This is a genomic window from Aromatoleum anaerobium (genome assembly GCF_012910705.2).
Lineage (GTDB): Bacteria > Pseudomonadota > Gammaproteobacteria > Burkholderiales > Rhodocyclaceae > Aromatoleum > Aromatoleum anaerobium.
Map to the genome: position 1 here is coordinate 1,089,178 of NZ_WTVG02000040.1, position 112,578 is coordinate 1,201,755.

Here is a 112,578-nt window from a genome sequence, read left to right on the forward strand (position 1 = left end):
TGAAGTTCGGTGGCGCCAGGCGCATCCTGTTCCTTGTCGATACACGCAACCTCGGCAAGCAGGCGCATCAGGAGTTCATGGCCTACACGCCGCCCGACGACGCGCGAAAATTCACCGAGCTGTACAACGTGCAGCGGCTGGCCGGCAGCACGATCGACCCGCATTCGCAGGTCTGCATCAGCACGATTCAGCGCATGTATTCGGTGCTCTCGGGCGAGCCGATCGACGAATCGGCGGAAGACGTATCGCTGAACGAAGTGCGCCAGACCGGCAACCAGGCCAAGCTCGTGCGCTACAACCCGGCGATTCCGGTCGAAAGTTTCGATTTCATCATCATCGATGAATGCCATCGTTCGATCTACAACCTGTGGAAACAGGTGCTCGACTACTTCGACGCCTTCCTGATCGGACTCACCGCGACGCCCGACAAGCGCACCTTCGGCTTTTTCCACGAGAACATCGTCGCCGAGTACACCTACGAGCAATCCGTCGCCGACGGGGTGAACGTCGGCTACGACGTCTACGAGATCGAAACCGAGGTCACGCACAAAGGCGCCGAACTCAAGGCCCGCGAGTGGGTCGACCACCGCGATCGCCAGACGCGCCGGAAGCGCTGGGCCGAAACCGAGGAAGACATGCCCTACACCGGCAAGGACCTCGACAAGTCGGTCGTCAATCCGAGCCAGATCCGCCAGGTCATCCAGGCGATGAAGACGGCGGTGGAAACGCAGATCTTCCCCACCCGCGAGGAAACGCCGAAGACGCTGATCTTCGCCAAGACCGACAGCCACGCCGACGACATCATCAACACCGTGCGCGAGGTCTACGGCCAGGGCAACGCCTTCTGCAAGAAGGTCACCTACAAGGCCGCCGAGGACCCGGACAGCGTTCTTTCGAGCTTTCGCAACGACTACAACCCGCGCATCGCCGTCACCGTGGACATGATCGCCACCGGCACCGACGTCAAGCCGCTCGAAGTGCTGCTCTTCATGCGCGACGTGCGTTCGCGCGGTTACTACGAGCAGATGAAGGGCCGCGGCGTGCGCTCGCTCGGATTCGACGATCTCAAGCGCGTCAGCAACAGCGCCGACAGCGCCAAGGCGCGCTTCGTGCTGATCGACGCCGTCGGCGTCGAAAAATCGCTCAAGACCGACAGCCGGCCGCTGGAAAAGAAGCCCGGCGTGCCGCTCAAGGATCTGCTGCAGGGAGTCGCGATGGGACACCGCGACGACGACACGGTGCTGAGCCTCGCGAACCGGCTGGTGCGCCTCGCCAAGCAGCTCGACGACAAAGCCAAAACGCGCGTGGAGAAGGTGTCCGGTGGCGTTCCGGTGGCCGAACTCGGCCGTGCGCTGATCGCGGCGCTGAACCCGGACCGGATCGTCGAGGCCGCGCTCGCCACGGCGAAAGCCCGCGGCATCACCCGCGCCGAAGACACCCTCACGGCCGACGAGATCGCCGCCGCGCGCGCCGAACGCGTCGCGGCCGCCTGCGCGCCGTTCGACAAGCCGGAACTGCGCGAGGAAATCGAATCCGCCCGGCGCGAGCGCGAACAGCTGATCGACCACGTGAATATCGACGAGGTCAGCTTTTCCGGCTTCAGCGCGCAGGCCGAAACGCAGGCGCAGAAAACCATCCAGGCGTTCGCCGACTACATCGCACTGCACAAGGACGAGATCGGCGCATTGAGTTTCTTCTACCAGCAACCGTATCGGCGCCGCGAGCTCACCTTCGACATGATCGAAGATCTGCACGAGCGCCTGAGCCGCCCGCCGCTGATGCTGACCACCGAACGACTATGGAGCGCCTACGCCCGCGTGCAGGCCTCGCAGGTCAAGGCCACCACCGCCCGCCGCCAGCTCACCGACCTGATCGCGCTGGTGCGTTTCGCGCTCGGTCTCGACGCCGAACTCAAGCCTTTCAGCGAGCAGGTCGACCGCCGCTTCCAGGAATGGATCTTCCGCCACAACGCGCAGCGCGCGACCGCCTTCACGCCCGAGCAGACCGAATGGCTGCGGCTCATCAAGGACCACATCGCGAGCAGCTGCAGCATCGCCCGCGACGACTTCGACTACGCCGGCTTCGCCGACCGCGGTGGCCTGCAGCGCGCCTGGGGCATGTTCGGCACGGAACTGGATGGGCTGATGAAGGAGATGAATGAGGAGTTGGTGGCGTGAGCCGCAGCGAACTGCTACCCGCTGGATGGGCTATTTCGACCCTCGATGACGTCGCGAAATCAGCGGGAGGAAGCACACCGTCTAAAGCGGACCACTCATATTGGTTGAACGGCAGCATCCCGTGGGTATCGCCAAAGGACATGAAGGTGTTCGCTCTGCAGACCGCGGAGGATACCATCACCGAGAAGGCTCTCGAACGGCTGACGGTGATCCCGCCGGAAAGTGTCCTCGTCGTCGTCCGGTCCGGAATCCTTTCCCGGACGCTTCCCGTCGCGCTAAACAGTATGGCTGTGACCATCAATCAAGACATGCGCGCATTTATTCCTGAAGTGGATATCTCCGCGCGTTACCTGGCATGGCATCTGATCGCTAACGAACGGGACATCTTGGCGGCCTGCTCGAAGCATGGCACCACAGTGGCGAGTATCGAAGGCCCGGCGTTGGCTCGCTTTCCCTTACGCATCGCACCTGCTGCCGAACAAACCCGCATCGTCGAAAAACTCGAGGAACTCCTCTCCGACCTCGACGCCGCGGTCGCCGAACTGAAGGCCGCGCAGAAAAAACTCGCGCAGTACCGCCAGTCATTGTTGAAAGCCGCGGTCGAAGGCAAGCTCACCGCCGCGTGGCGGGTGGAACGCGCGCAGCGCGGGGACGCGACCGAAACCGGCGCGCAACTGCTCGCCCGCATCCTCACGGAGCGCCGCACGCGCTGGGAAGCCAGACAGCGGGCGAAATTCGACGAGCAAGGCAAGGCTCCGCCCAAGGGCTGGCAGGACAAATACCCCGAGCCGGTGGCGCCGGATATCCAAGACTTGCCGGACCTGCCGGAAGGGTGGGTGTGGGCGACGGTGGATCAACTATCACCTGACGATCTCGCAAATGGCCGTTCCGTCCCCAGCGCGACGGTTGGCGCGAAAGTGCTTCGGTTAACCGCTGTCAAGGACGGCTGTATCGACTTGAATGAATACAAGACCGGCGACTGGTCTGATGAGGAAGCAAAGCCATTTGCCGTGGTCGATGGCGATCTGCTGATTGTTCGCGGCAACGGCTCTCTTTCTTTGGTCGGCCGTGCCGGCTTGGTGACTAACGCGGCTGAGCAGGTGGCTTATCCCGACACGATGATTCGGCTCCGCGTGCTGAACTCGATCATTCGACCTGAGTGGGTAGCACTGCTGTGGGATGCATCCTTCACGCGGTCGCACATTGAGCGGCGAGCACGAACGTCTGCCGGCATCTACAAGATCTCGCAGCCAGATATCTTGTCGGTCGTGATACCTGTACCCCCACTGGAAGAGCAGTCTCAAATCCTGTTCATATTCGAACGAGCAGGCAAAGAGATGCATTCGGTCGCAGCGATGTTGGATCAGGCCCTCAAACAATCCGCCGCCCAACGCCAGAACATCCTGCGCGCCGCCTTCTCCGGCCAGCTGGTGCCGCAAGACTCCGACGACGAACCGGCCAGCGTGCTGCTGGAACGCATCCGCGCCGAGCGGGCGGAACAGGCGGCGGTGAAGAAACCCCGCAGCCGGCGCGCTAGGGAGACGGCATGAGCGAGCGATTGAGCAGCCTCGATCTGGCCGGGCTTTCGGAGTCGGTCGACCTCGAATGCAAGGCCGCCCAAGGGCGCGATGGGCGAGGCGAGTTGCCGGAGGATTTCTGGAAGAGCTACAGCGCCATGGCCAACACCGATGGCGGGGTGATCCTGCTCGGTGTGCAGGAAAAGCCGCGCGGCCGCTTTCGGGCGCTCGGCCTTGCCGAGGTGGAGCGGGTGCGCAAGGCGCTGTGGGATAACCTGCATAACCGCAAGCAGATCAGCGCCAACCTGTTGAGCGAGCAGGACGTCGAACCCATTGCGGTGGATGACAAGACCGTGCTGCGCATTCGGGTGCCGCGCGCCCCGCGTCAGGTCCGGCCGGTTCATCTGGGCAGCAACCCCTTTGGCGGCACCTACCTGCGCCGCTACGAAGGCGATTACGCAGCCGACGACGAAGCCGTGCGCCGCCTGATGGCAGAACGCGTCGAGGATTCGCGCGACGAGCGGGTGCTCAAGGGCTTCGACTTCGGCGATCTCGACATGGAGTCGGTAGCGGCCTACCGCAACCGCTTCGCGGCGGTAAAGCCGGGGCACGTATGGACCGACCTTCCGCTGCCTGAGTTTCTGGAACGTATCGGTGCCTGGGGCAAGAACCGCGAGGAAGGCCTCAGCGCACTGCGCCTGGCCGGCCTGCTGATGTTCGGCCGTGCCGAGGTGATCCGCGATGCTCTGCCGCACTACATGGTCGACTATCAGGAGCGGCCGGAGGCCCGTGCCGAGAAACGCTGGATTGACCGCCTGGTGCCCGACGGCAGCTGGTCGGGCAACGTGTACGACTTCTTCCGCAAGGTTTACCAGAAGCTGACGGCCGACCTGAAAGTGCCTTTCCAGTTGCATGCCGGGCAGCGTATCGAAGACACGCCGGTGCATGAGGCGCTGCGCGAAGCCTTGGTCAATACGCTGATCCACGCCGATTTTTCGGGGCGCGTTTCGGTGCTGGTGGTCAAGCGCCCGGACATGTTCGGCTTCCGCAACCCGGGACGCATGCGCATTCCGCCCGAGCTGGCGATCCACGGCGGCAACAGCGATTGCCGTAACCGGCGGCTCCAGACCATGTTCCAGCTGGTGGGGTATGGTGACCATGCCGGCTCGGGGCTGCCGAAGATCTACAGGAACTGGGCGGGGCAACATTGGCGCCGGCCAGTCCTCTATGAAATGCCCGAGCCGGAACAGACGCTGATGGAATTGCGCATGAGCAGTCTGGTGCCGGAGCGGGCAGTCGCCGAATTGACGGCACAACTTGGTTCGCGGGTCGCTGCCTTGCCCGAAACCGCGCGACTCGCGCTGATTACCGCGCAGGTGGAAGGTTCGGTCAGCCATGACCGGCTCAAGCAGATCACGACCGATCACCCGGCCGATTTGACCAAGCTGCTGGGGCAATTGGTGCGTGACGGCCTGCTGATCCCGGACGGTGCAGGGCGCGGCATGGTCTACTTCCTGCCCTGGCAGCGCCAGACCGTGGGGGCGGCCTTTGATGCGGCGGACTTCGGAAATCGGGGGCTTGGGGCCAAACCACCGGAGCTCGACGCCAAACCACCGGAGCTCGACGCCAAACCACCGGAGCTCGACGCCAAACCACCGGAGCTTGTGACCTATCACGACTGGAGCGCCATTCCGGCCCAGTTGCAGGAAGAGTTGCTGGCACTGGCCGCGCCAGTTGCGCGGCGGCGGAAGGCGAGTCCCGATGTCCTGCGCGCCACAATCCAGGCGCTGTGCACCAGGCGCTTCCTTGGACTACGGGTCTTGGCCCACGTCCTGCAGCGCGACCTCGACGACCTGCGCAAGCGGACGCTGACGCCCATGGTTCAGGAAGGTGCATTGCTTCCCGCTTTCGCCTCGACTCGCGATCCGCGGCAGGCGTACATCGCTCCCATGACAGAAAACGAATCGAAATGAACACCTCCGCTCTCGTCCAGAAAGTCTGGAACTTCTGCCACACGCTGCGTGACGACGGCGTCGGCTACGGCGACTATCTCGAGCAGCTCACCTATCTGCTGTTCCTGAAGATGGCGCATGAATACGCGCAGGAACCGTACAGGCGCGACACGCACATCCCGGCGGGCTACGACTGGGCGGCGCTGCGCAGCCGGGTCGGCGAGCCGCTGGAAGCGCAATACCTGGCAACGCTGCACCGCCTCGGTGGCGAGCCCGGCATGCTGGGCGCGATCTTCTTCAAGGCGCAGAACAAGATCCAGGACCCGGCGAAGCTCTCCCGCCTGGTGCAGATGATCGATGCGGAAAGCTGGGTCGGCATGGACACCGACACGAAAGGAGACCTGTACGAAGGGCTGCTGCAGAAGAACGCCGAAGACACGAAAAGCGGCGCCGGCCAGTATTTCACGCCGCGCGCGCTGATTCAGGCGATGGTCGAGTGCGTCCGCCCCGAACCGATGAAATCGATTGCCGATCCGGCTTGCGGCACCGGCGGATTCTTTCTCGGCGCCTACAACTGGCTGACGCGGCCGGGCCGGACGCTGGACAGGCGGCAGAAGGAGTTCCTGCGCCACAGCACCTTCCACGGCAACGAGATCGTGCCGAACGCCCGTCGCATGTGCCTGATGAACCTGTTCCTGCACAACATCGGCGAACTGGACGGCGAGCCGGCGGTGGAGCGATCCGATGCGTTGATCGCCGATGCCGGCAAGCGCTTCGACTACGTGCTCGCCAATCCGCCCTTCGGCAAGAAAAGCAGCATGACGATCACCAACGAGGAAGGCGAGGAGGACCGTGACGCGCTGACCTACGAGCGGCAGGATTTCTGGGAAACCACGTCGAACAAGCAGCTCAACTTCCTGCAGCACATCGTCACGATCCTGAAGGACAGCGGCCTGGCGGCGGTCGTGCTGCCGGACAACGTGCTGTTCGAAGGGGGCGCGGGCGAGAAGATCCGCAGGAAGCTGCTGGAGAACTGCGACGTGCATACGCTGCTGCGCCTGCCGACCGGGATCTTCTACGCGCAGGGCGTGAAGGCGAACGTACTGTTCTTCGATGCCCGGCCAAAAGACGGCGCGGTGCACACGAAAGGCGTGTGGATCTACGACCTGCGCACCAACAAGCATTTCACGCTGAAGACCAGGACGCTGAAGCTCGATGATCTGCGCGACTTCATCACCTGCTATCACCCCGAAAACCGCCACGAGCGCAAGGAAACAGAGCGCTTCAGGTACTTCGGTTACGAGGAGCTGGTCGCGCGCGACAAGGCCAGTCTCGACATCTTCTGGCTGAAGGACGACAGCCTCGACAATCTCGACGATCTGCCGGCGCCGGAAGTCTTGCAGCAGGAGATCATCGAACACCTGGAAGCGGCGCTGAGCGCCTTCCGCGATGTGGCCGCAGGACTGCGCAGCCATTGAACGCTCGGCGCCGGCGAGAGCCGATGCCGCACTGCAAGAACCCGACATGCAACGATTTGGCCGAATTCCGGCGTTGAACGAAAGTATCTTTCCCGCCGCCCCCCGGCCACGGGCAAGATCGAAATATTTTTTCCCCCTTGCCTGATTAGCATTTCCGCTCCTCATCCGCCGGCCACGACGGCGATGAATACAACAATGCGAGGTGGAGACGCTTCATCGTGGGCAGGCGAACGTCGCGGCCACCGCCGCGTCGAACGTGCTGCATGATCTCCCCTTGACCGTGTGCCCACGAGGCCAACCGGAGGAGACATTCATGCGATTTTCTGTCCGATTTCCCGCCCCTGCAGCCTGCGTTGCCGTCCGTGGAGGATGTTGACATGGCTGCGATCGAAACCACGCACGGAGCACTCGCGATGGACGCGACGAAGGTGCACGACCACTGGTCCTCGCGGCTCGGCTTCATCATCGCCGCGGTCGGCTCCGCCGTCGGACTCGGCAACATATGGAAATTCCCGTACATGGTGGGCCAGAGCGGCGGCGCGGCGTTCGTCCTCGTCTATCTCGGCTGCATCGCGCTGATCGGCCTGCCGATCATCATCGCCGAGTGGCTGATCGGACGGCGCGGCCAGAAGAACCCGGTCAACACCATGGCCGAACTGGCGAAAAAGAATGGCCGCGGACGCGGCTGGATGCTGGTCGGCGCGGGCGGCACGCTCGCCGCGTTCCTGATCCTGTCGTTCTACAGCGTGATTGGCGGCTGGGCGCTGTCGTACCTCGCCGAAGCGGGCGCCGGCAGCTTCTCCGGCATCGGGAAGGACGCGGCCGCGGCGCTGTTCTCGGGCCTGCTCGCGAGTCCCGCCCGGCTCCTCGCGTGGCATTCGGTGTTCATGTTGCTGACGGTCGGCGTCGTCGCGATGGGCGTGTCGGGCGGGCTCGAGCGCGCAACGAAGCTGCTGATGCCCGCGCTCGGCGTGATCCTGCTCGGCATGGTCGGTTATGGCATGACGACCGGCAGTTTTGGCGCCGCGGTCGATTACCTGTTCACGCCGGACTGGAGCAAGCTCGACAGCACCGTCGTGCTCGCGGCACTCGGCCACGCGTTCTTCACGCTGTCGCTCGGCATGGGCGTGATGATCGCGTACGGGTCTTATCTCGGCCAGGACATCAACCTGGTCCGCGCCGCAGGCACCGTCGCAGTGGCGGACACGACGATCGCGCTGTGCGCGGGTCTCGCGATCTTCCCGATCGTGTTCGCGAACGGACTCGACCCGGCATCCGGCCCCGGCCTCGTATTCGTCACGCTGCCGCTCGCGTTCGGCAAGATCGCCGGCGGGCTCGTGCTAGGGGTGCTGTTCTTCGCATTGCTGATCTTCGCCGCGCTGACCTCGTCGATCTCGCTGCTCGAGCCGGTCGTCGAACTGCTCGAGGAGCGCACACCGATGGGCCGCGTCGCCTCGACCGTCGTCGCTGGCGTCGCGACCTGGGCGCTCGGCGTCGCCGCGCTGCTGTCGTTCAACGCGTGGAGCGAGGTGCTGATTTTCGGCCAGAACATCTTCGACCTGCTCGACAAACTGACCAGCAAGTTCCTGCTGCCGGCCTGCGGCCTCGGCGCGATCGTGTTCGTCGCGTGGTTCCTCGACCGCGAAGGCGTGCGCCAGGATCTGGGGCTCGGCCGCGCCGGGTTCAGCGTGTGGAATGTGCTGGCGCGTTATGTCGCGCCGGCCGGCGTCATCGCGGTGTTCTGGCACAGCCTCTGACGCGTGTCGCGCAAAATGGCCCTGTCTCAAAGCGGCAGGGCCGTTTCGTTCTTGATCTCGCGTAGCGCGACGCTCGAATGGGTGATGTCGACTTCCGGGATCTTCAGCAGGAAGTTGTGCATGAACGACGAGAACGCCTCGAGGTTCGGCAGGTAGAGCTTGAGCAGGCAGTCCGTCTCGCCCAGAAGCTCGTAGCACTCGACGACTTCGTTGCAGCTCTTCACCACCGCCTCGAAACGGTCGAGCACCTCGCTGCTGTGCTTCGTCAGCTTGACCCGCACCCATACGCAGGTACCCAGCCCGAGTTTCTCGCGGTCGAGCAGCGCGACGTAGCCGCGGATCAGGCCCGCCTCCTCGAGTTCGCGCACCCGCCGCCAGCACGGCGACGGCGACAGGCCGACCTTCTCGGCGAGGTTCTGCGTGCTGATCGAGGAATCCTTCTGCAGCAGCGCGAGGATGCGCCGCTGGGCCTGGTCGAGCTTCATCGCGCCTCCCTGGCTTTGCTGCCCGGCCGCCCGGCCAGCAACCGGCGCTCGACTCGTCGCCACATGAGCCGTGCTCAGCGGACCTTCAGCAGCTCCACTTCGAACACCAGCGTCGCGTTTGGCGGGATCACGCCACCGGCGCCGCGCGCGCCGTAGCCGAGTTCGGGCGGAATCGTCAGCTTGCGCCGGCCGCCTTCCTGCATGCCCTGCACGCCCTCGTCCCAGCCGCGGATGACGTGGCCGGCGCCGAGCGGAAACTCGAACGGATCGTTGCGATCCTTGCTCGAATCGAACTTGCGGCCGTCGGTGAGCCAGCCGGTGTAATGCACCGATACGCTCTTGCCTTTCTCGGCCGTCGCGCCGCTGCCGACCTCCATGTCTTCGATGATGAGGCCGCTGGCGGTCGTGGTCTGGGACATCGGTACTCTCCTGGTTGAGGCGAAAACCCGGATTCTACCCGCCCTGCTTGCGCCGGCTGGCGAAGTTCTCGCGGAATTTCGCGATCTTCGGCGCAACGACGTACTGGCAATACGACTGGTCCGAGTTACGCGCGTAATAATCGCGGTGCACATCCTCCGCCGGCCAGAACGTGCCGGCACGCTCGACCTTGGTCACGATCGCCGACGGGTACACGCGCATCTCGCCCATTTCCTCGATCAGCGCGAGCGCCTCGTGCAACTGCTCATCCGTCGTCGCGAAGATCGCGGAACGGTATTGCGTGCCGACGTCGTTACCCTGCCGGTTGAGGCTCGTCGGGTCATGGATGACGAAGAATATCTCCAGCAGATCGCGATAGCCGATCACTTCGGGATCGAACACGATGCGCACGGCTTCCGCGTGGCCCGTTCCACCCTCGCAGACCTGGCGATAGGACGGAGAATCGACGCGTCCGCCGGTATAGCCGGACGTCACCGCCTCCACGCCTTCCACATCCTTGAACACGGCCTCGAGGCACCAGAAACAGCCACCGGCCAGAATGGCGGTTTCACGTGCCGCGGGCATTTCCTGTTCCGTCATACGGATTACCTCCTTGGGAATCGCTGCTGGTATGACAGCGCCGCGGCACGTCCATTCCCGGTTATTTGAAGGAGATTGTGTAATAGACGTCGGCCGAGTTGTCGTTGCCGCCGCGCGCCACGACGGAGACCTGCCGGGTCAGCTGGTAGGTCAGCTTGACGAGGCTTTCGGCGCCGCCGAGGCTCTGCTCGAACGACAGGAAAAGGTCCGACGACAGGCGCTTGCCGAGCGACAGCACCTGTCCGCTGACGGTGCCTTCGCCGGTCACGACCGAACCTTCGCCGACGACGCGGCTCGTCGCGCCGCGCGTGACGCTGGTGAGTTCTCCCTGCCCGATCGAGAACTGGTCGAAGCCGAGGCTGCGCGACAGCTGTTCGGTCATGCCGCCGCCGGGCCCGCCGAGCAGGGCCTGAGCGGCCGGCAGCAGCAGACCGAGGTCCGCTCCGCCGCCGGCCGTCGGCGGGCGGCCGAGGACGAGCCACGACAGCTTCTCCGGATCGGGCACGTTCGGCTCGGACACCAGCCGCACCTGCGGCCGCCTCGCGCTGCCGACGATCGCGACCCCGGCTTCGACTGCGAGCCCCTTGCGCAACGCAACGATATTCAGGCCCGGGTTGTTCAGTGGCCCCTGGAAATTGATCCGGCCGCGCTCGATCACGAGGCTCTGGCCATAGCCTTGATAGGTGCCGCCGACCGTCGCGATCGTACCGACCGCGCTCAGCGGCTCGCCATCGCGCACACGCAGCCGCAGCTCGCCCGCGAGCCGCGTGTCGACGCCGAGCGCCGACAGGTACAGGTTGTCGCCGAGCGTGACCTGCACGTCGGCAGCGAGCTTGAAGCCGCCTTTGCCGGACGGCGTTTCGCGCCCGAGGATCACGACATCCTCGGAGAGGCTCGGCGGCGGCGAATCGGCCAGCTCGATGTATCCCGCGTCGGCACGAAACTCTGCCTCCAGGTCGAGGCTGGTCCACGTGCTGCGCGCGGTGCCGCCGCCGGACAGGATCAGCCAGCGGTCGGGGCGCTGCAGGATCGGCAGGCGGTCGGCCTGGTAGCGAAAACTGCCCGTTCCGCTGTCGAGCGCGATTTCACCCGACGCGGTGAGGCGACCCGGCTCGCGCGTGAAGCGCGCCACCGGCACGCGCCCGTCGGCGGGCCGGACGCGATTCGGCGACACGAACTCGAGCCGGACGAGGCGCAGCCGGTCGCGATCGAACTCCGCGCGGAGTTCGCCGCCCGTCAGCTGCAGCCCTTGGTCGACGAGGGCGACCGACAGCCCGCGGCCATCGATGCTGCCGCTCGCGCGCGGGTCGGACGGCGTGCCGGCGAGCGCAAAATCGGCCGCGAGGCTGCCGCCGGTGACGATGTTTTCCTGCATCAGGCGCCCGAGCCACGCAATCGACGGCATCGCCAGCCGCGCCGAGCCGAGCAGCGCCGCGTCCGGCGCGAGCCGCCAGCCCGCGCTCGGGTCGCGCTCGGCCAGCGCAGTCGCGGAACCCACCAGTTCGCCGAGTTCGGACCCTCGCGCGTCCCACGACAGCGCCAGGCGGTTGTCGCGCGCAGTCAACCGGGCTTCGAGATGTTCGAGGCCGAGCCGCGCCGGGAGCTCGCCGCTGACGGTCAGGTCGCCCGACTCGCGGAATACCCGCGCCGTCCCGTTCGCGCTCTGGCCGAGCTGCAGGTCCCATTCGGCGCCGAGCACCAGCGCCCCCCGCTCGCGCCCGATGCGTCCCTCGCGGCGTCCGTCCGGCCGGCTCGCGAGGCGCAGCGCGAGACCGGTCAGCGAACCGCGTGCGGCGATGAGCTGCGGCGTCCATTGCGTCTCGTCGAGCCGGATGCGGCCGCGCTCGCCGGCATCGAACGCGGCGGTCCCGAGCGCGATGCGTTCGGAGCCGATGTAGAGCTGCGCCGGCGAAGTCAGCCGCGCGACGAACCGCCCGCCGGTCTCGAGCGCCGCGGCGCGCCCCTGCCACGCGAAGCGGGCGCGCGGCTCGCCGGGCGGCGCGGAGTCCGGCCCGGCCGCGCCCCCCGCTTCGCCTGCGGCGTCCGCCGAACCGCCAGCATTGGGCTTCCTCACGAGGCCGCCTGCGAGGCGCATGCGCAGCGTGTCGTCCTCGAGGCCGCTCGCCGTGAAGTCGAGGACGTGGTCCGTACCCTTCCCGCTGACGCCGAGCTTCGCGCGGTCGATGAGGTTCTCGTCCTCGCCGCGGCCCAATCCGGTGACGTCGAGCGCGAGTTCGAGCGGCCCGTCGATGCCGTCGGCGAACCGCCCCTGCGCGTCGAGTCCCGCAACCCGCAGCCCGCCCGGCAGGCGCAGCGCCGCCGCCGAAAGGTCGAACGTCGCGCCGGGGCGTTCGAGCGTGCCGCTGACAGCCCCCTCGATCCGTGCGCGGCCGCCGAATTCATTGCCGAGCGCGGCGAGCGCCGGGGCATCGACGTCGATCTCCAGCTCGTCGCCGCGCCCGCCCCAGGCGCCTTTCACCTGCACCCGGTTGCCGGCGAGCGTCAGGTCGAGGTCGCTGTCGGCGAGCCGCTCGCCGTCGATGACGACGTGGCCGCCTCCGCTCAGCGGCCGGCCTTCGAGCCGGCTCGGCTGCAGTTGCCAGCGGGCATCGAAACGCCGCCGCTCGCCCAGCTCGCCACGCAATTCGAAGCTCATATTCAGGCTCGCGGCAGGCGCACGGGCGAGCAGCGCGTGCGGATCGAACGCCGCAAGCTGGCCGGTTGCGACGAGAGTTCGCGCGCCGTCGTCCGCCGTCGCCGTCACCGTCAGTCCGCCATCGGCACGAATCCGCGCAGCGCCGACGCGCAGGTCGAGCCGCGCCGTCTGACGCGACGCGTCGCCTGCCGCTTCGACGGTGCCGGCGACCTTGCTTTTCGGCAGTCGCGCGTCGAGCCGGGCAGGATCGATGCCGGCGAGCTGCAGCATCGCGCTCACGCGCCCGAACGCCGTGCCGGTGTCGGGCGACCAGTGGACGTTTCCCGCGACGGTGCCGGCGCCGGGCAGCTCGACGAGCAGCGCATCGGCACTCGTTTCGGCCGGTGTCCAGCGCAGTTGCGCCGCGATGCGCTCGACCGGCAGCGCGTTGCGGTCGATCGTGCCGGGCGCCCGGTTTTCGATCGTGACCGGCCCGGAGAGCACCCACGCTTCGCCGGGGGCCGACGTGAGGTCGGCTTCGACGCGCAGCGCGGCCTTGGGCACGGCCGGCTGGAACGCGGACGGATCGATGTCGCCGAGCGCGGCCCGCAGGCGGCGCAGCGGCACCGGCTCGAACGGCGCGGCGACGACATCGGCGCTGCCGGCAAGCCCCGCGCCTTCGGCCTCGACGAGCAGGTGCGGAGTGACCAGGTCGCCGTCGGCACGGAGGTTCAGCGTGTAGGCACGGCCGGCCCGCTCGCCCTGCAGCACGCCGCTGGCGGACAACGCGAACGGCGCGGCGCGGCCGTCCATTTCGCCCGACAGGCTGGCGTGGCCGAACGGCAGCGTCGCGGAGAGGGCTTCGATGCGATGGTGCCGGCCGTCACTCGCGAGCGTGGCCGCGAGCGACGAGAGTTCGAACTTCACTGCCTCGGCCGGCGCCGCATCGCCGCCTTCGGCCGGCCAGTCGAGCACCGCGATGCGCCCGACCTGCAGCGCCCGCAGCGATAGCGAGAACGGCAGTTCGAGCGTCGCGGGAGGGCCTTGCGCGGGAGCGGGCGCGTCAGCCGGGCGGCGTGCAAGCGTGATTTCGTCGATCGCGACAGACGCGATGTCGAGATGGCGGTCGAACAGCGCCGCCGCGTTCCACTGCAGCGCCAGGTTGCCGATCCGCAGCCGCAGGTCCGGGGTAACGACGCGCAGCGCATCGAGCTGCAGCGGCCCGGCGAGACGGCCGGACGCGTTCACAACGACGACCTGCCCGCCGCTCAGGCGTCCGACGGCCTCGGCGGCAAAGCGCAGGCCGGACTCGGTGCGCACCAGCCACGTCGCAAACAGCGCCGCCGCCACGACGAGCAGCAGCACGACCAGCAGCAGTCCGCCCGCGATGCGGAAAAACCGGCGCCGCACCGAAGTCTCGACTGCGGGCGCCATCGTCGGTCCGGCTCAGCCGAACAGCGAGCGCAATCCCTCACCCGGGTCCGGCACGCGCATGAACGCTTCGCCGACGAGGAAGGCATTGACCGCGTTCGCCCGCATCAGCGCGACGTCCGCGGGCGCGAGGATGCCCGACTCGGTGACGACGATGCGCTCCGCCGGCACGCGCGCGAGCAGATCGAGCGTCGTCTGCAGGCTGACGTCGAACGTGCGCAGGTTGCGGTTGTTGATGCCGACGAGCGGCGTGGAGAGCTGCAGCGCAACATCGAGTTCGGCCGCGTCGTGCGCCTCCACCAGCACCGCCATGCCGAGGCTCCCGGCGACCGCCTCCATGTCGCGCATCGCCGCGAGGTCGAGCGCTGCGACGATCAGCAGCACCGCATCCGCGCCCATCGCACGCGCCTCATACACCTGCCACGGGTCGACGAGGAAATCCTTGCGCAGCACCGGCAGGCTGCAGGCCGCCCGCGCCGCCTGCAGATACGCCGGCGCCCCCTGGAAGAACTGCTGGTCGGTCAGCACCGACAGGCAGGCCGCGCCGCCGCGCTCGTACTGCAACGCGATCTCGGCGGGGCGGAAATCCTCGCGGATCACCCCTTTCGACGGGCTCGCCTTCTTGATCTCGGCGATCACCGCGGCGTCTCCCGCGGCGATCTTCGCGCGGATCGCGCCGACGAAATCGCGCGGCGCAGCGAGCGCTTCGGCCTCGGCGCGGACTTGCGCGAGGGGGCGCGCCGCGCTGCCGGCGGCGACTTCGTCGCGCTTGACCGCGAGGATCTTGTTCAGGATGTCGCTCATCGTTGCGCTCACGCGAACTTGCGGTTGAAGGTGATGAACTCGTCGAGCTTCGCGCGCGCCGCGCCGCTCGCGATCAGCTCGCGCGCACGCCGGATGCCGATGTCGATCGAATCGGCGAGGTTCGCGGTGTAGAGCGCCACGCCGGCGTTGAGGATGACGATCTCGCGCGCCGGACCGGGCTGGTTGTCGAGCACGCCGAGCAGCACCGCCTTCGATTCCTCGGCAGTTTCGACCCGCAGGTTGCGGCTGCCGACCATCTGCAGATCGAAGTCCTCCGGGTGGATCTGGTATTCGCGGATCTCGCCGTCCTTCAGCTCGCCGACCATCGTCGCCGCGCCGAGGCTCACTTCGTCCATGCCGTCGAGCCCATGGACGACCAGCACGTGATCCGCGCCGAGACGCTGCATCACGCGCGCCTGGATGCCGACGAGGTCGGGATGGAACACCCCCATCAGCGTGTTCGGCGCGCCGGCCGGGTTGGTGAGCGGCCCGAGGATGTTGAAGATCGTGCGCACGCCCATTTCGCGGCGCACCGGCGCGACGTTCTTCATCGCGCTGTGGTGGGCCGGTGCGTACATGAAGCCGATGCCGGTCGCCTCGATCGATTCCGCGACCTGCTCCGGCGTTAGCCCGAGCTTCACGCCGAGCGCCTCGAGCACGTCGGCGGCGCCGCTCTTCGACGACACGCTGCGCCCGCCGTGCTTCGCGACGCGCGCGCCGCCGGCCGCGGCGACGAAGATCGTCGTCGTCGAGATATTGAACGTGTTGGCGCCGTCGCCGCCGGTGCCGACGACATCGAGGAAGTTCTGGTCCGCCCCCGGGACGCGCACCGGCGTCGACATCTCGCGCATCACCGTCGCCGCCGCGGTGATCTCGCCGATCGTCTCCTTCTTGACGCGCAGGCCGGTGAGGATCGCCGCGGTCATCACCGGCGAGATCTCGCCGGCCATGATCTGGCGCATCAGCGACAGCATTTCGTCATAGAAGATCTCGCGGTGGTCGATCGTGCGCTGCAGCGCTTCCTGGGCGGTGATGGTCATGGTGGGCCTGTAGGAGCAATTCGTAAAAGTGCGCGGGAGCGTTTCACGGCGTCCCGCCGCCGGTTTCAGTTCTGTTCGAGGAAGTTCCGCAACAGCTGGTGGCCGTGGTCGGAAAGGATCGACTCGGGGTGGAACTGCACCCCCTCGACCGCGAGCGTCCGGTGCCGCACGCCCATGATCTCGCCGTCTTCGGTCCACGCCGTAATCTCGAGACAGTCGGGCAGGCTCTCGCGTTCGATCGCGAGCGAATGATAGCGGGTGCAGGTGACCGGGTTCGGCAGCCCGCGGAACACGCCCTGCCCTTCGTGAAACACCGGCGACGTCTTGCCGTGCATCAGGCGCTTCGCATGGACGACCCGGCCGCCAAACGCCGCGCCGATGCTCTGGTGCCCGAGGCAGACGCCGAGGATCGGGAGCTTGCCGGCGAACTCGCGAATCGCCGCCACCGAGATGCCCGCTTCGGCCGGCGTGCACGGGCCGGGCGAAATCACCAGCTGCGCGGGTTTCATCAGCGCAAGCTGTTCGAGCGTGATCTCGTCGTTGCGATACACCTTGACGTCCGCCCCGAGCTCACCGAAGTACTGGACGAGGTTGTAGGTGAAGCTGTCGTAGTTGTCGATCATCAGCAGCATATTCTATATATCCTATTGATTTGATTGTGTTGTTAATCACAACCCTCATTTCGATACCCGCTTTTTTTGCTTACTGGGTATTTTTCTACACAGCAGGCATTACTTTGACATTGGTCTTACCGCCCCCAATGCCCCTCGAAATCGAACGACAATTGCCGCTGATGGCGGATCGCGAGCAGGTAAATGGCGTCGTCGATCAATGCGTAGAGCAGCAGATAATCCTTGAGGACGTATTCACGCAGCGCGTCCATGTCCTGTGTCAGCGCCGACAATTTTGCACGGAGCGTTGCCAGTGCGTTAGTGGTCTCGACGAAAGGGGGTGCAGTCATCCCGGCGGATTCTGTTGTCACCGACTACAACTTCAATGGATGCCGCGTGAGGCGGAGATTTTCAGGAGCGTGGCTGCTTTCAGAAGGCCGGCATCGAGGGTCAGGATTTTATCAGCCCCCTGATTCTTGGCGATTGCGAGATGAAGGGCATCGCCGCCACGCAGGCCGGAGTCGAAATGTGCCACGAAGCTCCGGGCCAGGTCGTAGTCGGCCACGCTCGGCAACCAGACCTGACACGATTCCCGAATCAAAGCCTCGAACTCCGCGATGACCACTTCCGCCGTGTGGGTGTTGAAGTGCTTCATCCGCACCTCCCGGGCCACCAAGCTGCAAAACTCGACGCGCGTCCATTGGCTGACCGCCAGACTGCCGGCCGCTTGTTTCGCCAGGAAGGCCTCGACCTGGAGACTCGCGTCCTCGTTCAACACCAAAGGGGCGACGAAACTGGTGTCCAGGTAGAGCATCTCAGCGCTCATCGTCGCGCAGGCTGCGAATCAAGGTCGCGGAGGGCTTCTCGAGACATGGCAACTGGGCGCGAAACTGCGCGCGAGAGGCAAGCTGAACTTTCGTCTTTTCAACCCCGCACAGGCGAACGATGGGTTGTCCGTGTCGGGTAATGACCACTTCTTCGCCTCCGGCGACCTGGGTGACGAGTTCGCTAAAGTGAGCTTTGGCTTCCGCCAGACTGACTGTACGCATGACATGCTCCAAATTGGTCATAAAACTGGTCAAATCATACGCCGGTGGATGCCACGTTCAAAGTAGCGGCGTGGCGCCGGAAGCCGCGCTCAGTCGTTGCCCTTCAACCATTCCGGCAGCTCGCGGCTGCCCGCGTTCTCCTGGACGTACTGGCGGATCAGGCGGCGCACGACCTGCGACGGGGTCAGGTCCTTGCTCGCGCAGATTTCCTCGAAAAGCTTCTTCTTCTGCGGATCGATCAGCAGCGTCAGGCGGGCGGTACGGCTTTCTTTCATATCGATTAACATGAAATTAACATTGAAAGTGCTATTGCTTGCAATGTAGTGTGCACCTGTTGCGAACGCAATGGGCAAACGCAAGGAGGGCGCGGGTGAGCGACAGAGAAACCCTTCCGGGCTGGTGCGGTTTGCTGTCGCTGCGCGGCGACGGTCATCCGTTCGTCGTCGACGCCGACGGCCAGCGCACGCTGCAGTTCGACGGCCTGACGATCCAGAGCCAGATGGCGCTGGACGATCCGGACGCGCTCGCGCTCGACTACACCCGCACGATGATGGGCTTCCTGCTGTTCCACCCCGCGCCGCGTCATGTGGCGATGATCGGCCTCGGCGGCGGTTCGCTGCTCAAGTACTGTTTCAAGACGATGCCCGAAACCCGCGTCACCGCCGTCGAGATCAACCCCGAGGTGATCGCGCTGCGCGATGCGTTCGGGATTCCGCCGGACGGCCCGCGATTGCGGGTGGTGTGTCGCGACGGAGCCGAATACATGCGCGACCCGGGCGAGGCACCGGACGTGCTGATCGTCGACGGCTTCGATGCCGGGGGGATGCCGGAGCAGCTGGGCTCGGCCGGCTTCTACGATCACTGCTGCGGGATGCTTGCGGAGGGCGGCATGATGGTGGTGAACCTGTGGGCGGGCGACCGGCGCTACGGGCTTTATGCGTCACGCATCCGCGACAGCTTCGAGGGCAGGATCGTCGCCGTGCGCGCCGACGAAGATTCGAACCGCATCGTGTTCGCGAGCAAGGACCGGCGTTTTCCGCCGGGCCGGGCGCAATTGCTCGATCGCGCCCGGGCGCTCGCCCTCGACCATCCGTTCGGCCTCGTTCCGCTGGCGCAGCGGATCCGGCACCGGCTCGACCACCGCCGCGAGGATCGCGACGACCCGTGGCCGTCCGGCAAGCGCCGGCGCTGAAAGCCCCGCCGCCGGGCACCGCGCCCGATTTCATACCCGCTTCAACTGAACCTTGCGCACGCCGCAGGCGCGGCACGAACGCCTGTCGCCGCGGTGACAAAACCCGCCCGCGGCGCCCCTCGCAACAGCTGAGGACCGGCAACAGGCAGCGGGAACGACACGGCTCGGCCGCTGCCCGGCGAGACTGTAAGCGGATGAATACCTGCATGAGTTTTCGCCGCCGGAATGCTTCAATAGGCGTACGCAGCTCATCCACTTAATCCGTCCGTCAAGTCGACGCGCTGCGGCGAGGAAGGAGACAGGCACATGGAAGGATTCGCTTTGCGCGTTTGCGCACTGGATCGTGCAGCGGTGACCTGCCGCGGCCCTTCACCCACCGCAGCATGCTGCTCGGCTATTCTGCACGGATCGAGAGCATGATCCGCGACGACTCCGGCCCCACTACTGTCGATCCGTTCTGGACCGGCCTCGCCCCGACCGCCCACCCGGCCCCGCCCAAGCGGCGGCGCATCGCCGTCTTCGGCCTGAGCTTCCTGCTGTTCGCCGCCGCGAGCCTGATCTACGACTACTCGCGTCCGGCCGAATACCGCACCACCGCGCGGCTGCGGATCGACATGCCGGGCAACGGCGACACCGCCGACGAGCGCAGGGCCGCAGTCCAGGCGGCGTTCCTGACCGAAGTCGAAGTGCTCACGAGCCGCCCACTCGTCGAAAAAGCGGCCGCCCGGCTCGCCGGCATCGGCACGCCGCTGCCGGCGGGAGCCGGCGACAGCGGCGATGGCGTCGAGGACTATCGGCGGATGCTCGAGGCGACACCGGTCGAGGGAACCGACGTCGTCGAGCTTACAGCGAGTGGCAGGCCAGCCGACGCGCTTGCTCCGCTCGTCAACGCGTTGATCGACACTTACCGCGGCCAGCTCGCCGAACGGTATCGCGAGGATTCGGGCAGCCGTGCGATCAAGGCGCAGGACGAGGCCGACAAGCTCGAAGAGCGTGTCGCCGAAAAGCGGCGTGCGCTCGACGACTATCGCCTCAGCCACGACATCGTCTCGCTCGAGCGCGACGAAAACCGCGTCCTGAGCCAGGTCAAGGGCGTCGGACAATCGCTGAACGCGGCGAACGACCGGCTCGTCACAGCCGAAGCGAAACTACGTTCGCTGCGCGAGTCGATCGCGGCCGGCAAGTCGATCGTCCGGGCGCGCGACAACCCGACGCTGTCCAATCTCGAGCAGCGTGCGTCGCAGTTGCGCGAGGAGCAGCACGAGTTGGAGCGGGCCTACACGCCGGACTTCCTCGCGTTCGATCCGCGCGCCAAGGCCTTGCGCATGCGGATCGCGAGCCTGGACGAACAGATGAAGCAGGTCCGCGAAGGCGGGCAGCAGGCAGCGCTGAGCGACGCCGAGGAGGAAGTCGCGGCGGCGCGCGCGGCCGTCGACCGGCTGGCTCAACAGGCGGGCGGCGAGCGGCGGACGGTCCAGGCGTTCACTGCGCGCCTGGGCGAGTTCAAGGCCATGCAGGAGGAGCTGACCGGACTCGAGGAGATGCACCGGGCGGCGGTCGTCAGGGCGACCGGGCTGCAGGCCGCGGAGCGAATCCGCGTCCCGGAAGTGACGACGCTCGAAGCGGCTTTCCCGCCGGGCGAGCCGTGGCGGCCCCAATACGGCCGGGACGCGGCGATCGGCGTGACGGCGTCGCTGCTGCTGGCGCTGCTGACGACCTGGATCGTCGAGCTTTTCAACCGCACTGCCCCGGCTCCGTCGCTCGTCATTGCGCCCGCGTGGCTGCGCAGCGTGCAGCTGCCGGTAGCGCGCTCACCCGAGGCGCTCGGCCAGTTCGCGCCGTCGGCGCTGCTCGCGGGCGCCGCGCAACTGCCGCGCGAACTCGACGAAGCCGAGATCGCGCAGCTGCTCGACGAACTGCCCGACGACGCCCGCATCGGCGCGCTCGCGCTGCTTTCCGGCCTGTCGTTCGATGAACTCGCGCGGCTGAAATGGCCGACGGTCGATCTGGCCGGCCACCGCATTCTCCTGCCGGACCGCGCCGTGCCGCTGTCTGCAGCGTTCGAGGCGCAACTCGGCCGGTACCGGGAACACCCTCCGCAAACGGACGACGGCCCTGTCGTCCCCGCCGCGAGTGGCGAGACGTCCGACGCGCTCGATGCGACGCTTCTTTACGCCGCGCATGATGCCGGCATCCCCGGCGCGGACGAGATCACGTCCGCGGCGCTGCGTCACAGCTACATCGCCTATCTGGTGCGCCAGGGCGTGCGTTTCGCGGACCTGTTCGGCATCGTCGGGCGGCTCCCCGCCGACATGCTGGGCGCCTACACAGCGCTGTCGCCCGCGGGCAAGAAGCGCCCGCTCGAAGAGATCGACCGGACTCATCCGGTGCTGCGCCACGTACGCTCCGCTTGACCCCAGCCGCGGCCGGCAGGAAGAAAACCGCTCAGACCTTTTTCAGGTAGCAGGCCTTCAGCATGAAGCTGCCGGCGTCCATCCTGCAGTCGACCTCGTGGTCTCCGCCGACAAGGCGGATGCTCTTGACCTTCGTGCCGACCTTCAGCGTGATCGAGGACCCCTTGACCTTCAGGTCCTTGATCAGCACGACCGAGTCGCCATCCGCCAGCACGTTGCCGTTGGCATCCTTCACGAGCGCATCGGCCTCATCATCCGCGTCGGCGGCTGCCGCGATCGGCCACTCGTGGGCGCAATCGGCGCAGATGTAATTGCCGCCGTCCGGGTAGGTGTTCTCCATCGCGCATCGGGGGCAAGCGGGGATCGTGGACATGGTTCCTCAGGCTATCGGGTTCGAAGGCCGGCAGTATCCGCGCCCCGCCCGGCCTCGGCAACCCTTGCGTCGCGCGGCAGCGTCGTTGCAGGCGGGCGGACGCCCTCACAGTCCCTGTGCCTTCGCCCACTGCAGGATCTGCCCGGTGTTTATCGCCCCGGACTGGCGCGCGACTTCGCGCCCGGCGCGGAACAGCACCATCGTCGGGATGCTGCGGATCGCGTAGCGCGCCGCGAGATCCTGCGCCTCCTCGGTATTGACTTTCGCGAGCCGAACATGCGGCTCGAGCTTCGCCGCGGCCTCCTCGAACGCAGGCGCCATCGTCCGGCACGGGCCGCACCACGACGCCCAGAAATCGACGAGCAGCGGCAGATCGCCGTGACCGGCGTGCACGTCGAAGCTCGTGGCGTCGAGTTCGACCGGATGGCCGGTGAAGAGCGGCTGATGGCATTTGCCGCAGTTCGGGTCGTCGCTGAGACGGCCGCCCGGCAAGCGGTTCAGGACGTGGCAGTGCGGACAGGCAATGGTCAGGGTTTCGGTGGTCATCGGGGCCTCCCAGGTTGTGCAGAGTGACGGGGAAAGAACATCCGGTGAAAGCGATCGCGGCATCGCTCATTCAGAGGCTCTCCGGACGATCCGGTTCAATACGCCTTCCGGACTCCGCCCGCTGCGCTCCGCACTGCCTGCCCCAGCCGGCACGGCGACAGAAAGGCGGACCGCGCGGAAACTCGCGCGGTCCGCCCGAAAGCAGCCCGGCCACCGGCCGGACTGCCCGCCCGACTCGTCTCAGGCCGCGTGGCTCCACCATCCGCCGATATCCCTGTCGGTGGCCAGCGCCCACAGCGCAAGCGCGGCAACCGCAAGACCGACGATCACGGCGTTCCACATCGCCCCGGCGCTCGTCGCGAAGCCCAGCACCCACGGCGAGATCACCATCCAGAGGCCGAGGGCCATGTTGCCCCATTCCTCCCAGGCCTTGACCTGGAAGAGCTCGAACAGCGCGAGCGCAGCAACCAGTGCGCCGGCGATCACGGCACTCCACACCGCGTTCGTTTCCGCCTGATAGGCCAGCGCCCAGGGCGAAACCACCATCCACAACCCCAGCACGAGGTTGGCGGGATCCTGCCAGTGCTTCACTTTCATCGTCATACCATTTCCCTCCATCAGCCGCACAGGTCGGCGCCCGAGAGAAGTGCTGCGCCGCTGCGGCCGGCAAAGCACTCCACCTGACGATGCCGTGCCGCGCGGTGGGCAGATTCTCGGCTTCACCTCATCCGGACACCTCCCGTACATTTGACTGCGCCATGCGCCTGCTGTTCCGGTCCCGCGATGCCGGAACGGCCCGAATCGCAGCGGCCCTGCGAACTCCGCGCACCGCTGCGCTGTCGCATGTTTGCGGCGGGTTTGCGACTCGCCACCACGTTTCGTCCAAGCCACGTCCGGCCCCGGTTCGGGAGGAGGCATCGATGGCGCCCGCAAGCCTGCTCGACCTCATCGGCAACACGCCGCTGCTGCCGGTCACCCGCATCGATACCGGGCCGTGCGAGCTCTTCATCAAGCTCGAAAGCCAGAATCCCGGCGGCTCGATCAAGGATCGCATCGCCGTATCGATGATCGACGCCGCCGAGCGCGACGGCCGCATCCGCGCCGGCGGCACGCTGATCGAGGCGACCGCCGGCAACACGGGTCTCGCGCTGGCGCTGGTCGGCCTCGCGAAAGGCTACCGCACGAAGCTCGTGATCCCGGACAAGATGAGCCAGGAGAAGATCTTCCACCTGCGCGCGCTCGGCGCCGAGATCGTCATGACGCGCTCGGATGTCGGCAAGGGCCATCCCGAGTATTACCAGGACATGGCCGAGGCGATCGCCGCGCGCACGCCGAACTCGGTCTATATCAACCAGTTCGGCAACCCGGCGAACCCGGACGCGCACGAGAAGACGACCGGCCCGGAGATCTGGGCGCAGACCGGCGGGCGGCTCGACGCGGTGGTCTGCGGCGTCGGCAGCGGCGGCACGCTGACCGGACTCACGCGCTATTTCCGCAGCCGTGCGCCGCACGTAAAAATGGTGCTCGCCGACCCGGCCGGTTCGGTGCTCGCGCATTTCGTCAGGACCGGCGAGATGACCGACGCCGGCGCGTGGCTCGTCGAAGGCATCGGCGAGGATTTCATCCCGCCGATCGCCGACCTCTCCGGCGTCGCCGAGGCCTACACGATCGACGACGCCGAGAGTTTCGCGACCGCGCGCGAGCTGCTCGCGACCGAAGGCATCCTCGCCGGCTCGTCGTCCGGCACGCTGCTCGCGGGCGCCTTGCGCTACTGCCGCAGCCGCGAGCGGCCCGAGCGCGTCGTGACCTTCGCCTGCGACAGCGGCAACAAGTACCTGTCGAAAATGTTCAACGACTTCTGGATGTACGACCAGGGCTTCCTGACGCATCCGGCGGCGGGCGGGCTGACCGACCTCGTGCAGCGCCGCTACGCCGAAGGCTCGGTCGTCACGGTGCGCCCGGACGACACGCTGCTGACCGCGTTCGGCCGCTTCAAGCTGTACCAGGTGTCGCAGCTGCCGGTGCTCGACGACGGCCACGTCGTCGGCATCATCGACGAATCGGACGTGCTGCATGCAGTCGTCAGCGAGACGACGCACTTCGGCGACACGGTGTCGTCGGTGATGAGCACGCGCCTCGAAACCCTGCAGCCGGACGCGCCGCTCGCTCGCGTGATGCAGATCCTCGACCAGGGCATGGTCGCGATCGTCATGGACGGCGACAGCTTCGTCGGCCTGATCACGCGCATCGACCTGCTGAACCACCTGCGCCGCCGGATCAAGCGACCATGACCGGCAAGGCGGGATTCTCGACCCTCGCGGTGCACGCCGGCCAGGCACCGGACCCGGCGACCGGCGCGGTGATCACGCCGATCTACGCGACCTCGACGTATGCGCAGACGAGCCCCGGCGTGCATCAGGGCCTCGACTACGCGCGCAGCCACAACCCGACGCGCTGGGCGTACGAGCGCTGCGTCGCGGCGCTCGAGGACGGCAGCGCGGGCTTCGCGTTCGGCTCCGGCATGGCGGCGATCGCGACGGTGCTTGAACTCCTCGACGCCGGCACCCACGTCGTCGCGCTCGACGATCTCTACGGCGGCACGCGGCGGCTGTTCGAGCGCGTGCGGCGGCGCTCGGCGGGCCTGCGCTTCAGCTATTCGACGCTCGCCTCCGAAGCCGAACTCGAAGCGGCGATCACGCCCGAGACGCGGATGATATGGGTCGAGTCGCCGAGCAATCCGCTGCTGAAGCTCGTCGACCTCGAAGTCGTTGCGCGCGTCGCGAAGCGCCACGGGCTGCTCGCCGTCGCCGACAACACGTTCGCGTCGCCGTGGGTGCAGCGCCCGCTCGCGCTCGGCTTCGACGTCGTCGTGCATTCGGCGACGAAGTACCTCAACGGCCACTCGGACGTCGTCGGCGGCGTCGCCGTCGTGCGCGACGCGGCGCTCGCCGAGCGGCTCGGCTTCCTGCAAAACGCGGTCGGCGCGATTCCCGGCGCGTTCGACTGCTTCCTCGTCAACCGCGGCCTGAAGACGCTCGCGCTGCGCATGGAACGCCACTGCGCCAACGGCCTCGCGGTCGCGCAGTGGCTCGAACGCCATCCGAAGGTCGAGCGCGTGATCTATCCCGGCCTCCCGAGCCACCCGCAGCATGAACTCGCGTGCCGTCAGATGCGCGGCTTCGGCGGCATGGTGACGGCGGTGCTCAAGGGCGGAGAGGCCGAGGCGCGGCGCTTTCTCGAACATTGCGAGCTGTTCACGCTCGCCGAGAGCCTCGGCGGCGTCGAGAGCCTCATCGAACACCCGGCGATCATGACGCACGCGTCGGTGCCGGCAGAGGTGCGCGCCGCGCTCGGCATCGGCGACGCGCTGGTGCGGCTGTCGGTCGGCATCGAGGACATCGACGACCTGGTCGCGGACCTCGAGCGCGCCCTCGCAGCGGTCTAGGGAGCGGGCCGCGCAGCCGGCCGCGCGTTCAGTCGACCCGCGTGTCGAGCCCCGATTCCGCCATTTCGGCGGCACGCAGCATCGCGCGCGCCTTGTTCTGCGTCTCGGTCCATTCGGCGTCCGGGTTCGAGTCCGCGACGATGCCGGCCCCGGCCTGGACGTGGATGTGGCCGTCCTTGATGACGGCGGTGCGGATCGCGATCGCCAGATCCATGTCGCCATGAAAACCGATGTAGCCGGCGGCACCGGCGTAGATGCCGCGTTTGACCGGCTCGAGCTCGTCGATGATCTCCATCGCACGCAGCTTCGGCGCGCCGGACACGGTGCCTGCGGGGAAGGTCGCGCGCAGCACGGCGAGCGCGTTGAGCCCGTCCTTGAGGCGCCCTTCGACGTTCGAGACGATGTGCATCACGTGCGAGTAACGCTCGACCGTGAATTGCTCGGTGACCTTCACGCTGCCGATCTCGGCGACGCGGCCGGCGTCGTTGCGCCCGAGGTCGAGCAGCTGCAGGTGCTCGGCGCGTTCCTTCTCGTCGGACAGCAGGTCCGCCTCGAGCGCCAGGTCGTCGGCAGCGGTCGCGCCGCGCGGGCGCGTGCCGGCAATCGGGCGCACCGTGACGCGCTTCGCGTTGCCGTCCTGGTCGAGCCGGACGAGGATTTCGGGCGATGCGCCGACGACGTGGAAATCCTCGAAGTTGAAATAGAACATGTAAGGCGACGGGTTCAGCGTGCGGATCGCGCGGTACAGCGCCATCGGGCTCGCCGCGTAGGGCTTGCTCATGCGCTGCGACAGCACGACCTGCATGATGTCGCCGTCGATGATGTACTGCTTCGCGCGGTTCACCGCCGCCTTGAACGCGTCCTCGCCGAAGCTGGACACTGCGGGCTGCGATTCGGCATGCACGTCTTCGGGGATCGTCGCCGGCGCGCGCAGCCGTGCGAGCAGGTCGCGCAGGCGTTTTTTCGCGCGCTTGAACGCGCCCGGCACTTCGGGTTCCGCATAGACCACCAGCGTCAGCTTGCCGGAGAGGTTGTCGACGATCGCGATTTCCTCGGACAGCAGCAGCAGGATGTCGGGCGTGCCCAAGGTGTCGGTCTTTTCGGTCTTCGCGAGGCGCGGCTCGATGTAGCGCACCGTGTCGTAGCCGAAGCAGCCCACCAGCCCGCCGGCAAAGCGCGGCAGACCGTCGCGCGGGGGCACCTTGATACGTGCCATGAACTCGGCGACGTAGTTCAGCGGGTCGCCGTAGTCGCGCCGCTCGACGAGGCGGTTGCCGGTCAGCAGCAGCGCCGAGCGGCCATACACTTCGATGCGCGTCGAGGCCGCGAGACCGATCATCGAATAGCGGCCGAAGCGTTCGCCGCCCTGCACCGATTCGAGCAGGTAGGAATACGGTTCGTTGGCGAGTTTCAGGTAGATCGACAGCGGCGTGTCGAGGTCGGCGAAGGTTTCGAGCGTGACCGGGATGCGGTTGTAGCCCTGCGCGGCCAGCGCGTTGAATTCGTGCTCAAGCATGGAGATTCCACAAAAAACGGTTCAATCGGAACAAGGAGTGCGGGCGCGTGACCGGCCCGCGAAAGCGGTCGTGTTTTAGTGGCCCGCAGGCCACGAGCACCAGCGCCGCCAACAGCGCAGCACTGCGGCAGACTCGTTGCGTTCCTTGTCCGAAGCCCGGTCGTTGTGGGTCATGTCGACTCGTTCATGATGGATGCAAGCGGGGCGGCAGAGCGGTCAGACGACTTCGATGCGCTCGAGCGCCCCGGTGGCGATCGATAGTAGCCCATCGCATTCGATGGTGTCCACGGGCATGCCTTCGCTATATCCATAGGTCACGAGCAGCACCGGCATGCCGGCGGCGCGCGCCGCGAGCGCGTCGTTGGCCGAGTCGCCGATCATCAGCGCCTGCGCGCTGGCAACCCCGAGCAGGCCGCACGCATGGTGCAGCACCGCGGGGTCGGGCTTCTTCACCGGCAGCGTGTCGCCGCTGACGACGGCGTCGAAGTAGCGGTCGAGCCGCATGCGTTCGAGCAGCGGCAGCGTGAAGGCTTCGGCCTTGTTCGTCACGCATGCGAGCCGCAGAGCCATCGCCCGCATCGCCTCGAGAGTCTCGGTAACGCCGGGGTAGATCGTCGTGTGCCGGCCGTTCACTTCAGAGTAGTGACGACGGAAGACCACCACCGCGCTTTCGATCTCGGCCTCGCTCGCCCGGGCGTTCTCGGTCATGCAGCGCCGCACGAGGTGCGGGATGCCTTTGCCGACGAAGGAATGGATCTCGGCGAGTGGCCGCGTCGGCCGGCCGAGTTCGGCGAGCATGCGGTTCGCGCCTTCGGCGAGATCCGCGATCGTGTCGAGCAGCGTGCCGTCAAGATCGAACAGCACCGCCCGCACCGGGAAGCGACGCGCGTTCACTGCTGCACCTTCGCAGTTCTTCGGGCAGCCTGGCGAAGCACTCACGCCCCCACCTTCGCGAGCTCGGCGCGCAGCGCGGCGATCACGCTGTCGTAGCGGTGCGGGTCGGCATCGCGGCCGGCGCCGAACACGGCCGAGCCGGCGACGAAGGTGTCCGCGCCGGCGGCGGCGATCTGCGCGATGTTGTCGACCTTCACGCCGCCGTCGATCTGCAGCAGGATCCGCCGCCCGCTCGCGGCCTCGTACGCATCGAGCTTCTCGCGCGCCGCACGCAGTTTCGGCAGCGTGCCGGGAATGAACTTCTGCCCGCCGAAGCCGGGATTGACGCTCATCAGCAGCACGATGTCGATGCCATCGAGCGCATGGTCGAGATAATGCAGCGGCGTTGCGGGGTTGAACACCAGGCCCGCCTGGCAGCCGCAGTCGCGGATCAGCTGCAGCGTGCGGTCGACGTGCTCGGACGCCTCGGGATGGAAGGTGATGATGTTCGCGCCGGCCTTGGCAAAGTCCGGGACGATGCGGTCGACCGGCTTGATCATCAGGTGGACGTCGATCGGCGCGCTCGTGTGCGGCCGGATCGCTTCGCAGACGAGCGGACCGATCGTGAGGTTCGGCACGTAATGGTTGTCCATGACGTCGAAGTGGATCCAGTCGGCGCCGGCCGCGACCACATTCCGGACCTCTTCGCCCAGGCGGGCGAAATCCGCCGACAGCAGGCTGGGGGCAATGCGGTGCATGAAATTCTCCTGTTCGTTCGAGCGGCGGATTCTAACCGTTCAGCGCACGCACACGCGCCGCACCTGCGCCATGTCGGTGATGCCGCCGAGCACTTTCTCGATGCCGTCCTGGCGCAGCGTGCGCAAGCCCTCGGCGAGCGCGACACCCAGCAGCTGCGCGACGCGCGCGCGCTCCTGGATCATCCGCTTGATCTCCGCCGAGGCGAGCATCAGCTCATGCAGTCCGACCCGCCCCTTGTAGCCGGAGTTGCACTCGGCGCAGCCAATCGGCCGGTAAAGGGTGAAGCGGCCTTCAGCATCCGCGTGCGTCGCGCGCAGCCGCTCGAACACCGCATCCCGGGCGGCGAGCGGATCGGCGCGGAATTCAGGCGTCGCGTGCATGTCTTCGCAGTACTCGTCGAGCAGTTGCACGACTTCCGCCTCGTCGGCGCGGTAGGCTTGCCGGCAATGGGTGCACAGCCGCTTCGCCAGCCGCTGCGCAAGCACGCCGAGCAGCGCGTCGCCGAAGTTGAACGGGTCCATGCCCATGTCGAGCAGGCGCACGATCGATTCCGGCGCGCTGTTGGTGTGCAGCGTCGACAGCACGAGGTGGCCGGTCAACGACGCTTCGATGCCCACCGACACCGTCTCGAGGTCGCGCATCTCGCCGACCATGATGACGTCCGGGTCGGCGCGGAGGAACGCGCGCATCATCGTCGCGAAGTCGAGGCCGGCCTTGCGGTTGACCTGCACCTGGCGCAGCCCCTTCTGCGTGATCTCGACCGGGTCTTCGGCAGTCCAGATCTTCGTTTCCGGCGTGTTGAGGTGGCCGAGGATCGAGTGCAGCGTCGTCGTCTTGCCCGAGCCGGTCGGCCCGCAGACGAAGAACAGGCCGTAGGGCTTGGCGATCGTGCGCCTGAGGCGCTCGAGGTTGTGCGCGGTCAGACCGAGCTGTTCGATCCTGATCGGCTCGCTGTGGCCGAGCAGGCGCATCACGACGTCTTCCATGCCGCCGGCCGTCGGCACCGTCGCGACGCGCAGCTCGATGTCGAGCGGCGCGAACTTGCGGAAGCGGATCTTGCCGTCCTGCGGCCGGCGCCGCTCGGAGATGTCGAGGTCGCACATGATCTTGATGCGCGTCACGAGCGGGTTGCGGTAGCTCGCCGGCACCTGGATGTACGGCACGAGCGTGCCGTCCTTGCGGAAACGGATGTGCGTCTTGTCCTTGCCCGGGCGCGGCTCGATATGGATGTCCGACGCGCCCTGCCGGTACGCGTCGATGATGACCTTGTTGACGAGCTTGACGAGTTCGTTGTCCGCGGCGGCCATGACGTCGTCGGCGACCGAGATCTCCTGCTCCTCCTCGAGCAGGTCGTGCAGCAGGTCGGACACCGAGCCGAGCTCCATCGACGGCTCGAAATACTGATCGACGGTGCGGTCGAACTCGTCGCGCGTCGTCACGCGGAAGGCGAGCCGGTGTTTGGGGAACACATTGTGCGCGATGCGCGACGCGCGGACCTGCTCGGGGTCCCAGGCGAGCACGACGACGCCTTCGGCCGTCTCCTCGAGCGGCAGCCATCCGGTCTGTTGCACGTATTCGCGCTTGATGTTGCGCAGCAGGTCGAGCTGCTTGACGCGATCCTGGCGGTAAGGCTCGTACGGCACATGGAAGAAGCGCGAGGCAGCGTCGCCGAGCTCGGACAGCGCGATACCGCGGGTGGCGACGAGCACCTCATCGACCGTCGCCGCCCCTTCGCGGGCGCGGCGCACCGCCTCTTCGAGTTCGGCCGCGCCGAGGCGCCCATCGGCGACCAGCGCGTCGTAGCGCGAGCGCAGCGCTGCCGGCGCCCTGCCGCGCTGGGCGTACGCGACGCCCAGCGCCTGCGCGAGCCCGAGCAGGCCGTCCTTCGCGACACTTGAAAAGTTCTCGCCCTGCGTCACGTTGATCAGCAGGATCACGCCCTGCAGCGCGCCGCTCGCGGGATCGATGACCGGCGCGGCAAGCATCTGCCGCGTGCGGTAGCCGCCGCGCTCGTCGCCGCTGCGGGAAAAGCGCAGCTCCGGGGAAAGCGCGCGGAGTTCGGCGGGGTCGTGCACGTCGCGGATATTGACGGGTTGCCGGCTCAGCGCGACGTAGCCCGCGATGTTGCGCGCCTCGACCGGGAGTCGTGCGTCGATGGGGGCCGCGCCCGTCCTGACGCGTGAAACGAGCGTCGTGCCGGCCTCGTCGAGGGCGAAGAAGCATAGGCTGTCGGCGTCGAACAGCGCGCACAGGTCGGCGGAAAGGTCGAGGACGACGCGATCGACGTCGTCGGTCGCGTCGATTCGTGTCGTGATCGCCTGCAGGCCTTTGAAAAACGCGAGACGGCCGGCGACGTCGCTACCTTTCCCGGCTCGTCCGGGCGCTGCAGTCATGGGCATTCCTGTTCCTGTCGGTCAGGGCCCTCGATGAAAGCTTGCTCGGGGCCGGCCCTCATTCTAGCCAGCGTCGCCAGGAAATTCAGAACTCGAGGATCGTGCCCTGCTCGAGCCTCACCGGACGCAGCCGCCCGGCTCCGGCCGCGATCTCGCGCATGATGCGTCCGCTCTGGCCGGGCTTGAGGTGGGTGATGTGGACTTCGGGCGAGCCGGCGAGCTCTTCGAGCATCGCATGCAGCAGGCTCGGACACAGGTGGCGCGCCGTGAGCGCGAGACCGTGCTGGCTTTCGGGGAAAGCGGTCTCGACGATCAGGTGGCGCACGTTGTCGAGCGCGTTGATGGCGGCGATCAGTTCGGCCGAATACTCGGTGTCGCCGGTATAGACGAGCTTGCCCTCGCCACTGTCGAGGCAGTAGGCGACCGTCGGCACGCTGTGGCGGGCCGGCAGCGGCGTGACCGTCCGTGCTCCGAGCCGGATGGGGCGGCCGGCCTCGACGGGATGAAACCTGAGGTACGGCCGGTGGCAGTCCGGGATGGTGGTGAAATCCGGCCAGATCTGCCAGTTGAAGACGTGCAGGCGCAGGATGCGGATGGTTTCTGCCGTGGCGTATACCGTCAGCGGCGTATTGCGGAGTTCGCCGACCGAATCGACGAGCAGCGGAATCGACACGATATGGTCGAGATGCGCGTGCGTGACGAAAACGTGGTCAATGCGCAGCAAGTCGTCAAGTTCCAGCTCGCCGACGCCGGTGCCGGCATCGACGAGAATGTCGTCGTCGGCGAGGAACGCCGTCGTGCCCGAAGCCCGTCCGCCGATTCCGCCGCTGCAGCCAAGTATCCTGAGCTTCATCATGGGTTTGGGTCGCAGCGCCGGGAGTCCGCCGTGGCGGGCTGCAAACGTCGCTCCGGTGAGGTGAGATGAGGTGACGCAGCACGCTACCACTCCCTTCCAGTCGCGCTGCGTGCATTACTTCACGACATTACCTCACGACGCAATGCGGGCGGCCGGCGATGGCCCGGGCGAGTCAGGGGCGCAGGAAAAACTCCATTTTGACGCCGGCCATCTCGACGATGTCGTGTTCGTCGAGGCGGCGCGCCTGGGCGTCCAGCGGGCGGCCATTGACGCGCGGAAACACTTCGCCCTCGACGTGGGTGAGGAAATATCCGTTCACCCGCCGCGTGATCGCCGCCACCTGCTTGCCCGGCTTGCCGAGCGTCGTCAGCGACTTGGTCAGCTCCAGTTCCCGCCCCGCATTCGGGCCGTTGAGCAGTTGCATGACACCCACCGCGCCACTGCCCGCCGGCGACGAAGCCGGAGGCGGCGGCATCTCCGGCGCCGCTGCGCCAGGCGCCCGGCCGGCGGCGGGCGCGACCTCGGGGGGCACGAACACCGGCCCGTCCGCACCCGTTCCGGCATAGCCGAACGCGTGCACCGCCGGCGCGGCCGGCTCGACAATGTATTTGAGGCGGTACTTGCCGAGTTCGACGATGTCGTTGTTGCGCAGCACGTGCTTCTTGATCGGCTGGCCATTCACGTAGGTGCCGTTGGTGCTGTTCTGATCCTCGAGAAAGGCGTCGTCGAGGATCGTCGTGATCACGGCGTGCTGGCCGCTGATCGCCAGGTTGTCGATCTGGACGTCATTGCTGGGCTTGCGCCCGATGGTCGTGCGCGGCTTGTCGAGGACGATTTCCTTGAGGACCAGCCCGTCCATGCTGAGGATCAACTTCGGCATTGCATTTGTTCCATTTCTCGAGTGCGCCAGCGCCGTGCCCGCGCCGGCGGCAGGGCTTTCAATAGGGCAACGCGGTGCCGAGGCCGCGTTCGCGGGCGCGGGCGACGACTTGCGCCGCCACCGCGATGTCCTGGATTGCCATGCCCTGCGATTCGAACAGCGTGATCTGGGCGTCGCTCGTGCGTCCCGCGCGGATGCCGGCGACCACTTCACCGAGCTCGACCCATCGCCCCGGCTGCGTGCGCCCTTTTTCGAGCAGCGGCAGCAGGTCGCCCGCCTCGCGCAGCGCGATCTCGCGCGAATCGACACAGATCACGTCGGCGCGCCTCACCGCCGCTTCCGAAAGCTCCTGGCGCGCGAGGCTGTTCGAGCCGGCGGCCGTGACGTGCGTGCCCGGAGCGAGCCACGCGGCGTCGAACAGCGGCTTTGGCGACGTCGTGATCGTGACAACGACATCGGCGCCGCGCACCGTGTCCTCGGCGCTCGCCGCTGGCACCACCTCGCGGCCGGTGTCAAGGCTCATCTGCGTGCAGAAAGCCTGCAGCCGCTCCGCGTTGCGCGCGAACACTTTTATGCGTTCGACCGGCCGCACCGCGCACAGCGCGAGGATCTGTCCCTGCGCCTGCCAGCCGGCGCCGAACACGCCCGCGACGCGGGCATCGGCTCGCGCGAGCCATTTGGCCGCGATCCCGCCCGCAGCGCCGGTGCGCATCATGCCGAGGCGGTCGGCCTCGAGCACGGCGACCGGATCACCACTCGTCGCGTCGAAAAGATGCACCCAGAAGCGGTTGCGGCCGCCGCCGGTCGTATAGACCTTCAGCCCCGAGAGGTTGACGGCGGGCACACCGCCCTGCAGCAGGTGCGTCATCGTCGCCGGCAGGCGTACGCGCTGCCGCGGGAAGTCGATCGTCTCGCCGCGCCCGTGGGCGGCCATGACCTGCTCGACCGCATTGAGCACCGTCGGCATGTCGAGGAGGCTGCCGACCTCGGCTTCGTTCAGATATATCGCCATGTATCTCCTGCCCGGCCATCCGGCAATTCACGCAAGGGCCCCGCCAATGCTCGCGGGGCCCCGTATTCTAGCGTGCGTCGCCAGGCCGCTCAGTGAAAAAAGCCCGCCTCGAAAGGCGGGCCTTTGCTGTGCGACGACACGGCCTCGCTACATCATGCCGAGCGCGCGCGGCAGGGCCAGCGAGATGGCCGGGACGTAGGTCACGAGAACGAGGAACACCAGCATCGACAGCAGCCACGGCCATACTGCGACCGTCAGCTCGGTGATGCCCATCTTCGTGATGCCGGAAGCGACGTAGAGGTTCAGGCCGACCGGCGGATGGCACATGCCGACTTCCATGTTCACCACCATGATGATGCCGAAATGCACCGGGTCGATGCCGAGCTTGATCGCGATCGGGAACAGGATCGGCGCGAGGATCAGCACGATCGACGACGGCTCCATGAAGTTGCCGGCGATCAGCATCAGGATGTTGGCCATGATCAGGAAGCCGATCACGCCGACGCCGGTGCCGATCATGAAGTCCGCCATCTGCTGCGGGATGTTCTCGTGCGTCAGCAGGAACGAGAACAGCACCGCGTTGGTGATGATGTACAGCAGCATCGCGCTCATGTTCGCGGAGTTCAGCAGCACCTTCGGCACGTCCTTCATGCCGAGGTCCTTGTAGATGAACACCGCGACGAAGAACGCGTACACCGCGCTCATCGCCGCCGCCTCGGTCGGCGTGAAGATGCCGGTATAGATCCCGCCCATGACGACGATGATCAGGAACAGACCCCACGCGGATTCCTTGAACGCGCGCAGCCGCTGCCCCCAGCTCGCCTTCGGCTGGCGCGGGTAATCGTACTTGCGCGCGCGGTACCACGTCGTGACGCCGAGAAACACCGCGAGCAAGAGGCCCGGCACGACGCCGGCCATGAACAGCGAGCCGACCGAGGTGTTCGTCGACACCGAGTACATGACCATGACGATCGACGGCGGGATCAGGATGCCGAGCGCGCCCGAAGTCGTGATCACGCCGGCGCCGAACTTGTTCGGGAAGCCCTGCCTGACCATCGCCGGCAGCAGGATCGCGCCGATCGCGACGACTGTCGCCGGGCTCGAGCCCGACACCGCGGCGAACAGCGCGCAGGCCATCACGCCGCCGAGGCCGAGGCCGCCGTACCAGTGCCCGACCATCGACGTCGCGAAGTTGATCATGCGCCGTGCAACCCCGCCGTGCGTCAGGAAGTTGCCGGCGAGGATGAAGAACGGGATCGCCATGATCTCGAACTTCTCGATGCCGGTGAAGAGCTTCAGCGCGACCGACTCGATCGGCACTTCGGTCATCGTGAACAGGAAGGTCAGGACCGTGAGGCCAAGCGAGATCGAGATCGGCATCCCGGTGAGCATCAGCACCAGGAGCAATACGAAGATGATGGCGGCGCTCATTGTTTGTCTCCCCGGGCACGATTGCCGCCCTTCTTGCCGTTTTCGCCCAGCTGTTTATGCTTCAGATCGTGCGGGTGCAGGTTGTCGTCCATGTCGTAGTAGTTCACGTCGACCGGCAGGTGCTCCTCGTCGATGCCCTCGACGTGGCCGTGATCGTGCGTCGGCAGCTCGCCGGTGCGCAGGAACGCCGCCATCACCTGCAGGAAGCGGAAGCACATCAGGTACGACCCCAGCGGGATCGCCGAATACACGATCCACGTCGGCCATTCGAGGTCCGGCGTCGTCGGTCCCTCATACAGGTCGCCGGTGTCCATGCCGAACCACGTCAGGAACTGATAATGGGCGCCGTTCTCGAGCACGAACGTCAGGCCGAGCGTCCCGACGATGCCGGTGAAGAGCGCGCCGGCACCGAGCCCGATGACGACGAACCTGGCGCGGTTGGGGGCGGACAGCCGGTTGATCAGCACGTCGACGCCGACATGGATGCCGGTGCGCACGCCGTAGGCGGCGCCGAACTTGGCCATCCAGACGAACATGATGATGCACAGCTCCTGCGCCCAGCCGAAATGCAGCGACAGCAGCCAGTCCTGCAGGCCGGGAATCGCCAGCCCGGAGCCGTAGCGGTGCACGACCGACGCGAAGATGATGAGCGTGGCCACACCCATGAGGAAGGTGATGAGCCACTCCTCGATGTGGTCAAGGATTTTTAGCATGGGATACTCCCGTCACGAAAACGCCCGCCGGTACACGGTGTTGCGCAGGGGCCGGCGGGCGTCGAGCGGATGATGGATTACAGCTTGGACGGGTCGAACCCGGTGTCCTTGTAGATGGACTGGATGGTCTCGGCGCCGATGCGCGATTCCATCTTCTTGTGCACCGGCACCAGCGCCTTCTTGAACGCCATCTTCTCGGCGTCGGTCGGCTGGTAGACCTCCGTCTTGCCCGACGCGCGCACCGCTTCGAGCGCCTTGTCGTTTTCTTCCTTCGCGATCTTGTTCGCGAACTCGGTCGACTCCTTCACCGCCTGTTCGAGCTGGGTGCGCGTCTCGGCCGGCAGGCCGTCCCAGAACTTCTTGTTCGTGATCACCGCGTAGCCGAGATAGCCGTGGTCGGTCAGCGTCATGTGCTTCTGCACCTCGTGCATCTTCTGCGTGTACAGGTTCGAATGCGGGTTCTCGGTGCCGTCGACGACGCCCGTCTGCAGCGCCTGGTAGACCTCGGAGAACGCCATCACCTGCGGAATCGCGCCGAGCGCGCGCATCTGCTCCTCGAGCACCTTCGACGACTGCACGCGCATCTTCTTGCCCTTCAGGTCCTCGGGTTTCCGGATCGGGGAATTCGCCGAGAAGGACTTGAAGCCGTTGTCCCAGAACGCGAGGCCCTTGATGCCGCGTTTCTCCAGCTTGCCGAGCAGTTCCTTGCCGACCTCACCGGTCGTGACCTTGTGCAGCGCATCGTAGCCATCGAAGATGTAAGGCAGGTCGAAGACCTCGAACTCGCGCACGCCGAGCGGACCGAACTTGGCGAGCGACGGCGCGAGCATCTGCACCGCGCCGAGCTGCAGCGCCTCCATTTCTTCCTTGTCCTTGTAAAGCGTGCTGTTGGCGTAGACTTCGACCTTCACCGCCCCTTTGGTGTATTTGTCGGCGAGTTCCTTGAATTTTTCGGCCGCCTTGCCTTTCGGCGTGTCGTTTGCCACGACGTGGCTGAACTTGATCACGACGGGCTCGGCGGCAACCGCCGCGGCGGACAGGCCGACGGCAAACAGGCCAACCAAAAGTGCGTGAATTTTCATTACTCTCTCCTCCGGTGATTTTGTCGATCCTCGAGTAGCCGAGCCTTGGCAAAACAAGGCCTGGGGCCCGGGATACAGGTAAAGTCTAGTACCGCCCTCGATCCGGCAATATTGTGGTCATCCGCAACTCCGCCCCCTTCGTACCGACACGATGAGCCGACGGCCCGACCCCGTGCCGACCCCGGCGCCGGCAAAATGGCTCGCCGCGCTGCCGTACCTGACGCTGCCCCTGTTTCTCGCGGTGATCGCCGCGCTGGTATGGCTGACGCGCAGCGCCGACCGGGACGAGCAGCGGATGACGCTGATCAATGACGTGCTGTGGATGGAACAGAACCTCCAGTTCCAGCTCGACCGCAACGCCTCGCTGCTCGCCCAGATCGGCCCCGAGATCTTCGCGCACGACACCCAGCCGGCATCGACCGAGGCGAAGCTGCGCCAGCTGCTGCGCCCCGAGAGCGGGCTGGTGCGCGTGATATGGCTCGACGCCGAAGGCCGCCGGAAAGGCGAGATGCCGCCGATGTCCGGCAGCCACCTGATCGGCGAAAGCGCCGGCGCGGTCCCGGCGGACTCGGTTTTCCGCCTGGCGCGCGCGATCGGCCGGCGCGCCTACGGGCCGGCCTACGAGGTCGCCGACGGCAGCCATCAGTTCGAGGTGCACGTGCCGATCCATTCCGAGGACGCGTTCATCGGCGCCGTGGTCGGGATCTACTCGCTGCACGAACTGATCGCGCGCGAGCTGCCGTGGTGGTTCTCGGAGCGCTACCGCGTCAGCGTGCTGGATGCCGATGGCCGGCAGATCGTCGCCAAGTCGAAAGTCGCGCCGCTGTCCGGGGACATGCACTACACGATCCCTTTCGACCCGCCCGGCCACGGGCTGAGCCTGCATATCACTGCCTACCGGGGCGAGACGCGCTGGGTGCCGGTGCTGCTGATCGCGTCGATCGTGCTGCTCGCCGGCATCATCGTGTGGAGCGTGTGGCAGCTGCGCCGCCAGCTCGCGCGCCGCCACAGCGCCGAACAGGCATTGCGCAGCGAGTCGCTGTTCCGCAAGGCGATGGAAGATTCGCTGCTGACCGGGCTGCGCGCCCGCGATCTCGACGGACGCATCACCTACGTCAACCCGGCGTTCTGCAAGATGGTCGGCTACAGCCCGGAAGAGCTGATCGGCCGCGTGCCGCCGATGCCGTACTGGGACCCCGATCACCTCGAACGCACCCAGGAAGTCCACGACATGATCCTCTCCGGCGCGGCGCCCCCCGAAGGCGTCGAACTGCGCCTGCGCCGCAAGAACGGCGAGCGGCTCGACGCGCTGATCTTCGAAGCGCCGCTGATCGACGCCGCCGGTTGCCATACCGGCTGGATGGGGTCGCTGCTCGACATCACCGAGCAGAAACGCGCGCGCGAGCTCGGGCGCCAGCAGGAAGAGCGGCTGCAGGCGACCTCGCGGCTGGTGACGATGGGCGAAATGGCCTCGACGCTCGCGCACGAGCTGAACCAGCCGCTGGCCGCGATCGCGAGCTACAACAGCGGATGTCTGAACCGGCTCGAACAGGCCACGATCGATCGCGACGAGTTGCGCGACATCCACACGAAGCTCGGCCGCCAGGCGCGGCGCGCCGGCGAGATCATCCGCCGCGTGCATGATTTCGTCCGCCGCGCCGAACCCAAACGCGAGACGCTGGATTTCAACACGGTGATCCGCGAAGCGATCGGACTGATCGAAGCCGACGCGCGCAAGCGGCGCATGCGCATCGAAACCGACCTGGCGCCGCGCCTGCCGGACATTCCCGCCGATCCGGTGATGATCGAGCAGGTCATCGTCAACCTGGTGCGCAACGGCATGGACGCGATGCACGACAATCCGCCCGGCCGGCGCACGGTGCGCGTCGCCACGCGCGAGGAAGGCGGCCAGCTCGTCGTGCGGGTGGCGGATTCCGGCCGCGGCATCGACGCGGACACCGCGCGCCGCCTGTTCGAACCGTTCTTCACGACGAAGCCCGAAGGAATGGGAATGGGCCTGAACATCTGCCGCTCGATCGCCGAACTTCACCATGGCCGCCTGGGTTTCGAAAGCAATCCGGACGGCGGTACCATCTTCATCCTGTCGTTCCCGGTCGAACTCTCATGAATCCCGCCTGCGCCCACATCATCGACGACGACGAAGCGATCCGCGACGCGCTGCAGTGGCTGTTCAAGACGCGCGACGTGGCGTGCGCGACGTGGCCGAGCGCCGAAGAATTCCTTGCCGCCGTGCAGCCGGACTGGCGCGGCTGCGCGGTGATCGACATCCGTATGGAAGGCATGAGCGGGCTCGAGTGCTTCGACGCGCTGCGCGCGCGCGGCAACCTGCTGCCGGTGGTGTTCATCACCGGCCACGGCGACGTGCCGATGGCGGTGGCGGCGCTGAAGAAAGGCGCGTTCGATTTCATCGAGAAACCGTTCAACGACAGCGATCTCGTCGAGGTCGTGGTGCGCGCCCTCGATGCCGACGCCCAACGCCAGGTCGCGGCCGCAACGCGTGAAACGGTCGAAGCACGGCTCGCGCTGCTGACGGCGCGCGAGCGCGAAGTGATGGAGCAGATCCTCGCCGGCAAATACAACAAGGTGATCGCGGACCACCTGAACATCTCGATGCGCACCGTCGAGGCGCATCGCTCGAAGGTCTTCGAAAAAATGGCGGTGCGCTCGGCCGTCGAGCTCGCGCAGCTGATCAACCTCGTCGGCGGGCGCTAGCCGCCGGCGTTCAGCGCTGCCACACCGGCAGCACGCCAGCCTCGCCCGGACCGCAGCGAAATTCGGCCGCGACGCCGATCTCGCCGATCCACGCGGCTTCACCGTCGACGCGCAACACCGGCAGCCGCGGGCGCAGCCACGCCGGGATGCCGGCTTCCTGGCACAGGTTCTTGAAACTGCGCCGCGGGCGCCCGCGATCCTGCCGCAACGTGAGACCCGGCCAGCGCGGCACCAGCGCGACGTCCACGGCACGCTGCAGCGCGGCCCGGCCGAGGCCTGCGCCGGTCACCGGCTCGAAGCGCACGACGCCGGCGCCCCAGCGCTGCACCGGCTCCTGCCGCCACGCGAGCGGCTGCTCCGGCGCGCCGTCGCGCGGCGGCTCCAGCCACAGCCGGCCTCGATACGCGCAGCAGGCGACCGCGCCGAGCGGCAGGTACAGCGGCGCCTCCTCCGCGGTGCGCAGTTGCCGGACGGCCTCGACGAGCCGTGCGCGCGCCGGCGCCTCGCCCCCCATCTCCCGGATCCGCCAGCGCAAGACGTTGCGCACCCGCTCGTCGGACAGCGCCAGCAGCCGGTCACGCTGCAGCGGCCAGCCGCCGCACGCGGCGCAGTCGAGCGCCGCGAGATCGCCGAGCAGCCCGTCCGCCTCGCGGAAATGGCCGCTTGCGCGCGCGAGCGCCGGGACCGCACCGGGGAAAGCTGCGCCGATCAGCGGAAATACGCGATGACGCAGGAGATTGCGGGCATGGCGCGGATCGGCGTTGCTCTCGTCCTCGATCCACTCGAGCGAAGCCGCCTGCGCGAACGTGCGAATGTCGGCGCGACGCACGCCGAGCAGCGGCCGCAGCCGCCCCGGCGAACCCGGCTCGACCGCTGCCATCGCCGCGGCGCCGCGCAAGCCGGTGCCGCGCAGCAGCCGGAACAGCAGCGTTTCGGCCTGGTCGTCCTGGTGATGGCCGAACACCAGCCAGTCGCACGCGACGCGCGCGAGCGCGCCGTGACGGACCTCGCGCGCAGCCGCCTCGAGCCCCGCCGGATGATCTCGCGCGACCTGCTCGCGAAACGGATGGAAAGCCACGCCGAGCGCGGCGCATTGCCGCGCGCAGAACTCCAGCCACGCGTCGGCGTTCGGGCTGAGCCCGTGATGGACGTGGGCCGCGCAGAGGTCGAAGCCGAAGCGCGGCCGCAGGCGGGCCAGCAGGTGCAGCAGCGTCGTCGAGTCGGCCCCGCCGCTGAATGCGACGCACAGGCGCTGTCGCGGCGCCACCGCTGCCGCGGCGAGCACGCCGGCGACCGCATCGGCAAGCAGAGGGAGAGGGTCAGGCGACGTTCTGTTCCTTGAACCGGCCATAGCTCATCAGGCGCTCGAACCGCTTCTCGACCAGTTCGGCCGGAGAAAGATCCGCCACCTGGCGCAACGCATCCTGCAGCGCACGCTTGAGGCTGTGCGCCATCGCGCGATGATCCCGGTGTGCGCCGCCCGGCGGTTCGTTCACTACCCGGTCGATGAGACCGAGCGACTTCAGGCGGGCTGCGGTGATACCCATCGTCTCGGCCGCCTCGGACGCCTTCTCGGCGCTCTTCCACAGGATCGACGCGCAGCCTTCCGGCGAGATCACCGAGTACGTCGCGTACTGCAGCATCATCACCTGGTCACCGACCGCGATCGCCAGCGCGCCGCCGGAACCGCCTTCGCCGATGATCGTCGCGATGATCGGCACCTTGAGTTCGGCCATCACGTAAAGATTGCGGCCGATCGCCTCGGACTGGCCGCGCTCCTCGGCGCCGATCCCCGGATACGCGCCGGGGGTGTCGACGAAAGTGAACACCGGCAGACCGAACTTCTCCGCCAGCCGCATCAGCCGCAGCGCTTTGCGATAGCCTTCCGGGCGCGGCATGCCGAAGTTGCGCAGGATCTTTTCCTTCGTGTCGCGGCCTTTCTGGTGACCGATGACGACGCAGCTCTGGCCGTTGAAGCGGGCGAGGCCGCCGACGATCGCCTTGTCGTCGGCGTAGCTGCGGTCGCCGTGCAGCTCGACGAAGTCGGTGAAGATGTGGCGCGCGTAGTCCAGCGTGTAGGGACGCTGGGGATGACGCGACACCTGCGCGATCTGCCACGGCGTGAGCTTCGCGTACAGGTTCCTGGACAGCGTCTGGCTCTTCGCTTCGAGGCGTGCGATCTCCTCGGAAATATCCACTGCCGAATCGTCCTGGACGAATCTCAGCTTCTCGATCTTTGCTTCCAGATCGGCAACAGGTTGTTCGAAATCCAGAAAGGTGGTCTTCATCCGACCGTTCCAAGCGAAAAAAAGTGCGACATTGTAACGCTTGTCACCGCAAAGCCGCGGGCCTGCCGCACGCTCCGTCGCACCCTTCGCGGGCCGCCCGGAGGTGACAGCCCGGGACCGCTGAGGCATGATGCGCGCAGACATACAACGCAAAGGAGCAGCGGGGACGACACAATCTCCGCGCCATGAGTAGTCGAAACACCCCGACGACGGCCTTTTCGGCCACACCGAAAGACGCCATGCGCGGCAAGCGCAACAGCAGCGAAGGCTCCCGGCGATGTCGCCCGGTGAACGCTTTCTCCGGCCATCGCGCGAACACGCTCGTTCGCCCCCGATCGACTCCGCCCTCGCCCGGCCCTGCCCCGGTCGTCCGGGTCCCGGCACATTCCGTGTCGCAGCCTCTCCGCTTCGTCCCTCCGCTGATCGCCGCCCTGCCGCCTGCAGCACGTCATGTCGTGGCTGGCGACAAGCGGGTTGCGGCCGGGTCGTTCCACGCTTTTCCCGGATAGTCCGAAAATGGAAATTTTCCTTCTCGTCGCCCTGATTCTGCTGAACGGGGCTTTCGCGATGTCCGAGATCGCCCTTGTCACTGCGCGCCGCGGCCGGCTTGCGCGGCTCGCCGAAGACGGCGACGCGTCCGCCCGCGTCGCGATCGAGCTCGGCGAGGAGCCGACCCGCTTCCTGTCCACGATCCAGATCGGCATCACGTCGATCGGCATCCTCAACGGTATCGTCGGCGAAGCCGCGCTCGCGGCACCGCTCGCCACCTGGCTGCAGACGCTCGGCCTCGCCCAGGATCCGAGCGAAGTCGGCGCGACGGTGCTGGTCGTCGTCGTGATCACCTACGTGTCGATTGTTGTCGGCGAACTGGTGCCGAAACGGATCGGCCAGATCAACCCGGAAGGCATCGCGATCCTCGTGGCCCGCCCGATGAAGGCGCTCGCGATCGGGTCGCGCCCGTTCGTGCGCCTGCTGATGTGGTCGACCGCGCTGCTGCTGCGCCTGCTGGGCAAGCGCGACGAAGGCGGACCGAGCATCACCGAGGAAGAGATCCACGCGCTGCTCGAAGAGGGATCGGAAGCCGGCATCATCGAGAAGAACGAGCACACGATGGTGCGCAACGTGTTCCGCCTCGACGACCGCCAGATCGGCTCGCTGATGGTCCCGCGCGCCGACATCGTATGGCTGGACGTCACGCGCCCGCTCGACGAGAACCTCGCGCGGATGGCCGAGTCCGACCATTCCCGCTTCCCGGTGTGCCGCGGCGGGCTCGACGACATCCTCGGCATCATTTCGTCGAAGCAGCTTTTCAACCAGACGCTCAAAGGCGGCAGGACCGATCTCACGCAACAGCTGCAGCCGCCGGTCTACGTGCCCGAGTCGCTGACCGGCATGGAACTGCTCGACCAGTTCCGCGCATCGAGCACGCAGATGGTGTTCGTCATCGACGAATACGGCGAAATCCAGGGCATGGTGACGCTGCAGGACGTGCTTGAGGCGGTCACCGGCGAATTCCACCCGCACAGCCTGGAAGAAGCCTGGGCGGTGCAGCGCGAGGACGGCTCCTGGCTGCTCGACGGCATGATCCCGATCCCGGAACTGAAAGACCGTCTCGAACTCAAGACGGTACCGGAGGAAGAGCGGGGGCGCTACCACACGCTGAGCGGCATGGTGATGTGGCTGCTCGGCCGGCTGCCGCATACCGGGGATGTTTCCCAGTGGGGGGAGTGGCGGCTGGAGGTCGTCGATCTCGACGGCAAGCGCATCGACAAGGTGCTCGCGACCCGCATCCCGGACCCCTCGGCTGCCGTGACGCAGGATGCTCCGGCGCCGACTCCGCCCGCAGACTGAAGCCGGCAGATCCGTGGCGGCGGCCATTTATCGCATCACCGACTGGCACCACCGACCGCATGCTCATGGCTACCGAAACCCGCCGCTGGCACACGCTGACCGCCGAGACCGCCGCCGAGGCGCTCGGGCTGGACGCCGTCCGCGGCCTGAGCACTGAACAGGTCGCCGAGCGGCTCGCGCGCTTCGGCCCGAACAGGCTCGCCGAAGCGGCACCGCGGCCGGTGTGGCTCAAGTTCGTCGATCAGTTCAGGAACTTCCTCGTGATCGTCCTGATATTCGCCGCCATCCTCGCCTGGGCGATCGGCGAATTCAAGGATGCGATGGTGATCCTCGTCGTCGTGCTGCTGAACGCTTCGCTCGGCTTCTACCAGGAGCACCGCGCCGAACGCACGCTCGCGGCACTGAAGGACATGCTCGCCGCGCGGGCCCGCGTGCGGCGCGACGGCAGGCTCGTCGAAGTCGACGCCAGCGAGCTGGTTCCCGGCGACATCGTGCTGCTCGAGGCGGGCGACCGCATCCCCGCCGATGGCCGGCTCCTCGCCGCGCACAACCTCGAAGTCGAGGAAGCGGCACTCACCGGCGAATCCCACGCCGTCGGCAAATCGACCGCGGCGCTGGAGACGGCGGAGCTACCGCTCGGCGAGCGCGCGAACCTGCTCTACATGAACACCGTCGTGACGCGCGGACGCGCCGAGCTGATCGTCGTCGCCACCGGCATGGCGACCGAGATGGGTCAGCTCGCCGGCATGATCGCCAGCACCGTCGAGACCGAGACCCCGCTGCAGCGCCAGCTCGACAGCCTCGGCAAGAAACTCGCGGCGATTGCCGGCGTCGTCGTGATGGCGATCTTCGCGCTCGACTTCGCGCGCGGCCAGCCCTGGACGCAGGCGGCGATGAGCGCGGTGGCACTGGCCGTCGCGGCGATCCCCGAAGGCCTGCCGGCGGTGGTCACCGTGACGCTCGCGATCGGCATGTGGCGGATGGCGCAGAACCGCGCGATCCTGAAGAAACTCTCGGCAGTCGAGACGCTCGGCTGCACGACCGTGATCTGCTCGGACAAGACCGGCACGCTGACGCTGAACCAGATGACCGCGCGCGCGTGCTGGATCGCGTGCGAGCGGTTCGCGGTCAGTGGCGAAGGCTACCGCGCCGAGGGCTGCATCACCGGCAGCGCAGACGGCGATGCGGCGCTGCGTTTGCGGCCGCTGCTGCTGCCGGTCGCGCTGTGCTCCGACTCGCGCGTGCATGACGGCGAACTCGTCGGTGATCCGACCGAAGGCGCGCTGTGGGTGCTCGCGCAAAAAGGCGGCTGCGAGCCGCCCGCCGAACAGCAACGGCGCGCCCGCATCGCCGAAATCCCGTTCGACTCGGCGTACAAGTTCATGGCGACGTTCCACGACGCCGGCGAGCACGTCGACATGTTCATCAAGGGCGCCCCGGACGTGCTGTTCGCGCGCTCCGCGAGGTGGCTCGTGGCGGACCGCGAGGAGCCGCTCGACGAGACCGCCCGCCACTGCATCGTCACCGAGAACGATCATCTCGCCGGACAGGCGTTGCGGGTGCTCGCGGTCGCGCGGCGCCGCATTCCGAAACACCAGTTCGATCCGGGGGCCGACCTGTGGGCGTGGGCCGACGGCTGGACCTTCGTCGGCCTCGCCGGCCTGATGGATCCGCCCCGCCCCGAAGCGGCGGCGGCGATCGAGCGCTGCAACCGGGCCGGCATCCAGGTCAAGATGATCACCGGCGACCACAAGGTCACGGCGGCGGCGATCGCCGGCGAGCTCGGCTTGCGCGGCGAGGTGGTCAGCGGTGCCGAGCTCGACGCGATGACGGACGCGGAACTGGCCGCGCGCGTCAACCGCATCACCGTCTTCGCGCGCGTGTCGCCGACGCACAAGGTCAGGATCGTCAAGGCGCTGAAAGCGGCCGGCCATGTCGTCGCGATGACCGGCGACGGTGTCAACGACGCGCCGGCGCTGAAAGCGGCCGACATCGGCATTGCAATGGGCATCACCGGGACCGCGGTGACGCGCGAAGCGGCGACGATGGTGCTGACCGACGACAACTTCGCGACGATCGTGCGCGCGGTCGAGGAAGGGCGCGTGATCTTCGACAACATCGTCAAGTTCGTGCGTTTCCAGCTGTCGACGAACATCGGCGCGATCCTGACCGTGCTGGCCGCGACGCTGCTCGGGATGCCGGCGCCCTTCACCGCGATCCAGCTGCTGTGGATCAACATCATCATGGACGGCCCGCCGGCGATGACGCTCGGCATCGAGCCGGCCCGTCCGGGCATCATGCGCGCCGCGCCGCGCGCGCAGGACGCACAGATTCTCACGCTGCGCCGCCTCGCGCGGCTGTCGCTCTACGGCGCGACGATGATGGTGGGCACGCTGTGGCTGTTCCGCTCCGCGCTGGCCGAGCATGGCGAGGCGCGCGCGCTGACGCTGGCGTTCACGACTTTCGTGCTGTTCCAGTTCTTCAACGTGTTCAACGCCCGCAACGAGCACGGCAGCGCATTCAACTCGCAGTTCCTCACCAATGTCCGGCTATGGATCGCGCTCGGCGGCGTGCTCGCGCTGCAGGGGGTGGTGGTCCACTGGCCGCCGGCGCAGGCCATTTTCGGCACGACCGCGCTGGAGAGCGGAGACTGGCTGCTCTCCGCGGCGGTGGCCTCGAGCGTCCTGCTGCTCGACGAAGCACGCAAGCTGCTGCAGCGGCTGCTGTTTCCCGCGCGTCGCAGGCAGCGATAGACCATTGCGGCGCCGGCTAGCAGCCGAGAGAGAGCGGTCGCAAGAAAACGGGGCGGCCCGCCTGCGCGAACCGCCCCGCCTGGCCGCCGCAGCGGCAACGCTCAGTCGTTGTTCATCACGCCGAGGATGTGCAGCAGGCTCGTGAAGAGGTTGTAGATCGACACGTACAGGGTCACGGTTGCCATCACGTAGTTCGTTTCACCGCCGTGGATGATGTTGCTGGTCTCGTAGAGGATGAGACCGGACATCAGCAGCACGAACATCGCCGACACCGCGAGCGACAGGCCGGGCATCTCGAAGAAGATCGCGCCCAGGCCGGCGAGGAAGGCGACGAGGATGCCGACCATCAGGAAGCCGCCCATGAACGAGAAGTCCTTGCGGCTGGTCAGCGCGTACGCCGACAGGCCGAGGAAGATCGCCGCGGTGCCGCCCATCGCCTGCATCACCACCTGCCCGCCGTTCGGCATCGCGAGGTAGTGGGACAGGATCGGGCCGAGCGTGTAGCCCATGAAGCCGGTGAGCGCGAACACGAACAGGATGCCCAGCCCGCTGTCGCGGAACTTCGTCGTCAGGAACAGCAGTCCGAAGTACCCCACCAGCGTGATGATGATCCCCGGGTGCGGCAGGCCGAGCGCGAGCGACGCGCCGGCGGTGAGCGCCGAGAATGCCAGCGTCAGCGACAGCAGCATGTAGGTGTTGCGGATGACTCTGTTCGTCGAGAGGACCGAGGCCTCCGACCTTGTCATCGTACCGATGCGGTTTTCCATGGAATGTCTACCTCCTTGAATCGAAGTTGTTTTGAACCCGCTGCCCGGGTCAGGTTCCGGCCATGACGGGATCCGGGCCGGCTGCCGCCTCACGGCTGAACTGCCGCAGCCGCGCGAGGCGGCGCACCAGCACCTGGGAGACCCGTTCCGCGGCCAGATCGACGACCGGGCGCGCGTCCGTCCCGGTCACCGAAAAGATCACGTCCGGGCAATTGCGCAGCCGCAGTTGTACCACACAACGCTTGTCGGCCCCGCCGCGCGGCCCGTTCACGTCCGCGACCTTGATGCGCGCCCACTGAATCTGGTCGCGGAAGCGGCCGATCGCAAAACGCATTCGCCGCGCGACGTAGTCCCGCAGACCCGACGGTGCTTCCAGACCACTACATTGCAGATCGATGCGCATGTTTCTTCTCCCTTGTGGTTGATACCGACATCTGCTCGTTGATACTAAGCGTCAGACTGTTCGGTAAAATACGAGTTCAACGGAATTTTTATCATGTTTTTCCGAAGAATCGAGAGGACGCGATGCTCAATTTCAAGCAGCTCCACCACTTCTGGAACGTTGCGCGCGCAGGGGGTATCGTGCGCGCCAGCGAGCGCTCGGGCCTCGCCCCGCAAACGCTGAGCGGCCAGATCGCGATCCTCGAGGCGAGCCTCGGCGTCACGCTGTTCCGCCGCCGCGGCCGCGGGCTCGCCCTGACCGAAACCGGCCAGATGGTGCTCGATTACGCCGAGGAGATTTTCCGCGTCGGCAGCGAACTTGAGGAGGCGCTGCACAATCGGGCCGCCGGTCGCGCGATTCCGTTCCGCGTCGGAATCGCCGATGTCGTGCCGAAAGCGATCGCGTGGCTGTTGCTCGCGCCGTCGATGAAGCTGGCCGAACCGGTGCGCATCGTCTGCCGCGAGGACAAGATGGTCCGGCTGCTCGGCGACCTGGCGATCCACAAGCTCGACGTCGTGCTCGCGGACAGTCCGATGCCGACCCACATGGACGTGCGCGGCTACAACCACAAGCTCGGGGAGTCGCCGATCAGCTTCTTCGCCGCACCTTCGCTCGCCGAAAGCCTGACGGGCAGTTTTCCGGCGAACCTCGTCGGCCAGCCGATGCTGATTCCGGGTGCCGATGCCGCGGTGCGGCGGCCGCTGATGCAGTGGTTCGAAGAGCAGCACATCGCGCCGCACATCGTCGGCGAGTTCGACGACGCCGCGCTGATGAAAGCGTTCGGCGAAGCCGGCGTCGGCGTGTTCCCTGCGGCGACGCTGATCGCGGAACAGGTGTGCCGCCAGCACGGCGTGCGCTGCATCGGCGAAGCGCCCGCGGTCAGCGAAGCCTACTACGCGATCTCGGTCGAGCGCCGCATCTCCCACCCGGCGACGCTGGCGATCAGCCGTTCGGGACTGGAGGGCGCGAAGCGGGATTGAGGGCGATCGGGAGCCGTACGGAAGCGCGGGCGCGGGGTCCGGGATGAGGAGGAAGGGCAGCAGGAGGAAGGACAGCGATTGCGCGCGGGCTCGTGCCAGCGGCGACCCGGAGAGGGAGCCAACAGGGCCCCGCGGGCGCGCCGGACTCTGATAGAATGCGCGGCTTTGTCGCGCTTTCCGGTCTTGACTGGTGCCGGGAGAGGGACTCGAACCCTCACAGTGTTACCACCGGCGGATTTTGAATCCGCTGCGTCTACCGATTCCGCCATCCCGGCAGGGAAGCGCCGCATTATCCATGAAACTGCCCGCGAGCAGCAAGCGCATGTCACTGACTCTTGACGATTTCGATTACGTACTCCCGCCCGAACTGATCGCCCAGGCGCCGCTCGCCGAGCGTTGCGCCAGCCGTCTGCTGGTGCTCGACGGCGACCGCCTGGACGATCGCGGTTTCTGCGACCTGCCCGAACTCGTGCAGCCCGGCGATCTGCTGGTATTCAATGACACCCGAGTCATCCACGCGCGCCTGTACGGCACCAAGGAAACCGGCGGCCACATCGAAGTCCTCATCGAACGCGCGGTCGGCCCGCACGAAGCGCTCGCCCAGGTCCGCGCGAGCAAGTCGCCGCGCGCCGGCAGCCGGCTGCGCCTGGCCGACGCGTTCGCCGTCACGGTGCTCGGCCGCGTCGGCGAGTTCTTCCATCTGCGCTTCCCCGACAGCGACGACCTGTTCGACCTGCTCGAACAGCACGGCAAGCTGCCGCTGCCGCCTTACATCGACCGCAGCGCCGACGAGCACGACGAATCGCGCTACCAGACCGTGTATGCGCGCGAGCGCGGTTCGGTCGCGGCGCCGACCGCCGGACTGCATTTCGACCAGCCGATGCTCGCCGAACTGGCGAAGAGAGGCGTGCGCGGTGCCTGGCTGACGCTGCACGTTGGCGCCGGCACCTTCCAGCCGGTGCGCGTCGATGATCTCGGCGAGCACCGCATGCACCGCGAACGCTACGTGATCCCGCAGGAAACCGTGGACGCGATCGCCGCAACGCGCGCCGCCGGGCGTCGCGTGATCGCGGTCGGCACGACCAGCCTGCGCGCGCTCGAAGGCGCCGCGCAGGACGGACCGCTCGAAGCAGGCACCGGCGAGACCGAACTCTTCATCCTGCCGGGCTACCGCTTCCAGGTTGCAGACGCCTTGATCACGAACTTCCACCTGCCGAAATCGACGCTGCTGATGCTGGTGTCGGCGTTCGCGGGCCTCGAGACGGTGCGCCGCGCGTATGCGCACGCCGTCGGCCATTCCTACCGATTCTTCAGCTACGGCGATGCCATGTTCATCACCCACCGCAACGATGCAATTTGAACTCCTCGCCCAGCACGGCGCCGCGCGCCGCGGCCGCCTCACGCTCGCCCACGGCACCGTCGACACCCCGGCGTTCATGCCGGTCGGCACCTACGGCACCGTCAAGGCAATGACTCCCGCCGCGCTCGCCGACACGGGCGCGCAGATCTGTCTCGGCAACACGTTCCACCTGTGGCTGCGCCCCGGGCTCGACGTCGTCGCGGCGCACGGCGGGCTGCACCGCTTCATGAACTGGGACCGGCCGATCCTTACCGATTCCGGCGGTTTCCAGGTGTTCAGCCTCGGCGCGCTGCGCAAGATCAGCGAGGAAGGGGTGAAGTTCGCGTCGCCGATCGACGGCGCGAAGCTCTTCCTGACGCCGGAAGAGTCGATGCGCATCCAGACGGTGCTGAACTCCGACATCGCGATGATCTTCGACGAATGCACGCCGCACCCCGCGACGCACGACGAGGCGGCGAAGTCGATGCAGCTGAGCCTGCGCTGGGCGCGGCGCTCGCGCGACGAGTTCGACCGGCTCGCGAACCCCAACGCGCTGTTCGGCATCGTCCAGGGCGGCATGTTCGAGGATCTGCGCGATGAATCGCTGGCTGCGCTCGACGCGATCGGTTTCTCCGGCTACGCGATCGGCGGCCTGTCGGTCGGCGAACCGAAGGAAGACATGGCGCGCATCCTCGCCCACACCGCGCCGCGCCTGCCCGCCGGCCGGCCGCGCTACCTGATGGGTGTGGGCACGCCGGAAGACATCGTCGCCGGCGTGGCGGCCGGCATCGACATGTTCGACTGCGTGATGCCGACCCGCAACGCGCGAAACGGCTGGCTCTTCACCCGCTACGGCGACATCAAGATCAAGAACGCGACGCACAAGCAGGACACCCGCCCGCTCGACCCGTCGTGCGACTGCTACACCTGCTGCAACTTCAGCCGCGCCTATCTGCATCACCTGCACCGCGCCGGCGAAATCCTCGGCAGCATGCTGAACACCATCCACAACCTGCGCTATTACCAGACGCTGACCGCGGAGCTGCGCGCGGCGATCGTCGCCGGCGACTTCGCTAGCCACGTCGCGCGCTTCCGCTCGGATCGTTCGACCGGTACCCGTTGACAAACGAACGGTCGCGACGCCGGGCGGGCCGTCGCGACGGGTCGCGACTTATCCTGCTGCTATAATCGGCCGCTTTACGCAACTACCCGGAGTCCCACGTGTTCATTTCCAACGCTTACGCCCAGGCCGCACCCGCGGGCGATCCGACCGGCGGCCTGATGGGCATGCTGCCGCTGATCCTGATGTTCATCGTGCTGTGGTTCCTGATGATCCGCCCGCAGATGAAGCGCGCCAAGGAACACAAGGCGATGGTCGCGGCGATCGCGAAAGGCGACGAAATCGTCACCCAGGGTGGCATCGCCGGTCGCGTGACCCAGGTGGGCGAAAATTTCCTGCACGTCGAAGTGGCCGACAACGTCAATATCATCGTCCAGGCCCAGTCGGTCACCAACGTGCTGCCGAAGGGCACGCTGAAGACCCTGTGAGGCCCGCGCGACGGCGCGAGCGTCCCGCTCCGTCGTCGTGCCCGCGCATGGCGCCTCCCCACCCCACTTCATTCAAGTCATGAACCGCTACCCGCTCTGGAAGAACATCCTCATTGGTCTGGTCCTGTTCTTCGGCCTGATCTACACCCTTCCCAACTTCTACGGTGAAGTCCCCGCAGTTCAGGTCTCCAGCGGCAAAGCCACGCTCAAGCTCGACCCCGCGCTGGTCGCCCCGATCGAACAGACGCTGCGCGACGCGCAGGTTCCCTACGACGGGCTGTTCGTCGACGGCAACAGCATCCGCGTGCGGCTGGGCAGCACCGAGGAGCAGCTGCGCGCCAAGGACGCGATCGAGAAGCGGCTCAATCCCGACCCCAGCGATCCTTCATACATCGTCGCGCTGAACCTGCTGTCGGCCTCGCCGACCTGGCTCACCTCGATCCACGCGCTGCCGATGTACCTCGGCCTCGACCTGCGTGGCGGGGTGCATTTCCTGCTCGAAGTGGACATGCCGGGCGCGATCACGAAGCGGCTCGACGCGACCGCCGGCGACCTGCGCACGCTGCTGCGCGACAAGGACGTGCGCCACGCCGGCATCGTGCGCGAAGGCAACGCCATCCAGCTGCGTTTTCGCGATGCCGCACAGCGCGACGCGGCGCGCAACGCGATCCTCAACAGTACGCGTGACCTCCAGTTCGTCGACCGCGACGACGGCTCGACCGACCTGAAGCTGATCGCGACGCTGACGCCGGTCGCCCAGCAGACGATCCGCGACTTCGCGATCAAGCAGAACATCACGACGCTGCACAACCGCATCAATGAGCTCGGCGTCGCCGAGCCGGTGATCCAGCAGCAGGGCGCCGATCGCATCGTCGTGCAGCTGCCGGGCGTGCAGGACGTCGCGAAGGCGAAGGATATCCTCGGACGCACCGCGACGCTCGAAGTGCGCATGGTCGACGACAGCCCGGGCGCACTCGAAGCCGCGCTTGCCGGCAACGTGCCGTTCGGCACCGAGCTCTACACCGAGCGCGGCGGCTCGCCGCTGCTGGTGCGCACCCAGGTCGTGCTGACCGGCGACCGCCTGACCGATGCGCAGCCCGGCTTCGACGGGCAGACCAACGAGCCGGCCGTGCACCTGACGCTCGACGCCGCCGGCAGCCGCATCTTCCGCGACGTCACGCGCGAGAACGTCGGCAAGCGCATGGCGATCCTGCTGATCGAGAAGGGCAAGGGCGAAGTCGTCACCGCGCCGGTGATCCGCAGCGAGATCGGCGGCGGGCGCGTGCAGATCTCCGGCAGCATGACGACTGCCGAGGCGAACGACGTCGCGCTGCTGCTGCGCGCCGGCAGCCTCGCGGCGCCGATGGAGATCATCGAGGAACGCACCGTCGGCCCGAGCCTCGGCGCCGACAACATCGCCAAGGGCTTCAATTCCACGCTGTGGGGCTTCATCGCGATCGCGGTGTTCATGAGCGGGTATTACATGCTGTTCGGCGTGGTGTCGGTGATCGCGCTGGCGGCGAACCTGCTGCTGCTGGTCGCGCTGCTGTCGCTGCTGCAGGCGACGCTGACCCTGCCCGGCATCGCGGCGATGGCGCTGACGCTGGGCATGGCGATCGACGCGAACGTGCTGATCAACGAACGCATCCGCGAGGAACTGCGCAACGGGGTGTCGCCCCAGGCGGCGATCCACACCGGCTACGACCGCGCGTTCGACACCATTCTCGACTCGAACATCACGACGCTGATCGCCGGCATCGCGCTGCTGGTATTCGGCTCCGGCCCGGTGCGCGGCTTCGCGGTCGTGCACTGCCTCGGCATCCTGACCTCGATGTTCAGCGCGATCCTGATCTCGCGCATGCTCGTGAACCTGATCTACGGCCGCCGCCGCAAGGTCGAGAGCGTGTCGATCGGCCAGATCTGGAAGCCCGGCAAAGCCGGCAACTGAGCGGGCAACCGGGCGAACACGCAAGGAAAGCGGCGCCCGGCGCCGCCCCTGACGCAACCAAAGGCTTGAGAAATGGAATTCTTCCGCATCAAGAAAGATATCCCGTTCATGCGCCATGCGCTGACGTTCAATATCATCTCGCTCATCACCTTCCTGCTCGCGGTGTTCTTCCTCGCGACCAGCGGCCTGCACCTGTCGGTCGAATTCACCGGCGGCACGCTGGTTGAAGTGAGCTACCCCGAGGCGCCCGAACTTGAACCGATCCGCGAGGCGCTCGGCGATGCCGGTTACCCGGACGCCCAGGTGCAGAATTTCGGCAGCGCCCGCGACGTGCTGATCCGCCTGCCGAACCGCGACGATCTCGACACCGCACGGGTTTCCGAGCAGACGATGGCGACGCTGCAGTCGGTCGCCGGCCCTGCGCCGGAGTTGCGGCGCGTCGAGTTCGTCGGCCCGCAGGTCGGCAAGGAACTGGCGTCCGACGGCGCAATGGCGCTGCTGCTGGTGATCTTCGGCATCGTCGTGTACCTGGCGATCCGTTTCGAATGGCGCTTCGCGGTGTCCGCGATCATCGCCAACCTCCACGACGTCATCATCATCCTGGGCTTTTTCGCGTTCTTCCAGTGGGAGTTCTCGCTGCCGGTGCTCGCCGCGGTGCTGGCGGTGCTTGGCTACTCGGTGAACGAGTCGGTCGTCGTGTTCGACCGCGTGCGCGAAACCTTCAAGAAGCGCCGCAACCTCTCGACGCCCGAAGTGCTCGACCACGCGATCACCTCGACGATCTCGCGCACCGTGATCACGCACGGCAGCACGCAGATGATGGTGCTGTCGATGCTGCTGTTCGGCGGCGCGACGCTGCACTACTTCGCGATGGCGCTGACGATCGGCATCCTGTTCGGCATCTACTCGTCGGTGCTCGTCGCGAGCCCGCTCGTGATGTGGCTCGGTGTGTCGCGCGAGCAGTTCGTCAAGCCGAAGCGGGAAAAGGAAGAAGCGGTCGTGTGATCGGCGTGCGGGGGCGAGGTCAGTCCCCCCGCAAAGCAATACCACTTCCGGGGGCACCTCGACGCCGCCCCGGCCCGAGGCGCTTTCAGCGCGCGGGCGTCATACCGCGAAAACCTGCTTCACCCGCAGCGTCTGGCCGCGCTCGATCAGGCCGATCAGGCGGTCGATGTTGGGATGCTTGCCGGGATTCGCGCGGGCGTCCTCGCTGTGCTCGGCGTACAGTTCGAGCCCCTTCCGCGCCGCTTCGGGACCGATCGCGCCGTAAAGCTGCGCGAGATGGTTATAGACCGCCAGCGAGCCCGCCTGCCCGGCCTTGTTCTCGATCGTGCCGACGATCGAATCGTCCGCCTCGATGAGGTTCAGCGCGGCCAGATGCGAGATTTTCGGCAACTGCTTGAGGTTGTCGGCAAAAGGCATCGAAACTCCGTGGTTGATTGGGGCAGAACGCCACCCGCAGGTGGCGTTCGTCGAGACCCGGCGCAAGGGGGCCTTCAGATGCGCTTCGCGAGCGCAGCTGCCTTGCCGACGTAGCTCGCCGGCGTCATCGCCAGCAGCCGCGCCCGGTCGGCTTCGGGAATCGCGAGGCTGCGGATGAACTCGTGCAGCGCCTCGCGCGTGATGCCTTTGCCGCGCGTCATCGCCTTGAGCTGTTCGTACGGGTTCTCGATGCCAAAGCGGCGCATCACCGTCTGCACCGGCTCGGCAAGCACTTCCCACGCGCCGCCGAGGTCGGCCGCGAGCCGCGCCGGTTCGGCTTCGAGCTTGTTCAGCCCGCGCAGGCAGGAATCGAGCGCCAGCACCATGTGGCCGAAACCGACACCCATGTTGCGCAGCACCGTCGAGTCGGTCAGGTCGCGCTGCATCCGCGACACCGGCAGCTTTTCCGAGAAATGACGCAGCACGCCGTTGGCGATGCCGAGGTTGCCTTCGGCGTTCTCGAAATCGATCGGATTGACCTTGTGCGGCATCGTCGACGAGCCGACCTCGCCTTCCTTGAGCTTCTGCTTGAAGTAGCCCAGCGAGATGTACATCCAGAAGTCGCGGCAGGCATCGATCAGGATCGTGTTCGTGCGCGCCATCGCATCGAAGAGCTCGGCCATCGCGTCGTGCGGCTCGATCTGGATCGTGTACGGGTTGAATTCGAGGCCGAGCGATTCGATGAAGCCGCGGTTGAAGCCTTCCCAGTCGAACTCGTCCCACGCCGACAGGTGGGCGTTGTAGTTGCCGACCGCGCCGTTGAACTTCGCCGTCAGCGACACGCGGGCGATCGCGGCACGTGCGCGGATCAGGCGCGCAGCGATGTTGGCCATCTCCTTGCCGAGCGTCGTCGGACTCGCCGGCTGGCCGTGGGTGCGCGACAGCATCGCCAGGTCGGCGTGCTGGTGCGCCAGTTCGCGCACCCGGGCGATGACGCGATCGAGCGCCGGCAGCAGCACCGTGTCACGCCCCTCGCGCAGCATCAGCGCGTGCGAGGTGTTGTTGATGTCTTCCGAGGTGCACGCGAAATGGATGAACTCGGAGACTTTCGTGACTTCGGCGTTATGCCCGAGGCGCGCCTTGAGCCAGTACTCCATCGCCTTGACGTCGTGGTTCGTGGTCGCCTCGATCGCTTTGACCGCTTCGCTGTCGGCGGGCGAGAAATCGGCGACCAGGGCATCGAGTTCGGCGACGGTGGCCGCGGAGAACGGCGCGATCTCGGCGAGGCCCGGTTCGGCGGCGAGCGCCTTCAGCCAGGCGACTTCGACTTTCACCCGGTTGCGGATCAGGCCATGCTCGGAGAAGTGTTCACGCAGGCCCGCGACCTTGTCGTGGTAACGGCCGTCAAGCGGAGAAAGAGCAGTCAGGGGCGAAACGGACATAAGGGAATTTCCGGGCAAAGGTGCTATTTTACCCTTCCGGGCCCGTGGCGAGCGTTCGCCGGCGACGATGTTCGCCGCTCGTCCGAACAACTTGTCGAACCATCAAACCCGCCCCAGCCGAGAGACCAGACTATGAGCGAATCCGAAAAATATCGCATCGAGGTGGAAGCCATCGCCGAGTTTGTACCGGGACAATCCGACCCGGACGAAAACCGCTACGTTTTTGCCTACCACATCACGCTGACGAACACCGGCGAAGTGCCCGCCCAGCTGATCAGCCGGCACTGGGTCATCACCGACGGCGCGGGCAAAGTCCAGGAAGTGCGCGGACTCGGAGTGATCGGCGAACAGCCGATGCTCGCGCCGGGACAGCAGTTCAGCTATTCGAGCGGGTCCGTCCTCGAAACCCCGGTCGGCACGATGCAGGGCAGCTACCAGATGGCGGCCGAGGACGGCCACCGTTTCGACGCCGAGATTCCAGCCTTCATGCTGGCGATGCCGCGCGTGCTGCACTGAGCCCGGTCTCCGCCTGCCGGCGGAGGGAGGCGAATCCGGGAATTCGAATGCGGGAATTCATTTCCCTGCCAGTTCCGGACGCCACGCGCGCAGCCACACGGCCAGTTCGTCAGGCGGCAGCGGCCGGCTGAACAGGTAGCCCTGCACCTCCTGGCAACCGCTCGCGCGCAGAAAGGCGAGCTGTTCCGGTTTTTCCACGCCTTCCGCGATCGTGCGGAACCTCAGCGTGCGGGCGAGACTGACGATCGCCTCGACGATGGCTTCGCCTTCGGTGTCCTGGGTCAGGTCGCGCACGAACGACTGGTCGATCTTGAGCTTGTCGATGCGAAAGCGCTTGAGGTAATTGAGCGACGAATACCCGGTGCCGAAATCGTCGATCGACATGCGCACGCCATCCCGGTGCAGCGCGTCCATCATCGCCCCCGCCGCGACAGGATCATCCATCATCGCGCTTTCGGTCAGCTCGAGTTCCAGGCAACTGGCGGGCAGGCCCGCTTCGGCGAGAATGCGCGCCACGGTGGCGGGCAGGTTCTGCTGGCGGAACTGGTGCGCCGACAGGTTGACCGCCACCTGGCCCAGCGGCAGCCCGGCGAGTTGCCACGCCTTGAGTTGCAGGAGCGCAGTCTGCATGACCCACTCCCCGATCGGCAGGATCAGCCCGCTGCTCTCCGCAATCGGAATGAACTCCGCCGGCGACACCAGCCCGAGCTCCGGATGTTGCCAGCGGATCAGCGCCTCGACGCCGGCCACGCGCCCGAAGTCGACGAGATCGATCTGCGGCTGATAGTGCAGCACCAGTTCGTTGCGCTCCAGCGCGCGCCGCAGCGCAGCCTCGAGCCGCAGCGTGCGCGCCGAACGCTGCTGCATCTCCGCGGTAAAGAACCGGTAAGCGTTGCGCCCGTCGCTCTTCGCCCGGTTCGTCGCGGTATCGGCCCTCTGCAGCAGCGTCTCGAAGTCCTCGCCATCAGCCGGATACATCGCGATGCCGATCGACGACGTCACCAGCATCTCGTGACCTTCGATCAGCATCGGGTCGGCGGCGACGACGATCAGTTTCTCGGCCACATGGGCGGCGCTCTCGGCCTGAGCGTGCGGCAGCAGGATCAGGAACTCGTCTCCGCCGAGACGTGCCAGCGTGTTTTCCGCGCGCATGGCATTCCGGAAACGTTCGGCGATCTCGACCAGCAGCCTGTCGCCGATGCGATGGCCGAGCGTGTCGTTGATGTGCTGGAAGTGATCGATGTCGACGTACATCACGCTCAGCGACTCGCCGCTGCGTTGCGCGTTTCCGATCGCCTGGCGCAACAGGTCCGCGAACAGGCTGCTGTTGGGCAGCCCGGTGAGCGTGTCGAAATGGGACAGGCGCCGGATATGCTCCTGCGCCTCGTCGCGCCGCGACAGGTCGCGCACGAACACCGAGAAACATGCTGCGCGCCCGCTATCGAACGTGACGCTGACTTCGACCGGCTTGATTTCGCCCGATTTCGTACGGTGGCGCGTCTCGAAAGTGGCGCTGCCGTCCTCGACGATGGATTCGATATGCCGCACCACCTCCGAGGTATCGGAGGCATCGAGCTGCGTAACGTGCATGCCCACCAGTTCATCGCGGCGATAACCCGAGAACTCGAGGTAGGCGTCATTGACTTCGGTCAGCAGGCCGTCGCGGTCGAGCAGCCAGAACCCGTCCTGCGACGTTTCGAGCACCTTGCGGTATTTCACTTCGCTCTCGCGCAGCGCGGCGCTGGTTCGCGCCTGCTCGGCGACCAGGTCGATGCGGTCGAGCGCGTAGCCGATATCGGTCACCATCTCGGCGACCAGGTCTTGCATCTTGACATCGAACCCCTGGACGGCGGTGTCGTAGAGATTGAGCACCAGATTCACCTGCCCGCCGCGCAGGATCGGAAACGCTGCGGCCGCGCGCCATCCGAATTCGCGCGCCTGGGGATGCCAGGGCCGTGTCGCACTCTCGGCAAGATAATCCTGAATGACAACCGGACGATTGCTGCGCCACGCGGTGGCAGCCGGCCCGGCGGATGCGGGAGCGGACGGATCGAGCGCAATCACCAGTCCGTCAACATACTCGACACCTGCGCCAAAACGCGCCACCGGGATGAGGTTGCCGCTGTCCGGATCGCGGCGTCCGATCCATGCCAGCGCCACCCCGCCATGCTCCACCGCGATTTCGCAGATGCGCCGCAGCAACTCGGGCTCGCTGTCGACCCGCACGATCATCTGGTTGGTCGCCGAGAGCGCCGCATAGATCCGGTTCAGCCGGGCATATTGCGCGTCATGGCATGCGAGCGCTGCCGCCAGGTCGTTGAAACTGGTCGCCAGTTCGGCCATCTCGTCGCGTCCCCGCACCCTCGCGCGGGCCGACAGCTCGCCACGCTCCAACTGCTGCGTGACCGTGCGCAACTCGCGCAGCGGCCGCACCACGAGTCGCTGCAGCAGCCCGCCGAGCAGGACCAGGAGCAGCCCATAGCCTCCGCTGCGCAGGCCGAACTGTTGCCACCAGACCTCCGCCGCACGAACCCGCACCTCGTCCATCGGCAGCTTGATGCTCATGAGACCGCGCAGGTCGCCGACCTTGTATCCGTAGGCCTCCCCATAAGTGTCGCGGATCGTCGCGGGCGCGGCCTCGCGCTCGCCATGGCAGCCCATGCAATACGGCTCGAGCCAGATCGGCGCGGTGAAGTGATAGAGCTCTCGCCCGGCCTCGTCGCGAATTTCGGCGATGCGTTCGCTGGCTGTCGGATGCTCGCGAAACCAGTCCATCGCAGCCCGCTCGTGCGCATCGGCTCCATTGGCCGGATTGCGCGGACGGTCCGAGACGTTGTTGAACCGCAAGCCGGTCTTGATCCATCGAGGGAAATCGCTCGAGATGCGGGACAACGCATGCGCCGGCAGAAAGCCGATGGTTTTTTTGTCGACCGGCAAGCCGCTGGCGACGAACTGGTGGTGATACACCCGCCGCGTCGCCATCAACAGCGCCCGCACGACGCGTGCATTCTCGTCGAGTTCGGCGCGCACCTGCTTTTCGATGCCGCGATAGCCGAGATACAGGTCGGCGGTCATGATCGTGACGATCACGGCCGCGACGCCCAGCCAGATTTTCGATTGCAGGTTCATGCCTTTGTCTAAGCCATTCGCCGTCCGGGGCCGCGACGGGCCCTGACGAATATACGCCGCCTTTCATGCTTCCGGCATTAAATCGGCCGCACGCAAAATGGCGATATTATGGCTTCGCCCCTGGCTGAATCGCGTGCACAAATCAACAGGCGAGCGACGATTTGCTGGGTACAGCGAGGCGCCGCGAGCGCAGCCGGCGATTCTCGCCGGCGACCCCCCGCACGCGCCGGATCGTCGGGCGCCGGGAACTGCGCTGCAATCAGCTGCGGTAGTCAGCGTTGATCTTCACGTAGTCGTACGAAAGATCGCATGTCCACACGGTCGCCCGTGCACGGCCCCGCCCGAGGTCGACACGCACGGTGATCTCGGCCTCCTTCATCACCCGGGCGCCGTCCTCCTCGCGGTAGGTCGGAGCGCGGCCGCCGAGTTCGGCGACGAGCACCTCTTCGGCCGCGGTGCCGAGCCACACGCGCAGGCGCCCGACGTCCAGGTCCTGGATGCCGGCATAGCCGATCGCGGCGAGGATGCGGCCGAGGTTCGGGTCCGACGCGAAGAACGCGGTCTTGACGAGCGGCGACTGGCCGATCGCGTACGCCACTTTGCGGCATTCGACGATGTCGAGACCGCCTTCAACCGCGATCGTCATGAATTTGGTCGCGCCCTCGCCGTCGCGGACGATCGCCTGCGCGAGCCGGATCGACACGTCGATGACTGCGTCGCGCAGCGCATGGAAGTCCGGGCCGAGCGGATCGGCGATCTCGGCGTTGCCGGCCTGGCCGGTGGCGACGACGATGAACGAGTCGTTGGTCGAGGTGTCGCCATCGACCGTGATGCTGTTGAACGACAGGTCCGCAGCCTCCTTCGTCAGCGCATCGAGCAGGGCCTGCGAGACGGCTGCGTCGCAGGCGAGAAAGCCGAGCATCGTCGCCATGTTCGGCTTGATCATGCCGGCGCCCTTGCTGATGCCGGTCAGGGTGACGGTGCGACCGCCGATCTCCACCTGCCGCGACACCGCCTTCGCCAGCGTGTCGGTCGTCATGATCGCGTGTGCCGCATCGAACCACCCGTCTTCGCGCAAATCCGCGTGCGCGGCGGGCAGCCCGGCGATCAGGCGGTCCACGGGCAGCGGTTCGAGAATCACGCCGGTCGAGAACGGCAGCACCTGCTCGGGCGCGACGCCCAGTGCGCGGCCGACCGCGACGCAGGTCGCGTGGGCGTCTGCAAGCCCCTGTTCGCCGGTGCCGGCGTTCGCGACGCCGGTATTGATGACCAGCGCACGCACCTCGCCACCGGCGATGTGCTGCTTGCACAGCTGCACCGGTGCCGCACAGAAGCGGTTGAGGGTGAAGACACCGGCCACGCGGCTGCCCGCCGCAAGCTCGATCAGCGTCAGGTCACGCCGGTTGGCCTTGCGGATCCCGGCCTCCGCGACCCCGACGCGAACGCCGGGCACCGGAAGGAGATCGGACGGCTGCGCAGCGGTCAGATTCACAGGCATGGTTTTCTCCATCGAAGAAGATACGAGGTGGAAGGCCGCCCGTTGCCACGGTCAACAGGGTCGGCCATGCCGGGGATAACTGAAATTCGGGCCAGGCGGCAGGCGATCACGCGAGCGCTCCGGACGCGAGTCCCGGCAATTCCCCGCGCCTCGCGCCTCGCGCCTCGCGCCTCAGCTCAGTTTGCCGTGGCAATGCTTGTATTTTTTGCCCGATCCGCACGGGCACGGATCGTTGCGACCGACCTTCAGTCCGGCGGCGGGCGATGCCTGCGCGGCCCCCGGGTCGGCAGCGATGCCGAGCGCCTCGTCGAAGGCCGCGTGCTGGTACTGCACGTTCTCGAGTTCGGGCGGTGCCTCCGCCTCCTCGAGCTGGGCCTCGGTGCGCACCTGGACCGTCATCAGCAGCTTCGCGACGTCGTTGCGCACGGTATCGAGCAGGGTCTCGAACAGTTCGAAGGCCTCGCGCTTGTATTCCTGCTTCGGATTCTTCTGCGCATAGCCGCGCAGGTGGATGCCCTGCCGCAGGTGATCGAGCGCCGCGAGGTGCTCGCGCCAGTGGGTGTCGAGGCTCTGCAGCATCACGTTGCGCTCGAACTGGTGCCACGCGACCGGATCGACCTGCGCGATCTTCGCCGCGTATGCCTCCTCGGCGGCGGCGAGGATGCGCTTGAGGATGGTCTCGTCGTCGAGGTTCGGTTCCGCCTTGAGCCATTCGCCGACCGGCAGCCGGAGCTGGAACTCGGCGGCGAGCGCCTGTTCGAGCGCCGCGATGTCCCATTGTTCCTCGACGCTGTCGACCGGCACGTGGAGGCGGAAGCTGTCGTGCAGCACGCCCTGGCGCATCGCGCGGACCGTCTCCGAGATGTCCTCGCTCTCGAGCAGCTCGTTGCGCTGCTGATAGATGACGCGGCGCTGGTCGTTGGCGACGTCGTCGTATTCGAGCAGCTGCTTGCGGATGTCGAAGTTGCGCTGCTCGACCTTGCGCTGCGCCGATTCGAGCGAGCGCGTCACCATCGCGTGCTCGATCGCCTCGCCTTCGGGCATCTTCAGCCGGACCATGATCGCGTTCAGGCGCTCGCCGGCGAAGATCTTCATCAGCGGATCTTCGAGCGACAGGTAGAAGCGCGAACTGCCCGGATCGCCCTGGCGTCCCGCGCGGCCGCGCAGCTGGTTGTCGATGCGGCGCGACTCGTGCCGCTCAGTGCCGATGATATGCAGGCCGCCGTTGGCGAGCACCTGCTCGTGCACCGGCTTCCACTCCTCGCGCAGCGCGGCCGTGCGCGTCTCCTTCTGCTCCGGCGTCAGCGTCTCGTCGTCGCGTACCGCGGCGAGCTGCCGCTCGATGCTGCCGCCGAGCACGATGTCGGTGCCGCGGCCGGCCATGTTCGTCGCGATCGTGATGACTCCGGGGCGGCCCGCCTGCGCGACGACCTCCGCTTCGTGCTCGTGCTGCTTCGCGTTCAGCACCTGGTGCGGCAGCTTGACGCGGTTCAGCTCGCCCGACAGGAACTCGTTGATCTCGATCGACGTCGTGCCGACCAGCACCGGCTGGCCGCGCTCGACGCAGCCGCGGATGTCGGCGATGACCGCGTCCCACTTCTCTTTCGCGGTGCGATAGACCTTGTCGTTCTCGTCCTTGCGGATCATCGGACGATTCGTCGGCACGACGACGGTCTCGAGGCCGTAGATCGAATGGAATTCGAAGGCTTCGGTGTCGGCCGTGCCGGTCATGCCGGCGAGCTTGCCGTACATGCGGAAATAGTTCTGGAAGGTGATCGACGCGAGCGTCTGGTTCTCGGCCTGGATGCGCACGCCTTCCTTCGCCTCGACCGCCTGGTGCAGGCCGTCGGACCAGCGCCGGCCGGCCATCAGGCGGCCGGTGAACTCGTCGACGATGACGACTTCGTTGTTCTGCACCACGTAATGCTGGTCCTTGTGGTACAGCGCATGCGCGCGCAACGCGGCGTACAGGTGATGCACGAGCAGGATGTTGCCCGGGTCGTAGAGGCTCGTGCCTTCGGCGAGCAGGCCCATGCGGGTCAGGATCTGCTCGGCGTTCTCGTGGCCCTGTTCGGTCAGCAACACCTGGCGCGCCTTCAGGTCGAGCGTGTAGTCGCCCGGCCGGGTGACGTCGTCGCCCTCGCCTTCCTGCTCGGTCAGCATCGGCGCGACCTGGTTGAGCTTGAGGTAGAGGTCGGTGTGGTCTTCGGCCTGCCCCGAGATGATCAGCGGCGTGCGCGCCTCGTCGATGAGGATCGAATCGACCTCGTCGACGATCGCGAAGTTCAGCCCGCGCTGCACCCGCTCGCCGACCGAATAGACCATGTTGTCGCGCAGGTAGTCGAAGCCGAACTCGTTGTTCGTCCCGTAGGTGATGTCGGCGGCGTAGGCGGCCTGCTTCGCCTCGTGTCCCAAGCGCGACAGGTTGCAGCCGGTGGTGAGGCCGAGGAAGCCGTAGATGCGCCCCATCCACTCCGCGTCACGGCTCGCGAGGTAGTCGTTGACGGTGATGACATGCACGCCCTTGCCGGTGAGCGCGTTCAGATAGGCCGGCAGCGTCGCGACGAGCGTCTTGCCTTCGCCGGTGCGCATTTCCGAAATCTTGCCGTTGTGCAGCACCATGCCGCCGATCAGCTGCACGTCGAAGTGCCGCATGCCGTGCACCCGCTTGCCGGCCTCGCGCACCACCGCGAATGCTTCCGGCAGGATGCTGTCGAGCGCCTCTCCGTTGGCGACCCGCTGCTTGAAATCGGCAGTTTTCGCCTGCAAGGCCTCGTCCGACAGCGCGGAGATTTCCGGCTCGAGCGCATTGATCGCGCGTACGGTCTGGGAATACTGGCGGATCAGGCGCTCGTTGCGACTGCCGAAAATTTTCTTGAGTAGGCCGGAGATCATGGATGGTGGGGTCAGGCGATTCGGCAAAGGCGCAAGTTTAGCATGTGGCTGGAATCGATCCGCATTGCAAGTCGGCGTCCCGGTCGGCGTCGCGCTGCCGGCCGGTGACCGGGGCCATCCTCGCGGCGCTTGCGGACAGGGGACGCGAAACCTACCATGCCGGATGACCGCGAGCGCCCTTCAATGACCCAGCTTATCCAGCGTTTTCTCGGCACCGGCGATGCGCTGGCGCGCTTGCGCGACCACGCGGCGCGCCTGCGCAAACTGCAGGCGGTGCTGGAACAGCACCTGCCGCCGGCCTTGGCATCCGCCTGCGCGGTCGCCAACGTCAAGAACGACACCCTCGTGCTGCTCGCGCATGGCGGGGCCGTCGCGGCGCGGCTCAAGCAGATTGCCCCGACCCTCGCGGAACAGTTCGGCGCGGCCGGCCTGCCGATCCGGACGATCCAGGTGAAGGTCCAGGTGATCGAGGAGCGCGAAGCGCCGCGCCCGGCCCCGGACCGCAGGTTGTCGGACGCGGGGCGGCGCAGCCTCGCCGATTTTTCATCGAGCCTGCCGGCCGATTCGCCGCTGCGCGAATCGCTCGAACGGCTGATCAACCGCAGCCGGGCCGGCTGACGCGCTCACACGAGCGGCAGGAACACCCGCTCGAGCGCGAGCAGCGCGAGGAATACGAAGACGACGACGAGGCCGGCGCGAAGAAAATTCCACGCCCAGCGGCGATAACGGGGATTGCCGGTCAGCATCCACGCGATCAGCGAGGCGCCGATGCCGATCGCCGCGAGGACTGCGAGAAGACGAATGACCAGCATCGTCGGGGATCAGGTCGCCGGCGCGAGTTCGAACTGATGGCTCACCGCGGCGGGAGTCAGCCCCGGCTGCTCGAAGGTGACGATTTCCCACGCCGACCGGTCCTCGAGCAGGACCCGCAGGATCTGGTTGTTCAGCGCGTGCCCGGCCTTGTGCGCGCTGTAGGCCGCGAGCAGCGGGTGGCCGCACAGATACAGGTCACCGATCGCGTCGAGCACCTTGTGCTTGACGAACTCATCGACGTAGCGCAGGCCATCGGAATTGAGCACGCGGTATTCGTCCATGACGATCGCGTTGTCGAGACTGCCGCCGAGGGCCAGCCCGTGGGCGCGCATCGAATCGACATCCTGCATGAACCCGAAGGTTCGGGCACGGGCGACGTCGCGCACGTACGAATGTTCAGCAAAATCGACGGTCACGCTGGTCGAGGTCTTGCTGATCGCCGGGTGGTCGAAGACGATCGAGAACGTCAGCCGGAAACCGTCGTGCGGCTCGAGCCGCACCCACTTGTCGTCCTCGCGGTACTCGACCGCCTTTTTGACGCGCAGGAAGCGCTTCGGTGCCTTCTGCTCCTCGATGCCCGCCGACTGCAGCAGAAACACGAACGGGCCGGCGCTGCCGTCGAGGATAGGAATCTCGGGTGCATCGACATCGACGTGAAGGTTGTCGATGCCGAGACCGGCCACTGCGGACATCAGGTGCTCGACGGTGCCCACTTTCGCCCCGTCGCGCTCCAGCCCGGAACACATGCGCGTGTCGCAGACGGAATACGGATCGGCGGGCAGATCCACCGGCGGATCGAGATCGACGCGGTGAAAGACGACCCCCGTGTCGGGCGCCGCCGGTCGCAACACGAGCTGGACCTTGCGTCCGCCGTGCAGGCCGACGCCGGTGGCCTTGACGAGCGATTTGAGGGTGCGCTGCCTGATCATTTTTGAATTATTCCTGTTTCCGGCCAGCAGTTTAACACGGCAACCGGCGCCGCCCGGAACCCGCCCACCGTGCGGGTCCACGGCCGGTACTGCCCGCAACGGTTCATTGGACCGCCGCAGGAGCGTTTCGCTCCAGGGGAAATCACGAGGCGGGAACGTGGAGCGGCCACGGGCGCCCTGAGCGCGGACCGGAGGCAGCGGTCCGCGCTCAGGGCGCCCGTCGAACGGGACGGGACCCGGGCGGTGTCAGTCGGCCTGCTTGCGCAGGAAAGCCGGGATGTCGTACGTGCCCATGCCGTTTGCGCTCATCGCCTCGACGGTGGTGCGGCGGGTGTGGCGGATCACGGCGGGGACGTCGAGATTGGCCATATTGACGTTGCCGCCGAGCGGGCCATAAGTGCCCGTACCCTGCACGACCTGCATCACCGGCTGGCGTCCGGTGCGCGGCGCCCCGAGGCCGGTCGCGACGACGGTCACGCGCACGCGGTCTTCCATCGTCTCGTCGAACACGGTGCCGTATTTCACGAAGGCTTCGGGGGCGGCGAACGCCTGCACCGTCTTCACTGCGTCGCGCACTTCCGACATCTTGAGCGAGCGGCTGGCGGTGATGTTGATCAGCACGCAGCGCGCGCCCGACAGTTCGGTGCCTTCGAGCAACGGGCTCACGGCAGCCTGCTCGGCGGCGATGCGCGCGCGATCGAGGCCACCGGCTTCGGCCGAGCCCATCATCGCGCGGCCCATCTCGCCCATCGCGGTGCGCACGTCCTGGAAGTCGACGTTGACGAGGCCGGGAACATTGATGATCTCGGCGATGCCGCCCACCGCGCTGCGCAGCACGTTGTCGGCCGAACGGAAGCAGTCTTCGAAGCCGGCGTCGTCGCCATACACTTCGAGCAGCTTGTCGTTGAGCACGATGATCAGGGAATCGACGTAGCGCGTCAGTTCCTCGACACCGCTTTCGGCAACGCGCAGGCGGTTCTCGAAGTCGAACGGCTTGGTGACGACCGCGACGGTCAGGATGCCCATCTCCTTCGCGATCTCGGCAACCACCGGGCCGGCGCCGGTGCCGGTGCCGCCGCCCATGCCGCCGGTGATGAAGCACATGTGCGCGCCGTCGAGCGCCGCGGCGATGGCGTCGCGCGAATCCTGGGCGGCGGCCCGGCCGGCCTCGGGCTTCGAGCCGGCACCGAGCCCGGAGCTGCCGAGCTGGATCTTGTTCGACGCGAGGCAGCGGCTCAGCGCCTGGGCGTCGGTGTTGGCGACGATGAACTCCACGCCCTGCACATTCTCGCGGATCATGTGGTCGACGGCGTTACCACCCGCTCCGCCGACGCCGATCACCTTGATCACCGTGCCGGTCTGTTCCTTCTCAACGATTTCGATCATTTGCCTCGTCTCCTGAATATCAACCGTTTTGCGCATCGGGCACCCGGCTTACCCTGTATTTAGTGTCAAACGGAAATTTTATAACTAAATAGGCGATCGACACGGGCGCACTTTCAAATTCCACGGACGATTCGACGTCCGCTCAGAAATTCTTCTCGAACCATGACTTCATCCGCCCGAACACCTGGCGGACACTGCGCGTTTCGCGCGCCAGCATGCCCCGCCGGCGCTGCGCGGACCCTTCCATCACCAGCCCCATCGCGTTCGCGTAACGCGGCTGGCACACCACGTCCGCGAGCCCGCCGGCATACTGCGGCGAGCCGATACGCACCGGCATGTGGAACACTTCCTCGCCGAGCTCGACCATGCCCAGCATCACCGAGGAACCGCCGGTCAGCACGACCCCCGACGACAGCAGCTCCTCGTAGCCGCTGCGGCGCAATTCCGCCTGCACCAGCTCGAACAGTTCGGAAACCCGCGGTTCGATGACGTCTGCCAGACGCTGGCGCGACAGCGGCCGCGGCGGCCGGTCGCCGACACCGGGCACTTCGATCATCTCCTCGGGGTCGGCGAGGGTGTGCAGCGCGACGCCGTGGCGGATCTTGATCTCCTCGGCCTCGGAGGTCGGCGTGCGCAGTGCCATCGCGATGTCGTTGGTGACCTGGTCGCCGGCGATCGGCAGCACTGCCGTGTGGCGGATCGCGCCGTGAGTGAAGACGGCGATGTCGGTCGTGCCGCCGCCGATGTCGACGAGGCACACGCCGAGGTCCTTCTCGTCCTCGGTCAACACCGCGTAGCTCGACGCGAGCGGCTGCAGGATCAGGTCCATGACCTCGAGGCCGCAGCGGCGCACGCACTTGATGACGTTCTGCGCCGCCGACACCGCGCCGGTGACGATATGCACCTTGACCTCGAGCTTGACGCCGCTCATGCCGATCGGCTCGCGCACGCCGCCCTGGCCGTCGATGATGAACTCCTGGGTCAGGATGTGCAGGATCTGCTGCTCGGCCGGGATCGGCATCGCGCGCGCGACCTCGATGACGCGCTCGACGTCCAGCGGCGTGACCTCCTTGTCCTTGATCGCCACCATGCCGTTGGAGTTGAAGCTCTTGATGTGGCTGCCGGCGATGCCGGTATAGACGTCGCGGACCTTGCAGTCAGCCATCTGCTCGACTTCCTGGATCACGCGCGCGATCGCATCGACGGTGGCCTCGATATTCACGACCACGCCGCGTTTGAGGCCGCTCGTCGGCTGCGTCGCGAGCCCGATGACATTGAGGCGCCCATCCGGGCGCGACTCGGCCACCATGCAGGTGACCTTGGCGGTACCGATATCGAGGCCGACGACCAAGTCCTTGTATTCCTTGCTCATTGCTTGCCTTTCGTTGCTTTCAAGTCGCCCACCGGAGTGAGCGCGAATCCGCTCGGATAGCGGAGATCCGCTACCGCAACCTGTACTCCGACGCTGTCGCGCGCGTTCGGCCATGCATGAACGAAGCGCGCCAGCCGCTGATCGGTCGGGGCCTTTTCATGGTCCCGGCCGAGCACGATCACCAGGCCGTCGTCGAGGCGCAGCTGCCACGCCTGGCGCGCCGACAGCGCGAGGCCGACGAGACGCCGACCGAGCGGCTCGAGCACGCGCTCGAACTCGCGATGCCGCGCCTGGATGTATGCCGCCGAGCCCTGCGGACCCGAGAAAGCCGGGATGTCGGCATTGCTCGCGGCGATGAACACTTCGCCGTAGCGATTCACGAGCTGCGATTCGCCGCTCTCCGACACCGTCCAGTACGCCGCCGCCTGGTGCTCCTCGAGCCGCAGTTCGAGGACGTCCGGCCAGCGCCGTCGCACTTCGGCGCGGCGCACCCACGGCAGCTTCTCGAACACCCCGCGCACCTGCTCGAGGTCGACCGAGAAAAAATTGCCGCGGATCGCGGTGCGCGCGACGTATTCGAGCTGCGCCGTCGTGACCTGCGCCGGCGGCGCCAGCACGACGACTTCGCGCAGCGGAAAAAGCGGCCGCGACAGGAACCACACCACGAGCGCATAGCCGAGCGCGACCGCGGCAAACAGCATCAGCACGTCGGAAATCAGGTTCAGCGTCGCCGGCTTGTCCCACAATCCTTCCTTTTCACGCGCGCGTCCCGGCGTCCGGCCGCCGCCGAGGCCGCCGTGGCGCAACGCGTGGCGGGGACGGATGTCAGCCAAGGCGCGCATCCTCCAGGATCGCCAGGCACAGCGCGGTGAAGTCCAGCCCGACGGCTTTGGCCGCCATCGGCACCAGCGAATGACCGGTCATGCCGGGCGAAGTGTTCATCTCGAGCAGGTACGGCCGGCCGTCCGCGGTCAGCATCAGGTCGGCGCGGCCCCAGCCGCGGCAGCCGAGCACCCGCGCGCTCTTCATCACCAGCGCCTGCAGCGCCTGCTCCTGTTCGGCGGGCAGGCCGCTCGGGCACAGGTAGCGGGTGTCGTCGGTGAAATACTTGTTCTGGTAGTCGTACTTCCCGCCCGGCGCCTCGATGCGGATCACCGGCAGCGCACGCTCGCCGAGGAAGGGCACCGTCAGCTCGGCGCCGGCGACGAATTCCTCGGCCAGCACGAGGTCGTCGAAGCGCGCCGCGAGCGCCCACGCCGCCTTGAGCTGGCCGGCCGCAGTGACTTTCGTCGCGCCCATGCTCGAGCCTTCATGCACCGGCTTGACGAAGATCGGCAGCCCCAACTCGGCGACGACGGCGTCCCAGTCGGTGTCCGCGGCGAGGATCGCGTAGCGCGGCGTCGGCAGGCCGCACGCGGCCCACACCATCTTGGTGCGCCACTTGTCCATGGCCAGCGCGGACGCCATCACGCCGCTGCCGGTGTAGGGGATCTTCAGCAGTTCCAGCAGCCCCTGCACCGTGCCGTCCTCGCCGCCGCGGCCATGCAGCGCGATGAACGCGCGCTCAAAACCCTGCTCCTTGAGGATGTGCAGATCCTGTTGCGCCGGGTCGAAGCCGTGTGCATCGACGCCCGCCGCCTGCAAGGCCGCCAGCACCGCGTTGCCGGACATCAGCGAAACTTCCCGCTCGGCGGACGTGCCGCCGAGCAGCACCGCGACTTTCCCGAATTTTGCCCCCACGCCGTTGCCGCTCACACCAGTTCCTCGTTGTTTGCCAGTTTGCCGGGCACCGCGCCGATCGAGCCGGCGCCCATCGTGATCACCACATCGCCGTCGCGCGCCGCCGCGAGAATCGTCGCCGGCATCTCGTCGATGTCTTCGACGAACACCGGCTCGACCTTGCCCGCGACGCGGATCGCCCGCGCCAGCGAGCGGCCGTCGGCCGCGACGACCGGCGCTTCGCCTGCCGCATAGACTTCGGCGAGCAGCAGCGCATCGACGGTCGACAGCACCTTGACGAAATCCTCGAAACAGTCGCGCGTGCGCGTGAAGCGGTGCGGCTGGAACGCCAGCACGAGCCGCCGCCCCGGGAACGCTCCGCGCGCCGCAGCGAGCGTCGCCGCCATCTCGACCGGGTGGTGGCCGTAGTCGTCGATCAGCGTGCAGCTGCCTTGCGGCGTGCCCGCGGCGTCGCGCAGCGCCACCTCGCCATAGCGCTGAAAGCGCCGCCCGACGCCGCGGAATTCGGCCAGCGCCTTGATGATCGCCGCATCCGGCACCTGCACTTCGGTCGCCACGGCGATCGCCGCGAGCGCGTTCAGCACGTTGTGCACGCCGGGCAGGTTCAGTTCGATCGGCAGCCGGCTCACCGAACCGTTGGTGCGCACGACGTCGAACAGCATCCGCCCGCCTTCGGCGCGGACGTTCTCGGCGCGGATGTTGGCGCTCTCGGACAGGCCGTAGCGCACGACCTGCTTCGACACCAGCGGCATGATCGAGCGCACGTGCGGGTCGTCCTCGCACAGCACCGCGACGCCGTAGAACGGCAGGTGCTGCAGGAAATCGACGAACGCCTGCTTGAGCCGCGCGAAGTCGTGCCCGTAGGTGTCCATGTGGTCCGCGTCGATGTTCGTGACGACCGAAATCACCGGGGTCAGCAGCAGGAAGGACGCGTCCGATTCGTCGGCTTCGGCGACGAGGAAATCGCCCTTGCCGAGCCGCGCGTTCGCGCCGGCGGCATTGAGCTTGCCGCCGATGACGAAAGTCGGGTCCATGCCGCCTTCGGCGAGGATGCTCGCGACCAGCGAAGTGGTCGTCGTCTTGCCGTGCGTGCCGGCGATCGCGATGCCGTGCTTGAGGCGCATCAGTTCGGCGAGCATCTGCGCGCGCGGCACGACCGGCACATGACGCGATCGCGCTGCGACGACTTCCGGATTGTCGTTGCGCACTGCGGTCGAGATCACCACCGCGTCGGCGTCGGCGACGTTGTCGGCCGCATGGCCGGACATCACGCGCACACCGAGCGCGGTGAGGCGCCGCGTCGCGGCGTTCTCGCCCAGATCCGAGCCGCTGACGATGTAGCCGAGGTTCGCCAGCACTTCGGCGATCCCGCTCATGCCGGCGCCGCCGATGCCGACGAAGTGGATGCGCTTGACCTTGTGTTTCACTGTTTTCTCCCGGCTGCGAGTTCCTCGCAGACCTGTGCAACGGCTTCGGCCGCGCGCGGCTTCGCCAGCGCCCGCGCCTTCGTCGCCATGTCGAGCAGGCGCTCGCGGGCGAGGCTCGTGATGATGCCTGCCAGCCGCTCCGCATCGAGCTCGGGCTGCGGCAGCAGGTAGGCCGCGCCGCGATCGGCGAGGAAGCGGGCGTTACCCGTCTGGTGGTCGTCGACGGCGTGCGGGAACGGCACCAGCAGGCTCGCCGCGCCGACCGCGGCGAGTTCCGCGACCGTCAGCGCGCCGGCACGGCAGACCACGAGATCCGCCTCTGCATATTTCGCCGCCATGTCGTTGATGAACGGCAGCAGTTCGCCCTCGACGCCGGCCGCCGCGTACGCCGCGCGCAGCGCTTCGATCTGCTTCGCGCCGGCCTGGTGCGTGACGATCGGCCGCTGCGCCTTGTCGATCCGCGCGAGGGCTTTCGGCACGGTGTCGTTCAGCACCGCCGCGCCGAGGCTGCCGCCGACGATCAGCAGCTTCAGCGGCCCGCTGCGCCCGGCGAAGCGTTCATCGGGCGGCGCCACCGCGGCGATGTCGGCGCGCACCGGATTGCCGACCCAGCCGGCCTTCTTCAGCGCATGCGGGAAACCCGACAGCACCCGGTCGGCAACGCCGGCGAGCACGCGGTTGGCGAGCCCGGCGACCGAATTCTGTTCGTGCAGCACCAGCGGACGGCCCAGCAGCGCCGCCATCATGCCGCCGGGAAAGGTGACGTAGCCGCCCATGCCGAGCACGACATCGGGCCGGATGCGCCGCAATTCGCCCTGCGCCTGCCAGAAGCCGCGCAGCAGGTTCAGCGGCAGCAGCAGCTTGCGCAGCAGGCCCTTGCCGCGCAGCGCGCCAAAGCGCACCCATGCGGTCTCGTAACCGTGCTGCGGCACGATCCGCGCTTCCATCCCGTCCGGGTTGCCCATCCACACGATGCGCCAGCCGCGCCCGCGCAACTGCTCGGCGACGGCAACACCGGGGAAGATGTGGCCGCCGGTGCCGCCGGCCATCACGAGCAGCGTTTTCATGCTGCGGTCCCCCGCTTCAACTGGCGCACTTCCCAGTCGATGCGCAGCAGGATCGCCAGCGCGAGGCAGTTGGCGACGATGCCCGAGCCGCCGAAACTCATCAGCGGCAACGTCAGACCCTTGGTCGGCAGCAAACCCATGTTGACGCCCATGTTGATGAACGACTGGACACCGAGCCACAGTCCGATGCCCATCGCGACGAGGCCGGAAAAATAGCGCTCCAGCTTGACCGCCTCGCGCCCGAGGACGAGCGCGCGATGAATCAGGATCGCGAACAGCGCGATCACCGTCAGCACCCCGGCGAAACCGAGCTCCTCGGCGATCACCGCGAGGAGGAAATCCGTGTGCGCCTCCGGCAGGTAGAACAGCTTCTCGACGCTCGCGCCGAGCCCCACGCCGAACCATTCCCCCCGGCCGAACGCGATCAGCGCGTGCGACAGCTGGTAGCCCTTGCCGAACGCGTCCTGCCACGGGTCCATGAAGCCGAAGATGCGGTCGCGGCGATACGGCGACAGCCAGATCAGCAGCATGAAGCCGATCACCGCGACGAGCGCAAGCAGCGCGAACACCCGGACGTTGATGCCGCCGAGGAACAGCACGCCGAACGCGATCGCGGTGATGACGACGAAGGCGCCGAAATCGGGCTCGCCGAGCAGCAGGAAGCCGACCAGCAGGATCATCGCCGCCATCGGCAGGAAGCCGCGACGAAAACTGCCCATGTCGGGCAACTTGCGCACCGTGTAGTCGGCGGCATACAGCGCGACGAACAGCTTCATCAGCTCCGACGGCTGCAGGTTCAGCGGCCCGAGCGGCAACCAGCGCTGCGCGCCGTTGACCTCGCGGCCGACGCCCGGGATCAGCACAATGACGAGGAGCACGACGCCAATGAGGAACAGCCACGGCGCGAAGCGCTGCCACTGGCGCATCGACAGCTGGAACGCAGCGAGCCCGGCGCCGACCCCGGCCGCCAGGAATATCGCGTGCCGCAGCAGGAAGTAATGCGACTGGTGGCCGGTGAAGCGGCTGCCTTCGGCGGTCGCGATCGACGACGAATAGACCATCACCAGCCCGATCAGCAGGAGCCCCGCCGCCGACCAGATCAGCAGCGGATCGAGTTCGCGCAGCGAATCGGCCGGGCGCATCAGGCGGTTGACGGCGCGGCTCGTCTGCGTGCCGTGGTTTTCCGGGCGCGCGGCAAAGAAACCGGCGAACGCGCTGGCGAGTTTCATACGGCGCGCACCTGCGGCAGCCGCCGCGCCGCGGCGATGAACACTTCGGCGCGGTGCGCGTAGTTGCGGAACATGTCGAGGCTCGCGCAGGCGGGCGACAGCAGCACCGCGTCGCCGGCCTGCGCCTGCTCGCTGGCGCGGACGACCGCGGCGTCGAGGTCGGGGGCACGCTCGATCGCGACCGCCGACCCTTGCAGCGCCGACTCGATGCGGGCCGCATCCCGCCCGATCAGCACCACCGCGCGCGCATGGCGCGCGACGGCTTCGCGCAGCGGCGAAAAGTCCTGCCCCTTGCCGTCGCCGCCGGCGATCAGCACGACCGGGCAATCCATCCCGTCGAGCGCAGCCACGGTAGCGCCGACGTTGGTACCTTTGGAGTCGTCATAGAAGCGCACGCCGTCGCCGCGCTCGGCGACCAGTTCGACCCGATGCGGCAGGCCGCGAAACGCGACGACAGCGTCGGTCAGGCGCTGCGGCGCGATGCCCAGGCCGCCTTCGCACAAGGCCAGCGCGGCCAGCGTATTGGCGGCGTTGTGCCGGCCCGCCAGAGGCAGGTCGGCCAGCGCGAGCAGGCGTTGCGATCCGCGCACCAGCCAGGCTTCGCCGGCAGCGTCCGCGATGCCGTAGTCGTCCGTCGCCGCCGGCGCCGAAGTGCCGAACCGGATCAGCGCGCGTCCGGGCAAGGCCATCGCCGCCACCCGTGCATCGTCGCGGTTGAGCACCTGCACGCCGCGGCCCTCGAAGATCGCGGCCTTGGTGGCAGCGTATTCGTCGAGGTCGGCATAGCGATCGAGATGGTCATCAGTGACGTTGAGCACCGTCGCGGCCTCGGGGTCGAGCGCACGCATCGTCTCGATCTGGAAGCTGGACAGCTCGAGCACCCAGCACTCGGGCAGCGGTGCGCCCTGTGCCAGCCGGTCCATCAGCACGTCGAGCGCGGCCGGGCTGATGTTGCCCGCCGCCACCGCGTCCAGCCCTGCCGATTGCGCGAGGGCCGCGGTGAGCGCGGTGGTGGTGGTCTTGCCGTTGGTGCCGGTGATCGCAAGGATGCGGGTCTGCGCCCGCACCCCGAGTTCGTCGAGCGCCTGGGCGAGCAGGCTCATCTCGCCGGTCAGCGGCAATCCGCGGCGGCGCGCTTCGGCGGCGACGCCGACCCGCGGGTCGAGCCCCGGACTGAGCGCGACCAGGTCGATGCCGCGCAGCACCTCCGCGCCGAAGTTCCCGGCGACGATCTCGGCCAGCGGGGCATCGGCACGCAGCGCGTCGAGCCCGGGAGGCGTCTGCCGGCTGTCGGCGACACGCAGGCGCGCCCCGCGCAGCGCACACCAGCGCGCCATCGCGAGCCCGGACTCGCCCAGCCCGAGAACCAGAACGTGTTTTCCGGTCAGTGCGCTCATCGCAGCTTCAGCGTCGACAGGCCGAACAGGACCAGCATGATCGTGATGATCCAGAAGCGGACGACCACCTGGGTTTCCTTCCAGCCGCCCAGCTCGTAGTGGTGATGCAGCGGCGCCATGCGGAAGATGCGCTTGCCGCCGCTGGCCTTGAAATACAGCACCTGGACCATCACCGACAGCGTCTCGGCGACGAACAGCCCGCCCATGATGAACAGCACGATCTCCTGCCGGACGACGACCGCCACCGTGCCCAGCGCCGCGCCGAGCGCGAGCGCGCCGACGTCGCCCATGAACACTTCGGCCGGATACGCGTTGAACCACAGGAAGCCGAGCCCGGCGCCGGCCAGCGCGCCGCAGAACACCGCGAGTTCGCCGGCGCCGGCGATGTATGGCACGCCGAGGTATTTCGAGAACCCGGCATGGCCGGCGACATACGCAAAGATCGCCAGCGCGCCTGCGACCATCACCGTCGGCATGATCGCCAGGCCGTCGAGCCCGTCGGTGAGGTTCACCGAATGGCTCGTGCCGTTGATGACGAAATACGACAGCGCGACGAAGCCCAGCATCCCGAGCGGGTACGACACGGCCTTGAAGAACGGCACGATCAGCTCGGTCTGCGCCGGTTCGTTCGCCGTCAGGCCGAGGAACAGCGCCGCGGCGAGCGCGATCAGCGACGTCCACAGGTATTTCCAGCGGCTCGCGAGCCCTTTCGGATCGCGACGCACGACCTTGCGCCAGTCGTCGACCCAGCCGACCGCGCCGAAACCGAGCGTCACCAGCAGCGTCACCCACACGTACTGGTTGCGCAGGTCGCCCCACAGCAGCGTCGTGACGGCGATCGCGATGAGGATCAGCGCGCCGCCCATCGTCGGCGTGCCGGCCTTCGTCAGGTGGGATTTCGGCCCGTCGTCGCGCACCGCCTGGCCGATCTTCTTCGCCGCGAGCCAGCGGATCAGCGCCGGGCCGAAGGCGAACGAGATCAGCAGCGCGGTCATCGCCGCCATGACGGTGCGCAACGTGATGTAGCCGAACACATTGAAGGCGCGGATGTCCTGGCCCAGCCAGAGGGCGAATTCGAGCAGCATCGATTACTTTGTTTCCGTTGAGGGGGCGCCATTGTGCACCGCCGCAAGGGCGTCCGCCACCCGTTCCATGCGCATGAAGCGCGAGCCTTTGACGAGCACCACGGTGTCGGCATCGAGCTTTCTCGTCAGCGCCGCGACCAGCGCTTCGACGCTGGCGAAATGACGCCCGCCGTCGCCGAAGTTGCTCGCCGCCACCGCGCTCATTTCGCCGAGCGCGAACAGCGCGTCCACGCCCTTGCTTTTGGCATAGCCGCCGATCTCGTCGTGCACCTGTGCGCTGGTCCAGCCGATTTCGCCCATGTCGCCGAGGACCAGGATCTTCTGCCCCGGCGTCGCCGCGAGCACGTCGATCCCGGCGCGCAGCGAATCGGGATTCGCGTTGTAGCTGTCGTCGAGGACCACGGCGCCGTTCGGCCCGGCACGCCGCTGCAGCCGTCCCCGCGTGCCCGTGTAGGCCGCGAGTCCCTCAGCGATGGCCGCGGGACTCGCCCCGGCGGCAAGGCACGCCGCAGCGGCCCCGGTCGCGTTCCGGGCGTTGTGTTCGCCCGGCACCTGCAGGTCGACGGCGATGCGTCCCGCCGGAGTCGTCATGGCGACATGCGAGCCGAGCCCGCGCAGCGTGCAGAGGCCCGCGACATCCGCCTCGGGCGTGAGCGCAAAGGTGAGGACGCGACGCGCCGCATTGAGCTTCCGCCAGTACCCCGCCTGCGTATCGTCGGCGTTGATGACTGCGACCCCGTCCGGCCCGAGCGCCTCGTAGATCGCGCCCTTTTCGCGGGCGATCCCGATCACCGTGCCCATTCCCTGCAGATGCGCGCGCTGCGCATTCGTCACGACCGCGACGGTCGGCCGCGCGAGGCCGGCGAGGTAGGCGATCTCGCCGGGGCGGTTCATGCCCATCTCGACGACCGCCGCGCGGTGACTGCCGCGCAGTTCGAGCAGCGTCAGCGGCAGGCCGATGTCGTTGTTCAGGTTGCCGGCCGTCGCCAGCACTGTTTCTGCGCCGTAGCCGTCGCGCCGGGCCTGCGCGCGCAGGATCGCGGTGCACATCTCCTTGACCGTGGTCTTGCCGTTGCTGCCCGTGACCCCGACCACGGGGATCGCAAAGCGCGCCCGCCAGTGCGCGGCGAGCCGTCCGAGAGCGAGCCGCGTGTCCTCGACGACGAGCAGCGGCAACGGCGCCGGCCCGGGCGGCGTGCCCGCCCACTGCGCATCGACGAGCGCCGCTGCCGCCCCTTCGGCCGCCGCCTGAGCGACGAATTCATGGCCGTCGAAGCGTTCGCCGCGCAGCGCGACGAAAAGCTGCCCGGCCGTGATCTTCCGGCTGTCGGTTCCCACCGAGCTGAAATGTCCGGGTGTCGTCGCGACGACGCCCAGCGCTTGCGCCGCTTCGTGCAGCGTCATCATTGGTCTGCCCCCTGGCTTCGATTCCATGCGTGCAGCGCAAGTCGCGCCTGCTCGACGTCGGAGAACGGCAAGCGCACGCCCAGCACCTCCTGGTAAGGCTCATGCCCCTTGCCGGCGAGCACGATCACGTCGTTGGCCCCCGCTTCGCCGATCGCGAGGCGGATCGCCTGCGCGCGATCGACGACCGGTTCGGCGTCGGGGCCGGCCCCCCGCAGGATCGCGTCGATGATCTGCAGCGGATCCTCGCGGCGCGGGTTGTCGCTGGTGACGATGACGCGGTCGGCAAGCGTGCGCGCGACATCCCCCATCATCGGCCGCTTGCCCGCGTCGCGGTCGCCGCCGCAGCCGAACACGCACACCACGCGCCCGCCCCGCCCCTGCGCCGTGCTGCGCACCGACTCGAGCACCTTGGCGAGCGCGTCGGGCGAATGCGCGTAGTCGATGACCACGAGCGGCTCGCCGACGCCGCCGACCAGCTGCATGCGCCCCGCCGGCGGCGTCAGCCGCGACACGGTCCGCAGGATGTCGCCGATCGGCACGTCGCGGGCCAGCAGCGATCCGATCACCGCCATCAGGTTCGAGACATTGAATGGCGCGACCATGCGTACCTGCACGTCATGACGCCCGCCATCCCAGCCGAGCGCGAAGCGCAGGCCCGACGGGACGTGCCGCTCCCCTGCTGCGACCAGCATGCGCGCGCCCGGCACCGCGCCGGCACGGTCCGCGAAGCGCGTATAGCCGATCACCGGCATACCGCCCGCCGCGAGCCGCCGCGCCTGGGCGAGGCCGAAGCCGTCGTCGAGATTGATCACCGCGGCGCGGATGCCCGGCAGGTCGAACAGGCGCGCCTTGGCCGCGGCATAGGTTTCCATGCTGCCGTGGTAATCGAGATGATCGCGGGTCAGGTTCGTGAACACCGCGACGTCGAACTCGACGCCATTGACGCGCTCCTGGTCGAGCCCGATCGACGACACTTCCATTGCCGCCGCGCCAGCCCCCTCGGCGACGAACGCGGCGAGCATGCGGTGCAGTTCGAGCGCGTCGGGCGTCGTATTGCCGCTATCGACGAGCCGGCCGGGAAAACCGCAGCCCAGCGTGCCGATGACGCCGCAGCGCAGGCCAAGCCCGGCCAGCGCGCCGGCGAGCCACTGGCTCACCGTCGTCTTGCCGTTGGTGCCCGTCACGCCGGCGACCCACAGCTTGTGCGACGGACGGGCGTGGATCTCGTGCGCGAGGAAGCCGCCGACGCTGCGCAAGCCGGGCACCGGCAGGGCCGGCACCGACAGCGCTTCGAGCCGCATACCGTCGCTGTCGTCCCACAGCACCGCGGCGGCGCCGCGCTCGATGGCGGCGGCAACGTAGCGGCGACCGTCGGTCGCGAATCCGGGCCACGCGGCAAACAGCTCGCCGCGCTGCAGGCGGCGCGAGTCAGCCGTGATGCCCGCCACGGCGACACCGGCCAGACGCAGCCGTTCGAGGATTTCACGGGCGCGGGCGGCGCTCACATGCCCCTCCGTGCGGTTCGTGCCTGCTCCGCCTTGCTGGCAACCTGCAGCGGAACGAGCGGCGCATCCGGCGCTACGCCCAAGACCCGCAACGCGCCTTCGGTGATCTGCGCGAAAACCGGCGCCGCGACCGTCCCGCCAAAATATTGACCGGCAGAAGGTTCATCGATCATCACCGCTACGATAAGTCGCGGATCGGACGCCGGGGCGAAACCGACAAAGGACGATACATATTTGTTCGCGTATCGCCCGCCCTCGAGCTTGTGGGCGGTGCCGGTCTTGCCGGCAACGCGGTAGCCGCGGATCTGCGCGCGCGGCGCGGTGCCGCCGGGGCCGGCCGCGAGCTCGAGCATGTACCGCATCTGGCGCGCCGTCTCGACCGAATACACGCGCTTGCCGGCAGCCAGCGGGATGTCGACGCGCGTCAGCGAAAGCGGCAGCAGTTCGCCGTCGCGCGCGAACGCGAGATAGGCGTGCGCCATCTGGATGAGGCTCACGGAGATGCCGTGGCCGAACGACATCGTCGCCTGCTCGATCGGCTTCCACGTCTTCACGGGACGCAGCCGCCCGCTCGCTTCGCCGGGAAAGCCGAGATCGAGCGGCGTGCCGAAACCGAGCTCGTTGAACATGCGCCACATTTCCTCCGGCGCGAGGTTCATCGCCATTTTGACCGTGCCGACGTTCGACGATTTCTGGATCACTTGCGCAACGGTCAGCGCGCCGTGCCGGTGCGAGTCGGAAATCGTCGCCCGCCCGATCGACACCCGCCCCGGCGCGGTGTCGATGACGGTGGTCGGCTCGACCTTGCCGCGATCGAGTGCGAGTCCGACGATGAAAGGCTTCATCGTCGAGCCGGGCTCGTACGTATCGGTGAAGACGCGGTTGCGCAGCTGTGCGCCGCTGAGGTTGGTACGGTTGTTCGGGTTGTAGGTCGGCGCGTTGACCAGCGCCAGCACTTCGCCGGTGCGCACGTCGAGCACCACCGCCGCGCCTGCCTTGGCCTTGTGCGTCTGCATCGCCTGGTTCAGCGCGGAGTAGGCGAGATACTGGATCTTGGCGTCCATCGCCAGCACGAGGTCCTGGCCGTCGTGCGGCGGACGGATCGCCTCGACATCCTCGACAACCTGGCCGCGCCGGTCGCGGATGACCCGCCGCGCGCCGGGCGTGCCGGTCAGCAGCTTGTCGAATGCGAGCTCGACGCCTTCCTGGCCCTTGTCGTCGACGCCGGTGAAACCGAGCACGTGCGCCATCACTTCACCGCCCGGGTAGTAGCGCCGGTATTCCTGCTGCTGGTGGATGCCGGGAAGCTTCAGCGCGGCGATTTCCTGCGCCAGTTCGGGCGACAGCTGGCGCTTCAGATAGACGAAGTCGTGACTGGTCGCGAGCCGTCCGTTCAGCTCCTCGACACTCGTTTCAAGCAGCTCGGCGAGCTTGCGCGCGTCCGCTGGCGACAGCCGCGCGTCCGACGGAATTGCCCAGATCGACCGCACCGGCGTGCTGATCGCCAGCACGTCGCCGTGCCGGTCGATGACGCGGCCCCGCGTTGCCGGCGCCTCGATCGCGCGGGCGTAGCGCGATTCGCCCTTCGCCTGCAGGAACTCGTTGTTGACCCCCTGCAGATACAACGCACGCCCGACCAGTGCCAGCAGGCATGCGAGGAGGCAGGACATCACCAGCCGCGAACGCCATGCCGGAAGGCCGTTCTTCAGCAGCGGGTTGTGGTTGAAGGGCAACGGGCGCTGTTTCCTCATGCGCACGTCCTCACTTCGGCAGCCCTGGTTCGGCGGACTGGTGCCCTCCCTCCACCGTGAGCACCTGTCCCGGTGCAGGAGGGCGCATGCCGATCCGTTCGCGCGCAATCTTCTCGACCCGCGCATGCGCGGCCCAGGTGCTTTGTTCGAGCTGCAGCTGCCCCCACTCGACTTCCAGGCTCTGGGCGCGCGCCTGTTCCCGCTCGAGCTCCGAGAACAGCTTGCGCGCCTGATGCTGGGCTGCGACCACCCCGAGCGCGCTGCTCACGACGAGCGCGACCAGAAACGCGTCCACGCGGATCATGCCGCGTCCCCTGCCCGCTCGGCGACACGCATCACCGCGCTGCGCGAGCGCGGGTTGGCGGCCACTTCGGCCGCCCCCGGCCGCAGGCTCTTGCCGACGAGCCGCAGGCGCGGCTGCGGCAGTTCGGCCGCCCGCAGCGGCAGACGCGACGGTAGCTGCGGCGGACGCGATTCGTCACGCATGAAGCGCTTGACGATGCGGTCTTCGAGCGAATGGAAACTGATCACCACCAACCGGCCGCCGGGCCTGAGCCGCTCGACCGCAGCGGGCAGCACTAGCGACAGCTCTTCGAGCTCCTGATTGATGAAAATCCGTAGAGCTTGAAAGCTGCGCGTCGCCGGGTGCTGCCCCGGCTCGCGTGTACGGACCGCTTTTTCCACGATCTCGGCAAGCTGTCGAGTGCTTGCGACAGCCCCCCCTGCCCGAGCAGCTGCAATCGCCTTTGCAATCGCATAAGCAAACCGTTCTTCCCCATAATCCCTGAGCACCTCGGTGATTTGCGCGACCGACGCATCGGCCAGCCATTGCGCCACGGTCTGCCCGCGGCTCGTATCCATCCGCATGTCCAGCGGCGCGTCGAAACGAAAACTCATGCCCCGCGCCGCCTCGTCGAGCTGCGGCGACGACACGCCCAGATCGAGCAATACGCCGTCGACGTGTTCCAGCCCGAGCCGGTCGAGTTCCTCGGCGAACGCGCTGAACGGGGCGTGGACGACGGTCAGCCGCGGATCGGGCAACGCGCGGGCGACCTCGATCGCGCGGGGATCGCGATCGAACGCGATCAGCCGTCCGCCGGCATCGAGCTTCGCGAGGACGGCCCTGCTGTGGCCGCCGCGGCCGAACGTGCCGTCGACATAGACCCCGCCAGGCTTGATCGCCAACGCCTCGACGGCCTCCGCGAGCAGCACGGTGACATGTTGCGGAGCGGCACTCACAGCGCGAGACTCTCGAATCCGGGGGGTAGCGCGTCGCCCGACAGCGCCAGCATCGTCTCCTGCTGCGCCTGCCAGCCCGCATCGGACCAAAGCTCGAAATGGGCCCCCTGACCGACCAGCCAGACCTGCTTTTCGAGCTGCGCCCATTGCCGCAGCGATGCGGCGAGCAGCACCCGCCCCGCCGCGTCGAGGCCTTCCTCCTGGGCGAAACCGACCAGCAGCCGCTTAAATGCGGACGTGCGCGGATCGAAGCCGGGCATTGCCGCAATCCGGTCGCGAATCGGCTCCCATACCGACAGCGGATAGACGAGCAGGCACTTGTGGGGGTGGGCGGTGATCACCAGGGGTGCGCCATCGGGGACGAGTGCGTCACGGTGCCGTGCCGGAATCGCGAGGCGACCCTTCGCATCGAGACTGAGCGCAATGGCTCCCTGGAACATTCATCCCCCGCAATTCTTCTTCGAATGAAACGTCGTATGACACTTTGACCCACCAATCCCCACCGGTTCCCACTCTAGAGGAAAGGTAAACCCCGGTCAAGCCCGCAACAACGGACTTTTCCGTTGCTACACAATGACTTATGAAAAACATGAAGGCTCCGTATAAACCCTGAAAAATCAAGGCATATAATGGAAATCAATGAAAAATGAGTAAAATGCCGGTAAGGTTTACCCGCGGCGGACTACCCCCTCGCGGGGATGACACGGTACTTCCGGGAGACTTGCGGGAAGGGGGTGGGAAGTTCGCCGATAAGCCGGGTTCTGTCGAGCGCCTGCGACTCGCATCACAGGCACCGGGCAGTCATTCCTCTGGGCGCCGCGTTACCGCGGCGCTCAAGCAGCCTACCCGGGAGCAGCGCGAGCCACGCCATTGCTCCCCTATTTGGCCTTGCCCCGGATGGGGTTTGCCGTGCCAGTCCTGTCGCCAGTCCTGCGGTGGGCTCTTACCCGACGAGGCTTGCGCCCTGCCCGCAACGACGCTCAACGCGCGCTGCGCACCATTTCACCCTTGCCTGATCTCCTTGCGGAGCCATCGGCGGTTTGCTTTCTGTTGCACTTTCCGTCGCCTCACGACGCCCGGCCGTTAGCCGGCATCCTGCTCTGCGGGGCCCGGACTTTCCTCCACGCACACGAGTGCACGCAGCGACTGCCTGGCGAACTTCCCGCGGCGATTATACGCGCGCGGTCACCGCGCCGCAGGGATAAAAGCGGCAGCGCCTTCCTTCAGCTCAAACGTGCCGACGAGCGGTCCCGGTGGCGTTCCGGCCGCATTCTCCCAGTCCTGCACCTGGCATCCGGCGGTGCTGACGAGATACCAGCGATCCCCCTGATGCAGCGCCCACAGCCGGTCGCCGGCCTCGAACACTTCGACGCGTGTCAGCTCGGTGCTGTCGGAATGGATCGCGACGCGCCGCTGGCACTGCGGCAGGCGCGACGCGATGACGGCCTGATTCACCGTGCTGCGCCAGAAATACGGCTTTTCGCGCACCAGGATCAACGCGTGCTGGCTGCCATCGATGACATAGGCGGTGGCGCTGTTCTCGCACGCGGCCAGCGCCGGCAGCATCGCGACGGCGACGAGGGCACGCAGCACAATCGGCAGGTTCATCGCGACGTCCTGTCAGAGTACGCGCCACGCGACCGTTTCGCCGGCACGCAGCGGCACCAGCGGGTCGTCGTGCAGGTATTCGTAGGCGCTCGGCACTTCCCACGCGTCTTTCGCCAGCGTGATCCGCTCGGCGTTCGGCGCAAGGCCATAGAACGCGGGGCCGTTCAGGCTCGCGAAGGCCTCGAGCCGGTCGAGCGCTCCGGCCTGCTCGAACACTTCGGCGTACAGCTCGATCGCGGCGTGCGCGGTGTAGCAGCCGGCGCAGCCGCAGGCAGCCTCTTTCGCGGCGCGCGAGTGCGGCGCGGAGTCGGTGCCGAGGAAGAACTTCGCGTTGCCCGACGTCGCCGCTTCGACCAGCGCGCGGCGGTGGGTTTCGCGCTTGAGCACCGGCAGGCAGTAATGATGCGGGCGGATGCCGCCGGCGAAAATCGCGTTGCGGTTGAGCAGCAGGTGATGTGCCGTCACGGTCGCGCCGACATTGGGGCCGGCGTCCTGCACGAAGTCCGCGGCCTCGACGGTCGTGATGTGCTCGAAGACGACGCGCAGGGCGGGAAAGCGCGCCACCAGCGGCGCCAGGACCTGCTCGATGAATACCTGCTCGCGGTCGAACACGTCCACGTCGCCGTGTGTGACCTCGCCATGCACGCACAGCACCATGCCGAGCTTTTCCATGCGCTCGAGCACCGCGTGGACTTTTTCGATGCCGGTCACGCCTGCGTCGGAGTTCGTCGTCGCGCCGGCCGGATACAGCTTGACGGCGACGACCGCGCCGCTCGCCTTCGCGCGGTCGATTTCATCGGGCGGCGTGTTGTCGGTGAGGTACAGGCTCATCAGCGGCTCGAAGCGCAGGCCGGGCGGCACCGCGGCGAGGATGCGGGCACGGTATTCGAGCGCCTGCGCGGCAGTCGTCACCGGCGGTCGCAGGTTCGGCATGATCAGCGCGCGACCGAAACGGCGGGCGGTATGCGGCACGACCGTCGCCAGCGCTGCGCCGTCGCGCACGTGCAGATGCCAGTCGTCGGGGCGGATCAGGGAAATCGTCTGCATGATGATCTTCGATTCGAAAGAGAAGCCCGGAGGGTGGAAAGTCGGAGCCGGAAGCTGGAACCGGGTGCCGGTTCAGGCTTCGGGATGCGGCGCCGGCAATTATAGGCGCGCTTCAATCTCCCCTGAGTTCCAGCGCCCGCGCATAGAGCGCGTTCTTCGGTGCGCCGGTGATGTCCGCGGCGAGCCGTGCGGCGGTCTTGACCGGCAGTTCCGCGATCAGCAGCGCCAGCACGCGCTCGGCCTGCGGATCCAGCCCTTCACGCGCCGGCGCCCCTGACACCACCAGCACGAATTCGCCGCGCACCCGGTTCGGGTCCTCGGCAAGCCACGCCGCCGCCTCGCCGAGCGGCACCCGCACGATCTGCTCGAACAGCTTCGTCAGCTCGCGCGCGATCACGATCTCGCGCTCCGCTTCGAGCACTGCGGCGAGGTCCGCGACGCATTCGACGATGCGGTGCGGCGACTCGTAGAACACCAGCGGCACCGCGAGGGCGCGCAGCGCCTCGATGTCGGCGCGGCGCGCGGCGGACTTCGGCGGCAGGAAGCCGACGAAATGAAAGCCGTTGTCGACAAAGCCGGCCGCCGACAGCGCGGCGATCGCGGCGCACGGGCCGGGAATGGGCACCACCGGGAAGCCCGCCTCGCGCACCCGCGCGACTGCACGAGCACCGGGGTCGGAGATTGCCGGCGTGCCGGCGTCGCTGATCAACGCCACGTGCTGCCCCGCCTGCAACATGCGGATCACCTGCCCGGCGGCCGCCTGCTCGTTGTGCTCGTGCAGCGCGACGAGCCGCGTGGCGATGCCGAGTGCATCGAGCAGGCGCTGGCTGTGGCGCGTGTCCTCGGCCGCGATCACCTCCACGCCCGCCAGCACGGCCTGCGCGCGCGCGCTGATGTCCTGCAGGTTCCCGAGCGGCGTCGCCACCACATACAATGACGGCGTACTTGAAAGGGGCGAGGAGCCGTGAGCCATGAAAGGTGACCAGAACGTGAAGGAAGGCGCCATTGTCGGCGCCTCCGCGACCCGGAAGCAAGCGTCGGGAGCGGCGGCCGAAGCGCTCGCCGAACGCTTCCTCGCGCGCCGGGGGCTCGTCGTGCTGGCGCGCAACGTGCGCTGCCGCGGCGGCGAGATCGATCTGGTGTGCCTCGACCAGGGCGTTGTCGTGTTCGTCGAAGTGCGGCTGCGCACCAACCCGCGCTTCGGCGGCGCCGCGGCGAGCATCACTCCGGTCAAGCAGCGGCGCATCATCATCGCGGCGCGGTGGTGGCTGGCCGGAGCCGGGCGCCGTCACGCCGGGCGGCCCTGCCGTTTCGACGCAGCGCTGCTCGCCGACCTCGACGAGGACGGCGTCGAATGGCTGAAAGCCGCGTTCGACGCCGATGACTCGTAGAGGCGAGGCAAAAGCGTTTCCCCACTCACCCTCGCGGCGCCGCTTCCCGCCCGCGAGCGCGGCTGGCGACGCAGCCCGTGCTAGACTTTTGCCCCTGACGAAGTGACCCGAAGGCCGCCCATGGACCTGATCCATCGCATCTCCAGACAATTCGAAGACAGCGCACGCACCAAGCTCGACGCGCTCGAAGTGCTCGCCGCGCCGATCGCCGGGGCGGTGGAAATCATGATCGGCAGCCTGTTGAACAGCGGCAAGATCCTCGCGTGCGGCAACGGCGGCTCGGCCGCGGATGCGCAGCATTTCGCGGCCGAACTGGTCAATCGTTTCGAGATGGAGCGCCCTCCGCTCGCAGCGATCGCGCTGACGACCGACAGCTCGACGCTGACGTCGATCGCCAACGATTACGACTTCACGCAGGTATTCTCGAAACAGGTGCGGGCGCTCGGACATCCCGGCGACGTGCTGCTGGCAATCTCGACGAGCGGAAACTCGCCCAACGTCGTCGAGGCGATCGCGGCCGCGCACGAACGCGAAATGCGCGTCATCGCGCTCACCGGCAATGGTGGCGGGCGCATCGCAGAACTGCTCGGCGACGGCGACGTCCACCTGTGCGTGCCGGCGCAGCGCACCGCCCGCATCCAGGAAGTTCACCTGCTGACCCTGCACTGCCTGTGCGACGGCATCGATTGCCTGTTACTCGGAGTAGAAGACCAATGAGCGAATCACGCCCGCAAGTCACGCGCCGGACATTCCTTCTCGGCGTAATCGCCACCGCCGCGCTGCCGGTGCTGCAAGGTTGCTTCCCTCTCGTCGCCGGCGGCGTCGGGGCCGGGGCGGCGATGGTGGCCGACCGGCGCACGTCCGGCGCATACGTCGAGGACGAAGGGATCGAATGGCGCGCCGCAAGTGCATTGCGCGACCGCATGGGCGACGCAGTGCATGTCAACGTGACCTCGTTCAACCGCAACGTCCTCCTCACCGGCGAAGCGCCGAGCGAAGCGCACCGCGCCGAAATCGAACGCGTCGTCAGCGGCGTGTCGAACGTGCGCGGCATCACGAACGAAGTGCAGGTCGCCGGCATCGCGTCGCTGACGTCGCGCAGCAACGACTCGGTCATCACCTCGAAAGTCAAGGCCCGCTTCGTCGACGCCGCGACCTTCGGCGCGCACCACGTCAAAGTCGTCACCGAAGCCGGCACCGTCTATCTGCTCGGCCTGGTCACGCGCCGCGAAGCCGATGCCGCGACCGACGTCGCGCGCACCACGTCCGGCGTACGCAAGGTCGTGCGGGTGTTCGAATACATCACCGACCAGGAAGCGCGCCGCCTCGACGGCCAGCGCAGCAGCGGCACGTAACAGTCGTTTTGCGCACCGGCGGTGGCCGCGCTGCGGCCGACGCCTAGCGTCCCGTGCGCGCGAGCGCGGCGAGCAGCCTGTCATGGACGCCGCCGAATCCCCCGTTGCTCATCACCAGCACATGGTCCCCGGGCCGCGCCGCCGCCGCGACGTCGGCGACGAGCCGGTCGAGATCGTCGTACGTCGCACCCCGCTCGCCGAGCGGCGCCAGCGCGCCGGCAGCGTCCCACCCGAGGCCGCTTGCGTAGCAATAGACGTGATCCGCCTGCGCGAGGCTCTCCGGCAGCCGGTCCTTCATGACGCCCAGCTTCATCGTGTTGGAGCGCGGCTCGAGCACCGCCAGGATGCGGCCCGCGGGTTCGCGCCGGCGCAGGCCTTCGACGGTCAGCGCGATCGCGGTCGGGTGGTGGGCGAAGTCGTCGTACACGGTGACGCCGCGGACCTTTCCGCGCACTTCCATGCGGCGCTTGATTCCCGTGAAACCGGCCAGGCTCGCGATCGCCTGCGCCGGCGGCACGCCGACATGGCGGGCTGCGGCAATCGCCGCGAGCGCATTGCTGCGGTTGTGGCTGCCGCTCATCGGCATCGCCACACTGCCGGCGATTTCGTCGCGCAAACGGAATACCGCCTCGCTCTCCTCCGTGCCCGCTGCCGCCGACCATTGCGCCCCGTCGCCGAACCATTCGAGCTCGGACCAGCAACCGCGCGCCACCACCCGCTTCAGGCTCTCCTCGGCGGCGTTCGCAATGATCCGGCCCGACGCCGGAATCGTGCGCACGAGATGATGGAATTGCGTTTCGATCGCGGCCAGATCGCTGAAGATATCGGCGTGATCGAACTCGAGGTTGTTCAGGATCGCGGTGCGCGGGCGGTAATGGACGAACTTCGACCGCTTGTCGCAGAACGCCGTGTCGTATTCGTCGGCCTCGATGACGAAGAACGGGGAATCGGTCAGGCGCGCCGAAACGCCGAAATTGCCCGGCACGCCGCCGACGAGGAAACCGGGCGCGAGACCGGCGTCCTCGAGCATCCACGCGAGCATCGACGTCGTCGTCGTCTTGCCGTGCGTCCCGGCGACCGCGAGCACCCAGCGCCCCTGCAGCACGTTCTCGGCCAGCCACTGCGGCCCGGACACGTACGGCAGGCCGCGGTCGAGAATCGCCTCGAGCAGCGGATTGCCGCGCGATACCGCGTTGCCGATGACGTAGACGTCCGGCGCGAGATCGACCTGCGCCGCGTCGTAGCCTTCGGTCAGGCCGATGCCCTGGGCCTCGAGCTGAGTGCTCATCGGCGGATAGACGTTCGCGTCGCAGCCGGTGACGGTGTGACCTGCCGAGCGGGCCAGCAGCGCAACGCCTCCCATGAAGGTGCCGCAGATGCCGAGAATGTGGATGTGCATGAAAACTCCGGGAGCCGGGCGGCGTCTCAGGGTGATTGAAACCCGCCCGTGTAGAATGGGCGGCATTCTACATCGACCGTCTGCCGGACTCGCGACCATGACTTCCCGCGCGAATGCTTCCCGAAGCGGCAACCTGCGGCGCGGAGTTGCCGCGCTCGCCGCACGCATGATGGCCGAGGACGGCATCAGCGACTTCGGCTTCGCAAAACGCAAGGCAGCCCGCCAGCTTGGCATCTCCGAGTCCGAAGCGCTGCCCAACAACGCCGAGATCGAAGCCGAGCTGCGCGCGTGGCAGGCCCTGTACCAGGACGAAGAGCAGGCCGAGCGCCTGCTCGAAATGCGCTGCGCGGCGATCGAGGTGATGCGCCTGCTGGGCGAGTTCCGCCCCTACCTCACGGGCGGCGTGCTCGACGGCACCGCCGGGCGCTACACCGAAGTCGACATCGAGCTGTATCCCGAAAGCGCCAAGGACGTCGAGATCTTCTTCCTCAACCACGACATCGGCTACGAACACCGCGAACCCCGGCGCGGCGCCGCGAATGCTCCGGAAGCGATCCTGAGCTTCGACTGGGATCACGTGCCGATCAGGCTTTCGCTCTACACCGCTCAGGCCGAGCGCGTCAGCCGCCGCAACATCGAGCGCGCACGCCTGCCGGCGGTCGAAGCGCTCGTTCAGGCAAGCGAAGGCGGGGGCGCATGAAGCGGGCCGGCGCGCGTCACCTCATCGTCGTCGCCGTTGCGGTGCTCGCCGCGGTGGCCGGCTTCCTGGTTTCCCGCGGCACATCCGATCCGGCCCCCGCCGCGCACGTCGATCCGGCGGCCGGGAACGCGATTCTCGCGCTGGCGCTGCCCGATTCGCACGGCCAACTGCAGGCGCTGCAGCAATGGCGCGGCCGGGTGCTGGTGGTCAACTTCTGGGCGACATGGTGCCCGCCATGCCTGACCGAAATCCCGGATTTTGCCGCGGTCAGCCGCGGCTTCGCCGATTCCCCGGTCCAGTTCGTCGGCCTCGGCATCGACAAGGCCGAGAGCGTGCGAAAGTTCGGCGCGGAGCACGACGTCCCGTATCCGCTCTTGATCGGCACGCCGCAAACGCTGGAGCTGACCAGCGCGCTCGGAAACGCCGTGCAGGCGCTGCCCTACACGATCATCTTCGACCGCGCCGGGAAGATCGCACACATCAAGCTCGGCACCTTGAATCGCACTGAACTAGAAGGCAAAATCCGCGCACTCCTCGGGCAGTAATTCACGGCGCCGCGCCGCGAGGCACTGGACAAAATGCGGCTAAGTGCGGCAAACTTGCCGGCATGACGCGCCAAAAACGCAGTAAAAACCCAGACGCGGCGCCCCCGCCGCAACCCCGGATCCTGGTCCTGCACGGGCCGAATCTCAACCTTCTCGGCACCCGCGAGCCGGATGTCTACGGCCGCACGACGCTTGCCGACATCCATTCCGCGATGGAAGCCCGCGGGCGCGCCGAAGGCGTGCTGGTCGAGTCGTTCCAGAGCAACCACGAAGGCCAGCTGATCGACCGGGTACAGGCGGCTCCGCTGGAAGAAATCAGCTTCATCATCCTCAATCCGGCCGCTTACGCTCATACCAGCGTCGCGCTGCGCGACGCCCTCCTCGCGGTCGCGATCCCGTACGTCGAGGTGCATCTTTCCAACATTCATGCCCGGGACGCCTTCCGGCATCACTCCTATTTTTCCGACTGTGCAGCCGGCGTGATCTGCGGACTGGGCCCGTACGGCTACCTGGCCGCGCTCGAATACGCGCTCTCGCAGCTGCGGAAACCCTGACACCAAACCCCCCGGGCGCCCCGTGCGGCGGCGCCCCGCTCGGAGAACAGCATGGATCTGCGCAAGCTGAAGAAGTTGATCGACCTCGTCCAGGAGTCGGGCATTTCCGAACTGGAAGTCACCGAGGGCGAAGAGAAGGTCCGTATCGCCAAACACAGCACCGCCCCCGTTTCGAACTACCTCACGCAGATGCCGGCGAGCGTGCCGCAATTTACGGCGCCTGCGCCGGCCCCGGCGGTCGTGCTCACACCGCCCGTCGATGACGTACCCGAAGGCATGGTCGTGAAATCGCCGATGGTCGGCACGTTCTATCGCGCCTCGGCGCCGGGCGCGAAACCGCTCGTCGATGTCGGCCAGAGCGTCGCAGTCGGCGACCGCCTGTGCATCATCGAAGCGATGAAGCTGATGAACGAGATCGAATCCGAGTTCGCCGGCACGGTGAAAGCAGTCCTCGTCGAAAACGGCCAGCCGGTCGAATACGGCCAGCCGCTGTTCATCATCGCCTGAACGCCCTCATGTTCGAAAAGATACTGATCGCCAACCGTGGGGAAATCGCGCTGCGCGTGCTGCGCGCGTGCCGTGAGCTGGGCATCCGCACCGTCGCGGTGCACTCGGTCGCGGACACCGAAGCGAAATACGTCAAGCTCGCCGACGAGTCGGTGTGCATCGGCCCGGCGCAATCGGCACAGAGCTACCTGAACGTCCCCGCGATCATCTCCGCGGCCGAGGTCACCGACGCCGAAGCCATCCACCCGGGCTACGGTTTCCTGTCCGAGAACGCCGACTTCGCCGAACGCGTCGAGCAGTCCGGCTTCGTCTTCATCGGCCCGCGTTCCGACACGATCCGGCTGATGGGCGACAAGGTCAGCGCCAAGGATGCGATGAAGGCCGCGGGCGTGCCGTGCGTGCCGGGTTCGGAGGGTGCACTGCCCGAAGAACCGAAAGAGATCGTCAAGATCGCCCGCGCCGTCGGCTACCCCGTCATCATCAAGGCGGCCGGCGGCGGCGGCGGTCGCGGGATGCGCGTCGTGCACACCGAGGCGGCGCTGCTCAACGCGGTCGCGACGACCCGCGCCGAAGCCGACGCGGCGTTCGGCAACCCGGTCGTCTACATGGAAAAATTCCTCGAGAACCCGCGCCACGTCGAGATCCAGGTGCTCGCCGACGAGCACGGCAACGCGGTCTATCTCGGCGAACGCGACTGCTCGATGCAGCGCCGCCACCAGAAAGTCATCGAGGAAGCCCCGGCGCCGGGCATCGACCGCAAAGCCATCGCGAAAGTCGGCGAGCGCTGCGCCGAGGCCTGCCGCACGATCGGTTACCGCGGCGCAGGCACGTTCGAGTTCCTGTACGAGAACGGCGAGTTCTATTTCATCGAGATGAACACGCGCGTGCAGGTCGAACATCCCGTCACCGAGATGATCACCGGGATCGACATCGTGCAGGCGCAGATCCGCATCGCGACCGGCGAAAAGCTGTGGTTCCGCCAGCGCCACATCGAGTTCCGCGGCCACGCGATCGAGTGCCGCATCAACGCCGAGGACCCGTTCAAATTCACCCCCTGCCCGGGGAAGATCACGAACTGGCACATGCCGGGCGGCCCCGGCATCCGCGTCGATTCGCACGTCTATAACGGCTACACGATCCCCTCGCATTACGATTCGATGATCGGCAAGCTGATCGCGTACGGCGACACGCGCGAGCAGGCGATCCGGCGCATGCGGATCGCGCTGTCGGAGATGGCGGTCGAAGGCATCAAGACGAACGTGCCGCTGCACCAGGAGCTGATGCTCGATGCGCGTTTCGTCGAGGGCGGCACGAGCATCCACTACCTGGAACACAAGCTCGCCGAACGCAATGAAGTCAAGAACCTTGCCTGACCAGGCCGCGGACGCGCACATCATGTGGATCTCGGTAACCCTGCAAGCCGAAGCGCACAAGGCCGAAGCGCTGTCCGAGGCGCTGATGGACGCCGGCGCGCTGTCGATCAGCATCGAGGACGCCGACGCCGGCACCGACGCCGAGAAGCCGCAGTTCGGCGAGCCCGGCCATCATCCGGTCGGGCTGTGGGATCACAGCCGGGTCATCGCGCTGTTCGACGCGGACGCCGACCTCACCGTCGCGCTGGCCCGCGCGGCGGCCGATGCCGGCTTCGATGCGGTGCCGCCTTTCACGCTCGAAGAGATCGCCGAGCAGAACTGGGTGCAGCTCACCCAGAGCCAGTTCGAGCCGATCCGCATCACCGAGCGAATGTGGATCGTGCCGTCGTGGCACGCCGCGCCCGACCCGGCGGCGATCAACATCGAGCTCGATCCCGGCATGGCTTTCGGCACCGGCTCGCATCCGACGACGCGGCTGTGCCTCGAATGGCTGTGCGACACGGTGCAGCCGGGCGACAGCGTGCTCGACTACGGCTGCGGCTCCGGCATCCTCGGTATCGCCGCGGCGCGCCTCGGCGCCGATGATGTGCTCGGCGTCGACATCGACGACAAGGCGCTCGACGCCGCGCGCGACAACGCCGGGCGCAACCACGTCACGCTGCGGCTGCAGCATTCCCGCCAGCCGCTCGACGCGCGCTTCGACGTCGTCGTCGCCAACATCCTGACCAACCCGCTGTGCGTGCTGGCACCGCTGCTCGCCGCCCGGGTCGCACCCGGCGGCAGGATCGCCCTGTCCGGCGTGCTCGAAACCCAGACCGAACAGGTGATCGCGGCGTACGCGCCGTTCCTGCCGCTGCGCGTCGGCGCGCTACACGAAGGCTGGGCGCGGCTCGAGGGCGGCTCTCCGCGACAAACCGGGAGCCAGTGATGTTCGCGCGCTGCCCGGCCTGCCAGACGGTATTCCGGGTACAGCCGGAGCAGCTGCGCGCGCATCAGGGCGAGGTCCGCTGCGGACGCTGCTACGCGTCGTTCAACGCGCTCGATCGCGTGCTGCACGTCGCGCCCGCAGCACCGGCACCCGCCCCACCCGTACCCCAACCGCCCGCTGCCGCAGCGCCCGCGCCCGAACCGGTTGCAGACCGCGGCGACCGCTTCTTCATCCTCGACGACCCGCCGGCGCGCGCAACGGTGACACAGCACGTCGCCTTTCCGTCGGCTGATGACCGAACAGGAACCGGAACCGAGCCGGGTTCCGCCCCGGGGCGGAATGCTGAAATCAAAATCCCGCAGTTCGACGATTTCAGCGACAGCCTGGATTTCGAGATCCAGGAAACTTTCGTGACCTCCCGCCCCCCCGCCGCGCAGTCGCCCGTACATTCCGCGCAAGCGTGGTCCCGGCAGGGCGGTTACGAGGCGTTTGACGCGTTTGACAAGTTCGTCGACCGCCCGCAGCCCCCGTTCGACGCCCCCGGCGACGGAGACCGGGGCGAGTCTGAAGGCGCTGCGACATTCATCCCGGAGCCGTTCGAACCACGGGATCACCGCGAGCCCGTCCTGCCGCGCGACGGGCATCTTCCCATCGCAATGGGCGACACGGCCGCCGAAGATGGCCCCCTGCCGCCGATCCGGCGGGTGCGCACCGTCAGCATCGCGCCGAAACCGCTGGACGCTCCGGCTGCGCCCGCAAGCGCGACGCTACCGGCGCACCAGGATGACGATGACGAACCGCCGTCCGGACACGCTTCCTCCCGCGCCCGGGCAGCCAATGAGGCGGACGACCGCGCGCATCTCGACGCCACCTACGGCGCGCCGGCTTCGTCCGGCAAGCGCTGGCTGCCCGGCTTGGGAGTCGGCATCCTGCTGGGGGCGCTGGCGGTGCAGAGCGTGTTTGTCTTCCGGGACGACATCACCCGCAAGTGGCCGCAGTTGCGCCCGGCCTATCTCTCCGCGTGCGCGCCCCTGAAATGCACGCTGCCGCTGCCGCGCGTCGCCGGCGCGATCAGCATTGAAGCCTCGGCGCTGCAATCCGAGCCCGGCCGCGCCGCGCGCTTTGTGCTGAACGCGACGATCCGCAACCGCGCCCCCCACCCTCAGGCCTATCCGCATCTCGAACTGACGCTGACCGACGTCCAGGACCAGCCGCTGGTGCGCCGCGTGCTGGGGCCGGCGCAGTGGCTCCCCGCCGGCCTCCTCGAACAGGGAGGCGCCGAACAAAAATTCGACGCCGGACGCGACATCGTCGTGCAATTGCCGTTCGAGGCACCGGGCGTCGAGGCCACCGGCTACCGGGTCTATGCTTTCTATCCGTGAACCGGCCCGCCTGCACGCGCTCAGGCGGCGGCCAGGCCCGTCTCCGATAATCTGGAACCCCGATGCAACATCGCTCCCCGGACACCCGCCAAAGCCCGTTCAAAGGCAAGACCGGCCTGTTGCGGATCTGGAACGCCTTGCGCTACTCGTTCGCCGGACTGCGCGCCGCGCTCGAACATGAAGACGCGTTTCGCCAGGAATGCGTGCTGGCCGCCGTGCTGGTCCCGCTCGCGCTCTTCATGCCGACCGGCGGTGCGGGCAAGGCGCTGCTCGTCGGCAGCGTGCTGCTGCTGCTGATCGTCGAACTCGTCAACTCCGCGATCGAAGCGACCGTCGATCGCGTATCGCTGGAGCATCACCTGCTGGCCAAGCGAGCGAAAGACATCGGCAGCGCGGCAGTGCTGCTCGCGCTGGTCAATCTGGCGATGGTCTGGGGGCTGGTGATTTTCGGTTGAAGCCGCTCCTGGGCAAGGAGTGCGCGCGGCATGGCAGTGGCCAAGAGGCTGTTTGAGCGAAAGGTGGCGTGAGAAGAAACACCCGTGCTACAGGCGCCGGGCGCTTGCCACGCGGCGACAGCCACGGCCGGTTCTTCACCACGGCACTCGACTTGATATGTTTTTAATATTAAAAACGTATCAATCAGATATTGATTCCATTGTTTTTTCAACGGTTTTCCTGCTATTTTGATTTTTACACTTTTACAGGAAAACGCTCATGAAGGCGCTTGATCATCAGCAACAGCTCTTCATGGTCGAATCCGACCAACTTTACCGTACGTGGATCGAAGCGCTCAGGCACGCCCGCTCCTATCGCTACGGCATGCGCTGGGTGTCGTCGAAAGGGCGGCAATACCTCGTGCGACGACACGACGCACGCGGCAATGGCAAGTCGCTCGGCCCACGCAACACCGAAACAGAAGCCACCTTTGCCGCGTTTGCCGAAGGCAAGGCGCGCGCCGATGCGCGTTTGCAGCAGTTGTCGCGACGCATGAAGGAACAGGCCCGGTTAAACAAGGCCGCCCGGCTGGGCCGGCTGCCGACCATCGTCGGCGAGGTATTGCTGGCACTGGCAGCCTCGAATGTGGCGCGGGATTTCTGCGTGGTCGGCACACACGCGATTCACGGTTACGAGGCCATGGCCGGTGTGCACTGCCAGATGGAGTTGCTGGCGTCGGGCGATGTGGACCTCCTTTACGACCCGCGTCGACGACTTGCCCTCGTGACGGACAAACTGGAGGGTCACGGCCTGCTGGGCCTGCTGCAGAAGGTCGACGCCAGCTTCGAAAGGCTGCCGGACACCCGCTTTCGCGCTGCCAACAGCAATGGTTTCACGGTCGATCTCATCATCCCCGAACGCGAATTGCAGATCACGGAGGCCGTCACCTTCGGCGCCGACGATCTCGTCGCGGTCGAAGTCCCCAACCTGCACTGGCTCGTCAATGCACCAAAGCTGGACGTGGTCGCCATCGCCGCCAATGGCGCACCGGTAATGATGCGCGTCCCCGACCCGCGCGCCTTCGCCCTGCACAAGGCCTGGCTATCGCAGCAACCGGACCGCGAACCGGTCAAGAAGCGCCGCGACCGTGCACAAGCCGTGATGGTTGCGGCACTGGTGCAGACCCACCTGCCGGCGCTGCCCTTCGACACCGCCAGTCTCAAATTCTTCAGCGTCGACATGCTCGCCCGCGCGCGCAGCGCCATCGAGCAGGATTCAGACATCCGACTACCTGGAATGGATTTTTAGAACATGACCACGCTCATCAGTTTCTCGGCAGGGACCGTGCTTTCTTCGTGCGCGCTTCGTCGTTTGAACGTAACCGTTCAGACCTCACCCGGATTTTCATTGGTTGCCCGGCGTAGTCTTGCGGGATAACGCCGGCTTCGAAGACGGCGTAATGCGATGAAGCTGAGCGATCATGACCTGCGACAGATGGACGAGGGCTGGCCTTGCTGGAAAAGGCGATGGGGCACGCCGTGCCCTTGGATAACTAAGCAGGAAACTGTCGCTCCTTATCGCGCGGGGGCGTCAAAGGAACGACACTTTTGTGTCACGCAATGTGTCGCGCAATGCAAAACGCATCTCGCAACAAGAACAGATGGCCGAACGTCAGTGAGCACCGTAATGGAGCCAGTCTGGAGAAACAAGGGGCGCGATCGGGGCAAGAATGGGACGGGGGTGTCATTCGGCTGAAACCCCTCCCGGGCCCCGAGTGGCTTGCCGACCCGGGAGCGAAAAGACGCCACCGATGGCGTCAGCGCGTGACCCGCGTCGTGCCCGCGTCCCGCACCAGGCGAACGCGTTCGCCAAGGCGGAAGTTCTCGCCGCCGTCCTCCTGCACCACCGCAAGCACCTGGCCGTTTTCGAGCCGCACGGTGACTTCCACGCCCGGCTGGCGCGTTGCACCTTCCTCGACCGCAGCGCCTGCCAGACCGCCGGCCACCGCGCCGATCACCGTCGCGATCGCCTGTCCGCGCCCGCCGCCGACGCCGCTGCCTGCTATCCCGCCAACCGCGGCGCCGGCCAGCGGTCCCACTGGCGTCTTCGTGCCTTCGAGCTTCACCGCCCGCACCGCCTCGACAGTGCCGTACTGGACGACCATCGTGCGCCGCGCCTCGCCGCGCTCGTAAGCGCCACCGCCGAGGCCGGACGCGCAACCCGTCACGCCGAGCGCTGCGACCAATGCCGCGACCAGCGCGAGCCGTTGCGTTTTGCTGCCGGTTTTGCTGCCGGTTTTGCTGCCATTCACCCTCATCCCGCTCACCATAACGCCTCTCCAAATGCTGCCGCATACCGTTCGGCAATGTCGTTGCGCGCGGGCGCATGGTTCTGCCCGCCGCGGCACCCAATCTTGATCGCCCCCATCACCGACGCGAGCCGCCCCGTCCGCCCCCAGTCGTAGCCGTTCGCAATGCCGTAAAGGAGACCCGCGCGATACGCGTCGCCGCAGCCGGTCGGATCGACCAGCTGGTCGGGCGCGACACAGGGAATCGCAATGCACCGGCCTTCCGCGTAGATCTGCGAGCCTTCCGGCCCGAGCGTCACGACCAGCGCTTCCACCTCTTCGGCGAGCTCGGCGAGCGTGCGCCCGGTCTTCTCGCTCAGCAACTTCGCCTCATAGTCGTTGACCGTGCAGTAACGGGCCAGTTTCAGGCATTCCAGCAGCTCGCCGCCGGAAAACAGCGGCATCCCCTGCCCCGGGTCGAGCACGAACGGAATTCCGGCTGCGGCGAACTGCGACGCGTGGTTCAGCATGCCGTCGCGCCCGTCCGGCGACACGATGCCGAGCTTCACGCCCGCGGCGTCCTGCACGCGATTCAGGTGCGAATGATTCATCGCCCCCGGATGGAACGCGGTGATCTGGTTGTCGTCCAGATCGGTCGTGATGAAGGCCTGCGCGGTGAAGGTGCCCGGCACGTGGGTCACGTGGTCGTCGCGCAGGCCAAGCTTGCGCAGCCGCTCCCGGTACGCTCCCGCATCGTCGCCGACCGTTGCCATGATCAGCGGATCGGCGCCGAGCAGCTTGAGGTTATAGGCGATGTTGCCCGCGCAGCCGCCGAACTCCCGCCGCATGTCGGGCACGAGGAACGACACGTTCAGGATGTGGATCTGTTCGGGGAGAATGTGGCTCTTGAAGCGATCATGAAAGACCATGATCGTGTCGTAGGCGACGGAGCCGCAGACGAGAATGGACATGGCGCACCTGCCGGACGGGAAAGGCGGCCATTATAGAACTCTTGCACCCCCGTCCGCGGGCCGATCCCGCAGGCGCACGCACACCGCAACAGCCCCCCTCAGATCACCGCGCGCAGCTTTGCCGCCATCTCCTCGAGCGCCTCGCGCGGCGGATTCTTCGCCGGCCACGCCAGCGCCAGCCCGTCGCCTTCCCAGCGCGGCAGCACGTGGATGTGGAAATGGAACACCGTCTGCGCCCCGGCCGGCTCGTTCGCCTGGAACAGCGTCACGCCCTCGCAGCCGTACGCCTTCTTGACCGCCCGCGCCACCCGTGCCGCCGTCCGGAACGCCGCCGCCGCCAGATCGTCATCGAGTTCGTAGATGTTGGCGCGATGCGGCTTCACGACCACCAGCGCATGGCCGGGATTCACCGACTGCAGATCCATGAAGGCGAGCGTCGAATCGTCCTCGAATATCTTCGACGCCGGCAACTCGCCTTTGGCGATACGGCAGAACACGCAGGTTTCCATGCTTTCTCCTCGGGTGGGCGGGACTTGTTGTCACCGCATCGTAACGGTCAGATCACGGTGCCGCAACGCGGCATTTCGAAAATGGCGTCACCGATATACCAGAACGAGGTCAGGCGGAGCCAGTCATTGCGGAGAGTTTTGGCTTCTCACCGTCGGAGATGCGGACCATAATCGAGCAGGTACGCCTGCATACTGAAGACATCGAGAGGACATGGAATGAGCACTTTGGCCAAGGGACTGCGTTTTGATGATTTGATGATGTGGGTCGATCTGATGGATGGTCGTCAGCTGGGTGTACCGCTGGCTTACTTCCCACGCTTGCTCAATGCGACCCCCCAGCAGCGCTGCGACTACGTCATCAGTGGTGGTGGTGCAGGTATCCATTGGGATGCACTAGATGAAGACATCTCTGTCGAGGGGTTGCTTGCCGGACGCGGCGACCTGACTGCACGACATCGTATGGCAGCGTGACAGCAGGATTGGAACTGCCGCCCGAGTTCGAGCCCTACCTGCCGAGCCTGCTCGCCAACGAGGTGGCCCCGTTCAATCCGACACCTTGGACGTGACAGAGAACGATAGCTACGTCAGTTGGTACGCCGCCTGCCCCACCGCTCCCGGGCAGGGGCATCAAAGTGTCGAGGTGTGGCTCGATGCGATTCACTTCAGTCACGTTCTACACACCGCAGACTACGCCGCCGAGCAACGCTGGCCGGGCCGGTTTCAGCCCGTCATCATGATGTCCAGCGCCTCGGTCGGCTACGTATGAAAAGGGGCCCATAAAAGGGCCAGGCTCATTTAAACAAAAGAACACTCACTTTGGTTTGCGGGGAGAAACAAGAGGCCGCCCTCCCCCTCCCTCTCCCCCTCGGATGCAATCTTCCACTGGCAATTTCTACTTGACAGGTTCCGCGTCACGAAACATTATCGCCGCATGATCCACTCGTTCTCGTGCGCTGACACCGAAGCGCTTTTCCACAGCAGGACCGTGCCGCGATTCCGAAACATCGAGCGTGTAGCGCGGCGCAAGCTGCTGCAGCTTCATGCAGCGACGGATTTGGCCAGCCTGCGAGTTCCGCCCGGCAATCAGCTCGAAGCGCTCAAGGGCGACCGGAGAGGGCAGTACAGCATCCGCATCAATGACCAGTGGCGGTTGTGCTTCGAGTGGCGCGAGGACGGCGCCCATCTGGTCGAGATCGTGGATTACCACTAGGAGAACCATATGACCGAGACCGAACTGCTCGACGAGATCCATCCGGGCGAGATCTTGCTGGAGGATTTCCTGCGGCCGATGGGGATTACCGCTAGACAGCTCGCCGCGGACATCGACGTGTCGCCGAGCCGGATTAGCGAGCTCGTGCATGGCCGACGGCCGATCACGGCCGACACGGCACTGCGCTTGGGGCTCTTCTTTGGAATGGAGCCCCGCTTCTGGATGAACCTTCAGGCCGAGTACGACATGCGGATCGCTACACGGGAGCTGAAGGGCAAGATTGCTCCGCGCATCCGGGTTTTTCACTCGCGCCAAGCGCCGATATAAGCTGAGCGCAAAGAATCAAAAGGGGCCAGCGTCTTCGCTATGATAAAGAGGGGCCATCAGCCTTTACTTCTACGATGATCAGAGGCACAAGTTGCCTCACATTCATGCGAAATATCAAGGCCAGGATGCTTCTTTCTCGATTCTGGACGGATCGGTTCTGGCAGGGGAGATTCCGGTCGCCAAGGCCCGATTGGTTCAGGCGTGGATTGAGATTCATCCACCTGCCCGGCGTTCCCATCCATCTGGTGCAGCGCGGCCATAACCGGGAGGCCTGCTTCTTTACCGATGAGGACTTTCTGGCCTATCGGGAATGGCTGGCCGAGGCGCTGCAAAAGACCGGCTGGCGAAGATGCGCGACGGACCGGTGGCGCGCGGGTACATTGCGACCGGCACTTCGGCGATCTCGAGGCCCGCATGACGCAGCATCAGCAGCACGCCGAGATCCTGATAATCCAGCAACGTGGCTTCATCCGCGGCGAGAATCTCACACGCGGCGCGATTGTAACAGCCGACCCGCAGGCGCACGCACACCGCAACAGCGCCCCCCTCAGATCACCGCGCGCAGCTTTGCCGCCATCTCCTCGAGCGCCTCGCGCGGCGGATTCTTTGCCGGCCACGCCAGCGCCAACCCGTCGCCCTCCCAGCGCGGCAGCACGTGGATGTGGAAATGGAACACCGTCTGCGCCCCGGCCGGCTCGTTCGCCTGGAACAGCGTCACGCCCTCGCAGCCATACGCCTTCTTGACCGCCCGCGCCACCCGTGCCGCCGTCCGGAACGCCGCCGACGCCAGATCGTCATCGAGTTCGTAGATGTTGGCGCGATGCGGCTTCACGACCACCAACGCATGGCCGGGATTCACCGAGACTGCACGAAAAGGGCCACACGAAAAGGGGCCCACGAAAAGGGCCCACGAAAAGGGGCCAGGCTCATTTAATTAGTATTTGGCTACAATGACGCACCTGCCTATGGAGACACACGCCATGCCGACGATCAGCATGTTCTACGGCATCATCATCAGCCTTTACTTCTACGATGATCAGAGGCACAAGTTGCCTCACATTCATGCGAAATATCAAGGCCAGGATGCTTCTTTCTCGATTCTGGACGGATCGGTTCTGGCAGGGGAGATTCCGGTCGCCAAGGCCCGATTGGTTCAGGCGTGGATTGAGATTCATCGAGAGTCGCTGTTGGCCGATTGGGAGCTCGCCGTCAACGGCGAGAAACCATTTGCCATCGAACCCTTGCGCTAGGAGGCAAAATGGAATCTGTGACGCGCGTTGTACCCCGGGAAGACTTTTCCCTCGAACTCTGGTTCAACACTGGCGACCATCGCTTGTTCGATGCGCGGCCGTATTTGAACCGAGGTGTGTTTACGTCGCTTCAGGATGTCGCGCTATTCAAGCAGGCATTCGTCGCGCTCGACACCGTGTGCTGGCCGGGTGATCTGGATATTGCTCCCGAAACCCTCTATGACCTCTCGGTTCCGCTGACGGACTAAGCACGCCTTGCCCCGCCGTCCCCGTATCCACCTGCCCGGCGTTCCCATCCATCTGGTGCAGCGCGGCCATAACCGGGAGGCCTGCTTCTTTACTGATGAGGACTTTCTGGCCTATCGGGAATGGCTGGCCGAGGCGCTGCAAAAGACCGGCTGCGCCTTGCATGCCTATGTGCTGATGACCAACCATGTGCATCTGCTGCTCACGCCGCCGACCGCGCAGGCAGTCTCGCAACTGGTGATTTCGCTCGGGCGGCGCTATGTGCAGTACATCAACAAGACCTACCGTCGCACCGGCACCTTGTGGGACAGCCGCTACAAGTCTTCGCTGGTGCAGGCCGATGATTATTTATTGCTCTGTCAACGCTACATCGAGTTGAATCCGGTGCGGGCCAACATCACGGATGATCCGGCGCATTACCGCTGGAGCAGCTATCGGGCGAATGGCCTGGGGCAGTCCGATGCGCTGCTGACGCCGCATGCGTTGTATCTCGGGCTGGATGGCGATGCGACATCTCGCCAAGCGGCCTATCGGGCCTTGTTCCGCAGCGAACTCGATCATGAGGCGCTGACGGATATCCGCCTGGCGCTGAACCAGGGGCAACCATGTGGAGTTGGGCAAGGGGCGCTTTCTCGATCAGGTCGAACGGATGATCGGCCGTCGCTGCGAAGTGCGTCCGCGGGGTCGGCCGCGTAAAATGGCTGAACCGGGCAATGTGCAGGAGCAGCAGACCACGCTGCCGATTTGACCGCCGTTCCGCCAGCACCGACTTTTGCTTACAAGTGCGGGCAGCACGCCGAGATCCTGATAATCCAGCAACGTGGATTCATCCGCGGCGAGGATCTCACACGCGGCGCGATTGTAACAGCCGACCCGCAGGCGCACACACACACCGCAACAGCGCCCCCTCAGATCACCGCGCGCAGCTTTGCCGCCATCTCCTCGAGCGCCTCGCGCGGTGGATTCTTCGCCGGCCACGCCAGCGCCAGCCCGTCGCCTTCCCAGCGCGGCAGCACGTGGGACGGCTCGGCCTCCGGCCTGCGCGAGGGCCAAAAGACCGGCCTCGCCAATGCGTGAGCCAGTGCCGCGGACGCAGCCCCGCCAGCTTCGCCCTGCACGCGCGACACCTCGGGGACAACGGGTTGCGGAGGCTGCCACGGGCCGAGCGGTGCGATCCACACCCATGCAAGCACAGCGAAAAGGGCGGCAATCAGGAGAGCAAGAACGCGGCTGGCGGTCATGGCGACGTCAATCGGTTGGCGACGAGGCGAATCTGTACGGAAAGCATTTGGGGAGGATTCCGGCCCCCGACGGGCTGACGCAGGCGGGCTGACGTGCGGATGATGGAAGGCTGCAGCGTGATCGATTCGATCCTGAGGCGCGGTGACAAGGTGCGCAGGGTGCGGAGTGCGGCCTCCAGTTCCGGCAGTCCGCCCTGGGCGTTGACGACGAGCGCGATCTCCTGGTGATCGGGCGCGCTGCGGGGCGGCATCTGCTGGCTGCCCTGCACACTCATCCCGGCGCCCTGAAAGACGTCCCTCACGCGGCTTTGCAATTCGGAGGCGACGCGCGCGGGATCAAGCGTGTGAGGATAGGCATAAGCGGCTGCGCGAACGCGCGTCGCGTCGAGCGTCGAGGCGATATCGTCGCGCGCAACGAGGATCCCTGCCAGCCGGGCAACGCGAGGTTCGATGGCCTCGAGCGCAGCTTCGTACTTTTGCCAGCGATCCCAGACGAGATACAGGCCCGTGAAAAGCATCAGCACCAGAACCAGGGCTGTCGAGGCAAGCACCAGCGTGGCGTCGGCCGACGGGCGGTATCGATTCCGCCAGTTCATTTGACGAGGTCCATTTCGATGACGAAGCGTTCTTTTCCAGACGTGGGTTCGCGGGCGATCGACGAGGGCGCGCGGACATTGGCGAACAGCGGATGCGCCTCGAGCGCTTGCAGGAGCGCGGCGGCATCATCCGCCCGTCCGCTGATGCGGATCCGGCCCGGCTGGTATTCGAACAGGTCCAGCCATGCGTCGTCGGGAACGATGCCCGTGACGTGATCGAGCAGCTTCATGACGTCGGGCTCGGACTCGATGTCCGCTCCGAGCGACTGCTCGACCTGGGCGAGCCGTCCGAGTTCGTCGCGCATCGCCACCACCGGCGCCGCGCGCCCGGCAATGAGGTCGGCGTACTGCTGCGCCTGGATGAACTGCTCGCGCTTCTGTACGAGCGGCGACATGACGAGGGCTGCCGCGAGCAGCCCGGCCAGGGCGATGAGCGCGATGACGCCACGCACCTGCCGGCGCCAGCCAGCCAGGCGTCGTTCCTCGCCATAGCCCTGCAGGACGACATAGCCGTCGCCCATCGCGGCCCACACTTCGGGGCCGGAGGGCGTCGTCCGGCCTTCGAGCTGCGCATCAACGAGGCGCCGCGAGGTGATGCCAATAAGCGTTCGCGGTCTCGAAGCGCCGCCGGAGCGGATGCAGCGCCAGCCCCAGACCGTGTCATCGGGCGGAAACGGTGACGTGGCTTCGACCTCGAGCCGCACCGCGGCCAGGAGATCCTGGGCAGGAACCTGAGCCGTGAGCTCCCTTTCGAGGACAAGATGATCGGGGATTTCAATCGCATTGAAGGCGGGCGCCGGGCGCTCCGGCGCCTCGCCCTGTGCGGTGAATCCGGGGACGCGGACAATGACGCGGCGGCCGTCGTGACGAAGCAGCGTGACACTTTGCGAAGGGAATATCCGCCGGGCCGACAGCCACTCGAACACCTCCGCCCAGCCCCGCCGCCAGCGACCGGCCCACTGCGACAGGTCCAGCCCGAAGAGATTCAACTGGTTCTTATGAATCAAGGAGAGTCACCATTGATATCGTCATGGTCCGAGCTGCGGCGTGCCGGCTCGGCATGCAGCCATGTCCATGGCAACGGGTTTTGCGCAGCGGCGGGGGCGGTCGCGGAAATCCAAGCGGTCCGCGTCCATCCACTGCCGCTTCCGGTTTCGATTCGTGCGGCGAGGCGGTAGTCGTTGGCGAACCATTCGCTGACATGACGGCGGTCGATCGCGGAGAAGTCGGGATGCGCCCCCTCCCCGCCGGCACGCTCTTCAAGAATGCGCTGCACCAGCGAAGCGTCGCCGCGTGCCAGGACGCGCAGTACGCCGGGAGGAGCAACGAGAGGATTCACCGCACCGGCTCCGCCTTTGGTGATCGTGATCAAATCCGCGATCTTATCGTGAACGGCATCCGCTATTCCAAGTACCTGCGAGAGGTCGCCGGGGCGAATGAAATCCTCGTTTCGCGGCAGCGAAGCCGCGCCCCCGGCGACGTACTGATCATGTTCAGCGCCGTAAGGCAGCGCTTCGTCATCGGCGTCGCGCCAGTCGATCACCCTTTGCGCAAGGCTCACGGCCTGCTCGTCGGGCAGGTCGGCGCCGTACTTGAAGAGGTCAACGAGAAGACTTTCGGGCGCATCGTTGAGGCTGATGAAACCGCTTGCACGAACGATCTCCGTCCGTATCGACACGCCATCGATTTCATGCCGCATATATGCCGGAGCCACATTCCGTGGGGGTGATGCGACGAGTTCGGCCGCAGCGAGTCGCAGCGCGCCGTCGAGAAGCGCGCTGGCGCGAGCGGATTCGAGATGTTGCGCGGCGAGCCGTATATCGACACGCGCCGCCAGAGTCATGCCCGAGACAAGGATCGCGAGCGCGGCCGTAATCCACAGCACCGCAACGAGCGCGACGCCCCGCTCTACCCGGGCGGACATCCCCTTCCCGCGGACGCCGTGCGAAAGCATTCGATGCACCGACCTGCTCATGCTCACGGCGACCGAAGCCGATAGATCAGCTCGGGCCAGTAGCGTCCGGATGCTTGAACGGAAACCTTCATTCGTCTGGGAATCAGTTGTTCGCTGTTCCACTTTTGCTCCCATGAAGCGCCGGGTGCGTCCTCCTGGTAGGCGAGCGAAAACGAATCGACGCTGCCGACAAGGAGGTGCGTTCTGGAATGCGTCCAGTCCGGTGCACCATGCGGACCGGAATAGGGCAGATAGTCGAGCGCGAGTGCGAGACCCGATGCGTCCGGTATCAATCTGAGCCGCATGAAATGGAGGCCGCGCGTGCCGAACCGCGCAGGGAAGTCCCCGACCCAGACGACGGCGTCGGGGTCGCCGCGGAAGAACGGGGTCGCAGGAACTGCCGAGTTCTCGGGCGGAACCTGCGCGAGCGGTTCGGCAGCCGCGAAGGCGCGGCGCAGGAAGTCCGAGATCAGGCGCATGTCGGCGACACGGTCGGAAACTTGTGAAACCCGTGCCGACGAATCGCCGAGGCCGCGCAGTGCCCCCAGCAACCCGAGCATGATCAGCGAAACGAGGGTCAAGGCGACGACGATCTCGACCAGGGTGAATCCGCGCAATGACCGCATGCTAACGTGACGACCCCGGAGCCTCGTCCTGCGGAAGGACCGTCTGGAGCGATACCGAATGCTCGCGCCCCATGTCACGCCACTGAACCTCCACGCGCAGGGCATGGAACGGCCAGCGAACCGCCTCTGTCCCGCCTTCAGCGCCATCCGTTGCGTAAGGGCGGGAGTCCACCCGCCACTGAAAGCCGTCATCCGTTCGGCCCGATTCGTTGATTCCTGCCATGGGCACGACGTCGAAACGCGCAAGCAGGGACTCCGCGATGAGCACCGCGTGGCCGTGACGCTCTCCGTGAGCGGCGGTGCTCACACTGCCGCCCGCGGCCCGGTACAGCACGCCGAGCGACAACGCCATGATGGTGAATGCGACAAGGACTTCGAGCAGAGAAAATCCTCGCTGCCGCGATGCGCAAGGCCTATCGGGAAACATCCAGCGGCTCCTGTGTCACCCGGCCCAGCAACCAGTCGACCCGGAGTCGAACGCCGTCACCCTGAGGCTGACGGAAAATCATGACGGAGCCGCCGGTGGAACTGCCGTCGGGGAAGAAGCGGATGCGTGCCCCTCCATCCGTCGATATCTCGTTTGCCGCGACGACGGCATCAAAGCCGAGCCCTTCCGGAATTGGGCGGCCAGTCGATCCGGTGCCAAATTGTCGAGTTCCGACATTGACCTCGAAGGCAACCGGTCGTCCGCTCAATACGGATTGATTGCGTGCCAATCGAAGTTCCGACATGACGTTGCGCACCGTGCTGCGATATTGGACTGCATCCCGGACCTTCATGACCGCGAGCGGCGTCGCAGCCATGATCAGCGTCGCTACGGCAAAAGCGACAATGAGCTCCACAAGGGTGAAACCGCCTGCCGGCTGCGCAGGCCGCAGCGCACTTCCCGACGAATTGAACGACATGTCAACGGCGGGAACGTGCCGGGCGTTCAGGATTCCCAGTTACCGACGTCGACGTTCTCGCCCTCCCCACCGGGGGCGCCATCCGCCCCGAGCGAATAGATGTCGATATCCCCGCGCTTGCCGGGCGCTTCGTAGTGGTACGCATTGCCCCAGGGGTCTTTCGGCACGCCGCCCTTCTTCAGGTAAGGGCCGTTCCAGCCATTGGCAGTGGCGGGTTTCGCCGCCAGCGCGTTGAGACCTTCGTCCGTCGTCGGAAAGCGGCCGACGTCGAGCTTGAACAGCTCCGCCGCCTGTTCGAGGTCGGTGATCTGGACCGCCGCCGTCTTGCTTTTGGCGCCGCCCAGTTGCCCGAGCACCCGCGGACCGACCAGCCCGGCGAGCAGCCCCAGAATTGCGAGCACGACAAGCAGTTCGACAAGCGTAAAACCCTTGGCAGGGCGATAGGATTTGACTTGGTTCATGGTATTTCCAGTTCAGGGGCACTGCGGTGCGAAAGGTCGCATTGTATACGGGGTGCGAGCCGCTCCCAAACATCCGCCGGGGAGCAGGCGATGGGGCGGTCCGGCAATCCGCCCGGCGTTACATCGCCAGATCATTGACCGAAAGGATGCCCATCAGGATCGAGACGATGATCCCGGCGATCACTGCGCCCAGGGTCAGGATCAGCAAAGGTTCGAGCAGGGTCAGCGCCCGCTTCACGCCCGCCTGCACTTCCACATCATGCACCCGTGCCAGTTCCTGCAGCATCGCATCCAGCCGACCGGTCTCTTCCCCCAGCCGCACCATGTTGAGGGCGAGCGGGGTGAAGAGCTGCGTTTTTCCAAGGGCGTCCGCCATGCGCCCGCCTTGCTTGATCACGGGCGCCACGTCGGCCATCGCGGCGCGCAGGCGCTGGTTGGTCATGGTCTCGGCGGCGATCTTCAGCGCGGTGACGATCGGCACGCCATTACCCAGCAGCGTCCCCATGCTGCGCGCAAAACGCGTGACTTCGTACTTGCGCGTGACTTCGCCGAGCACCGGCAGGCGCAGCATCCACGCGTCGCGCTTGTCGCGGCCGGCCGGCGTGGCGAGCCAGCGGCGCACGAGCCAGACGAGGCCGGCAACGACGAGCACGATCAGCCAGCCCCAGTCGGCGACGAGATGGCCGGCGGCGACGATCAGGCGCGTCGGCAGCGGCAGCGCTTCGCCCATGTCGTCGAAGAGGCTTTCGAATTGCGGCACGACGAAGCCGAGCATCAAGAAAACCGAGATCGCAGCCACGACGACCAGTATGGCCGGATAGATCAGCGCCGAAACCACCGATTCGCGTAGTTCCTTGACGCGCTCGAGGTGTTCGGCAAGGCGACCGAGCACATCGGCCAGTTGCCCGCCGGCTTCGCCGGAGCGGACCATGTTGATGTAGAACTCGCCGAACAGCGCCTGGTGCGGGGCCAGCGCCTGGGACAGCCCCTTGCCGGCCTTGACCGACTTGAACACGTCTTCGAGCAATACGGTGACCGAAGGTTTACCGCCCATGCCGATCAGCACGCGCAGCGCACGATCGAGCGGCAAGCCCGCGCGCAGCATCACCGACAGTTGCCCGGTGATGCTATGGACGTCGGTGTGGTCGGGGCCGCGGTCGGCGGAGAACAGACGCATGCGCCGCCGCGCGGGGAAAGCCGCCTCCCCCGCCGCCGCCGGCCCGGAGCCGGCCTTCCCTGACACCGAAGCGGCATGAAGACCGGCTCCGCTCCGCTCCGTCACATCGAGCTGCAACGGCGTCAGCCCCTTGCCGCGCAGCAGACGCATCGCGGCTTCGCGACTGCCGGCGTCGACACGCCCTTCGACAACGCGGCCGTCCGCTTGCGCCGCGCGGTAGGCAAAATCAGCCATTGCCCTGATCCTGGGTCACGCGCAGCAGCTCGTCGAGCGACGTGATGCCGGCGGCGACCTTGCGCAGGCCGTCCTCGTACAGCGTGAGCATGCCGCCCTTGCGGGCGACCTGGTGCAGCGTCGTCGCGTCCGCACCGGCGAGGATCGCCTGGTGCGCGGCATCGTCCATGACGAAGAGCTCGTGAATCGAGGTGCGTCCGCGATACCCCGTGTGCTTGCACGCGGGGCAACCGCGCGCCACCTGCACGGTGCGGCTGTCCGGGGGCATGAAACGGTCGAGCCCGGCCTTTCTGACCGCGGCTTCCGGCAGTTCGGCGGCTTCCTTGCAGTTCGGGCAGAGCTGGCGCAGCAGGCGCTGCGACAGCACGCCGTTTACCGACGAGGTAATGAGGTAACGCTCCACGCCCATGTCTTCCAGGCGGATGATCGCTCCGACAGCGGTATTGGTGTGTAGCGTCGACAGCACGAGGTGGCCGGTGAGCGCCGACTGCACTGCGATCTGCGCGGTCTCGGTGTCGCGCATCTCGCCGATCATGATGATGTCCGGGTCCTGGCGCAGGATCGAGCGCAGCGCATGGGCGAAGGTCATGCCGATCTGCGGCAGCACCTGCACCTGGTTCACGCCTTCGAGCTGGTATTCGACGGGATCCTCGACGGTGAGGATCTTCAGCGCGGCCGAATCGAGCTTCGCGAGCGACGCGTACAGCGTCGTCGTCTTGCCCGAGCCGGTGGGGCCGGTGACGAGCAGGATGCCGTGCGGACGGTCGATGAGTTCACGGTAGCGGGCAAGGTTGTCGGGCGCGAAACCCATGTCCTCGAGATCGAGCCGGATGCTGGCGCGGTCCAGCACCCGCATCACGACGCTCTCGCCGTGGACCGTCGGCAGCGTCGATACGCGCAGGTCGAGTTCGTGGCCCTTCACCCGGTTCTTGATGCGCCCGTCCTGCGGCAGGCGGCGTTCCGCGATGTTCAGGTGCGCGAGCAGCTTGATCCGCGACGTGACGGCTGCGGCGAGGCCGCTGTCGGCCAGCTCCGCATCCTGCAGCACGCCGTCGACGCGGTAGCGGATGTGCAGCCCGTCTTCGAACGGTTCGATGTGGATGTCGGATGCGCGCAGGTCGATGACGCGCGAAATGATCTGGTTCACCAGCCGGATGACGGGAGCCTCGCTGGCGAGATCCTTGAGGTGCTCGATGAATTCGCTGTCGCCGTCGACGGCGCCGAGAAAACCGTCTCCTTCGTCCTCGTCCACCTCATCCGGTGGAGCGTAGAGGCGCTCGAGCGCCGACTGAAGCTCGGACTCGATCGCCAGCCAGGGCTCCACGGACAGGCTCGAAGCGAGCCGCAGCGCCTTGGTCAGGAAGGGGTCCTGCGGCGTCGCCATCGCGACGGCGACGCCGCCATCGGCCACCCGCAGCGGCAGCACCGCGTGCGCCAGCAGATAGTCCACCGACACCCCGGGGACTTCGACCGGTTCGTCGGGAAAATCCGGTGTCTGCGCGAGCGGAATGCCGAGCTGTTCGGACAGCGCACGGGCGACGTCGATCTCCGACAGCAACCCCAGCCGTACCAAAACGCGGCCGATGAGGTCGCCCATTTCCTGCTGTGCAGCGAGCGCCTGCTCGAGGTCACGATTTGACAGGCGATTGCTGCGGACAAGCAATTCCCCCAGGCGGGGGCGGGATGCGACCGCAACGGCGCCGTTTTCGGCAGGCGCGGGTTGGGCATTCATGTTTGGGGGCCTTGCACGGGCAGAATCGAAGCGGGGAGTTTACCCGCTTACCGAAAAATTATCGCGCCGGCGATCCCGTGCCGGAACGCGGTCGGCGCCTGCATGAGGATAGGCAGGCGATCAACGAAACCCCATCGCCGCAAGGATGCGCGCATTCGCGCGGCGCACGTCAAATTGCGCCTCGGCGCGGTGCCGGCTCGCGGCCCCCATCGATGCGATTCGCTCGGGCTGCTCGATGAAACCGATCATCGCATCGACCAGCGCATCGACATCGCGCGGCGGTACCAGCCAA

110 protein-coding genes, 1 tRNA gene, 1 other RNA gene and 1 pseudogene (2 of these 113 cut by a window edge) are annotated in these 112,578 nt (G+C 66.9%); 41 read left to right on the forward strand and 72 right to left on the reverse strand.

What is annotated here, in order from left to right:
• From GO606_RS20620 to GO606_RS20640, 5 genes are all read left to right on the forward strand, one after another.
• Window positions 1-2,177, forward strand: the 3' portion of a protein-coding gene (locus GO606_RS20620) for a type I restriction endonuclease subunit R (protein WP_169116622.1). 604 nt of this gene lie to the left of the window's left edge; 2,177 of the gene's 2,781 nt are visible here — the last part of the coding sequence; its start codon lies beyond the left edge, outside the window; the stop codon is at window positions 2,175-2,177.
• Window positions 2,174-3,727: a restriction endonuclease subunit S gene (locus GO606_RS20625; RefSeq protein WP_169116621.1), complete on the forward strand. Its 1,554-nt coding sequence runs from the start codon at window positions 2,174-2,176 to the stop codon at window positions 3,725-3,727. The genes GO606_RS20620 and GO606_RS20625 overlap by 4 nt, the downstream gene beginning before the upstream one ends.
• Complete coding sequence (locus GO606_RS20630; protein ID WP_169116620.1) at window positions 3,724-5,667, forward strand: RNA-binding domain-containing protein; 1,944 nt, start codon at window positions 3,724-3,726, stop codon at window positions 5,665-5,667. Before GO606_RS20625 ends, GO606_RS20630 begins: the two co-directional genes overlap by 4 nt.
• Entirely contained in the window at window positions 5,664-7,124 is a 1,461-nt protein-coding gene (locus GO606_RS20635; protein ID WP_169116619.1) for a class I SAM-dependent DNA methyltransferase, read from the forward strand. Before GO606_RS20630 ends, GO606_RS20635 begins: the two co-directional genes overlap by 4 nt.
• A gap of 377 nt (window positions 7,125-7,501) precedes the next feature.
• Window positions 7,502-8,881: a sodium-dependent transporter gene (locus GO606_RS20640; RefSeq protein ID WP_246979808.1), complete on the forward strand. Its 1,380-nt coding sequence runs from the start codon at window positions 7,502-7,504 to the stop codon at window positions 8,879-8,881.
• 26 nt (window positions 8,882-8,907) lie between these two features.
• On the opposite strand, the gene GO606_RS20645 is transcribed toward GO606_RS20640, so the two are convergent.
• The 11 genes from GO606_RS20645 to GO606_RS20695 all read right to left on the reverse strand — a co-directional run bounded on the left by GO606_RS20645 (window position 8,908) and on the right by GO606_RS20695 (window position 18,228).
• Window positions 8,908-9,366 carry an Lrp/AsnC family transcriptional regulator gene (locus GO606_RS20645; protein WP_169116618.1) on the reverse strand — a complete coding sequence of 153 codons (459 nt, stop codon included), beginning with the start codon at window positions 9,364-9,366 and terminating at the stop codon, window positions 8,908-8,910.
• Window positions 9,367-9,440: 74 nt separating this feature from the next.
• On the reverse strand, window positions 9,441-9,785 hold the full coding sequence (locus GO606_RS20650) for an FKBP-type peptidyl-prolyl cis-trans isomerase (protein WP_053421116.1): 345 nt from the start codon (window positions 9,783-9,785) through the stop codon (window positions 9,441-9,443).
• A 34-nt stretch (window positions 9,786-9,819) separates the two neighbouring features.
• The gene (gene msrA, locus GO606_RS20655; protein ID WP_011238192.1) at window positions 9,820-10,383 is read right to left on the reverse strand and encodes a peptide-methionine (S)-S-oxide reductase MsrA; all 564 of its coding nucleotides are present in this window, start codon (window positions 10,381-10,383) and stop codon (window positions 9,820-9,822) included.
• 61 nt (window positions 10,384-10,444) lie between these two features.
• Entirely contained in the window at window positions 10,445-14,452 is a 4,008-nt protein-coding gene (locus GO606_RS20660; protein ID WP_169116617.1) for a translocation/assembly module TamB domain-containing protein, read from the reverse strand.
• Between the two features lie 12 nt (window positions 14,453-14,464).
• The gene (gene trpC, locus GO606_RS20665) at window positions 14,465-15,253 is read right to left on the reverse strand and encodes an indole-3-glycerol phosphate synthase TrpC (RefSeq protein WP_169116616.1); all 789 of its coding nucleotides are present in this window, start codon (window positions 15,251-15,253) and stop codon (window positions 14,465-14,467) included.
• Between the two features lie 8 nt (window positions 15,254-15,261).
• On the reverse strand, window positions 15,262-16,293 hold the full coding sequence (trpD, locus tag GO606_RS20670) for an anthranilate phosphoribosyltransferase (RefSeq protein ID WP_169116615.1): 1,032 nt from the start codon (window positions 16,291-16,293) through the stop codon (window positions 15,262-15,264).
• A gap of 65 nt (window positions 16,294-16,358) precedes the next feature.
• Entirely contained in the window at window positions 16,359-16,925 is a 567-nt protein-coding gene (locus GO606_RS20675) for an aminodeoxychorismate/anthranilate synthase component II (protein WP_169116614.1), read from the reverse strand.
• Window positions 16,926-17,041: 116 nt separating this feature from the next.
• Entirely contained in the window at window positions 17,042-17,254 is a 213-nt protein-coding gene (locus tag GO606_RS20680) for a type II toxin-antitoxin system RelE/ParE family toxin (protein WP_246979810.1), read from the reverse strand.
• 32 nt (window positions 17,255-17,286) lie between these two features.
• Complete coding sequence (locus GO606_RS20685) at window positions 17,287-17,718, reverse strand: type II toxin-antitoxin system VapC family toxin (protein WP_169116613.1); 432 nt, start codon at window positions 17,716-17,718, stop codon at window positions 17,287-17,289.
• 1 nt (window position 17,719) lies between these two features.
• The gene (locus GO606_RS20690; RefSeq protein WP_169116612.1) at window positions 17,720-17,953 is read right to left on the reverse strand and encodes a type II toxin-antitoxin system Phd/YefM family antitoxin; all 234 of its coding nucleotides are present in this window, start codon (window positions 17,951-17,953) and stop codon (window positions 17,720-17,722) included.
• Window positions 17,954-18,042: 89 nt separating this feature from the next.
• Window positions 18,043-18,228: a CopG family transcriptional regulator gene (locus tag GO606_RS20695; protein WP_169116611.1), complete on the reverse strand. Its 186-nt coding sequence runs from the start codon at window positions 18,226-18,228 to the stop codon at window positions 18,043-18,045.
• A gap of 95 nt (window positions 18,229-18,323) precedes the next feature.
• On the opposite strand from GO606_RS20695, the gene GO606_RS20700 reads away from it, so the two are divergent.
• Together GO606_RS20700 and GO606_RS20705 are read left to right on the forward strand one after the other, a co-directional pair.
• A complete protein-coding gene (locus GO606_RS20700; protein ID WP_169116610.1) occupies window positions 18,324-19,145 on the forward strand; it encodes a spermine/spermidine synthase domain-containing protein in 822 nt (273 codons plus the stop codon).
• A 416-nt stretch (window positions 19,146-19,561) separates the two neighbouring features.
• Window positions 19,562-21,559 (forward strand): GumC family protein, encoded by a 1,998-nt coding sequence (locus tag GO606_RS20705; protein ID WP_169116609.1) that lies wholly within the window; start codon window positions 19,562-19,564, stop codon window positions 21,557-21,559.
• A gap of 31 nt (window positions 21,560-21,590) precedes the next feature.
• Here the strand turns inward: GO606_RS20705 and GO606_RS20710 are convergent, their stop codons facing one another.
• From GO606_RS20710 to GO606_RS20720, 3 genes are all read right to left on the reverse strand, one after another.
• A complete protein-coding gene (locus GO606_RS20710) occupies window positions 21,591-21,932 on the reverse strand; it encodes a zinc ribbon domain-containing protein YjdM (RefSeq protein WP_169116608.1) in 342 nt (113 codons plus the stop codon).
• 105 nt (window positions 21,933-22,037) lie between these two features.
• Window positions 22,038-22,478: a thioredoxin TrxC gene (gene trxC, locus GO606_RS20715; protein ID WP_169116607.1), complete on the reverse strand. Its 441-nt coding sequence runs from the start codon at window positions 22,476-22,478 to the stop codon at window positions 22,038-22,040.
• A gap of 240 nt (window positions 22,479-22,718) precedes the next feature.
• The gene (locus GO606_RS20720; protein ID WP_246979813.1) at window positions 22,719-23,081 is read right to left on the reverse strand and encodes an SPW repeat protein; all 363 of its coding nucleotides are present in this window, start codon (window positions 23,079-23,081) and stop codon (window positions 22,719-22,721) included.
• A gap of 317 nt (window positions 23,082-23,398) precedes the next feature.
• Between GO606_RS20720 and GO606_RS20725 the strand changes: the two genes are divergently transcribed.
• Together GO606_RS20725 and GO606_RS20730 are read left to right on the forward strand one after the other, a co-directional pair.
• Complete coding sequence (locus GO606_RS20725; RefSeq protein ID WP_169116606.1) at window positions 23,399-24,769, forward strand: pyridoxal-phosphate dependent enzyme; 1,371 nt, start codon at window positions 23,399-23,401, stop codon at window positions 24,767-24,769.
• The gene (locus GO606_RS20730; protein ID WP_169116605.1) at window positions 24,766-25,923 is read left to right on the forward strand and encodes a cystathionine gamma-synthase; all 1,158 of its coding nucleotides are present in this window, start codon (window positions 24,766-24,768) and stop codon (window positions 25,921-25,923) included. Before GO606_RS20725 ends, GO606_RS20730 begins: the two co-directional genes overlap by 4 nt.
• 28 nt (window positions 25,924-25,951) lie before the next feature.
• Here the strand turns inward: GO606_RS20730 and trpE are convergent, their stop codons facing one another.
• From trpE to GO606_RS20780, 10 genes are all read right to left on the reverse strand, one after another.
• A complete protein-coding gene (gene trpE, locus GO606_RS20735; protein ID WP_169116604.1) occupies window positions 25,952-27,439 on the reverse strand; it encodes an anthranilate synthase component I in 1,488 nt (495 codons plus the stop codon).
• Between the two features lie 216 nt (window positions 27,440-27,655).
• Complete coding sequence (locus GO606_RS20740) at window positions 27,656-28,333, reverse strand: phosphoglycolate phosphatase (protein WP_169116692.1); 678 nt, start codon at window positions 28,331-28,333, stop codon at window positions 27,656-27,658.
• Between the two features lie 41 nt (window positions 28,334-28,374).
• The gene (rpe, locus tag GO606_RS20745) at window positions 28,375-29,070 is read right to left on the reverse strand and encodes a ribulose-phosphate 3-epimerase (RefSeq protein ID WP_169116603.1); all 696 of its coding nucleotides are present in this window, start codon (window positions 29,068-29,070) and stop codon (window positions 28,375-28,377) included.
• 39 nt (window positions 29,071-29,109) lie between these two features.
• The gene (locus GO606_RS20750; RefSeq protein WP_169116602.1) at window positions 29,110-31,464 is read right to left on the reverse strand and encodes a GspE/PulE family protein; all 2,355 of its coding nucleotides are present in this window, start codon (window positions 31,462-31,464) and stop codon (window positions 29,110-29,112) included.
• A gap of 85 nt (window positions 31,465-31,549) precedes the next feature.
• Window positions 31,550-32,317: an MBL fold metallo-hydrolase gene (locus GO606_RS20755; protein ID WP_169116691.1), complete on the reverse strand. Its 768-nt coding sequence runs from the start codon at window positions 32,315-32,317 to the stop codon at window positions 31,550-31,552.
• Between the two features lie 175 nt (window positions 32,318-32,492).
• The gene (locus tag GO606_RS20760; RefSeq protein WP_169116601.1) at window positions 32,493-33,200 is read right to left on the reverse strand and encodes an FHA domain-containing protein; all 708 of its coding nucleotides are present in this window, start codon (window positions 33,198-33,200) and stop codon (window positions 32,493-32,495) included.
• A gap of 58 nt (window positions 33,201-33,258) precedes the next feature.
• Entirely contained in the window at window positions 33,259-34,212 is a 954-nt protein-coding gene (locus GO606_RS20765; protein WP_169116600.1) for an ornithine cyclodeaminase family protein, read from the reverse strand.
• A gap of 147 nt (window positions 34,213-34,359) precedes the next feature.
• Window positions 34,360-35,643, reverse strand: a complete 1,284-nt coding sequence (locus tag GO606_RS20770; protein ID WP_169116599.1) for a TRAP transporter large permease — start codon at window positions 35,641-35,643, stop codon at window positions 34,360-34,362.
• Window positions 35,640-36,356 carry a TRAP transporter small permease gene (locus GO606_RS20775; protein ID WP_169116598.1) on the reverse strand — a complete coding sequence of 239 codons (717 nt, stop codon included), beginning with the start codon at window positions 36,354-36,356 and terminating at the stop codon, window positions 35,640-35,642. Before GO606_RS20775 ends, GO606_RS20770 begins: the two co-directional genes overlap by 4 nt.
• Before the next feature lie 77 nt (window positions 36,357-36,433).
• Window positions 36,434-37,438, reverse strand: a complete 1,005-nt coding sequence (locus GO606_RS20780) for a TRAP transporter substrate-binding protein (protein WP_169116597.1) — start codon at window positions 37,436-37,438, stop codon at window positions 36,434-36,436.
• Window positions 37,439-37,589: 151 nt separating this feature from the next.
• Between GO606_RS20780 and GO606_RS20785 the strand changes: the two genes are divergently transcribed.
• Entirely contained in the window at window positions 37,590-39,566 is a 1,977-nt protein-coding gene (locus tag GO606_RS20785) for a sensor histidine kinase (RefSeq protein ID WP_169116596.1), read from the forward strand.
• Complete coding sequence (locus GO606_RS20790) at window positions 39,563-40,171, forward strand: response regulator transcription factor (RefSeq protein ID WP_169116595.1); 609 nt, start codon at window positions 39,563-39,565, stop codon at window positions 40,169-40,171. The genes GO606_RS20785 and GO606_RS20790 overlap by 4 nt, the downstream gene beginning before the upstream one ends.
• A gap of 10 nt (window positions 40,172-40,181) precedes the next feature.
• On the opposite strand, the gene tilS is transcribed toward GO606_RS20790, so the two are convergent.
• Together tilS and GO606_RS20800 are read right to left on the reverse strand one after the other, a co-directional pair.
• Window positions 40,182-41,456, reverse strand: coding sequence for a tRNA lysidine(34) synthetase TilS (tilS, locus tag GO606_RS20795; RefSeq protein ID WP_169116690.1), 1,275 nt, complete (start codon window positions 41,454-41,456; stop codon window positions 40,182-40,184).
• Window positions 41,457-41,490: 34 nt separating this feature from the next.
• Entirely contained in the window at window positions 41,491-42,459 is a 969-nt protein-coding gene (locus GO606_RS20800) for an acetyl-CoA carboxylase carboxyltransferase subunit alpha (protein ID WP_169116594.1), read from the reverse strand.
• A 516-nt stretch (window positions 42,460-42,975) separates the two neighbouring features.
• Between GO606_RS20800 and GO606_RS20805 the strand changes: the two genes are divergently transcribed.
• Together GO606_RS20805 and GO606_RS20810 are read left to right on the forward strand one after the other, a co-directional pair.
• Complete coding sequence (locus GO606_RS20805; protein ID WP_169116593.1) at window positions 42,976-44,310, forward strand: hemolysin family protein; 1,335 nt, start codon at window positions 42,976-42,978, stop codon at window positions 44,308-44,310.
• Window positions 44,311-44,375: 65 nt separating this feature from the next.
• A complete protein-coding gene (locus GO606_RS20810; protein ID WP_169116592.1) occupies window positions 44,376-47,063 on the forward strand; it encodes a cation-translocating P-type ATPase in 2,688 nt (895 codons plus the stop codon).
• Between the two features lie 101 nt (window positions 47,064-47,164).
• Here GO606_RS20810 and GO606_RS20815 read toward each other — a convergent pair whose 3' ends face one another.
• Together GO606_RS20815 and GO606_RS20820 are read right to left on the reverse strand one after the other, a co-directional pair.
• The gene (locus GO606_RS20815; protein WP_169116591.1) at window positions 47,165-47,830 is read right to left on the reverse strand and encodes a Bax inhibitor-1/YccA family protein; all 666 of its coding nucleotides are present in this window, start codon (window positions 47,828-47,830) and stop codon (window positions 47,165-47,167) included.
• Between the two features lie 49 nt (window positions 47,831-47,879).
• On the reverse strand, window positions 47,880-48,233 hold the full coding sequence (locus tag GO606_RS20820; protein ID WP_169116590.1) for an HPF/RaiA family ribosome-associated protein: 354 nt from the start codon (window positions 48,231-48,233) through the stop codon (window positions 47,880-47,882).
• A 122-nt stretch (window positions 48,234-48,355) separates the two neighbouring features.
• Here GO606_RS20820 and nhaR point away from each other — a divergent pair, with 122 nt between their 5' ends.
• Complete coding sequence (gene nhaR / locus GO606_RS20825; protein WP_169116589.1) at window positions 48,356-49,252, forward strand: transcriptional activator NhaR; 897 nt, start codon at window positions 48,356-48,358, stop codon at window positions 49,250-49,252.
• A gap of 188 nt (window positions 49,253-49,440) precedes the next feature.
• Here the strand turns inward: nhaR and GO606_RS20830 are convergent.
• Window positions 49,441-49,527 (reverse strand) — tRNA-Leu (locus tag GO606_RS20830).
• Between the two features lie 47 nt (window positions 49,528-49,574).
• Between GO606_RS20830 and queA the strand changes: the two genes are divergently transcribed.
• The 5 genes from queA (at window position 49,575) to secF (ending at window position 55,092) form a co-directional block, all read left to right on the forward strand.
• Window positions 49,575-50,612 (forward strand): tRNA preQ1(34) S-adenosylmethionine ribosyltransferase-isomerase QueA, encoded by a 1,038-nt coding sequence (gene queA / locus GO606_RS20835; protein ID WP_169116588.1) that lies wholly within the window; start codon window positions 49,575-49,577, stop codon window positions 50,610-50,612.
• Window positions 50,602-51,714 carry a tRNA guanosine(34) transglycosylase Tgt gene (gene tgt / locus GO606_RS20840; RefSeq protein ID WP_169116587.1) on the forward strand — a complete coding sequence of 371 codons (1,113 nt, stop codon included), beginning with the start codon at window positions 50,602-50,604 and terminating at the stop codon, window positions 51,712-51,714. The genes queA and tgt overlap by 11 nt, the downstream gene beginning before the upstream one ends.
• Window positions 51,715-51,812: 98 nt before the next feature.
• A complete protein-coding gene (yajC, locus tag GO606_RS20845; RefSeq protein ID WP_169116586.1) occupies window positions 51,813-52,139 on the forward strand; it encodes a preprotein translocase subunit YajC in 327 nt (108 codons plus the stop codon).
• 79 nt (window positions 52,140-52,218) lie between these two features.
• Window positions 52,219-54,087 (forward strand): protein translocase subunit SecD, encoded by a 1,869-nt coding sequence (gene secD / locus GO606_RS20850; RefSeq protein ID WP_169116585.1) that lies wholly within the window; start codon window positions 52,219-52,221, stop codon window positions 54,085-54,087.
• Window positions 54,088-54,159: 72 nt separating this feature from the next.
• Complete coding sequence (gene secF, locus GO606_RS20855) at window positions 54,160-55,092, forward strand: protein translocase subunit SecF (RefSeq protein WP_169116584.1); 933 nt, start codon at window positions 54,160-54,162, stop codon at window positions 55,090-55,092.
• A 99-nt stretch (window positions 55,093-55,191) separates the two neighbouring features.
• Here the strand turns inward: secF and GO606_RS20860 are convergent, their stop codons facing one another.
• Window positions 55,192-55,509, reverse strand: a complete 318-nt coding sequence (locus tag GO606_RS20860; RefSeq protein WP_169116583.1) for a DUF2322 family protein — start codon at window positions 55,507-55,509, stop codon at window positions 55,192-55,194.
• Between the two features lie 74 nt (window positions 55,510-55,583).
• Window positions 55,584-56,951: an adenylosuccinate lyase gene (gene purB / locus GO606_RS20865; RefSeq protein ID WP_169116582.1), complete on the reverse strand. Its 1,368-nt coding sequence runs from the start codon at window positions 56,949-56,951 to the stop codon at window positions 55,584-55,586.
• A 132-nt stretch (window positions 56,952-57,083) separates the two neighbouring features.
• Between purB and apaG the strand changes: the two genes are divergently transcribed.
• On the forward strand, window positions 57,084-57,467 hold the full coding sequence (gene apaG / locus GO606_RS20870; RefSeq protein ID WP_011236625.1) for a Co2+/Mg2+ efflux protein ApaG: 384 nt from the start codon (window positions 57,084-57,086) through the stop codon (window positions 57,465-57,467).
• Between the two features lie 57 nt (window positions 57,468-57,524).
• On the opposite strand, the gene GO606_RS20875 is transcribed toward apaG, so the two are convergent.
• The 3 genes from GO606_RS20875 to secA form a co-directional block, all read right to left on the reverse strand.
• A complete protein-coding gene (locus GO606_RS20875; protein ID WP_169116581.1) occupies window positions 57,525-60,596 on the reverse strand; it encodes an EAL domain-containing protein in 3,072 nt (1,023 codons plus the stop codon).
• Between the two features lie 259 nt (window positions 60,597-60,855).
• Window positions 60,856-62,094: a bifunctional glutamate N-acetyltransferase/amino-acid acetyltransferase ArgJ gene (gene argJ / locus GO606_RS20880; protein WP_169116580.1), complete on the reverse strand. Its 1,239-nt coding sequence runs from the start codon at window positions 62,092-62,094 to the stop codon at window positions 60,856-60,858.
• 171 nt (window positions 62,095-62,265) lie between these two features.
• Entirely contained in the window at window positions 62,266-64,989 is a 2,724-nt protein-coding gene (gene secA / locus GO606_RS20885) for a preprotein translocase subunit SecA (protein WP_169116579.1), read from the reverse strand.
• A 183-nt stretch (window positions 64,990-65,172) separates the two neighbouring features.
• Between secA and GO606_RS20890 the strand changes: the two genes are divergently transcribed.
• Window positions 65,173-65,607, forward strand: coding sequence for a DciA family protein (locus tag GO606_RS20890; RefSeq protein WP_169116578.1), 435 nt, complete (start codon window positions 65,173-65,175; stop codon window positions 65,605-65,607).
• Window positions 65,608-65,612: 5 nt separating this feature from the next.
• Here GO606_RS20890 and GO606_RS20895 read toward each other — a convergent pair whose 3' ends face one another.
• The 21 genes from GO606_RS20895 to rsmI all read right to left on the reverse strand — a co-directional run bounded on the left by GO606_RS20895 (window position 65,613) and on the right by rsmI (window position 86,964).
• Window positions 65,613-65,801, reverse strand: a complete 189-nt coding sequence (locus GO606_RS20895; protein ID WP_169116577.1) for a hypothetical protein — start codon at window positions 65,799-65,801, stop codon at window positions 65,613-65,615.
• 9 nt (window positions 65,802-65,810) lie between these two features.
• On the reverse strand, window positions 65,811-66,731 hold the full coding sequence (lpxC, locus tag GO606_RS20900; protein WP_169116576.1) for a UDP-3-O-acyl-N-acetylglucosamine deacetylase: 921 nt from the start codon (window positions 66,729-66,731) through the stop codon (window positions 65,811-65,813).
• Between the two features lie 246 nt (window positions 66,732-66,977).
• Window positions 66,978-68,117, reverse strand: coding sequence for a cell division protein FtsZ (ftsZ, locus tag GO606_RS20905; protein WP_169116575.1), 1,140 nt, complete (start codon window positions 68,115-68,117; stop codon window positions 66,978-66,980).
• 142 nt (window positions 68,118-68,259) lie between these two features.
• Window positions 68,260-69,489 (reverse strand): cell division protein FtsA, encoded by a 1,230-nt coding sequence (gene ftsA / locus GO606_RS20910; RefSeq protein ID WP_169116574.1) that lies wholly within the window; start codon window positions 69,487-69,489, stop codon window positions 68,260-68,262.
• Entirely contained in the window at window positions 69,486-70,331 is an 846-nt protein-coding gene (locus GO606_RS20915; RefSeq protein WP_211166419.1) for a cell division protein FtsQ/DivIB, read from the reverse strand. Before GO606_RS20915 ends, ftsA begins: the two co-directional genes overlap by 4 nt.
• On the reverse strand, window positions 70,315-71,229 hold the full coding sequence (locus GO606_RS20920; RefSeq protein WP_169116689.1) for a D-alanine--D-alanine ligase: 915 nt from the start codon (window positions 71,227-71,229) through the stop codon (window positions 70,315-70,317). The genes GO606_RS20915 and GO606_RS20920 overlap by 17 nt, the downstream gene beginning before the upstream one ends.
• 11 nt (window positions 71,230-71,240) lie before the next feature.
• On the reverse strand, window positions 71,241-72,656 hold the full coding sequence (gene murC / locus GO606_RS20925; RefSeq protein WP_169116572.1) for a UDP-N-acetylmuramate--L-alanine ligase: 1,416 nt from the start codon (window positions 72,654-72,656) through the stop codon (window positions 71,241-71,243).
• Complete coding sequence (gene murG / locus GO606_RS20930; protein WP_169116571.1) at window positions 72,653-73,723, reverse strand: undecaprenyldiphospho-muramoylpentapeptide beta-N-acetylglucosaminyltransferase; 1,071 nt, start codon at window positions 73,721-73,723, stop codon at window positions 72,653-72,655. The genes murC and murG overlap by 4 nt, the downstream gene beginning before the upstream one ends.
• Complete coding sequence (ftsW, locus tag GO606_RS20935) at window positions 73,720-74,952, reverse strand: putative lipid II flippase FtsW (protein ID WP_169116570.1); 1,233 nt, start codon at window positions 74,950-74,952, stop codon at window positions 73,720-73,722. The genes murG and ftsW overlap by 4 nt, the downstream gene beginning before the upstream one ends.
• Window positions 74,949-76,349, reverse strand: coding sequence for a UDP-N-acetylmuramoyl-L-alanine--D-glutamate ligase (murD, locus tag GO606_RS20940; protein ID WP_169116569.1), 1,401 nt, complete (start codon window positions 76,347-76,349; stop codon window positions 74,949-74,951). Before murD ends, ftsW begins: the two co-directional genes overlap by 4 nt.
• A complete protein-coding gene (gene mraY, locus GO606_RS20945; protein ID WP_169116568.1) occupies window positions 76,346-77,434 on the reverse strand; it encodes a phospho-N-acetylmuramoyl-pentapeptide-transferase in 1,089 nt (362 codons plus the stop codon). Before mraY ends, murD begins: the two co-directional genes overlap by 4 nt.
• A gap of 3 nt (window positions 77,435-77,437) precedes the next feature.
• Window positions 77,438-78,841: a UDP-N-acetylmuramoyl-tripeptide--D-alanyl-D-alanine ligase gene (locus tag GO606_RS20950; RefSeq protein WP_169116567.1), complete on the reverse strand. Its 1,404-nt coding sequence runs from the start codon at window positions 78,839-78,841 to the stop codon at window positions 77,438-77,440.
• Window positions 78,838-80,346: a UDP-N-acetylmuramoyl-L-alanyl-D-glutamate--2,6-diaminopimelate ligase gene (locus GO606_RS20955; protein ID WP_169116566.1), complete on the reverse strand. Its 1,509-nt coding sequence runs from the start codon at window positions 80,344-80,346 to the stop codon at window positions 78,838-78,840. The genes GO606_RS20950 and GO606_RS20955 overlap by 4 nt, the downstream gene beginning before the upstream one ends.
• On the reverse strand, window positions 80,343-82,097 hold the full coding sequence (locus GO606_RS20960) for a peptidoglycan D,D-transpeptidase FtsI family protein (protein ID WP_169116565.1): 1,755 nt from the start codon (window positions 82,095-82,097) through the stop codon (window positions 80,343-80,345). Before GO606_RS20960 ends, GO606_RS20955 begins: the two co-directional genes overlap by 4 nt.
• Window positions 82,098-82,107: 10 nt before the next feature.
• Complete coding sequence (gene ftsL / locus GO606_RS20965) at window positions 82,108-82,401, reverse strand: cell division protein FtsL (RefSeq protein ID WP_169116564.1); 294 nt, start codon at window positions 82,399-82,401, stop codon at window positions 82,108-82,110.
• The gene (gene rsmH, locus GO606_RS20970; protein WP_169116563.1) at window positions 82,398-83,336 is read right to left on the reverse strand and encodes a 16S rRNA (cytosine(1402)-N(4))-methyltransferase RsmH; all 939 of its coding nucleotides are present in this window, start codon (window positions 83,334-83,336) and stop codon (window positions 82,398-82,400) included. Before rsmH ends, ftsL begins: the two co-directional genes overlap by 4 nt.
• Window positions 83,333-83,776, reverse strand: coding sequence for a division/cell wall cluster transcriptional repressor MraZ (mraZ, locus tag GO606_RS20975; RefSeq protein ID WP_169116562.1), 444 nt, complete (start codon window positions 83,774-83,776; stop codon window positions 83,333-83,335). Before mraZ ends, rsmH begins: the two co-directional genes overlap by 4 nt.
• 294 nt (window positions 83,777-84,070) lie before the next feature.
• Window positions 84,071-84,498: RNase P RNA component class A (gene rnpB / locus GO606_RS20980), an RNA gene on the reverse strand.
• 23 nt (window positions 84,499-84,521) lie between these two features.
• Window positions 84,522-84,944 carry a hypothetical protein gene (locus GO606_RS20985; RefSeq protein ID WP_169116561.1) on the reverse strand — a complete coding sequence of 141 codons (423 nt, stop codon included), beginning with the start codon at window positions 84,942-84,944 and terminating at the stop codon, window positions 84,522-84,524.
• A gap of 12 nt (window positions 84,945-84,956) precedes the next feature.
• Complete coding sequence (pyrC, locus tag GO606_RS20990; protein WP_169116560.1) at window positions 84,957-85,991, reverse strand: dihydroorotase; 1,035 nt, start codon at window positions 85,989-85,991, stop codon at window positions 84,957-84,959.
• A 112-nt stretch (window positions 85,992-86,103) separates the two neighbouring features.
• Window positions 86,104-86,964, reverse strand: a complete 861-nt coding sequence (rsmI, locus tag GO606_RS20995; RefSeq protein WP_169116559.1) for a 16S rRNA (cytidine(1402)-2'-O)-methyltransferase — start codon at window positions 86,962-86,964, stop codon at window positions 86,104-86,106.
• On the opposite strand from rsmI, the gene GO606_RS21000 reads away from it, so the two are divergent.
• The 3 genes from GO606_RS21000 (at window position 86,963) to GO606_RS21010 (ending at window position 88,737) form a co-directional block, all read left to right on the forward strand.
• Window positions 86,963-87,382 carry a YraN family protein gene (locus GO606_RS21000; RefSeq protein ID WP_169116558.1) on the forward strand — a complete coding sequence of 140 codons (420 nt, stop codon included), beginning with the start codon at window positions 86,963-86,965 and terminating at the stop codon, window positions 87,380-87,382. The two genes, rsmI and GO606_RS21000, sit on opposite strands and share 2 nt — an antisense overlap.
• Before the next feature lie 120 nt (window positions 87,383-87,502).
• Window positions 87,503-88,099: a phosphoheptose isomerase gene (locus tag GO606_RS21005; RefSeq protein ID WP_169116557.1), complete on the forward strand. Its 597-nt coding sequence runs from the start codon at window positions 87,503-87,505 to the stop codon at window positions 88,097-88,099.
• Window positions 88,096-88,737: a BON domain-containing protein gene (locus GO606_RS21010; RefSeq protein ID WP_169116556.1), complete on the forward strand. Its 642-nt coding sequence runs from the start codon at window positions 88,096-88,098 to the stop codon at window positions 88,735-88,737. The genes GO606_RS21005 and GO606_RS21010 overlap by 4 nt, the downstream gene beginning before the upstream one ends.
• A gap of 43 nt (window positions 88,738-88,780) precedes the next feature.
• On the opposite strand, the gene mpl is transcribed toward GO606_RS21010, so the two are convergent.
• The gene (gene mpl, locus GO606_RS21015; protein ID WP_169116555.1) at window positions 88,781-90,136 is read right to left on the reverse strand and encodes a UDP-N-acetylmuramate:L-alanyl-gamma-D-glutamyl-meso-diaminopimelate ligase; all 1,356 of its coding nucleotides are present in this window, start codon (window positions 90,134-90,136) and stop codon (window positions 88,781-88,783) included.
• A 97-nt stretch (window positions 90,137-90,233) separates the two neighbouring features.
• Here mpl and GO606_RS21020 point away from each other — a divergent pair, with 97 nt between their 5' ends.
• The 9 genes from GO606_RS21020 (at window position 90,234) to GO606_RS21060 (ending at window position 97,868) form a co-directional block, all read left to right on the forward strand.
• The gene (locus GO606_RS21020; protein ID WP_169116554.1) at window positions 90,234-90,836 is read left to right on the forward strand and encodes a hypothetical protein; all 603 of its coding nucleotides are present in this window, start codon (window positions 90,234-90,236) and stop codon (window positions 90,834-90,836) included.
• Window positions 90,833-91,381: a TlpA family protein disulfide reductase gene (locus tag GO606_RS21025; RefSeq protein ID WP_169116553.1), complete on the forward strand. Its 549-nt coding sequence runs from the start codon at window positions 90,833-90,835 to the stop codon at window positions 91,379-91,381. The genes GO606_RS21020 and GO606_RS21025 overlap by 4 nt, the downstream gene beginning before the upstream one ends.
• Before the next feature lie 62 nt (window positions 91,382-91,443).
• Complete coding sequence (gene aroQ / locus GO606_RS21030; protein ID WP_169116552.1) at window positions 91,444-91,935, forward strand: type II 3-dehydroquinate dehydratase; 492 nt, start codon at window positions 91,444-91,446, stop codon at window positions 91,933-91,935.
• A gap of 51 nt (window positions 91,936-91,986) precedes the next feature.
• Window positions 91,987-92,442 carry an acetyl-CoA carboxylase biotin carboxyl carrier protein gene (accB, locus tag GO606_RS21035; RefSeq protein ID WP_169116551.1) on the forward strand — a complete coding sequence of 152 codons (456 nt, stop codon included), beginning with the start codon at window positions 91,987-91,989 and terminating at the stop codon, window positions 92,440-92,442.
• Window positions 92,443-92,450: 8 nt separating this feature from the next.
• Window positions 92,451-93,815 carry an acetyl-CoA carboxylase biotin carboxylase subunit gene (accC, locus tag GO606_RS21040; protein ID WP_169116550.1) on the forward strand — a complete coding sequence of 455 codons (1,365 nt, stop codon included), beginning with the start codon at window positions 92,451-92,453 and terminating at the stop codon, window positions 93,813-93,815.
• A gap of 22 nt (window positions 93,816-93,837) precedes the next feature.
• On the forward strand, window positions 93,838-94,743 hold the full coding sequence (prmA, locus tag GO606_RS21045) for a 50S ribosomal protein L11 methyltransferase (protein ID WP_169116688.1): 906 nt from the start codon (window positions 93,838-93,840) through the stop codon (window positions 94,741-94,743).
• A complete protein-coding gene (locus GO606_RS21050) occupies window positions 94,743-96,125 on the forward strand; it encodes a DUF3426 domain-containing protein (protein WP_246979817.1) in 1,383 nt (460 codons plus the stop codon). The genes prmA and GO606_RS21050 overlap by 1 nt, the downstream gene beginning before the upstream one ends.
• 62 nt (window positions 96,126-96,187) lie before the next feature.
• Window positions 96,188-96,580 carry a diacylglycerol kinase gene (locus tag GO606_RS21055; protein ID WP_169118565.1) on the forward strand — a complete coding sequence of 131 codons (393 nt, stop codon included), beginning with the start codon at window positions 96,188-96,190 and terminating at the stop codon, window positions 96,578-96,580.
• 259 nt (window positions 96,581-96,839) lie between these two features.
• Window positions 96,840-97,868: a GSU2403 family nucleotidyltransferase fold protein gene (locus GO606_RS21060; RefSeq protein ID WP_169118566.1), complete on the forward strand. Its 1,029-nt coding sequence runs from the start codon at window positions 96,840-96,842 to the stop codon at window positions 97,866-97,868.
• Between the two features lie 508 nt (window positions 97,869-98,376).
• On the opposite strand, the gene GO606_RS21065 is transcribed toward GO606_RS21060, so the two are convergent.
• From GO606_RS21065 to GO606_RS21075, 3 genes are all read right to left on the reverse strand, one after another.
• A complete protein-coding gene (locus GO606_RS21065; protein ID WP_246979859.1) occupies window positions 98,377-98,877 on the reverse strand; it encodes an outer membrane lipoprotein in 501 nt (166 codons plus the stop codon).
• A 5-nt stretch (window positions 98,878-98,882) separates the two neighbouring features.
• The gene (locus GO606_RS21070) at window positions 98,883-99,818 is read right to left on the reverse strand and encodes a carbohydrate kinase family protein (RefSeq protein WP_169118567.1); all 936 of its coding nucleotides are present in this window, start codon (window positions 99,816-99,818) and stop codon (window positions 98,883-98,885) included.
• Between the two features lie 98 nt (window positions 99,819-99,916).
• Window positions 99,917-100,327: an HIT family protein gene (locus GO606_RS21075; protein WP_169118568.1), complete on the reverse strand. Its 411-nt coding sequence runs from the start codon at window positions 100,325-100,327 to the stop codon at window positions 99,917-99,919.
• A gap of 216 nt (window positions 100,328-100,543) precedes the next feature.
• Here GO606_RS21075 and GO606_RS21080 point away from each other — a divergent pair, with 216 nt between their 5' ends.
• From GO606_RS21080 to GO606_RS22215, 5 genes are all read left to right on the forward strand, one after another.
• Window positions 100,544-100,798 carry a DUF2442 domain-containing protein gene (locus GO606_RS21080; protein ID WP_011236703.1) on the forward strand — a complete coding sequence of 85 codons (255 nt, stop codon included), beginning with the start codon at window positions 100,544-100,546 and terminating at the stop codon, window positions 100,796-100,798.
• A 91-nt stretch (window positions 100,799-100,889) separates the two neighbouring features.
• A complete protein-coding gene (locus tag GO606_RS21085; protein WP_169118569.1) occupies window positions 100,890-101,093 on the forward strand; it encodes a hypothetical protein in 204 nt (67 codons plus the stop codon).
• Window positions 101,094-101,312: 219 nt separating this feature from the next.
• Complete coding sequence (locus GO606_RS21090; RefSeq protein WP_281503933.1) at window positions 101,313-101,537, forward strand: type II toxin-antitoxin system RelE/ParE family toxin; 225 nt, start codon at window positions 101,313-101,315, stop codon at window positions 101,535-101,537.
• 9 nt (window positions 101,538-101,546) lie between these two features.
• Window positions 101,547-101,864: a HigA family addiction module antitoxin gene (locus tag GO606_RS21095; RefSeq protein ID WP_169118571.1), complete on the forward strand. Its 318-nt coding sequence runs from the start codon at window positions 101,547-101,549 to the stop codon at window positions 101,862-101,864.
• Window positions 101,865-101,919: 55 nt separating this feature from the next.
• The gene (locus GO606_RS22215; RefSeq protein ID WP_169118610.1) at window positions 101,920-102,126 is read left to right on the forward strand and encodes a DUF4160 domain-containing protein; all 207 of its coding nucleotides are present in this window, start codon (window positions 101,920-101,922) and stop codon (window positions 102,124-102,126) included.
• A 17-nt stretch (window positions 102,127-102,143) separates the two neighbouring features.
• On the opposite strand, the gene GO606_RS21100 is transcribed toward GO606_RS22215, so the two are convergent.
• Window positions 102,144-102,395 carry a hypothetical protein gene (locus GO606_RS21100; RefSeq protein ID WP_246979819.1) on the reverse strand — a complete coding sequence of 84 codons (252 nt, stop codon included), beginning with the start codon at window positions 102,393-102,395 and terminating at the stop codon, window positions 102,144-102,146.
• A gap of 16 nt (window positions 102,396-102,411) precedes the next feature.
• Window positions 102,412-102,726 (reverse strand): annotated as a pseudogene (locus GO606_RS21105) (HIT family protein); the annotation flags it as partial.
• A gap of 118 nt (window positions 102,727-102,844) precedes the next feature.
• On the opposite strand from GO606_RS21105, the gene GO606_RS21110 reads away from it, so the two are divergent.
• The 3 genes from GO606_RS21110 to GO606_RS21120 are packed head-to-tail and all read left to right on the forward strand — an operon-like array spanning window position 102,845 to window position 104,056.
• A complete protein-coding gene (locus GO606_RS21110) occupies window positions 102,845-103,114 on the forward strand; it encodes a DUF4160 domain-containing protein (RefSeq protein ID WP_169118572.1) in 270 nt (89 codons plus the stop codon).
• Window positions 103,115-103,122: 8 nt separating this feature from the next.
• Window positions 103,123-103,362, forward strand: coding sequence for a DUF2442 domain-containing protein (locus GO606_RS21115; protein ID WP_169118573.1), 240 nt, complete (start codon window positions 103,123-103,125; stop codon window positions 103,360-103,362).
• A gap of 7 nt (window positions 103,363-103,369) precedes the next feature.
• The gene (locus GO606_RS21120; RefSeq protein WP_211166629.1) at window positions 103,370-104,056 is read left to right on the forward strand and encodes a transposase; all 687 of its coding nucleotides are present in this window, start codon (window positions 103,370-103,372) and stop codon (window positions 104,054-104,056) included.
• A 212-nt stretch (window positions 104,057-104,268) separates the two neighbouring features.
• On the opposite strand, the gene GO606_RS21125 is transcribed toward GO606_RS21120, so the two are convergent.
• The 11 genes from GO606_RS21125 to GO606_RS21175 all read right to left on the reverse strand — a co-directional run.
• Window positions 104,269-104,601, reverse strand: a complete 333-nt coding sequence (locus GO606_RS21125; protein ID WP_246979824.1) for an HIT family protein — start codon at window positions 104,599-104,601, stop codon at window positions 104,269-104,271.
• The gene (gspM, locus tag GO606_RS21130; protein ID WP_169118574.1) at window positions 104,598-105,197 is read right to left on the reverse strand and encodes a type II secretion system protein GspM; all 600 of its coding nucleotides are present in this window, start codon (window positions 105,195-105,197) and stop codon (window positions 104,598-104,600) included. Before gspM ends, GO606_RS21125 begins: the two co-directional genes overlap by 4 nt.
• Complete coding sequence (locus tag GO606_RS21135; protein ID WP_246979826.1) at window positions 105,194-106,186, reverse strand: PilN domain-containing protein; 993 nt, start codon at window positions 106,184-106,186, stop codon at window positions 105,194-105,196. The genes gspM and GO606_RS21135 overlap by 4 nt, the downstream gene beginning before the upstream one ends.
• Before the next feature lie 14 nt (window positions 106,187-106,200).
• Complete coding sequence (locus tag GO606_RS21140; RefSeq protein WP_169118576.1) at window positions 106,201-107,286, reverse strand: type II secretion system minor pseudopilin; 1,086 nt, start codon at window positions 107,284-107,286, stop codon at window positions 106,201-106,203.
• On the reverse strand, window positions 107,175-107,768 hold the full coding sequence (locus GO606_RS21145; RefSeq protein WP_169118577.1) for a prepilin-type N-terminal cleavage/methylation domain-containing protein: 594 nt from the start codon (window positions 107,766-107,768) through the stop codon (window positions 107,175-107,177). Before GO606_RS21145 ends, GO606_RS21140 begins: the two co-directional genes overlap by 112 nt.
• Window positions 107,769-107,778: 10 nt before the next feature.
• Window positions 107,779-108,204 (reverse strand): type IV pilus modification PilV family protein, encoded by a 426-nt coding sequence (locus tag GO606_RS21150; protein WP_169118578.1) that lies wholly within the window; start codon window positions 108,202-108,204, stop codon window positions 107,779-107,781.
• A complete protein-coding gene (locus tag GO606_RS21155; RefSeq protein ID WP_169118579.1) occupies window positions 108,191-108,682 on the reverse strand; it encodes a GspH/FimT family pseudopilin in 492 nt (163 codons plus the stop codon). Before GO606_RS21155 ends, GO606_RS21150 begins: the two co-directional genes overlap by 14 nt.
• 26 nt (window positions 108,683-108,708) lie before the next feature.
• Complete coding sequence (gene gspG, locus GO606_RS21160) at window positions 108,709-109,143, reverse strand: type II secretion system major pseudopilin GspG (RefSeq protein ID WP_169118580.1); 435 nt, start codon at window positions 109,141-109,143, stop codon at window positions 108,709-108,711.
• A 118-nt stretch (window positions 109,144-109,261) separates the two neighbouring features.
• A complete protein-coding gene (locus tag GO606_RS21165; RefSeq protein WP_169118581.1) occupies window positions 109,262-110,554 on the reverse strand; it encodes a type II secretion system F family protein in 1,293 nt (430 codons plus the stop codon).
• Window positions 110,547-112,286: a type II secretion system ATPase GspE gene (gspE, locus tag GO606_RS21170; RefSeq protein WP_169118582.1), complete on the reverse strand. Its 1,740-nt coding sequence runs from the start codon at window positions 112,284-112,286 to the stop codon at window positions 110,547-110,549. Before gspE ends, GO606_RS21165 begins: the two co-directional genes overlap by 8 nt.
• Before the next feature lie 120 nt (window positions 112,287-112,406).
• Window positions 112,407-112,578 carry the 3' portion of a glycosyltransferase family 4 protein gene (locus tag GO606_RS21175; protein ID WP_169118583.1) on the reverse strand. Its footprint extends 1,016 nt past the window's final position, so the window shows 172 of its 1,188 coding nt (coding positions 1,017-1,188); its start codon lies beyond the right edge, outside the window — the gene reads right to left on this strand; its stop codon occupies window positions 112,407-112,409.

Coding starts and splice junctions, on each gene's coding strand:
- trpC (WP_169116616.1), bottom strand. CDS start 15,253: ATGAGCGACATCCTGAACAAGATCCTCGCGGTCAAGCGCGACGAAGTC.
- GO606_RS21020 (WP_169116554.1), top strand. CDS start 90,234: ATGACTTCCCGCGCGAATGCTTCCCGAAGCGGCAACCTGCGGCGCGGA.
- GO606_RS20810 (WP_169116592.1), top strand. CDS start 44,376: ATGGCTACCGAAACCCGCCGCTGGCACACGCTGACCGCCGAGACCGCC.
- mraZ (WP_169116562.1), bottom strand. CDS start 83,776: ATGTTCCAGGGAGCCATTGCGCTCAGTCTCGATGCGAAGGGTCGCCTC.
- GO606_RS21150 (WP_169118578.1), bottom strand. CDS start 108,204: ATGTTTCCCGATAGGCCTTGCGCATCGCGGCAGCGAGGATTTTCTCTG.
- prmA (WP_169116688.1), top strand. CDS start 93,838: ATGTGGATCTCGGTAACCCTGCAAGCCGAAGCGCACAAGGCCGAAGCG.
- GO606_RS20815 (WP_169116591.1), bottom strand. CDS start 47,830: ATGGAAAACCGCATCGGTACGATGACAAGGTCGGAGGCCTCGGTCCTC.
- accC (WP_169116550.1), top strand. CDS start 92,451: ATGTTCGAAAAGATACTGATCGCCAACCGTGGGGAAATCGCGCTGCGC.
- GO606_RS20770 (WP_169116599.1), bottom strand. CDS start 35,643: ATGAGCGCCGCCATCATCTTCGTATTGCTCCTGGTGCTGATGCTCACC.
- ftsW (WP_169116570.1), bottom strand. CDS start 74,952: ATGAAACTCGCCAGCGCGTTCGCCGGTTTCTTTGCCGCGCGCCCGGAA.
- accB (WP_169116551.1), top strand. CDS start 91,987: ATGGATCTGCGCAAGCTGAAGAAGTTGATCGACCTCGTCCAGGAGTCG.
- GO606_RS20820 (WP_169116590.1), bottom strand. CDS start 48,233: ATGCGCATCGATCTGCAATGTAGTGGTCTGGAAGCACCGTCGGGTCTG.
- gspE (WP_169118582.1), bottom strand. CDS start 112,286: ATGAATGCCCAACCCGCGCCTGCCGAAAACGGCGCCGTTGCGGTCGCA.
- GO606_RS20950 (WP_169116567.1), bottom strand. CDS start 78,841: ATGATGACGCTGCACGAAGCGGCGCAAGCGCTGGGCGTCGTCGCGACG.
- GO606_RS20860 (WP_169116583.1), bottom strand. CDS start 55,509: ATGCCTTTTGCCGACAACCTCAAGCAGTTGCCGAAAATCTCGCATCTG.
- GO606_RS20915 (WP_211166419.1), bottom strand. CDS start 70,331: ATGCGCGCCTTGGCTGACATCCGTCCCCGCCACGCGTTGCGCCACGGC.
- GO606_RS21125 (WP_246979824.1), bottom strand. CDS start 104,601: ATGACCGCCAGCCGCGTTCTTGCTCTCCTGATTGCCGCCCTTTTCGCT.
- GO606_RS20890 (WP_169116578.1), top strand. CDS start 65,173: ATGACCCAGCTTATCCAGCGTTTTCTCGGCACCGGCGATGCGCTGGCG.
- GO606_RS20750 (WP_169116602.1), bottom strand. CDS start 31,464: ATGACTGCAGCGCCCGGACGAGCCGGGAAAGGTAGCGACGTCGCCGGC.
- GO606_RS20645 (WP_169116618.1), bottom strand. CDS start 9,366: ATGAAGCTCGACCAGGCCCAGCGGCGCATCCTCGCGCTGCTGCAGAAG.
- GO606_RS21025 (WP_169116553.1), top strand. CDS start 90,833: ATGAAGCGGGCCGGCGCGCGTCACCTCATCGTCGTCGCCGTTGCGGTG.
- GO606_RS20765 (WP_169116600.1), bottom strand. CDS start 34,212: ATGGCGATATATCTGAACGAAGCCGAGGTCGGCAGCCTCCTCGACATG.
- ftsZ (WP_169116575.1), bottom strand. CDS start 68,117: ATGATCGAAATCGTTGAGAAGGAACAGACCGGCACGGTGATCAAGGTG.
- GO606_RS21050 (WP_246979817.1), top strand. CDS start 94,743: ATGTTCGCGCGCTGCCCGGCCTGCCAGACGGTATTCCGGGTACAGCCG.
- trpE (WP_169116604.1), bottom strand. CDS start 27,439: ATGCTTGAGCACGAATTCAACGCGCTGGCCGCGCAGGGCTACAACCGC.
- rpe (WP_169116603.1), bottom strand. CDS start 29,070: ATGCACCGCATTGCCCCCAGCCTGCTGTCGGCGGATTTCGCCCGCCTG.
- GO606_RS21095 (WP_169118571.1), top strand. CDS start 101,547: ATGACCGAGACCGAACTGCTCGACGAGATCCATCCGGGCGAGATCTTG.
- GO606_RS20960 (WP_169116565.1), bottom strand. CDS start 82,097: ATGAGGAAACAGCGCCCGTTGCCCTTCAACCACAACCCGCTGCTGAAG.
- trxC (WP_169116607.1), bottom strand. CDS start 22,478: ATGACCACCGAAACCCTGACCATTGCCTGTCCGCACTGCCACGTCCTG.
- GO606_RS21080 (WP_011236703.1), top strand. CDS start 100,544: ATGAGCACTTTGGCCAAGGGACTGCGTTTTGATGATTTGATGATGTGG.
- msrA (WP_011238192.1), bottom strand. CDS start 10,383: ATGACGGAACAGGAAATGCCCGCGGCACGTGAAACCGCCATTCTGGCC.
- GO606_RS20695 (WP_169116611.1), bottom strand. CDS start 18,228: ATGAAAGAAAGCCGTACCGCCCGCCTGACGCTGCTGATCGATCCGCAG.
- GO606_RS20675 (WP_169116614.1), bottom strand. CDS start 16,925: ATGCTGCTGATGATCGACAACTACGACAGCTTCACCTACAACCTCGTC.
- GO606_RS21060 (WP_169118566.1), top strand. CDS start 96,840: ATGAAGGCGCTTGATCATCAGCAACAGCTCTTCATGGTCGAATCCGAC.
- GO606_RS21155 (WP_169118579.1), bottom strand. CDS start 108,682: ATGTCGTTCAATTCGTCGGGAAGTGCGCTGCGGCCTGCGCAGCCGGCA.
- GO606_RS21070 (WP_169118567.1), bottom strand. CDS start 99,818: ATGTCCATTCTCGTCTGCGGCTCCGTCGCCTACGACACGATCATGGTC.
- GO606_RS21140 (WP_169118576.1), bottom strand. CDS start 107,286: ATGGGAGCAAAAGTGGAACAGCGAACAACTGATTCCCAGACGAATGAA.
- lpxC (WP_169116576.1), bottom strand. CDS start 66,731: ATGATCAGGCAGCGCACCCTCAAATCGCTCGTCAAGGCCACCGGCGTC.
- rsmI (WP_169116559.1), bottom strand. CDS start 86,964: ATGGCTCACGGCTCCTCGCCCCTTTCAAGTACGCCGTCATTGTATGTG.
- apaG (WP_011236625.1), top strand. CDS start 57,084: ATGAGCGAATCCGAAAAATATCGCATCGAGGTGGAAGCCATCGCCGAG.
- GO606_RS20760 (WP_169116601.1), bottom strand. CDS start 33,200: ATGCCGAAGTTGATCCTCAGCATGGACGGGCTGGTCCTCAAGGAAATC.
- GO606_RS21115 (WP_169118573.1), top strand. CDS start 103,123: ATGGAATCTGTGACGCGCGTTGTACCCCGGGAAGACTTTTCCCTCGAA.
- tgt (WP_169116587.1), top strand. CDS start 50,602: ATGCAATTTGAACTCCTCGCCCAGCACGGCGCCGCGCGCCGCGGCCGC.
- GO606_RS21010 (WP_169116556.1), top strand. CDS start 88,096: ATGAGCGAATCACGCCCGCAAGTCACGCGCCGGACATTCCTTCTCGGC.
- GO606_RS20780 (WP_169116597.1), bottom strand. CDS start 37,438: ATGAAAATTCACGCACTTTTGGTTGGCCTGTTTGCCGTCGGCCTGTCC.
- GO606_RS20775 (WP_169116598.1), bottom strand. CDS start 36,356: ATGCTAAAAATCCTTGACCACATCGAGGAGTGGCTCATCACCTTCCTC.
- mraY (WP_169116568.1), bottom strand. CDS start 77,434: ATGCTGCTCGAATTCGCCCTCTGGCTGGGCCAGGACATCCGCGCCTTC.
- murD (WP_169116569.1), bottom strand. CDS start 76,349: ATGAGCGCACTGACCGGAAAACACGTTCTGGTTCTCGGGCTGGGCGAG.
- GO606_RS20730 (WP_169116605.1), top strand. CDS start 24,766: ATGACCGGCAAGGCGGGATTCTCGACCCTCGCGGTGCACGCCGGCCAG.
- GO606_RS20690 (WP_169116612.1), bottom strand. CDS start 17,953: ATGCGTACAGTCAGTCTGGCGGAAGCCAAAGCTCACTTTAGCGAACTC.
- GO606_RS20635 (WP_169116619.1), top strand. CDS start 5,664: ATGAACACCTCCGCTCTCGTCCAGAAAGTCTGGAACTTCTGCCACACG.
- GO606_RS21165 (WP_169118581.1), bottom strand. CDS start 110,554: ATGGCTGATTTTGCCTACCGCGCGGCGCAAGCGGACGGCCGCGTTGTC.
- GO606_RS20800 (WP_169116594.1), bottom strand. CDS start 42,459: ATGAAGACCACCTTTCTGGATTTCGAACAACCTGTTGCCGATCTGGAA.
- GO606_RS21075 (WP_169118568.1), bottom strand. CDS start 100,327: ATGGAAACCTGCGTGTTCTGCCGTATCGCCAAAGGCGAGTTGCCGGCG.
- GO606_RS20805 (WP_169116593.1), top strand. CDS start 42,976: ATGGAAATTTTCCTTCTCGTCGCCCTGATTCTGCTGAACGGGGCTTTC.
- GO606_RS20630 (WP_169116620.1), top strand. CDS start 3,724: ATGAGCGAGCGATTGAGCAGCCTCGATCTGGCCGGGCTTTCGGAGTCG.
- argJ (WP_169116580.1), bottom strand. CDS start 62,094: ATGCCTGTGAATCTGACCGCTGCGCAGCCGTCCGATCTCCTTCCGGTG.
- GO606_RS21065 (WP_246979859.1), bottom strand. CDS start 98,877: ATGAGGGTGAATGGCAGCAAAACCGGCAGCAAAACCGGCAGCAAAACG.
- secD (WP_169116585.1), top strand. CDS start 52,219: ATGAACCGCTACCCGCTCTGGAAGAACATCCTCATTGGTCTGGTCCTG.
- GO606_RS20640 (WP_246979808.1), top strand. CDS start 7,502: ATGGCTGCGATCGAAACCACGCACGGAGCACTCGCGATGGACGCGACG.
- gspM (WP_169118574.1), bottom strand. CDS start 105,197: ATGAACTGGCGGAATCGATACCGCCCGTCGGCCGACGCCACGCTGGTG.
- GO606_RS20650 (WP_053421116.1), bottom strand. CDS start 9,785: ATGTCCCAGACCACGACCGCCAGCGGCCTCATCATCGAAGACATGGAG.
- GO606_RS20755 (WP_169116691.1), bottom strand. CDS start 32,317: ATGAAGCTCAGGATACTTGGCTGCAGCGGCGGAATCGGCGGACGGGCT.
- trpD (WP_169116615.1), bottom strand. CDS start 16,293: ATGACCATCACCGCCCAGGAAGCGCTGCAGCGCACGATCGACCACCGC.
- aroQ (WP_169116552.1), top strand. CDS start 91,444: ATGACGCGCCAAAAACGCAGTAAAAACCCAGACGCGGCGCCCCCGCCG.
- GO606_RS21005 (WP_169116557.1), top strand. CDS start 87,503: ATGGACCTGATCCATCGCATCTCCAGACAATTCGAAGACAGCGCACGC.
- ftsA (WP_169116574.1), bottom strand. CDS start 69,489: ATGAGCAAGGAATACAAGGACTTGGTCGTCGGCCTCGATATCGGTACC.
- GO606_RS20985 (WP_169116561.1), bottom strand. CDS start 84,944: ATGAACCTGCCGATTGTGCTGCGTGCCCTCGTCGCCGTCGCGATGCTG.
- GO606_RS20660 (WP_169116617.1), bottom strand. CDS start 14,452: ATGGCGCCCGCAGTCGAGACTTCGGTGCGGCGCCGGTTTTTCCGCATC.
- GO606_RS20680 (WP_246979810.1), bottom strand. CDS start 17,254: ATGACTGCACCCCCTTTCGTCGAGACCACTAACGCACTGGCAACGCTC.
- nhaR (WP_169116589.1), top strand. CDS start 48,356: ATGCTCAATTTCAAGCAGCTCCACCACTTCTGGAACGTTGCGCGCGCA.
- GO606_RS20790 (WP_169116595.1), top strand. CDS start 39,563: ATGAATCCCGCCTGCGCCCACATCATCGACGACGACGAAGCGATCCGC.
- queA (WP_169116588.1), top strand. CDS start 49,575: ATGTCACTGACTCTTGACGATTTCGATTACGTACTCCCGCCCGAACTG.
- purB (WP_169116582.1), bottom strand. CDS start 56,951: ATGTCCGTTTCGCCCCTGACTGCTCTTTCTCCGCTTGACGGCCGTTAC.
- ftsL (WP_169116564.1), bottom strand. CDS start 82,401: ATGATCCGCGTGGACGCGTTTCTGGTCGCGCTCGTCGTGAGCAGCGCG.
- murG (WP_169116571.1), bottom strand. CDS start 73,723: ATGAAAACGCTGCTCGTGATGGCCGGCGGCACCGGCGGCCACATCTTC.
- GO606_RS20725 (WP_169116606.1), top strand. CDS start 23,399: ATGGCGCCCGCAAGCCTGCTCGACCTCATCGGCAACACGCCGCTGCTG.
- gspG (WP_169118580.1), bottom strand. CDS start 109,143: ATGAACCAAGTCAAATCCTATCGCCCTGCCAAGGGTTTTACGCTTGTC.
- secF (WP_169116584.1), top strand. CDS start 54,160: ATGGAATTCTTCCGCATCAAGAAAGATATCCCGTTCATGCGCCATGCG.
- GO606_RS21000 (WP_169116558.1), top strand. CDS start 86,963: ATGAAAGGTGACCAGAACGTGAAGGAAGGCGCCATTGTCGGCGCCTCC.
- GO606_RS21055 (WP_169118565.1), top strand. CDS start 96,188: ATGCAACATCGCTCCCCGGACACCCGCCAAAGCCCGTTCAAAGGCAAG.
- GO606_RS20875 (WP_169116581.1), bottom strand. CDS start 60,596: ATGAACCTGCAATCGAAAATCTGGCTGGGCGTCGCGGCCGTGATCGTC.
- secA (WP_169116579.1), bottom strand. CDS start 64,989: ATGATCTCCGGCCTACTCAAGAAAATTTTCGGCAGTCGCAACGAGCGC.
- GO606_RS20710 (WP_169116608.1), bottom strand. CDS start 21,932: ATGTCCACGATCCCCGCTTGCCCCCGATGCGCGATGGAGAACACCTAC.
- GO606_RS21110 (WP_169118572.1), top strand. CDS start 102,845: ATGCCGACGATCAGCATGTTCTACGGCATCATCATCAGCCTTTACTTC.
- pyrC (WP_169116560.1), bottom strand. CDS start 85,991: ATGCAGACGATTTCCCTGATCCGCCCCGACGACTGGCATCTGCACGTG.
- GO606_RS20685 (WP_169116613.1), bottom strand. CDS start 17,718: ATGCTCTACCTGGACACCAGTTTCGTCGCCCCTTTGGTGTTGAACGAG.
- GO606_RS20720 (WP_246979813.1), bottom strand. CDS start 23,081: ATGACGATGAAAGTGAAGCACTGGCAGGATCCCGCCAACCTCGTGCTG.
- GO606_RS20785 (WP_169116596.1), top strand. CDS start 37,590: ATGAGCCGACGGCCCGACCCCGTGCCGACCCCGGCGCCGGCAAAATGG.
- GO606_RS20895 (WP_169116577.1), bottom strand. CDS start 65,801: ATGCTGGTCATTCGTCTTCTCGCAGTCCTCGCGGCGATCGGCATCGGC.
- GO606_RS20705 (WP_169116609.1), top strand. CDS start 19,562: ATGATCCGCGACGACTCCGGCCCCACTACTGTCGATCCGTTCTGGACC.
- mpl (WP_169116555.1), bottom strand. CDS start 90,136: ATGCACATCCACATTCTCGGCATCTGCGGCACCTTCATGGGAGGCGTT.